General features: G+C 57.4%; 111 protein-coding genes, 3 tRNA genes, 2 other RNA genes and 1 pseudogene (1 of these 117 running past the window's edge). 41 read left to right on the top strand and 76 right to left on the bottom strand.

All coding sequences use genetic code 11. The annotated features are described in order from the left end of the window. The first annotated feature begins 1 nt into the window (after position 1). The 4 genes from Q1W15_RS12070 (at position 2) to Q1W15_RS12085 (ending at position 2,250) form a co-directional block, all read left to right on the top strand. Positions 2-69 (top strand) — tRNA-Glu (locus Q1W15_RS12070). A 139-nt stretch (positions 70-208) separates the two neighbouring features. After that, positions 209-643, top strand: coding sequence for a thioesterase family protein (locus Q1W15_RS12075; protein WP_300728459.1), 435 nt, complete (start codon positions 209-211; stop codon positions 641-643). A gap of 73 nt (positions 644-716) precedes the next feature. Continuing rightward, a complete protein-coding gene (locus tag Q1W15_RS12080) occupies positions 717-1,676 on the top strand; it encodes a tRNA-dihydrouridine synthase (RefSeq protein ID WP_300728461.1) in 960 nt (319 codons plus the stop codon). 121 nt (positions 1,677-1,797) lie between these two features. Then, entirely contained in the window at positions 1,798-2,250 is a 453-nt protein-coding gene (locus tag Q1W15_RS12085) for an Hsp20 family protein (RefSeq protein ID WP_300728464.1), read from the top strand. Between the two features lie 180 nt (positions 2,251-2,430). Here the strand turns inward: Q1W15_RS12085 and pbpG are convergent, their stop codons facing one another. From pbpG to Q1W15_RS12100, 3 genes are all read right to left on the bottom strand, one after another. Further along, positions 2,431-3,372: a D-alanyl-D-alanine endopeptidase gene (pbpG, locus tag Q1W15_RS12090; protein ID WP_300728467.1), complete on the bottom strand. Its 942-nt coding sequence runs from the start codon at positions 3,370-3,372 to the stop codon at positions 2,431-2,433. Between the two features lie 329 nt (positions 3,373-3,701). Then, positions 3,702-3,917, bottom strand: coding sequence for a helix-turn-helix transcriptional regulator (locus tag Q1W15_RS12095; protein WP_300728469.1), 216 nt, complete (start codon positions 3,915-3,917; stop codon positions 3,702-3,704). A 9-nt stretch (positions 3,918-3,926) separates the two neighbouring features. After that, positions 3,927-4,478, bottom strand: coding sequence for a DUF2975 domain-containing protein (locus Q1W15_RS12100; RefSeq protein WP_300728472.1), 552 nt, complete (start codon positions 4,476-4,478; stop codon positions 3,927-3,929). A 225-nt stretch (positions 4,479-4,703) separates the two neighbouring features. Between Q1W15_RS12100 and Q1W15_RS12105 the strand changes: the two genes are divergently transcribed. Further along, entirely contained in the window at positions 4,704-5,645 is a 942-nt protein-coding gene (locus Q1W15_RS12105) for a class I SAM-dependent methyltransferase (protein ID WP_300728475.1), read from the top strand. Positions 5,646-6,023: 378 nt separating this feature from the next. On the opposite strand, the gene Q1W15_RS12110 is transcribed toward Q1W15_RS12105, so the two are convergent. Further along, positions 6,024-6,542 (bottom strand): DNA starvation/stationary phase protection protein, encoded by a 519-nt coding sequence (locus Q1W15_RS12110; protein WP_300728478.1) that lies wholly within the window; start codon positions 6,540-6,542, stop codon positions 6,024-6,026. A gap of 195 nt (positions 6,543-6,737) precedes the next feature. Here Q1W15_RS12110 and Q1W15_RS12115 point away from each other — a divergent pair, with 195 nt between their 5' ends. Both Q1W15_RS12115 and Q1W15_RS12120 read left to right on the top strand, forming a co-directional pair. Beyond that, positions 6,738-7,433, top strand: coding sequence for an AzlC family ABC transporter permease (locus Q1W15_RS12115; RefSeq protein ID WP_300728480.1), 696 nt, complete (start codon positions 6,738-6,740; stop codon positions 7,431-7,433). Further along, positions 7,430-7,741, top strand: a complete 312-nt coding sequence (locus Q1W15_RS12120; RefSeq protein ID WP_300728483.1) for an AzlD domain-containing protein — start codon at positions 7,430-7,432, stop codon at positions 7,739-7,741. Before Q1W15_RS12115 ends, Q1W15_RS12120 begins: the two co-directional genes overlap by 4 nt. Here the strand turns inward: Q1W15_RS12120 and Q1W15_RS12125 are convergent. From Q1W15_RS12125 to Q1W15_RS12135, 3 genes are all read right to left on the bottom strand, one after another. Continuing rightward, the gene (locus tag Q1W15_RS12125; RefSeq protein ID WP_300728485.1) at positions 7,689-7,883 is read right to left on the bottom strand and encodes a hypothetical protein; all 195 of its coding nucleotides are present in this window, start codon (positions 7,881-7,883) and stop codon (positions 7,689-7,691) included. The two genes, Q1W15_RS12120 and Q1W15_RS12125, sit on opposite strands and share 53 nt — an antisense overlap. Positions 7,884-7,983: 100 nt before the next feature. Further along, positions 7,984-8,178: a hypothetical protein gene (locus tag Q1W15_RS12130; RefSeq protein WP_300728488.1), complete on the bottom strand. Its 195-nt coding sequence runs from the start codon at positions 8,176-8,178 to the stop codon at positions 7,984-7,986. Positions 8,179-8,263: 85 nt separating this feature from the next. Next, positions 8,264-8,611, bottom strand: a complete 348-nt coding sequence (locus tag Q1W15_RS12135; RefSeq protein ID WP_300728491.1) for a hypothetical protein — start codon at positions 8,609-8,611, stop codon at positions 8,264-8,266. Positions 8,612-8,843: 232 nt separating this feature from the next. On the opposite strand from Q1W15_RS12135, the gene Q1W15_RS12140 reads away from it, so the two are divergent. Then, entirely contained in the window at positions 8,844-9,662 is an 819-nt protein-coding gene (locus Q1W15_RS12140; RefSeq protein ID WP_300728494.1) for a shikimate 5-dehydrogenase, read from the top strand. A gap of 50 nt (positions 9,663-9,712) precedes the next feature. On the opposite strand, the gene Q1W15_RS12145 is transcribed toward Q1W15_RS12140, so the two are convergent. Further along, entirely contained in the window at positions 9,713-10,636 is a 924-nt protein-coding gene (locus tag Q1W15_RS12145; RefSeq protein ID WP_300728497.1) for an LD-carboxypeptidase, read from the bottom strand. Positions 10,637-10,828: 192 nt separating this feature from the next. Here Q1W15_RS12145 and Q1W15_RS12150 point away from each other — a divergent pair, with 192 nt between their 5' ends. Together Q1W15_RS12150 and Q1W15_RS12155 are read left to right on the top strand one after the other, a co-directional pair. Further along, the gene (locus Q1W15_RS12150) at positions 10,829-10,984 is read left to right on the top strand and encodes a hypothetical protein (RefSeq protein ID WP_300728500.1); all 156 of its coding nucleotides are present in this window, start codon (positions 10,829-10,831) and stop codon (positions 10,982-10,984) included. Beyond that, positions 10,981-11,853, top strand: coding sequence for a hypothetical protein (locus Q1W15_RS12155; RefSeq protein ID WP_300728503.1), 873 nt, complete (start codon positions 10,981-10,983; stop codon positions 11,851-11,853). Before Q1W15_RS12150 ends, Q1W15_RS12155 begins: the two co-directional genes overlap by 4 nt. Positions 11,854-11,961: 108 nt before the next feature. Here Q1W15_RS12155 and Q1W15_RS12160 read toward each other — a convergent pair whose 3' ends face one another. From Q1W15_RS12160 to Q1W15_RS12185, 6 genes are all read right to left on the bottom strand, one after another. Next, complete coding sequence (locus Q1W15_RS12160; protein WP_300728506.1) at positions 11,962-12,633, bottom strand: DUF480 domain-containing protein; 672 nt, start codon at positions 12,631-12,633, stop codon at positions 11,962-11,964. A gap of 112 nt (positions 12,634-12,745) precedes the next feature. Then, a complete protein-coding gene (locus tag Q1W15_RS12165; RefSeq protein WP_300728509.1) occupies positions 12,746-14,062 on the bottom strand; it encodes an MFS transporter in 1,317 nt (438 codons plus the stop codon). Positions 14,063-14,269: 207 nt separating this feature from the next. Beyond that, positions 14,270-14,914 carry an N-carbamoylsarcosine amidohydrolase gene (locus Q1W15_RS12170; RefSeq protein ID WP_300728512.1) on the bottom strand — a complete coding sequence of 215 codons (645 nt, stop codon included), beginning with the start codon at positions 14,912-14,914 and terminating at the stop codon, positions 14,270-14,272. A gap of 12 nt (positions 14,915-14,926) precedes the next feature. Further along, positions 14,927-15,631, bottom strand: a complete 705-nt coding sequence (locus tag Q1W15_RS12175) for an Asp/Glu racemase (protein ID WP_300728793.1) — start codon at positions 15,629-15,631, stop codon at positions 14,927-14,929. 80 nt (positions 15,632-15,711) lie between these two features. Further along, entirely contained in the window at positions 15,712-16,527 is an 816-nt protein-coding gene (locus Q1W15_RS12180) for an alpha/beta hydrolase (protein WP_300728514.1), read from the bottom strand. Beyond that, the gene (locus tag Q1W15_RS12185) at positions 16,524-17,672 is read right to left on the bottom strand and encodes an FAD-dependent monooxygenase (protein WP_300728517.1); all 1,149 of its coding nucleotides are present in this window, start codon (positions 17,670-17,672) and stop codon (positions 16,524-16,526) included. The genes Q1W15_RS12180 and Q1W15_RS12185 overlap by 4 nt, the downstream gene beginning before the upstream one ends. Positions 17,673-17,964: 292 nt before the next feature. Here Q1W15_RS12185 and Q1W15_RS12190 point away from each other — a divergent pair, with 292 nt between their 5' ends. The 4 genes from Q1W15_RS12190 (at position 17,965) to Q1W15_RS12205 (ending at position 23,813) form a co-directional block, all read left to right on the top strand. Then, positions 17,965-18,999 carry a 2,5-dihydroxypyridine 5,6-dioxygenase gene (locus Q1W15_RS12190; protein ID WP_300728520.1) on the top strand — a complete coding sequence of 345 codons (1,035 nt, stop codon included), beginning with the start codon at positions 17,965-17,967 and terminating at the stop codon, positions 18,997-18,999. A gap of 201 nt (positions 19,000-19,200) precedes the next feature. After that, positions 19,201-19,569, top strand: a complete 369-nt coding sequence (locus Q1W15_RS12195) for a MarR family winged helix-turn-helix transcriptional regulator (RefSeq protein ID WP_300728798.1) — start codon at positions 19,201-19,203, stop codon at positions 19,567-19,569. Positions 19,570-19,746: 177 nt separating this feature from the next. Beyond that, positions 19,747-20,235, top strand: coding sequence for a (2Fe-2S)-binding protein (locus Q1W15_RS12200; protein WP_300728523.1), 489 nt, complete (start codon positions 19,747-19,749; stop codon positions 20,233-20,235). Positions 20,236-20,249: 14 nt separating this feature from the next. Next, positions 20,250-23,813: a molybdopterin cofactor-binding domain-containing protein gene (locus Q1W15_RS12205; RefSeq protein WP_300728801.1), complete on the top strand. Its 3,564-nt coding sequence runs from the start codon at positions 20,250-20,252 to the stop codon at positions 23,811-23,813. Here the strand turns inward: Q1W15_RS12205 and Q1W15_RS12210 are convergent. Then, positions 23,807-24,466, bottom strand: a complete 660-nt coding sequence (locus Q1W15_RS12210) for a TetR/AcrR family transcriptional regulator (RefSeq protein WP_300728526.1) — start codon at positions 24,464-24,466, stop codon at positions 23,807-23,809. The genes Q1W15_RS12205 and Q1W15_RS12210 overlap by 7 nt on opposite strands. A 90-nt stretch (positions 24,467-24,556) precedes the next feature. On the opposite strand from Q1W15_RS12210, the gene Q1W15_RS12215 reads away from it, so the two are divergent. From Q1W15_RS12215 to Q1W15_RS12225, 3 genes are read left to right on the top strand one after another with little or no spacing between them, the layout of a single operon-like run. Next, a complete protein-coding gene (locus tag Q1W15_RS12215; protein WP_300728529.1) occupies positions 24,557-25,756 on the top strand; it encodes an XdhC family protein in 1,200 nt (399 codons plus the stop codon). Then, positions 25,746-26,402 (top strand): nucleotidyltransferase family protein, encoded by a 657-nt coding sequence (locus tag Q1W15_RS12220; protein ID WP_300728531.1) that lies wholly within the window; start codon positions 25,746-25,748, stop codon positions 26,400-26,402. The genes Q1W15_RS12215 and Q1W15_RS12220 overlap by 11 nt, the downstream gene beginning before the upstream one ends. Next, positions 26,399-26,908, top strand: coding sequence for a DUF1993 family protein (locus Q1W15_RS12225; protein WP_300728534.1), 510 nt, complete (start codon positions 26,399-26,401; stop codon positions 26,906-26,908). Before Q1W15_RS12220 ends, Q1W15_RS12225 begins: the two co-directional genes overlap by 4 nt. A 309-nt stretch (positions 26,909-27,217) precedes the next feature. Here the strand turns inward: Q1W15_RS12225 and Q1W15_RS12230 are convergent, their stop codons facing one another. Together Q1W15_RS12230 and sstT are read right to left on the bottom strand one after the other, a co-directional pair. Then, positions 27,218-27,922, bottom strand: a complete 705-nt coding sequence (locus tag Q1W15_RS12230; protein WP_300728537.1) for a LuxR family transcriptional regulator — start codon at positions 27,920-27,922, stop codon at positions 27,218-27,220. Positions 27,923-28,254: 332 nt separating this feature from the next. Next, a complete protein-coding gene (gene sstT / locus Q1W15_RS12235) occupies positions 28,255-29,475 on the bottom strand; it encodes a serine/threonine transporter SstT (protein ID WP_300728539.1) in 1,221 nt (406 codons plus the stop codon). Positions 29,476-29,822: 347 nt separating this feature from the next. On the opposite strand from sstT, the gene Q1W15_RS12240 reads away from it, so the two are divergent. Beyond that, positions 29,823-30,974: an MFS transporter gene (locus Q1W15_RS12240; protein ID WP_300728542.1), complete on the top strand. Its 1,152-nt coding sequence runs from the start codon at positions 29,823-29,825 to the stop codon at positions 30,972-30,974. Here the strand turns inward: Q1W15_RS12240 and nhaR are convergent. Beyond that, complete coding sequence (nhaR, locus tag Q1W15_RS12245) at positions 30,971-31,876, bottom strand: transcriptional activator NhaR (RefSeq protein ID WP_300728545.1); 906 nt, start codon at positions 31,874-31,876, stop codon at positions 30,971-30,973. The genes Q1W15_RS12240 and nhaR overlap by 4 nt on opposite strands. Before the next feature lie 131 nt (positions 31,877-32,007). Here nhaR and Q1W15_RS12250 point away from each other — a divergent pair, with 131 nt between their 5' ends. Beyond that, entirely contained in the window at positions 32,008-32,253 is a 246-nt protein-coding gene (locus tag Q1W15_RS12250; protein WP_300728548.1) for a hypothetical protein, read from the top strand. 30 nt (positions 32,254-32,283) lie between these two features. After that, positions 32,284-33,039, top strand: a complete 756-nt coding sequence (locus Q1W15_RS12255; protein ID WP_300728551.1) for a TerC family protein — start codon at positions 32,284-32,286, stop codon at positions 33,037-33,039. Between the two features lie 60 nt (positions 33,040-33,099). On the opposite strand, the gene Q1W15_RS12260 is transcribed toward Q1W15_RS12255, so the two are convergent. Beyond that, on the bottom strand, positions 33,100-33,279 hold the full coding sequence (locus Q1W15_RS12260; RefSeq protein WP_300728554.1) for a hypothetical protein: 180 nt from the start codon (positions 33,277-33,279) through the stop codon (positions 33,100-33,102). A 223-nt stretch (positions 33,280-33,502) separates the two neighbouring features. Here Q1W15_RS12260 and Q1W15_RS12265 point away from each other — a divergent pair, with 223 nt between their 5' ends. Further along, positions 33,503-34,174: a peptidase C39 family protein gene (locus Q1W15_RS12265; protein WP_300728557.1), complete on the top strand. Its 672-nt coding sequence runs from the start codon at positions 33,503-33,505 to the stop codon at positions 34,172-34,174. Positions 34,175-34,199: 25 nt separating this feature from the next. On the opposite strand, the gene Q1W15_RS12270 is transcribed toward Q1W15_RS12265, so the two are convergent. Further along, the gene (locus Q1W15_RS12270) at positions 34,200-35,483 is read right to left on the bottom strand and encodes an FAD-binding oxidoreductase (protein WP_300728560.1); all 1,284 of its coding nucleotides are present in this window, start codon (positions 35,481-35,483) and stop codon (positions 34,200-34,202) included. Between the two features lie 184 nt (positions 35,484-35,667). Between Q1W15_RS12270 and Q1W15_RS12275 the strand changes: the two genes are divergently transcribed. Further along, positions 35,668-35,744, top strand: a tRNA-Val gene (locus tag Q1W15_RS12275). Positions 35,745-36,144: 400 nt separating this feature from the next. On the opposite strand, the gene Q1W15_RS12280 is transcribed toward Q1W15_RS12275, so the two are convergent. The 46 genes from Q1W15_RS12280 to Q1W15_RS12505 all read right to left on the bottom strand — a co-directional run bounded on the left by Q1W15_RS12280 (position 36,145) and on the right by Q1W15_RS12505 (position 69,945). After that, positions 36,145-36,495 (bottom strand): hypothetical protein, encoded by a 351-nt coding sequence (locus Q1W15_RS12280; RefSeq protein WP_300728563.1) that lies wholly within the window; start codon positions 36,493-36,495, stop codon positions 36,145-36,147. Between the two features lie 10 nt (positions 36,496-36,505). After that, positions 36,506-38,776, bottom strand: a complete 2,271-nt coding sequence (locus Q1W15_RS12285) for a right-handed parallel beta-helix repeat-containing protein (RefSeq protein ID WP_300728566.1) — start codon at positions 38,774-38,776, stop codon at positions 36,506-36,508. A gap of 62 nt (positions 38,777-38,838) precedes the next feature. Then, positions 38,839-39,567, bottom strand: coding sequence for a phage tail protein (locus Q1W15_RS12290; RefSeq protein ID WP_300728569.1), 729 nt, complete (start codon positions 39,565-39,567; stop codon positions 38,839-38,841). A 1-nt stretch (position 39,568) separates the two neighbouring features. After that, positions 39,569-40,177, bottom strand: coding sequence for a putative phage tail protein (locus Q1W15_RS12295; protein WP_300728572.1), 609 nt, complete (start codon positions 40,175-40,177; stop codon positions 39,569-39,571). Next, positions 40,174-41,241, bottom strand: a complete 1,068-nt coding sequence (locus Q1W15_RS12300) for a baseplate J/gp47 family protein (protein ID WP_300728575.1) — start codon at positions 41,239-41,241, stop codon at positions 40,174-40,176. Before Q1W15_RS12300 ends, Q1W15_RS12295 begins: the two co-directional genes overlap by 4 nt. Beyond that, positions 41,241-41,519 carry a phage GP46 family protein gene (locus tag Q1W15_RS12305; protein WP_367280636.1) on the bottom strand — a complete coding sequence of 93 codons (279 nt, stop codon included), beginning with the start codon at positions 41,517-41,519 and terminating at the stop codon, positions 41,241-41,243. Before Q1W15_RS12305 ends, Q1W15_RS12300 begins: the two co-directional genes overlap by 1 nt. A 135-nt stretch (positions 41,520-41,654) precedes the next feature. Further along, positions 41,655-42,215: a phage baseplate assembly protein gene (locus Q1W15_RS12310; RefSeq protein ID WP_300728589.1), complete on the bottom strand. Its 561-nt coding sequence runs from the start codon at positions 42,213-42,215 to the stop codon at positions 41,655-41,657. Further along, on the bottom strand, positions 42,212-43,327 hold the full coding sequence (locus Q1W15_RS12315) for a phage baseplate assembly protein (RefSeq protein ID WP_300728592.1): 1,116 nt from the start codon (positions 43,325-43,327) through the stop codon (positions 42,212-42,214). The genes Q1W15_RS12310 and Q1W15_RS12315 overlap by 4 nt, the downstream gene beginning before the upstream one ends. Continuing rightward, the gene (locus tag Q1W15_RS12320; RefSeq protein ID WP_300728594.1) at positions 43,317-44,654 is read right to left on the bottom strand and encodes a DNA circularization protein; all 1,338 of its coding nucleotides are present in this window, start codon (positions 44,652-44,654) and stop codon (positions 43,317-43,319) included. Before Q1W15_RS12320 ends, Q1W15_RS12315 begins: the two co-directional genes overlap by 11 nt. Beyond that, positions 44,651-46,732, bottom strand: coding sequence for a phage tail tape measure protein (locus tag Q1W15_RS12325; RefSeq protein ID WP_300728597.1), 2,082 nt, complete (start codon positions 46,730-46,732; stop codon positions 44,651-44,653). Before Q1W15_RS12325 ends, Q1W15_RS12320 begins: the two co-directional genes overlap by 4 nt. Before the next feature lie 104 nt (positions 46,733-46,836). Beyond that, positions 46,837-47,229: a hypothetical protein gene (locus Q1W15_RS12330; RefSeq protein ID WP_300728599.1), complete on the bottom strand. Its 393-nt coding sequence runs from the start codon at positions 47,227-47,229 to the stop codon at positions 46,837-46,839. Positions 47,230-47,235: 6 nt separating this feature from the next. Beyond that, on the bottom strand, positions 47,236-47,607 hold the full coding sequence (locus tag Q1W15_RS12335; protein ID WP_133077518.1) for a phage tail protein: 372 nt from the start codon (positions 47,605-47,607) through the stop codon (positions 47,236-47,238). A gap of 12 nt (positions 47,608-47,619) precedes the next feature. After that, positions 47,620-48,720: a phage tail sheath subtilisin-like domain-containing protein gene (locus tag Q1W15_RS12340; RefSeq protein ID WP_300728612.1), complete on the bottom strand. Its 1,101-nt coding sequence runs from the start codon at positions 48,718-48,720 to the stop codon at positions 47,620-47,622. Next, positions 48,717-48,923: a hypothetical protein gene (locus tag Q1W15_RS12345; RefSeq protein WP_300728615.1), complete on the bottom strand. Its 207-nt coding sequence runs from the start codon at positions 48,921-48,923 to the stop codon at positions 48,717-48,719. The genes Q1W15_RS12340 and Q1W15_RS12345 overlap by 4 nt, the downstream gene beginning before the upstream one ends. After that, a complete protein-coding gene (locus Q1W15_RS12350) occupies positions 48,923-49,489 on the bottom strand; it encodes a phage protein Gp37 (RefSeq protein ID WP_300728618.1) in 567 nt (188 codons plus the stop codon). The genes Q1W15_RS12345 and Q1W15_RS12350 overlap by 1 nt, the downstream gene beginning before the upstream one ends. Beyond that, complete coding sequence (locus Q1W15_RS12355) at positions 49,489-49,980, bottom strand: phage protein Gp36 family protein (RefSeq protein ID WP_133077522.1); 492 nt, start codon at positions 49,978-49,980, stop codon at positions 49,489-49,491. Before Q1W15_RS12355 ends, Q1W15_RS12350 begins: the two co-directional genes overlap by 1 nt. Next, complete coding sequence (locus Q1W15_RS12360) at positions 49,977-50,591, bottom strand: HI1506-related protein (RefSeq protein ID WP_300728623.1); 615 nt, start codon at positions 50,589-50,591, stop codon at positions 49,977-49,979. The genes Q1W15_RS12355 and Q1W15_RS12360 overlap by 4 nt, the downstream gene beginning before the upstream one ends. A 10-nt stretch (positions 50,592-50,601) precedes the next feature. Next, positions 50,602-51,495, bottom strand: coding sequence for a Mu-like prophage major head subunit gpT family protein (locus Q1W15_RS12365; RefSeq protein WP_300728626.1), 894 nt, complete (start codon positions 51,493-51,495; stop codon positions 50,602-50,604). 28 nt (positions 51,496-51,523) lie between these two features. Further along, positions 51,524-52,498 (bottom strand): phage protease, encoded by a 975-nt coding sequence (locus tag Q1W15_RS12370; RefSeq protein WP_300728629.1) that lies wholly within the window; start codon positions 52,496-52,498, stop codon positions 51,524-51,526. 240 nt (positions 52,499-52,738) lie between these two features. Then, on the bottom strand, positions 52,739-53,302 hold the full coding sequence (locus tag Q1W15_RS12375) for a phage virion morphogenesis protein (RefSeq protein WP_300728632.1): 564 nt from the start codon (positions 53,300-53,302) through the stop codon (positions 52,739-52,741). A 9-nt stretch (positions 53,303-53,311) separates the two neighbouring features. Continuing rightward, positions 53,312-54,580 carry a PBECR2 nuclease fold domain-containing protein gene (locus Q1W15_RS12380; protein ID WP_300728635.1) on the bottom strand — a complete coding sequence of 423 codons (1,269 nt, stop codon included), beginning with the start codon at positions 54,578-54,580 and terminating at the stop codon, positions 53,312-53,314. After that, positions 54,580-56,136: a DUF935 domain-containing protein gene (locus Q1W15_RS12385; RefSeq protein ID WP_300728638.1), complete on the bottom strand. Its 1,557-nt coding sequence runs from the start codon at positions 56,134-56,136 to the stop codon at positions 54,580-54,582. The genes Q1W15_RS12380 and Q1W15_RS12385 overlap by 1 nt, the downstream gene beginning before the upstream one ends. Further along, positions 56,136-57,689: a hypothetical protein gene (locus tag Q1W15_RS12390; protein ID WP_300728640.1), complete on the bottom strand. Its 1,554-nt coding sequence runs from the start codon at positions 57,687-57,689 to the stop codon at positions 56,136-56,138. Before Q1W15_RS12390 ends, Q1W15_RS12385 begins: the two co-directional genes overlap by 1 nt. A 130-nt stretch (positions 57,690-57,819) precedes the next feature. Beyond that, positions 57,820-58,332, bottom strand: a complete 513-nt coding sequence (locus tag Q1W15_RS12395) for a DUF3486 family protein (protein WP_133077532.1) — start codon at positions 58,330-58,332, stop codon at positions 57,820-57,822. A gap of 6 nt (positions 58,333-58,338) precedes the next feature. Further along, positions 58,339-58,647, bottom strand: coding sequence for a hypothetical protein (locus Q1W15_RS12400; protein WP_133077533.1), 309 nt, complete (start codon positions 58,645-58,647; stop codon positions 58,339-58,341). Beyond that, positions 58,644-58,976, bottom strand: coding sequence for a hypothetical protein (locus Q1W15_RS12405; protein ID WP_169869258.1), 333 nt, complete (start codon positions 58,974-58,976; stop codon positions 58,644-58,646). Before Q1W15_RS12405 ends, Q1W15_RS12400 begins: the two co-directional genes overlap by 4 nt. Before the next feature lie 204 nt (positions 58,977-59,180). Further along, positions 59,181-59,825 carry a DNA-packaging protein gene (locus tag Q1W15_RS12410; RefSeq protein ID WP_300728653.1) on the bottom strand — a complete coding sequence of 215 codons (645 nt, stop codon included), beginning with the start codon at positions 59,823-59,825 and terminating at the stop codon, positions 59,181-59,183. Next, on the bottom strand, positions 59,822-60,415 hold the full coding sequence (locus tag Q1W15_RS12415; protein WP_300728804.1) for a transglycosylase SLT domain-containing protein: 594 nt from the start codon (positions 60,413-60,415) through the stop codon (positions 59,822-59,824). Before Q1W15_RS12415 ends, Q1W15_RS12410 begins: the two co-directional genes overlap by 4 nt. A gap of 38 nt (positions 60,416-60,453) precedes the next feature. After that, positions 60,454-60,705, bottom strand: a complete 252-nt coding sequence (locus tag Q1W15_RS12420) for a putative holin (RefSeq protein WP_222934602.1) — start codon at positions 60,703-60,705, stop codon at positions 60,454-60,456. Between the two features lie 38 nt (positions 60,706-60,743). After that, the gene (locus Q1W15_RS12425; RefSeq protein WP_300728664.1) at positions 60,744-61,085 is read right to left on the bottom strand and encodes a hypothetical protein; all 342 of its coding nucleotides are present in this window, start codon (positions 61,083-61,085) and stop codon (positions 60,744-60,746) included. Positions 61,086-61,192: 107 nt separating this feature from the next. Further along, on the bottom strand, positions 61,193-61,786 hold the full coding sequence (locus Q1W15_RS12430) for a hypothetical protein (RefSeq protein ID WP_300728667.1): 594 nt from the start codon (positions 61,784-61,786) through the stop codon (positions 61,193-61,195). Then, positions 61,787-62,224 carry a Mor transcription activator family protein gene (locus tag Q1W15_RS12435; RefSeq protein ID WP_300728670.1) on the bottom strand — a complete coding sequence of 146 codons (438 nt, stop codon included), beginning with the start codon at positions 62,222-62,224 and terminating at the stop codon, positions 61,787-61,789. Next, positions 62,221-62,637, bottom strand: a complete 417-nt coding sequence (locus Q1W15_RS12440; RefSeq protein ID WP_300728672.1) for a gp16 family protein — start codon at positions 62,635-62,637, stop codon at positions 62,221-62,223. Before Q1W15_RS12440 ends, Q1W15_RS12435 begins: the two co-directional genes overlap by 4 nt. Next, positions 62,634-62,912 carry a hypothetical protein gene (locus tag Q1W15_RS12445; protein WP_133077540.1) on the bottom strand — a complete coding sequence of 93 codons (279 nt, stop codon included), beginning with the start codon at positions 62,910-62,912 and terminating at the stop codon, positions 62,634-62,636. The genes Q1W15_RS12440 and Q1W15_RS12445 overlap by 4 nt, the downstream gene beginning before the upstream one ends. 1 nt (position 62,913) lies before the next feature. After that, positions 62,914-62,984: hammerhead ribozyme type II (locus Q1W15_RS12450), an RNA gene on the bottom strand. After that, entirely contained in the window at positions 62,983-63,654 is a 672-nt protein-coding gene (locus Q1W15_RS12455) for a DUF2786 domain-containing protein (protein ID WP_300728677.1), read from the bottom strand. Before Q1W15_RS12455 ends, Q1W15_RS12450 begins: the two co-directional genes overlap by 2 nt. 4 nt (positions 63,655-63,658) lie before the next feature. After that, entirely contained in the window at positions 63,659-64,075 is a 417-nt protein-coding gene (locus Q1W15_RS12460; RefSeq protein WP_300728681.1) for a hypothetical protein, read from the bottom strand. Between the two features lie 5 nt (positions 64,076-64,080). Beyond that, an RNA gene (locus tag Q1W15_RS12465) (hammerhead ribozyme type II) lies at positions 64,081-64,151 on the bottom strand. Positions 64,152-64,443: 292 nt separating this feature from the next. Continuing rightward, positions 64,444-65,064, bottom strand: a complete 621-nt coding sequence (locus Q1W15_RS12470) for a DUF3164 family protein (protein WP_133077544.1) — start codon at positions 65,062-65,064, stop codon at positions 64,444-64,446. A 10-nt stretch (positions 65,065-65,074) separates the two neighbouring features. Then, complete coding sequence (locus Q1W15_RS12475) at positions 65,075-65,398, bottom strand: hypothetical protein (RefSeq protein ID WP_169869250.1); 324 nt, start codon at positions 65,396-65,398, stop codon at positions 65,075-65,077. Further along, entirely contained in the window at positions 65,382-65,759 is a 378-nt protein-coding gene (locus Q1W15_RS12480; RefSeq protein ID WP_237149330.1) for a hypothetical protein, read from the bottom strand. The genes Q1W15_RS12475 and Q1W15_RS12480 overlap by 17 nt, the downstream gene beginning before the upstream one ends. Continuing rightward, positions 65,756-66,361 (bottom strand): hypothetical protein, encoded by a 606-nt coding sequence (locus tag Q1W15_RS12485; protein ID WP_300728692.1) that lies wholly within the window; start codon positions 66,359-66,361, stop codon positions 65,756-65,758. Before Q1W15_RS12485 ends, Q1W15_RS12480 begins: the two co-directional genes overlap by 4 nt. Beyond that, positions 66,361-67,083: an AAA family ATPase gene (locus Q1W15_RS12490; RefSeq protein ID WP_300728695.1), complete on the bottom strand. Its 723-nt coding sequence runs from the start codon at positions 67,081-67,083 to the stop codon at positions 66,361-66,363. Before Q1W15_RS12490 ends, Q1W15_RS12485 begins: the two co-directional genes overlap by 1 nt. 21 nt (positions 67,084-67,104) lie before the next feature. Then, a complete protein-coding gene (locus tag Q1W15_RS12495) occupies positions 67,105-69,159 on the bottom strand; it encodes a Mu transposase C-terminal domain-containing protein (RefSeq protein ID WP_300728698.1) in 2,055 nt (684 codons plus the stop codon). Continuing rightward, a complete protein-coding gene (locus Q1W15_RS12500; protein ID WP_237149334.1) occupies positions 69,152-69,592 on the bottom strand; it encodes a hypothetical protein in 441 nt (146 codons plus the stop codon). The genes Q1W15_RS12495 and Q1W15_RS12500 overlap by 8 nt, the downstream gene beginning before the upstream one ends. Positions 69,593-69,594: 2 nt before the next feature. Next, complete coding sequence (locus Q1W15_RS12505) at positions 69,595-69,945, bottom strand: helix-turn-helix domain-containing protein (protein ID WP_237149335.1); 351 nt, start codon at positions 69,943-69,945, stop codon at positions 69,595-69,597. Between the two features lie 218 nt (positions 69,946-70,163). Between Q1W15_RS12505 and Q1W15_RS12510 the strand changes: the two genes are divergently transcribed. The 10 genes from Q1W15_RS12510 to Q1W15_RS12555 all read left to right on the top strand — a co-directional run bounded on the left by Q1W15_RS12510 (position 70,164) and on the right by Q1W15_RS12555 (position 86,312). Continuing rightward, on the top strand, positions 70,164-70,829 hold the full coding sequence (locus Q1W15_RS12510; protein WP_300728704.1) for a helix-turn-helix transcriptional regulator: 666 nt from the start codon (positions 70,164-70,166) through the stop codon (positions 70,827-70,829). A 712-nt stretch (positions 70,830-71,541) separates the two neighbouring features. Continuing rightward, complete coding sequence (gene bcsQ, locus Q1W15_RS12515; protein WP_300728707.1) at positions 71,542-72,735, top strand: cellulose biosynthesis protein BcsQ; 1,194 nt, start codon at positions 71,542-71,544, stop codon at positions 72,733-72,735. Between the two features lie 11 nt (positions 72,736-72,746). Continuing rightward, on the top strand, positions 72,747-74,957 hold the full coding sequence (gene bcsA, locus Q1W15_RS12520; protein ID WP_300728807.1) for a UDP-forming cellulose synthase catalytic subunit: 2,211 nt from the start codon (positions 72,747-72,749) through the stop codon (positions 74,955-74,957). Then, positions 74,957-77,236: a cellulose biosynthesis cyclic di-GMP-binding regulatory protein BcsB gene (gene bcsB / locus Q1W15_RS12525; RefSeq protein ID WP_300728710.1), complete on the top strand. Its 2,280-nt coding sequence runs from the start codon at positions 74,957-74,959 to the stop codon at positions 77,234-77,236. The genes bcsA and bcsB overlap by 1 nt, the downstream gene beginning before the upstream one ends. A gap of 42 nt (positions 77,237-77,278) precedes the next feature. Then, the gene (bcsZ, locus tag Q1W15_RS12530; RefSeq protein ID WP_300728713.1) at positions 77,279-78,481 is read left to right on the top strand and encodes a cellulose synthase complex periplasmic endoglucanase BcsZ; all 1,203 of its coding nucleotides are present in this window, start codon (positions 77,279-77,281) and stop codon (positions 78,479-78,481) included. Next, on the top strand, positions 78,457-82,374 hold the full coding sequence (locus Q1W15_RS12535) for a cellulose biosynthesis protein BcsC (protein WP_300728716.1): 3,918 nt from the start codon (positions 78,457-78,459) through the stop codon (positions 82,372-82,374). The genes bcsZ and Q1W15_RS12535 overlap by 25 nt, the downstream gene beginning before the upstream one ends. A 16-nt stretch (positions 82,375-82,390) precedes the next feature. Further along, a complete protein-coding gene (locus Q1W15_RS12540; protein WP_300728719.1) occupies positions 82,391-83,059 on the top strand; it encodes an SGNH/GDSL hydrolase family protein in 669 nt (222 codons plus the stop codon). Between the two features lie 17 nt (positions 83,060-83,076). Next, positions 83,077-83,727 carry an alginate O-acetyltransferase AlgF gene (locus Q1W15_RS12545; RefSeq protein WP_300728810.1) on the top strand — a complete coding sequence of 217 codons (651 nt, stop codon included), beginning with the start codon at positions 83,077-83,079 and terminating at the stop codon, positions 83,725-83,727. A gap of 15 nt (positions 83,728-83,742) precedes the next feature. After that, entirely contained in the window at positions 83,743-85,158 is a 1,416-nt protein-coding gene (locus Q1W15_RS12550) for an MBOAT family protein (RefSeq protein ID WP_300728722.1), read from the top strand. 11 nt (positions 85,159-85,169) lie between these two features. After that, on the top strand, positions 85,170-86,312 hold the full coding sequence (locus Q1W15_RS12555; protein WP_300728725.1) for a cell division protein FtsQ: 1,143 nt from the start codon (positions 85,170-85,172) through the stop codon (positions 86,310-86,312). 170 nt (positions 86,313-86,482) lie between these two features. Here Q1W15_RS12555 and Q1W15_RS12560 read toward each other — a convergent pair whose 3' ends face one another. Continuing rightward, on the bottom strand, positions 86,483-87,382 hold the full coding sequence (locus Q1W15_RS12560) for a LysR family transcriptional regulator (protein ID WP_300728813.1): 900 nt from the start codon (positions 87,380-87,382) through the stop codon (positions 86,483-86,485). Between the two features lie 184 nt (positions 87,383-87,566). Here Q1W15_RS12560 and Q1W15_RS12565 point away from each other — a divergent pair, with 184 nt between their 5' ends. Both Q1W15_RS12565 and Q1W15_RS12570 read left to right on the top strand, forming a co-directional pair. Then, positions 87,567-88,577, top strand: a complete 1,011-nt coding sequence (locus Q1W15_RS12565; RefSeq protein ID WP_300728816.1) for an NAD(P)-dependent alcohol dehydrogenase — start codon at positions 87,567-87,569, stop codon at positions 88,575-88,577. A 304-nt stretch (positions 88,578-88,881) separates the two neighbouring features. Continuing rightward, positions 88,882-94,269 (top strand): hypothetical protein, encoded by a 5,388-nt coding sequence (locus Q1W15_RS12570; protein ID WP_300728728.1) that lies wholly within the window; start codon positions 88,882-88,884, stop codon positions 94,267-94,269. Between the two features lie 101 nt (positions 94,270-94,370). Here the strand turns inward: Q1W15_RS12570 and Q1W15_RS12575 are convergent. Continuing rightward, positions 94,371-94,445 (bottom strand) — tRNA-Gln (locus Q1W15_RS12575). A gap of 344 nt (positions 94,446-94,789) precedes the next feature. Here Q1W15_RS12575 and Q1W15_RS12580 point away from each other — a divergent pair. Both Q1W15_RS12580 and Q1W15_RS12585 read left to right on the top strand, forming a co-directional pair. Further along, positions 94,790-95,347, top strand: coding sequence for a cupin domain-containing protein (locus Q1W15_RS12580; RefSeq protein ID WP_300728731.1), 558 nt, complete (start codon positions 94,790-94,792; stop codon positions 95,345-95,347). Positions 95,348-95,370: 23 nt separating this feature from the next. Then, positions 95,371-96,717 (top strand): glutamine synthetase family protein, encoded by a 1,347-nt coding sequence (locus tag Q1W15_RS12585; RefSeq protein WP_300728734.1) that lies wholly within the window; start codon positions 95,371-95,373, stop codon positions 96,715-96,717. Between the two features lie 42 nt (positions 96,718-96,759). On the opposite strand, the gene Q1W15_RS12590 is transcribed toward Q1W15_RS12585, so the two are convergent. Further along, positions 96,760-99,753: an RHS repeat domain-containing protein gene (locus tag Q1W15_RS12590; protein ID WP_300728737.1), complete on the bottom strand. Its 2,994-nt coding sequence runs from the start codon at positions 99,751-99,753 to the stop codon at positions 96,760-96,762. A gap of 135 nt (positions 99,754-99,888) precedes the next feature. Between Q1W15_RS12590 and Q1W15_RS12595 the strand changes: the two genes are divergently transcribed. Beyond that, positions 99,889-100,701 carry an AraC family transcriptional regulator gene (locus Q1W15_RS12595; protein WP_300728739.1) on the top strand — a complete coding sequence of 271 codons (813 nt, stop codon included), beginning with the start codon at positions 99,889-99,891 and terminating at the stop codon, positions 100,699-100,701. On the opposite strand, the gene Q1W15_RS12600 is transcribed toward Q1W15_RS12595, so the two are convergent. Next, a complete protein-coding gene (locus Q1W15_RS12600) occupies positions 100,698-101,285 on the bottom strand; it encodes a LysE family translocator (RefSeq protein WP_300728743.1) in 588 nt (195 codons plus the stop codon). The genes Q1W15_RS12595 and Q1W15_RS12600 overlap by 4 nt on opposite strands. A 737-nt stretch (positions 101,286-102,022) precedes the next feature. On the opposite strand from Q1W15_RS12600, the pseudogene Q1W15_RS12605 reads away from it, so the two are divergent. Next, positions 102,023-102,220: pseudogene (locus Q1W15_RS12605) on the top strand (MetQ/NlpA family ABC transporter substrate-binding protein); the annotation flags it as partial. A gap of 103 nt (positions 102,221-102,323) precedes the next feature. Here the strand turns inward: Q1W15_RS12605 and Q1W15_RS12610 are convergent. From Q1W15_RS12610 to Q1W15_RS12630, 5 genes are all read right to left on the bottom strand, one after another. Next, positions 102,324-102,725, bottom strand: coding sequence for a biopolymer transporter ExbD (locus Q1W15_RS12610; RefSeq protein WP_300728746.1), 402 nt, complete (start codon positions 102,723-102,725; stop codon positions 102,324-102,326). Between the two features lies 1 nt (position 102,726). Then, positions 102,727-103,446: a MotA/TolQ/ExbB proton channel family protein gene (locus tag Q1W15_RS12615; protein ID WP_300728749.1), complete on the bottom strand. Its 720-nt coding sequence runs from the start codon at positions 103,444-103,446 to the stop codon at positions 102,727-102,729. 88 nt (positions 103,447-103,534) lie between these two features. Next, positions 103,535-104,344, bottom strand: a complete 810-nt coding sequence (locus tag Q1W15_RS12620; RefSeq protein ID WP_300728752.1) for an energy transducer TonB — start codon at positions 104,342-104,344, stop codon at positions 103,535-103,537. A 580-nt stretch (positions 104,345-104,924) separates the two neighbouring features. Next, complete coding sequence (locus tag Q1W15_RS12625) at positions 104,925-106,232, bottom strand: HAMP domain-containing sensor histidine kinase (protein ID WP_300728754.1); 1,308 nt, start codon at positions 106,230-106,232, stop codon at positions 104,925-104,927. Continuing rightward, the gene (locus Q1W15_RS12630) at positions 106,229-106,969 is read right to left on the bottom strand and encodes a response regulator (RefSeq protein WP_300728757.1); all 741 of its coding nucleotides are present in this window, start codon (positions 106,967-106,969) and stop codon (positions 106,229-106,231) included. The genes Q1W15_RS12625 and Q1W15_RS12630 overlap by 4 nt, the downstream gene beginning before the upstream one ends. A 246-nt stretch (positions 106,970-107,215) precedes the next feature. On the opposite strand from Q1W15_RS12630, the gene Q1W15_RS12635 reads away from it, so the two are divergent. Beyond that, on the top strand, positions 107,216-107,749 hold the full coding sequence (locus tag Q1W15_RS12635) for a DUF3087 family protein (RefSeq protein WP_300728818.1): 534 nt from the start codon (positions 107,216-107,218) through the stop codon (positions 107,747-107,749). A gap of 41 nt (positions 107,750-107,790) precedes the next feature. On the opposite strand, the gene ppnN is transcribed toward Q1W15_RS12635, so the two are convergent. Beyond that, complete coding sequence (ppnN, locus tag Q1W15_RS12640) at positions 107,791-109,164, bottom strand: nucleotide 5'-monophosphate nucleosidase PpnN (RefSeq protein WP_300728760.1); 1,374 nt, start codon at positions 109,162-109,164, stop codon at positions 107,791-107,793. 277 nt (positions 109,165-109,441) lie between these two features. Between ppnN and Q1W15_RS12645 the strand changes: the two genes are divergently transcribed. Both Q1W15_RS12645 and Q1W15_RS12650 read left to right on the top strand, forming a co-directional pair. Then, the gene (locus Q1W15_RS12645) at positions 109,442-109,777 is read left to right on the top strand and encodes a YbjQ family protein (RefSeq protein WP_300728762.1); all 336 of its coding nucleotides are present in this window, start codon (positions 109,442-109,444) and stop codon (positions 109,775-109,777) included. Positions 109,778-109,961: 184 nt separating this feature from the next. Then, positions 109,962-112,076, top strand: partial view of a hypothetical protein gene (locus tag Q1W15_RS12650; protein WP_300728765.1) — the beginning only. It continues 3,801 nt past the right edge of the window; the window shows 2,115 of its 5,916 coding nt (coding positions 1-2,115); the start codon lies at positions 109,962-109,964; its stop codon lies off the right edge, out of view.

Raw genomic sequence — 112,076 nt, forward strand, 5'->3', positions numbered from 1 at the left:
TCGTCTAGTGGCCTAGGACACCGCCCTTTCACGGCGGTAACAGGGGTTCGAGTCCCCTAGGGGACGCCACGATTACCCGCTCTGCGGGATTTTTAAGGGTCATTCAATTATTGAATGGCCCTTTTGTTTGTCTGGCGTTTATAGGGCGAAAGCTACAAGCTTGCCCTCCCGCCCGCTTGCAGCTTGCAGCTATTGCCGGAGACAGCCCATGACTTGGGATTTGGCGACACCGTTCATTATTGATCTGCAGGTGCAGGCCGACGACATTGACGGGTTTGGTCATGCCAATAACGCCGCCTACGTGGTCTGGCTGGAACGCTGTGCCTGGCGTCACTCACAGCGCCTGGGTCTGGACCTGGCCGAATACCGACGGCTGGACCGAGCCATGGCAGTGGCCCGTCATGAAATCGATTACCTGGCCAGTGCTTATGAAGGCGATGAGCTGCAATTGGCGACCTGGATTGTCGATTGTGACCAGCGCTTGCGCATGACTCGGCATTTTCAGCTGGTGCGCCCCAGCGACGGTCTGACGTTGTTGCGAGCGCAAACCAGTTTCGTGTGCATTGAGCTTTCCACGGGTAAAGCCAGGCGTTTGCCTCCTGAGTTTCTTGAGGGGTATGGCCCGGCGATTGTGGCGCGCTGATCAAGGTTGATACTGGATATCGGATCGCCCGAGAACCCCGTAAACTGCCGCACGCTTTTTATGAGAGTCACCCATGCAAATTGCTTTGGCACCGATGGAAGGGTTGGTCGACAACATCCTGCGTGATGTACTGACCCGCACCGGCGGTATTGATTGGTGCGTGACCGAGTTTATTCGGGTCACTGAACGGCTGCTAACGCCCGATTACATCCACAAACTGGCCCCGGAACTCAAGCAGGGTGCGAAAACCCGTGCCGGAGTTCCGCTGCGCGTGCAGTTGCTGGGGTCTGACCCGGCGTGCCTGGCTGACAACGCGGCGCTGGCCTGCCAGTTGGGTTCACAGGTTATTGACTTCAATTTTGGCTGCCCGGCCAAAACCGTCAATAAATCCCGGGGCGGGGCGGTGCTGCTTAAAGAGCCTGAATTGCTCCACGCGATCATGCTGCAAGTTCGGCGTACAGTGCCGGCACATATTCCGGTCACCGCAAAAATGCGCTTGGGCTTCGACACGCCGGACAGTGCCAATGAATGTGCCATTGCTTTGGCCGAAGGCGGTGCCAGCCTGATTGTTGTGCATGCCAGGACCAAAATGGACGGCTACAAGCCGCCCGCGCATTGGGAGTACATCGCCCAGGTGCAAGACGTGGTCAAGGTGCCGGTGTTTGCAAACGGAGACATCTGGTCGGTTGAAGACTGGCGTCGATGCCGCGAAATCAGCGGTGCTGAACACATTATGTTGGGCCGCGGCCTGGTGTCGCGCCCTGATCTGGCTCGGCAAATTGCTGCAGCGCGTGCTGGCGAAGACGTGGTACCCATGACCTGGGCTGATATGCAGCCCATGATTCGCGACTTCTGGGCTCAAGCGCAAGCGCAGTTGACCCCCCGTTCGGCCCCCGGCCGGCTCAAGCAATGGTTGGCCATGCTGACCCGCAACTACCCGGAGGCAGTCTTGTTGTTCAATGCCATGCGCCGTGAAACCGACTGTGAAAAGGTCGGTCAGTTGGTAAATAACCCGCCCGAGGGTGCGCTCTGATAGTCACGAAAAAATTTTATAAAGCACCTTGAAAGAGGATGGCCGATCCCTATCTAGGGGGTAAGCGATGCCAAGACCGGGTCGCAGAAACACAATCTCGCTGAAATCAGGAGGCACAATGATGAACAACGCACCTTCCATGGCGCCACTGTTCCGTAATTCTGTCGGCTTTGACCGTTTTAGTGATTTGTTTGAATCCGCATTACGCAACGATGCAAGCGGCGGCTTTCCACCCTATAACGTTGAGAAACGGGGTGAAGACAACTACCGGATCGTAGTGGCAGCGGCAGGTTTCCAGCAGGATGATCTGGACCTGCAAGTTGAAAATGGCGTGTTAAGCGTTAGCGGCAGCAAACGTGAAAGCACCCAAGAAGAAAGCGTCACCTTTTTGCATCAGGGAATTGCGCAACGGGCATTCAAATTGTCCTTCCGGCTCGATGATCACATCGAGATCCAAGGCGCAAACCTCAGCAATGGCTTGTTGAGCATAGACCTGCAGCGGGTCGTGCCCGAAGAAGCTAAACCCAGACGCATCCCTATTAATGGGGATCACCAACCTGCCCTGAAGAACTGACTTCGGGCAGGGCTCAGGCAGCGGCCCCGCCAGTGCGGCGGGGCGCTTCTTTCTTGCTGGTGAAGGGCTAAAGGCTTGAATGGCTCAAGGCCCATATGAAAAACCTTCCGTCTTTTGTTAGTCGTACGCAGGCATTTGCTCTCGACACTCTCCAGGGGGCAAGTGCCTGCTTTTTCCTGTCTATTGCGCTGGCGCGTGATGTGCAGGTGCCTGACGGGCCTTAAGGTTCTTATCGGCCTTGTAGCGCAAGGCGACGTCCGGAACACTGCCGCTTTTTCCTGTTTCGACCCAGTTGCGGATACGGCTGGCATCGGCAAAATGCGTGTATTTGCCAAAGGCATCCAGGATCACCAGCGACACCGGGCGATTACCCATTTCTGTCACCAGCACCAAGCAATGCCCCGCTTGGTTGGTAAAGCCGGTTTTGGTCAGTTTAATCGTCCACTTTTCTTTATTGACCAAGTGGTCGGTGTTGCGAAAGCCCAGCGTGTAGTTGGGTTTACGGAACGCGACGGTTTTTTCCTTGGTGGTGCTCAATTGGCTGAGCATCGGGTAATTGCGCGCCGCAGCCAGTAACTTGCTCAGGTCGCGGGCGGTCGACACGTTGTGAGTCGACAGGCCAGTGGGCTCAACATAATGGGTGTTCATCATGCCCAGGCTCTTGGCTTTGGCATTCATGGCCGCGATAAAGGCTACATAACCTCCCGGGTAATGATGCGCGAGGCTGGCAGCCGCCCGATTTTCCGACGACATCAGGGTGATCAGCATCATTTCGTGCCGCGACAGTTCACTGCCGAGTTTGACGCGCGAGAACACGCCTTTCATTTCCGGGGTGTTGCTGATGTCGACCGAGATGAACTCATCCATGGGCTGCTTGGCATCCAGCACCACCATAGCGGTCATCAGCTTGGTGACTGATGCAATGGGCACAACTACGTCAGGGTTGCTGGCATAAATGATTTTGTTGGTTTTCAGGTCAATCAACATCGCGCTCCCCGACGCGATATGCAGCTGTGACGTATCCCGCGGGGTCGCGGTGCTCTCGGTCGCTGCGGCAAGTGAAGGGGCGGTGGTGCCTGTGAGAACTAAAAACAGGCTCAAAATGGACAGATGTTTTTTCACGCAAAATGACTCGAAAAAGGCCAGGAAATACCGAGCGAAACGGTGCTGTTACACATTACGTTACATTTTCCAAGTATGGATCAAATGTCCTTGAAATGCCTGATTTCGAAGCATTTTTTGCGATTAAATCCACGGTTTAAGTCTTTTCAAAGGTACAGAAACGCGCCGTGTCTTCAGTCAGCCGGCGGAGTAGAGCGGCGTGCGTCTTCAAGTCTTGCAGATCAAGGCTGTATGCAGCCTGAACAGGCTGGTGGGGCAGTGCAGGGAGGAGAGGGGAGGCGCTGGTACGCTCAGCAGGGTAAGTTCTGGTGGGCGTACCGGGTATTTTCTTAGGCAGTTACTTCAGGGTGGTAATGCAGCAAATCGCCCGGTTGGCAGTCCAGCGCTTTGCAGATGGCCTCTAAGGTGGCGAGTCGCAAGCCCTTCACTTTGCCTTGTTTAAGCAGTGACAAATTCTGCTCTGTAATGCCTATGGTCTGTGCAAGGTCCTTGGATTTAACCTTACGTTTGGCCAGCATCACATCGAGTCTGATATCTATCGGCATGTTAGTCCCTTAAACAAATTGCTGATTTTCACGTGCCATTGAGCAAGCGTTGTGCAGGCTGCGGGCGACAATCATGACAGAGGCAGCAAGAAACAGTGCAACAAGTTGTGAAGGTTCAAAGCTGAGTGTCAGCATCTTTTGTCCTACGGGTCCAAGCACGGTGATCCACACGCTCATCACAGGCGTCAGCACCACTGTTGCGGCCACCCAGTAACACACACTGGTACCGACTTGCCCCAACAGTTCAGCGGAGGTTGGCGAAAAGTAATCGCTTTTGCCATAGGCCTGGAACAGCCCGCGCAAGGCCCATAGCCCTTTTGCCAAAATCAATAAAGGAATACTGGAGATAACTGCGCCGCCTGTGGTCTGCCACCAGGTCAACTGTGAGATATCGGCGTTAAGGGTTTGTGTGAGGGTGCTTAGGCTGAACCCTCCGATATAGGTCGCGATTTGGTGGGGGAAAACCCAATAGGCGATGTTGATGGCCAGCATGCCGACGATCAAGGCTGTTGTGGCGTGGGCCAAGAGTCGGCTGTGGTTGGCCAGGCGATCTGTTTGCATTGAACAATCCTTCTGTGTGGGCCCTGAGGGCGTGCGTGTGAGTACAAGGTGTTCACTTTGTACGGGAATGATCTTATTTCGATAACTAATGATTGTAAAACGATAACTTTGTAACCGAATACATACCCTCGGCTGATGAATGCTCGGTGTCCTCACTCAGTTCGCGTACGGTCAGCCCGGTCATAGGTGTAAAATATGCCCCCTCGAAAATAACGGGCCCGCTCGATGAACCCTGAAGCACTGTCGATACTTAATCGCCACCTACTGACCGCGCTGCGCAACGCGCCCGCTGAAACCCGGCGTCTGTTTCACGGCCGAGGGCGTTGCTGGCCAGGGTTGGAGCAACTGACGGTGGACTGGCTGCAGGGCGTTGTACTGGTGGCGTTGTTCAAAGAGCCCGAACCTGCGCAACTCGCGGCTTTGAACGGGCTGCTGATGGCGATCGCCCGCTCAGTAGAATGGCAAGCCAGTGGTGCCCACACGCTGGTGCTGCAACACCGCTACACCCTGCAAAGTGACACCGACTGGCCGGTAGGCGAAGTGATCGATGAGTGGACGCTGACCGAAGGCGGCTTGCGCTATCGCGTTGACTTGGGGCGCAAGCAAAACAACGGCTTGTTTCTCGATATGCGCTTTGGCCGTGACTGGGTAAAGGGCAATGCCGAAGGCAAACGCGTGCTTAACTTGTTTGCCTACACCTGCGGCTTTTCGGTTGCAGCGATTGAAGGCGGTGCTGAGCATGTCGTGAACCTCGACATGTCTCGTGCAGCGCTAAGTCGCGGTCGTGACAATCACCGGCTCAATGGCCATGACCTGAGCAAGGTCAGTTTTCTAGGCCATGAGTTGTTCAAGTCGTGGGGCAAAGTCAAAAGCATGGGCCCCTATGATTTGGTCATTATCGACCCGCCGTCCTTCCAGAAAGGCAGTTTTCTGCTGACCAAAGATTACCAGCGCGTGGTGCGGCGCATGCCGGAGTTGCTGACGGCCGACGGTACGGTGCTGGCCTGCATGAACGACCCGTCGCTGGGGGCGGACTTTTTGATCGACGGATTCACTCGTGATGCGCCCAGCCTGCAGTTCGTTCAGCGGCTGGACAACCCCCCCGAGTTCCCAGATGCCGACGCGCAGTGTGGCTTGAAGGCGCTGGTGTTTAAGCAGGGTGGCTGACAGGCAGGTACAAAAAGGTTCATCACGGATTACCGGGAAAGACACTCTTGACCTTCATAACCAAGCATTCGCTTTAAGTTAAAGAGACCGTCATCAACGATGGGTTAGCGGACAGCAGGTTCTGATGGACACGATCTATCAGGCATAGAACGCCGGTTGGTTGGATATGTTTGTTCGCATGAACATCATCAACTAAATCGGCGTTCTTGTTTATAGGCTTCCCGTGATTGCGCGATGAACCAAAAAAAAGCCCGCGGGGGGGCGGGCCAAGGGTTCATTGAATGAGCGCAGTGACTATAGCGCCCGGTACAGCTTGGCAATATGAAACAAATGTTACCTTCAGCGCCGGCGTGACCCTGATCACACCGGCGTTTGTGCTTACTTGGTGCGCGACGATTCAAACAGGAACCATACGCGGCGCTCGGCCTCGTCGATCCAGTTTTCCAGCAGGCTGGTGGTGGCGACGTCTCCGAGTTCGGAGCACATGCCGTGGGTCTCGCGCATAAAGGCGGCCAACTGAATGTTGTCTTCGCGCAATTCAGCCAGCATGTCTTCCGGCGTGACAAAGTCAGCGTCGTTGTCTTTCAGGCGCTGGAGTCGCTTGATATGACCGATGGAGCGCAGCGTTGTGCGTCCCAGTTTGCGCACACGTTCGGCAATGGCGTCAGTGGTGGCATAAATCTGGTCGGCCTGCTCGTCCAGCAGCAGGTGGAAGTCGCGGAAATGCGGGCCCGACATGTGCCAGTGGAAGTTCTTGGTCTTCAGGTAAATGGCAAAGGTGTCGGCGAGCAGTGCGTTCACTTCTGCTGCAATGTTGATGCAGTTTTCTTCGCTCAGCGCCGAAGGTGTCCGCAGATCGGCCTTTCTGCTTTCCTTGGCGGATTTCAGGTCTTTCATGGGGGTTCCTCGTGAAGGCTGTGGGAGGTGTGCAGTAACGGGCTGACTAAAGACTACGATTTGTCGTTCGTCAAACCCTCTGCCCGCTCTGATGAAGCGGTTAAATAGTCCGACCGGGTAAAGAGCAAGATCGTTCAATACTTTTCCCGTTCAAGCTGCGACCCTTCGGCTCTGCACATTTTCAGGATGTTATCGATGCCTTCTACGCTTCCTCGCGTCGCGTTCATTCGCGGTGCGATTGCTTGCCTTCCGTTGACATTGGCCTGCGCGCCTTGGGGCTTGCTGGCAGGCTCCACGGCTATTGATGCACAACTGTCGCCGGCCCAAAGCCAGGGTTTGTCGCTGTTTGTCTTTGCCGGGGCAGCTCAGTTAGTGGCCATTGGGATGATCAAGGGCGGGGCCGGGGCGATTTCTATCTTGCTGACGACCTTGCTGCTGACCTCGCAGCACCTGCTGTATGCGATGCATTTGCGCCCGATGGTGGCACCGCTGCCCGCCAGATGGCGCTTTGGCCTGGGCTTCTTGTTGACCGATGAGTTTTTTGCGCTGGTCAGCCCGATGGACCGACAAACCTTCAATCGCTGGTATGCATTGGGTGTCGGGCTGTGCATGTATGTGGGCTGGAACCTGTTTACGTGCTTGGGGATCGTGGTGGGCCAGAGTATCCCTGGGCTTGATCAGTTGGGGCTCGAGTTCTCGATTGCGGCGACCTTTATCGCACTGATCACACCGGTGGTACGGTCCCTTCCAAGCGTCGTGTGCGTGGCGGTCTCACTGTTTGCGGTGGTGCTGTTCAGCTACTGGAGATGGGAGTCTGCGATTGTTTTGGCGGGGCTGGCAGGCATGGCTGCCGGGTATGTGTGTAAGCGACTGGGTGTGTACTTCTCATGATCTGGCTGATTATTGCGGCAATGACCCTGATTCTGTTCTTCAACCGCTACCTGTTTCTGGAGCCTCGGTTGCCGATTCGCTTGAACCGGGGGGTCAAGGAGTTTTTGGGGTTTGCAGTGCCGGGGATGCTGACGGCTATTTGCGGGCCCATCATTTTTATCAAGGATCACACGCTCGATGTGAGCCTGACAAACCCTTACTTGCTGGCCGGGTTGTGCGCGATAGGGCTAATGGCCTGGAGTCGCAATGTTTTGCTCAGTGTTGTGTCCAGTGTGACGCTGTTTTATCTGTTTCGCGCGTGGCTGTAACCTGAGCATCGGCCCGCGAAGTAAAGGGGCCGCTGACCGCAACGCCGTCACTGACCACGTACCAGCACGCCAACAGGCCGTCGGCGCGAAGCCGGGCGGGAACAGCGCTGCCTACAACTGACATGACATGAAGTTTGGGCATATGAACCTCCGTAAGAATGAGGTCATTTTACGGGGGCGCTCGCTGCACAAAATAATCATTGTGGCTAATAGTCGCCATCACTGCCGATAGGGTAGGTGCGTCAGTCAACCACTAGGTCAAGCATGTGCATGACCTCTTGCTCGCTCACCAATCCCTTGCTGACCAGGTGCTGGGCCATGAGTGAGACCAGTTTGGCGGCGCGATGACTTTCGAGCTGCTTGAGTTCGGTCAAGGTGTTGTACACCTTGCTGGAGATACACAAGCCGGGCAGGTGGTGGGGGTTTTGGGTTGGCATTCGAGTCGTCCTTATTTTTATAAAAGTTGATGTTAAACCCGCCAAACGGCAACTGTACAAGCCTGCCGCTCGGTTTATCGGTTGATTACCAGCGCGGTGGGCCGTAATAGCCCCGTGGCGGGCCGTAGTACAGCGGTTGCGGCCGACCATAGTAAGCGGGCGCATACACCGGTTGCGGTGGCGGCACGTAGACGGGTTGCGGCTGGTAATACACGGGCGGTGCCTGGACATACACCGGTTGTGGCTGCACATACACCGGTTGCTGGACGTATACCGGCCGGCGTTCATGACCTGCAATGACCGAACCGACGACCGCGGCACCCACCACGGCACCGAACAACGCCGGGCCGGCACCCCAGCCGCCATGGGCGGACGCCTGGCCTGCCATTGCCAGAGTACCTATCAGCAAAGCAATCTTGGGGAGGCTACGCATTCTATGAAATCCTCGACTGTTAGCCCCGTCACGTGTGGCCAGAGGTCACAAATCGTCGCAGGGATAACATTCAGACCGCACTTTTTGAAAAACTGCGAGGCCTGTTGGTAAATGTTGTGTAAGGTCTCTCAGGGGCTGACACGATTCAGCTTGGCCCGTGGAACTATGATCTAACACTATTCCCTACACGGCTCTAGCCGTTTATCTGAACGCCGTGAGCAAGGAGATGAGCATGCAAATGAACCCGGATAAAGACACCCGGTTGTGCATATCGCTGTCTGGCAGGCCCGGGAATTTCGGACTGCGTTTTCATAATCATCTATACGAACAACTGGGCCTGAACTTTTACTACAAAGCGTTCAGCAGCCACGACCTGGAAGGCGCTGTACGCGGGATCCGGGCGCTGGGCATTCGTGGCTGTGGCGTGTCGATGCCTTTCAAGGAGGCGTGTATCGCGCTGGTAGACGAACTGGATGCGTCGGCCAAGGCCATCGATTCGATCAATACCATTGTCAATACCGATGGGCATCTCAAGGCCTACAACACGGACTACATGGCTATCGAGCAGTTGCTGATCAGCCATAACGTGGCCAAAGGCACTACGTTTGCGCTGCGCGGCAGCGGCGGTATGGCCAAGGCTGTCGCGTCGGCGTTGCGTGACGGTGGCTACCGCAATGGCCTGATAGTGGCTCGTAATCAGGCAGCCGGCTCGGCATTGGCGAACAACCTGGGCTATGACTGGCAGCCGGAGTTGGGTGAGCATCGACCGCAGATGCTGATTAACGTGACGCCCGTTGGTATGGCCGGTGGGACAGAGGCAGATCACCTGGCCTTTGAGGAAGACGCGATTGATCGCTCGGACATTCTCTTTGATGTGGTGGCCATTCCCTCTGAAACACCGCTGATCATGCGCGGCCGGGCTCAGGGCAAGCAGGTCATTACCGGGCTGGAAGTTATCGCCTTGCAGGCGGTCGAGCAGTTTGCGCTGTACACCGGTGTGCGTCCTACGCCGCAACAGTTTCAGGCGGCTGTGGCTTTTGCCCGCAATTGAAACGTAAAAGCGCAAGGCCGGGCATCGGCCTTGCGCCGGGTTGACGAGGGTTAGACAAATGTCAGTTGGGCACCCTGTTCATCGACATGCAGACTGAGCGGCGCGCCCATGATCAGTGGCCGCATATCCGAGATGTGGCCATTGGGAAACCCGAAGACTTTCGGGAAGTCGTAATCAGCCAAGCGCTCTGCAATGATGGATTGTGCGGTCGCACTGTGGTCTGACGTGTCATTGCCAATGTTTTTCATGCCGCCAATGACCAGGCCCTTGATTTTTTCAAAGGCCCCTGTTTGCTCAAGGCTTTTAATATAGCGATCAATTTTGTAGTAGGCGTTTTCACCGATTTCTTCGAGAAACAGAATGGCGTCGTTGTAATTGAAATTATAGCGGGTGCCCGATAGCGCGGTGACCACTGTCATGTTCCCGCCTATTAATGTTCCGGTACAGGCTCCGTGTTGGTTAAGCGCGTTGGCACTCAATGAGTACGTCGGTTTGATACCCTTGAATACGTTAAATATATTTTGATAAGACTCGGCCGAAGGGTTAACGGTTCTGATGATGTTCTGCCCATGGATCGACTGAATACCGTGGCGGGCCAGCAGGCTTTGCAGGTACGTAATATCGGAATAGCCGATCAACCACTTGGGGTTGTTGAGGAAACGACACAGGTCGACTTGCTCCAGCAATTGCGCGCTTCCATAGCCGCCGCGAGTCGCCCAGACGGCATCAATCGATTCATCGTCCAATGCCCATTGCAAGTCGTTCAGACGTTGTTCAATGGTTCCAGCATAGTTGTAGTGGTGTTCGTATCGAGCTAATGCATGCTCACCATAAACAGGCGTATAGCCCTGTTCAATAATCATGGCATGGGTATGCGTTAACAGGTCGGAGCTGGAGACAGCGCCAGCCGGAGAGATAATGGCAATACGACTGCCAGGTTTGAGGCTTCTTGGGGGTTGTGAGCATGTAATCATGAGCGGCACCTTATTAGTGTTCTGGGTAATGAGTGAAGTGTGAAGGCTAGCCTCGGCCCAAGCTGTGAGTTGCAGTACGCGTTGTTTTAAGTGGGAAGGTATGTCGTTATCTTGCGTAGGGTATTTCCATTGTTGGAGCCGTTTTGGCTGTTCGGTCGAAATTTGATTCGATGGGCAGGACTCAAGTTACACGTGGACATTCTTTTCAGGTCGAAAGTGCTGTTCCAAGGCGCTTTTTATCAGGAGTATCAGCCGCGCTTGATCGCTGAGCTGATTCGGCTCACGCCGTTGAGGACGATTAAACAAACCGTTTTTATTTCTGTATTAGCGCAAAAGGATGCGACATGATATTTACAACCATCACCACTGCCCAGGCCATGCAAAATATGTTGGCGTTTGTCCAGTCTTCTGATTCGGAGAAAATAAAGTACGTGAAGGCGCGTTACAGTCGCCTGCAAGAAAGTGATATCGGTGAGTTGTCGGATGTCGAAATCCTTGCGGCACTCAAACCTAATGAAGAGCGCATGATGCTGTTTGTTAATCAATATGAGCGGGTGAAAGATGGCGTCACGCCGGGCCTGGTACTTGATGCTTCGTTGTTGAGTGAGTGGAGTCACTTTGTCAATAGCGCAGTGGTATCAGCGCTGGAGACGATTGTTAATACCTTGGGAAGTGTCGAGACAAGCGGTTCCCTGTTGATCGAGGGTGTGATCGACAGGCTGTTTAATGACCGTGAATACCTGAGAGCAAGGCTTTCTCGCATGCGCTCATTGATTGGCGATGCGCAGTTGCAATCTGAAATTATCCATACCGATCGCCCTACATTTGAACTTGTTTATAAGCCCGTGACGGCGCCTAATAGTCAATCGGACAACAACTTTGGTATGGCATTTATTGAGTGGATGGGGGTTGAACCCTGCATGCTGATCAATCACCGCTGCCTTGAGAATAATGCCCTATACACGCCGGGCGTCTCAGGCTTTGGCAATGAATATTGCTTCTACATAATGCTGCATGAGTTGGTGCATCTACTCCTGGGGGCAAATGATGAGACCTACAGCCCTTCACCCAATGACGATATCAGTAAGGTGAGTGTTTACGTTATCGATAACCTTAAACCTCACGAAGTCGACAATGTTGACAACTATTGCGCGCTGATTTTCATCGTGCTGTCTCTTATGCATGATGAAGGTCACCTGGACTTGACGCTCTTCTAATCAAACACTTCCCGGTGCGTTGTGAACCTGCCGCTTTAGAGGGGGTACGGTTCACAATGCAAAGGGAAGGGGCGTAGGCATTGTTTACTGACGGCGTGTGAGTCGTCGTTATTCCAATTCGCTCAGGCGCGCTTCCAGCGCTGCGATCCTGGCTTCAAGGGCATCAATACGCTCCAGAGAAACAGGGGGGATGCCGCTGCGCTCCGCCGGTTGCTGGCGGGCGGTGAGAATCGCTTCGATGTCGGCCGGATCTCCCAGGGTATGCATATAACGGTCTTCGCGCTGCCCTGACTGACGCGGCAGCAGCACGGCCAGATCCCGCGCAATCAGCCGCTCAAGTTGATGTTGCACTTGATCGGTGTCTTCAAAGTCATGCATGCGCCCGCTACGGGTCAGCAGTTCGTTGAGGGTGTGCGGGCCGCGTAAAAACAGCAAGCCCATCAGCACCACTTGCGCAGGCACCAGTTCCAGCGCTTTGTCGACCTTGTGCTCCCAGCGGTCGGCACGGCTGCCCATTACCAGGCGGGTAAAACCGCGCCCTTCCAATGCGCGCAGGCTTTGCCCAACCTGGCCTTGGGTCAGGTTCATTACGGGCTCGCGGCTGGTTTTCTGATTGCAGGCCAGTACCAGCGCGTTAAGGGTCAGCGGGTAGGTGTCCGGGTGGGTGGCCTGTTTTTCTATCAGCGACCCGAGAATGCGCACTTCGATGCCAGTGAGGCGGGCAGCGGTGGAGGCGTCATTGGGGGTGTGTTCCGGGGAATGATGAACGGGGACTTCCATTTTCTTCTCCATGATCAGCAACTGTTACCAGTGCCTAGTGTGGAGGCTTTTTCGCATCAGGGCGACTGTCTTGAGGGGGGACCTCCCGCCGGTGTCGGCGGGAGGCACGCGGTCAGCGGTTGACCAGTTTGGCGGGCAGGGCAATCACCAGGAAGCTGCTGAGGATCAGGCAGCCAGCGAAGAACCACAGGGCGCTGGTGCCGCTGCCGGTGACGTCAATGGCGATGCCCATCATCGAGTTGCTCACCAGGCCGGCGATGTTGGCCAGCGAGCACGCCAGGGCGAACCCGGTTGCGGCGGCACGGCCCTTGAGGAAGGTGGCCGGCAGGCTGAAGAACACCGGCACAGCGCCAATGATGGCCGCCGAGGCAATGGCGAACAGCAGCACCGTGGCGAATACGTTATGGGTGTAAAAGGTCGTCGCGGCCATGGCGGCAGCACCGACAAAAAACGGCACGATAATGTGCCAGCGGCGCTCACGGTGACGGTCCGAACTGGCACCGATCATCAGCATGCCCAGCAGGGCAGCAGCACTGGGCAGTGCGGTCAGTACGCCGATGTGGAAGTTGTCGGAGACCCCCGCGTTGCGAATGAACGTCGGCATCCAGAACGCCATCGCATACGCACTGAGCAGGATTGAAAAGTCGATCCCGCCCAGCATCCACACTTTCAGGTTGAAAAAACCGTCACGAAAGCTGTGCTTGCTGTGTGTGCCGTCGGTGTCGTCTTTACGCAGTTCGCTGTCGAGCAGTGCTTTTTCGTCATCATTGAGCCACTTGGCGCTGTGATGATCGTTGGGCAATGCCCAGAACGTCAGGACCCCCAGGATGACGGTGGGAATGGCTTCGATGATAAACAGCCATTGCCAGCCGCGCAGGCCCGCGGTGTTGTCAAAAGCCCCCATGATCCAGCCTGACAGAGGCCCGCCGATGACGCTGGACAGCGGCATGCCAATCATGAACAGCGCAATGATGCGCCCGCGTCGGTGGGTGGGAAACCAGGTGGTCAGGTAGTACAGCACGCCTGGCAAAAAGCCCGCTTCGGCGGCGCCCAGCAGGAAGCGCACGATATAAAACTGGGTGGGGGTAGTGACCAGCATGGTGCAGCCCGACAGGATGCCCCAGGTGATCATGATCCGGGCAATCCACATTCTCGCGCCGACTTTTTCCAGGGCCAGGTTGCTTGGCACCTCAAACAGGATATAGCCGACAAAGAACAGGCCCGCGCCCAGACCGAACGCGGTTTCGCTAAATTGCAGATCGCCGAGCATTTGCAGCTTGGCGAAGCCGATGTTGATCCGGTCCAGGTAGGACGCCAGATAACAGAAGCACAAGAAGGGAATAAGCTTCCAGGTGATTTTGCGATACAGCGCCGGGATCGGATCGGCGACGGCGGTCGCAACGGGTGTTCCAGCATTTGCAGAGGGCATGTGTGTCTCCTGGCGGGACTTTATGGTTGTTGTGTAGCCGCGATCAGTGCTTTGGCAGGCTCGTACAGCGGCTTCCAAAGGCAGTGTCAGAAGACTGGGCAGGCCTTGTTCAGGCCCTTGCTCAGTAGTGGCGACCAGTGCTCTACGGCCTGGTTCTACGGCAGCTATCCCTGGCTGCCGGTGTACGTGAACGGTGACGGTGGTGGTTTAAGCGCGTGCGGCCTGTCGAAAGTGTTGCAGCGCTTGCTGCTTGCTGACGACGTCGCCGTATTTGCTGTCAATGTCGAACAGGTTGGCCTCATGCGGTGCGCGGTGACGGTCCCCGACACATTCGCGGACAACGATGGTGCGAAACCCGTGTTGCACCGCATCCACCGCAGTGGCGCGAATACAGCCGCTGGTAGAACAGCCGGCCAGCACCACGGTATCGATGCCTTGGGCATGCAACAGTGACGCCAGGCTGGTGCCGAAAAACGAACTGGCGTACTGCTTGCTGATCACTACTTCGCTGGGGAGCGGTTGCACGGGTTCGCAGAAGGCGGCCAGGGGGTTGCCCTCAACCATATCTTTCATCACGGGCGCCTTTTTAACCCAAATGCCCCCGTCTGCGAAGTGCTCCGGGTGGTAGCGGATGTTGGTGTGTACGACCGGGATGCCGTGCTCGCGTGCGCACTGCAGCAATTCGACGGTTTCAGCCACGGCACTGACCACATCAGGGGCAAACAGCGGCGCGCCTTCGCGGGTGTAACCCTGCATGAAATCGATCATCAGGAGTGCAGGTTTTTGACCGAAACCAATGCGCTGGCCCCAAACACCCTGGTAGTTGGCGTCGACACTTTGTTCATGGCTCATGACTCGCTCCTTTTATTGATACGCGCCGGACAGCAGGGCACCCGCGCCTGGAACAATCGGCTCCAGGTTCAAGGCTTTGAGCATGGCGTAGGTGGTGGCGATGGCAGCGGTCAACACCGGTTTTCCGGTCTGGGCTTCAACACAGGCGACCGCAGGCAGCGACTGCATTTGCACGCAGGCCGACAGCACGATCACGTCCACGCCTTCTAGGTTCATGCCGCTGACAATGCCCGGTAACAGGGCGGGGTCGTGTTGGGCCACGGCCAGGTTGTCGGGTATTTCCAGGGCGCGCCAGTCCACGACTTCAAAGCCTTCCTCGCGGATGTAATTCACCACCAGTTCGGTCAGCGGCTTCATATAGGGCGCGACGATGGCGATTTTTTTTGCGCCCATCACCTTAAGTGCGTCAATCAGGGCACCCGCACTGGTAATCACCGGGGCATTGCCGTCGTTTTCAGCTGTGGCGCGTGTCAGGCGCTGCTCGGACTGGCGGTGGTAGCCAAGGCCCATGGCCATGATGGCGACCAGGCAGGCGTACCCCAACACGTCGACGCGGGCGTCGGACAGCTCGATCGCGCAGCGATCGGACTCACCGTCCATGGCGGCCAGCTCTTCTTTGCACACTTTTTTCATGCGCATGCGGCTGGAGTGAAAGGTAAAACGTTCCGGGCGGATCAGCTGGCGCGCGGTGAGCATCGCCGGGATCTCGGTCTCCATGGTGGTGTTGGAACTGGGCACAATCTGGCCGATACGGTAAGGCTTTAGCACGGGGTGTCTCCTTGAGCGGTGCGCTGAATTCAGGCCTGGGCGAGAACAAATTCGTTAAAGGTGCCGAGGAAACCATCAAGGTCGTCCCAAGGAATCATGTGCCCGGCGTTCTCGACGTGGGCGATGCGGATGCGCGGTTGCAGCGCCTGGATTTCGGCTTCGTCTTCGGCCTGAATCACCCCGCCGCGTCCGGCGACCATCAGCAGTGCCGGCGCGTTCAGGTGCGGCAGGTCCTGATGAAAGTCCACGTCGTGAAAGTCATTGAACGCGCGCACGATGGCCGGCTCGTGACAGGTGTGCAGCCATTCGGCACGCAGTTGCAATTGCTCTGGCGTCCAGCTGGGGCAGAACGCGCGCATGGCCTCGGCGTCCATGCCTATGACCGCCTGACGGATCGAGTCCACGTACCACGCCAGTTTGCTGGGGTAGTCGCGTCGTCCTGGCCCGGAGACCGGCGGATCGATCAGCACCAGGCTTTTCACCCCTTGTGGATGGCGAACCGCGCTGCGCACAGCAAAGCGCGCGCCCATGGAGTGCCCAGCCAGGTGGTAATCGGTCAGGCCCAGGGCGCTGGCGAAGGCGGCGATATCGTCTGCGCAGGCGTCAGTGCCGTAATCCAGGTGCGGCTCACTGCTCGACAGGCCGCGGCCACGCACATCCAGCACATAGGTGTCGAAATGTGTACCCAGGTGTTCGGCCACAAAGCCCCAGGTAATGGCCGGGCTGGTAATGCCGGGAATCAGCACGAGCACAGGTTTGGGGGCGCCGCCCTGGCCGCCGTAGCGCAAGTAATGCTGGCGTATGCCATTGGCGTGGACGTTGGCACCGTACATAAACGTGCTCATGCCGGCACCTCGGTTTCCAGGGCGTGGCTGTAGAGGTCATAGCCGTACACCCAGGCCGGGTCTTCCTGGGTACGCAGCCAAGTGTTGGCGTTGGACACGGCTTGAACCCGTGAGGCGCGGCCTTTGCGATTGGCTTCGTACAGCTGGAACGCGGTGCGGTAATCACTCAGCCCGGTTTCTTGCAAACAGCGCGTCAGCATGGCGGCGTCTTCGATGGCCATGCCGGCCCCTTGTGCCATATGCGGTTTCATGGGGTGGCAGGCATCCCCTAGCAGTACCAGGCGGCCACGGCTCCAGAGTGGCAGTGGGTTGCGGTTGAGCAGAGGCCATTTTGTGACGCTTTCGCTGGATTCGATCAAGGCTTGTACGGTGGGGTTGTAGCCCGCGAACGCGTCGTACATTTCTTCCCGGCTGCTGTCCACAAAACTGCCCTGGAAGTCCCAGGCCGGGTGTGGCACGCCGGTCACGTAGTAGTACTCATCGCGCTTGGCGGTGGTGTGGTAGACCATCATGTGACGGTCTTCGCTCCACCACTTCACGCAGTTCTCGAAATTCAGGTTGTACTTGGTCAGGGTTTCGCTGCGGATCAATGCGCGATGTGCCACCCAGCCGCTGTACAGCGGCTTTTCGGCACCGAGTAGCTCTTCGCGGATTTTTGAATTGATGCCGTCGGCACCAATCACGATATCGGCTTCGGTCTGGGTGCCATCGCTGAAGTGCAGGCGCACGTGGGTGTCGGTTTCTTCAAGGCGGGTCAGGCATTTATTGAAGTGCGTGGTGCCTGGCGCGATGGTCGACATTTGCAGGGCGTGCAAATCACCACGGTGCACAGTGATGTAGGCGGCACCGTATTCCTTGCGGGCAAAGTCACCCAGTTCAATGCGCGACAGGTAATCGCCACTGGCACCGTCACGGCTGAACCAGAAGTCCGGGTGCGAGCCCATGTCACTCAGCTGTTGCTCAATGCCCATGCGGCGGAAAATTTTCATGATGTTGGGGCCCATGTGAATGCCCGCACCGATGCGGGAAAACGCGGGGGCCTGCTCATAAACATCAACGTGGAAGCCGGCTTTTTGCAACAGCGTAGCGGCTGCAGCGCCTCCCAGACCTGCGCCGACGATGGCGATACGTTGTTTTCCAGGCATGCAAGGTGTCCTTTTTTTAGTGGTTGACGACGCCTGAGCGGAGCAAGTTCCGGTGGGCGATTTGCAGTGTATACGCTATTTATTTTGGCGTTGCATAGAGCTTGTGAAAAATAAAATTAACCGAGAGTCAGTTTAATAATGGGGTTTTATCCAGTATTTATGGGGTTATTCCGTGTTTTTCATGGGTTTGCAAAACGCTGATGAAGCAATAAATTTTTAATCACTTATTCGTAAATAGCGTGTACGCTTCAAATCAACCTGTAACCAGCGACCCTGTCGAGAGGACCCGTACATGCCGGTAAGTGACTGCGAACTGACTCAGATGTTTGAGCACGTGTTGAAACTGTCCAAAGTGGACGCGACCCAAAGTGTCGCTGTGCTTAAAAGCCACTACTCCAACCCGCGCACGGTGCGGGCGGCCATGGACGCGGCTCAGCGCCTGGGTGCCAAGGTGTATGCCGTGGAATTGCCATCGTTCAACCACCCGATGGCGATGGGCAATGACCTGACCGCGTACTGCGGCGACACGGCGCTCACCGGCAATATCGCCGCGCAGCGGGCACTGGAAGCGGCGGACCTGGTGATCGACACCATGCTGTTGCTGCATTCGCCCGAGCAGGAGCAAATCCTTAAAACCGGGACGCGCATTTTGCTGGCGGTCGAGCCGCCCGAAGTGCTGGCGCGCATGTTGCCGACGCTGGCCGATAAAAAGCGGGTGATGGCGGCTGAAACAATGCTCAAGCAAGCGCGCTCGATTCAGGTGCGGTCCAAAGCGGGCAGTGATTTCCGGGCCGCGTTGGGGCAATACCCGGCGGTGACCGAATATGGTTTTGCCGATGAACCGGGGCGCTGGGATCACTGGCCCAGCGGCTTTCTGTTTAGTTGGCCGAATGAAGCCACCGCTGAAGGCACCTTGGTGATCGACGTGGGCGATATTGTGCTGCCGTTCAAAAACTATTCACGCGAGCAGATCGTGCTGGAGATCGACCAAGGGTTTATCACCTCGATTCACGGCGGGTTCGAGGCCGAGTACCTGCGCGACTACCTGAAGTACTTCAACGACCCTGAGGTGTACGGGATTTCCCATATTGGCTGGGGGCTGCAACCGCGTGCGCAGTGGACTGCCATGGGCCTGCACGACAAAAACGACGGCATGTGCATGGATGCTCGGGCCTTCGAGGGTAACTTCCTGTTTTCAACAGGGCCCAACACCGAAGTGGGCGGCACGCGTAAAACCCCGTGCCACCTGGATATTCCGCTGCGCCATTGCGATATTTTCCTGGACGAGCAGGCCGTGGTGACCGGCGGCGTGGTGGTTGCCCCCTGACGCTGACCGCCCTGACACCGCCCCCTGCCAGTACGAGTGCGCTCGCACCGGCAGGTCAGGCAGGTTAAGGTCTTCTTCCCTCAACTGACAAAGAAAGAGGCCGCAGTGCCGGACACCCAAGCACCCACCCAAGACACCGATGCCGCCTACGATTTTTCCGAGCAGGTCGGTCATTTGTTGCGCAAGGCGTACCAGCGCCATATGGCGATTTTTCAGCAGAACATCGGTAACTCGCAGTTGACCGCTGTGCAGTTTATTACCCTGTGCGCCGTGCGCGACCATGGGCCGAGTTCGCTGAGTGAGTTGATCAAGGCCACCGCTGTGGACCAGGCCACGATTCGCGGCATTGTCGAACGCCTGCAGGCCCGTGATCTGGTCACGCTCAAGCCGGCCGAGCAGGACAAGCGCAAAGTCATCGTGAGCCTGACTGAAACCGGCATGCAATTGGTGCATGAGACAGCGCCCCATGCACTGCAAGTGAGCGAATTGACCATGAGCCGGCTAAACCCGGCCGAACGCGTCGCGCTGCTGTATGTGTTGCGCAAAATGGTCGATGACGGAGCCGATTAAGGCTTTCTAGAGCCGCTGGCATTGTTCTTGCTGCTGCGTTAATGAAGTAGTTACTTCATTAACGCAGATGAATCACAGCGCCGCCTCTGCGGCGCTTTATTACGCGCATTTCATGAAGTAAACACTTAACAAGATCCGCTCAAACAGGGCGGGCGTTGCTACTTTGGGAAGCCTTGAATGAGCGATCACCGCCTTGCGCCGGTCAAAACGGTAACACTTCACGTCAATGGCCAAGCCGTCGAGGTCAGTGCCATGGCGGATACGCCGCTGCTGTTGATCTTGCGCAACGACTTGCAGTTGAACGGCCCCAAATATGGCTGCGGCCTTGGCGAATGCGGGGCCTGCACGGTGATCATCGACGGCGTGGCCGCCCGCTCTTGCGTGTTCCCGCTGGCGGGTGCCGAAGGGCGAACCATCACCACCCTGGAAGGCATCGGCAGCCGGGCGCACCCGCACCGGGTGCAGCAAGCCTTTATCGATGAGCAGGCGGCGCAATGCGGCTATTGCATGAACGGCATGATCATGACCGCCAAAGCCTTGCTCGACCGTAACCCGCACCCCACCGAAGAGCAGATCCGCAACGAGCTGTCGGCCAACCTGTGCCGTTGCGGCACTCATATTGAAATCATCCGTGCGGTCATGCTGGCCGCCGCCCAACAGCCTTGAACGGACCCATGACCATGACCTTTACCGCGCTTACCCGTGATCAGTTGTTGGCCAAGTCGGGCGTGTTGCTGATTGTCGATCAAATCCAGCCGCCCTCAGGGCCAGTGGCCAAAGGCGGTGTGCCGGTGGTCAAACCCATGGAGCAAGGGCTGTTTATTGCCATCAATGATGACGGCCAAGTGTATGGCTTCAATGGCCACGTTGACCTGGGTACCGGAGTGCGTACGGCGCTGGCGCAGATCGTCGCTGAAGAGCTGGACCTGGCTGTCGAGCAGGTGTGCATGGTGCTGGGTGACACCGCCAGTGTGCCGAATCAGGGCGCGACCATTGCCAGTGCAACCCTTCAGATCAGCGCCATTCCGTTGCGCAATGCGGCGGCTGAAGCGCGGCGGTTTTTGCTGGAGCAGGCCAGCGAACGGCTGGGCGTGGCGGTCGCAGAGTTGAGCCTTGAACACGGGGTTATCCGCAGCCCGGACGGGCAGCAGGTGACATTTGCCAGCCTGGTTGAACACCAGCGCCATGTGCTGAACATTACCGGCGATGCGCCGCTCAAGGCGGTTGACGATTATCGGCTGGTGGGCAGCGCCTCGGCGCGGGTCGACATACCGGCCAAGGCCACTGGCGAACTGACCTATGTGCACGACATGCGCCTGCCCGACATGCTGCATGGCCGAGTGATTCGCCCGCCCTATGCCGGGCTCGACAGTGGCGAGTTTGTCGGCAACAGCCTGCTGCATGTGGATGAAGCCTCGATTGCGCATATTCCGGGTATCGTCAAAGTGGTGGTCATTCGCGACTTTGTCGGTGTCGTTGCCCTGCGTGAAGAGCAAGCGGTCAAAGCCGCGCAGGCCCTGAGCGTGACGTGGAAGCCGTGGCGGCAGAAGCTGCCGGACATGACCGATGTCGAGCAGGCCATTCGTGATAACCCGCGTATCCAGCGTGTGGTGCTGGACAAGGGCGATGTGGATCAGGCGCTGGCCCAGGCCAGCGAAACCCTGAACCGCACTTACTTGTGGCCCTACCAGATTCACGGCTCAATCGGCCCCTCGTGCGGGCTGGCCGATTATCAGCCCGAGCAAATTCGCGTGTGGTCCGGCACGCAAAACCCGCATTTGTTGCGCGCCGACTTGGCATGGTTGTTGGAGTACCCCGAAGACCAGATCGACATTATCCGCATGGAAGCGGCGGGATGTTATGGCCGCAATTGCGCAGACGACGTGTGTGCCGATGCGCTGTTGCTGTCGCGTGCTGTCGGCCTGCCGGTGCGGGTGCAACTGACCCGCGAGCAAGAGCATGTGTGGGAGCCCAAAGGCACGGCGCAACTGATGGAAGTGCAGGGCGGGCTGAATGCCGACGGCGGGGTGGCGGGGTATGACTTTCAAACCAGCTACCCGTCCAATGGTGCCCCCACGCTGGCCTTGTTGCTGACCGGGCGCGTCGAGCCGGTGGCGGCGATGTTCGAGATGGGTGATCGCACCTCGATCCCGCCCTATGATTTTGACCATCTGCGCGTGACCATCAATGACATGGCCCCCCTGGTGCGGGCGTCCTGGATGCGCGGCGTGTCGGCATTGCCCAACACCTTTGCCCACGAGTCCTATATCGACGAACTGGCCTTTGCCGCCGGGGTCGACCCCATTGAATACCGTCTGCGTTACCTGGCCGATGAGCGTGCCTCGGAGCTGGTGCGGGCGACTGCTGCGCGGGCCGATTGGGTGGCGCGCACGCAGCCGATGCAAACCCCGGAACAGGACAATATTTTGCGCGGTCGCGGGTTTGCCTACGCGCGGTACATCCACAGCAAGTTCCCGGGGTTCGGCGCGGCCTGGGCGGCCTGGGTCGCAGATGTAGCCGTGGACAGGCTGAGCGGCGAGGTGTCGGTCACGCGCGTGGTGATCGGGCATGACGCGGGCATGATGATCAACCCGGCCGGGGTCAAGCATCAAATCCACGGCAACGTGATTCAGGCCACCAGCCGCGTGCTCAAGGAGCGCGTGACGTTCGAAGAGTCCACCGTCAGCAGCAAGGAGTGGGGCGCGTACCCGATTCTGACGTTCAAACAAGTGCCCAAGGTGGATGTGCTGATGATGCCGCGTCAGCACGAGCCGCCGATGGGGGCCGGGGAGTCGGCGGGCGTGCCCAGCGCGGCGGCCATCGCCAACGCCATTTTTGATGCCACTGGCATTCGCTTCAGGGAACTGCCGATTACCCCGGAGCGGGTACTGGCGGCCTTGCAGCAGGCACAGCCTGCGCCCGAGCCAGCAGAACCCGCGCCGGCCAAACGCTCGAAATGGTGGTTCGGCTCGCTCGTGGCGGGCTTCGGTGCGCTGGTGGGCATTGCCGCGACGGCCTTGCCCTGGCGGGCTGAAATAGCGCCGATCGTGCCGCCGTTGGCGGGCACCTGGTCGGCGGCCACGCTGGAGCGCGGGCGTTTGCTGGCGGCCGTGGGCGACTGTGCGGTGTGCCACACCGCGCCGGGCGGATCCACCAATGCCGGCGGGCTGGCCATGCAAACCCCGTTTGGCACCCTGTACACCACCAACATCACCCCGGACCCGCAAACCGGTATCGGCAACTGGTCATACCCGGCCTTTGAGCGAGCCATGCGCGAAGGGATCAGCCGCGACGGCAAGCACCTGTACCCGGCCTTTCCGTACACGGCATTTCGCAATATTGACGATGCCGACATGCAGGCGTTGTACGCCTACTTGATGTCGCAAGCGCCGGTCTCACAACCGGCCAAGGCCAACGCCATGCAGTTTCCATTCAATATGCGCCCGCTGATGGCGGGGTGGAACGCCTTGTATTTGCGCCAGGGCGAGATCAAGCCGCAGCCGCAACGCAGCGCACAATGGAACCGCGGTGCGTACCTGGTGAACGGTTTGGGTCACTGCGCGGCCTGCCATTCCCCGCGCAACCTGATGGGGGCCGAAAAGGGCGGCAAGGCCTTTTTGGCGGGGGGCAGTGTCGATGGCTGGGAGGCTCCGCCGCTCAACGGCCTGTCCCATGCGCCGACGCCCTGGACCGAGGATCAGCTGTTTACCTACCTGAGCACAGGGTATTCCGAAGCGCACGGGGTGGCGGCGGGCCCGATGGGGCCGGTGGTGAGCGAATTGGCCACCTTGCCAGACGCCGATCGCCGGGCGATGGCGGTGTACCTGGCCTCACTGAATGACACGGCTGAGGTGCAACCGGTGCCCGCCCCGCAAACCGCTGCGCTGGCAGCAGCCACGGCGGTGTCGTTGAGCAATGGCCAGCGGGTGTTTGAGGGCGCATGCCAGGGCTGCCATGCCGACGGCGCGGGGCCGAAACTGTTTGGGGTCAGCCCGTCACTGGCCAGCAACAGCAATGTGCACAGTGCACTGCCGGACAACTTGATCAAGGTGGTGTTGCAGGGTATTCCCGTGCCGGCCACCCCGGATCTGGGCTATATGCCCGGCTTCAAGGACAGCTTGTCAAACCGTCAAGTCAGTGACCTGGCGGCTTACCTGCGGCATCGCTTCGCGCCGCAACAGCCGGCGTGGCAAGGGTTGCAACAGACCGTCGCGCACCTGCGGGCCAACCCGGGCACTCACTGACCGGCAGGTGCGGGCGCAGTGGCCTGCACCCCGCGTATGACCACGTCGCTGATAAAGGCCAGCCAGTCTTGCTGCTGGCCGTTGTCTGCGAGGTTCTGGCCCAGGAAAGAGGTGAGCGTGTGTTGGTTCGAATTATAGAAGTAGCACAACGAGGCGATCATCAAATACACGTGGTTGATGTCCACGTCCTGACGGAACACGCCGTGTTGCTGGCCCGCCTCGATGATGGGCCGGATCACACCGACCGTGGTGGCGCTCAGGCGGCCCATTTCACGCGATTGCTGAGCATGTTTGCCCTTGTGCAGGTTCTCGATGGTGAGAATGGCTACGAATTCCGGGTGGTTGACGTAGTAATTCCAGAAAAACGCCACCTGTTCGCGCAGGGCTGCGACCGGGTCGCTCAGGTCTGGGCGCAACGTGCTTTCCGCCAGGTTGAACGCCTCGTAGGTGTGCTCCAGCACTTGGATAAACAGATTTTCCTTGCTGGAAAAATAGTAATAAATCATCCGGTCGTTGGACTCGGCTTCCTTGGATATTTGCTCGATGCGCCCACCGGCATACCCGTCGCGGGCGAACACCGTCGTGGCGGCTTTAAGAATGCGCGCCCGCGTCTGGTCGGCCTGATGGGCCCGGATACCGGTTTTTTTCTTCACGCTGATGTCCTCCACGGTGGTGCGCAGCGCTGCGGGTGAGAAGTGTGCAGGCGATGGTACGGCAATTAACGCACAAGGGTGGGGGTGGTGATGTCTGACGTGCAAGGGATACTCGAAGCACTGGAGCGGGCCGATCGGGCTGCGGTGGACGTGGTGTTGGCAACGGTGGTCAAGGTTGAAGGCTCGGCCTATCGGCGCCCAGGCGCGCGCATGCTGATACCACGCGAAGGGCGTGCGGTGGGCACGGTCAGTGGTGGCTGCCTGGAGCAGGAACTGGTGAAAAAAGCCTGGTGGCTGACTGAATCGCAAACGGCTGTGATCCGCCGCTACAGCACCGCCGCCCATGAAGACGACGATGATGAAGAGGGGGCCGCGCTGACCTTTGGTCTGGGCTGTAATGGCACGGTGCATGTGCTGCTTGAGCGCCACCCGGCGGGTCAGCCTTCGGTGTTGCAGGACCTGTTGCGTGAGGTGCGTGCCACCGGTCAGCCCGCCGCGCTGGCGACCGTGCTGGCGGCGGGCGGTCACTCGGGCGAACGGCTCGGCACGCGCATGGGTGTTGGCGCGGTGTCGGCCGCGGGCCGCGGGTTTCGCTGTGACACCTTGCAGCAGCGTGTCGAGGCTGACTTACAGGTGACGTTGGCGGGCAAAAAATCCTCGCGCATGACCTATGGCGATGGGCTCCATGCCGTGGAAGTGTTTCTGGAGTACATCGCCCCGCAGCGGCGGCTGGTGATTTTTGGTGGCGGGCACGATGCGCAGCCGCTGGTGCAATTCGCCAAGGCGTTGAACTGGCATGTAGACGTGGTCGACGGGCGTGCGCATTTTGCCCGGCCCGAGCGCTTCCCCCTGGCCGACCGCGTACGCACGGTGCCCATCACTCGGCCCTTTGACGACGCGGCGCTGGTGGACGGCGCGGCGGTGGTGATCATGACCCACAGTTATCGTCAGGACCGGCATTGGCTGGCCAGCGTGTTGGCCTGTGCCCCTGCGTATATCGGGCAACTGGGCCCCCGGGAGCGCACCGAGCGCTTGCTGCAGGAACTGGGCAGTGCCGCACCTGTGGCCGGGCAACGGCCTGAACTGCACTATCCGGTGGGCCTGGACCTGGGCGGCGATACGCCACAAAGCGTGGCGCTGGCCATCGTCAGTGAAATCGCCGCCAGCCTGAACCAGCGCAACGGCGGCATGTTGAAGCACCGCACCTCGACGATTCATGAGCCCTTGCCTGCCCACCGCACGGCGCGGCTGGAGCCTGAGGCGCAGGTGCGGGGCGCACATGGGCACTGAGCCGATGGTAACGCGGCCGGTGGTTGCGGTGGTGCTGGCGGGTGGGTTAAGCCGGCGCATGGGGGCCGCCAACAAGTTGCTGTTGCCGGTGGCGGGCCAGCCTATGGTGCGCCACGCGGTGTTGATGGCGCTGCAATCGACTTGTCAGCGCGTGGTCGTGGTCGTGGTGCTGGGGCATGAGGCTGGGCGCGTGCGTCAGGCGCTGCTCGATCTGCCGGTCACCTATGTGGTTAACCCGGCATTTTCTGAAGGCCTGGGCGCATCGGTACGTGCGGGGGCACTGGCCGTCGACCCCGGTGAAGCCGTGGTGTTTTGCCTGGCGGACATGCCGGGTCTCGACGCTGCCGTGGTTGACCACTTGATCCGTGCCTACCGTGCCAACCCGGGGTTTATGGGGTTTCAGGCCAGCGTCGACAGCCGGCGCGGCAACCCGGTGTTGTGGTCGCCCGGTAGCGTCGCAGCGTTGCAAGTCTTGAGTGGTGATCAAGGGGGGCGGCCGCTTTTACGCCGTTATCCGGCGCGCATCCTGCCCGTCGAGGTGGGGTGCAAAGAGGTAACCGTGGATGTTGATACGCCGCAGGACTATTGGCATGTCTATAATCGCCGCTCATTCTTCCCGCCCACAGAACTGTCGAGACCTTTATGACTATCTCTCTGTACGCCGCTTCCGTTCCCGTATTCAAGCAAATGCTCAACGCCCTGAGTGGCGTTCTGACCAAGGCTGAAGCGCACGCCACTGCTAAAAACATCGACCCGAGCGTATTTTTGCAAGCGCGCCTGGCACCGGACATGTTCCCGTTGGTGCGTCAGGTGCAAATCGCGGTGGATTTCGCCAAGGGCGTGTCGGGCCGTCTGGCTGAAGTTGAATTGCCGAAGTACGAAGACGGCGAAGCCACTTTTGCTGAGTTGCAGGCATTGATCAGCAAAGTGCTGGCGTTCCTGGACAGCCTCAAGGCCGATCAAATCGATGGCAAAGAGGGCATCGAAATCATCACTCGCCAGGGCACGCCTAAAGAAAAACGCTTCACTGGCCAGGCTTACCTGCTGACCTACGGCTTGCCGCAGTTCTTCTTTCACGTGACCACGGCTTACGCGATCCTGCGCCACAATGGCGTTGAAATAGGCAAGCGCGATTACATGGGCGCGTTCTGATCGAGGCTGAGTGCCCTCATGGGTGACGCCTGTAAGGCGTTACCTTATGTTCTGTACGAAATGTATCCGTACTGAGGTGGGGTTGCATTGAACTCGGGCCCGGAATGCTTGCCTGCACGTCCTGGCCTGTTTTCGCTTTAACGGAATGTCGCGTTTAATGTATACACTTAGTGTAGATATTTAGAGCGCTTGACGATAACTCGATAAAAAATCGATATTGTGTGCGTATCAACTGATTCAATCGAGTTTGACCGGCGAGCCTGTTGCCCGGTAAGTGATGTATTTGAAGGGGTGGTATTTAAACAGGTGTCAGATAAGTCCCAGTTTGGCTGCTATCACAAGGGCTTGTTTATTGTTGGAAGCGCCCAGTTTTCTATAAATACTGCTTAAATGGAAGTTTACCGTACGCGATGACAAGCTAAGAATTTCTGCAATCTCGGATGCCGTTTTACCCAGGCCATGCCATTGCAGTACTTCGATTTCTCTTGCCGTAGGGCTGGGGGCCGGATTCTTGAACGTTGAGGTGGGCAGGCATTTGTCCATAAAACAGGCATGAAGTCGGGAGCACAACCACATGACCTGGCCGCCGTTGTCAATGAGGTCCTGCTCCGTAAACGGCTGGTGTGTTCTGAGCACCGTGATCAGGCTAATCACGCCCGTATGGTCGTGCAGCGCCTGAGACCACCCGTGGTTGCCCGGGGGGCCCGTCACCAGTACCTTGAGTTTGGGGCAGGCTTCGACACTCCATGTCAGCGGCAGCACACTGGCGAGGCAATGGCGAATTATCGGGCTGTCCCAGATCTGGCTGGGTGTTTCATAGGGTTGCATGATGTGCGGCGCAATATTGGTGAGCACGGTGCCGTGGTTTCTGTTTAACAGCGGGGAGGGGATCATGCGGAAGATAAAATAATCGAAACCTAACGCGCGGATCGACTTCTGCGCATAGTCATATAATTCGATTATATTTTTTTCTGAAATATTCAAGTGGCTTGAATAGCGGGTCAAGTGTCCCATCGATAAAACTCCATCGCCAATCAGACGTGACGGTGCTCCTTGATAATAAGTTTGATGATATGGAAGTTTCCTACGGATTAACAGTGATTAATGCACTGTTGTCATGCCTGTGCTGCGCAGAATGCTGACAGCCAACTTGAAGGTGTGCTTAAAGTTTAAGGTTTTATACGGCGGCATTGAATAAGTTAGGCTTGAGCAAGAAGAACCTGCCAGGCTGTTTAGGCTGGGCGCTGTTGGCCATCGCTGCTGCGTGTGATGACGATTGAGGTTTTACTGGGCCAGGTCAAGTCGGCGCAAGGCATAAGCACATGCCTTGCGCGCTCAAAGGGGGGTCAGGCCTTATCTTCCTTGGACAGGCAAGCGGCAGCTGTAAACAGCACGTCGGTGGACGAGTTGAGCGCTGTTTCGGCCGAATCCTGCAGGATGCCGATGATGAAGCCTACGGCGACCACTTGCATTGCAATCTCGCTCGGAATGCCGAACAGGCTACACGCCAGCGGAATCAGCAATAGTGAGCCGCCGGCAACACCCGATGCGCCGCATGCGCACACCGCGGCCACCACACTGAGCAAGACGGCAGTGGGCAAGTCGACGACGATCCCTAAGGTGTGCACAGCGGCCAGGGTCAACACTGTAATGGTGATGGCGGCACCCGCCATATTGATGGTGGCCCCCAGCGGGATGGACACCGAGTAGGTGTCTTTATGTAGCCCCAAACGTTCGCTCAATGCCATGTTTACGGGGATGTTGGCCGCCGAACTGCGGGTGAAAAATGCGGTAATGCCGCTTTCGCGCAGGCACAGAAACACCAGAGGGTAGGGGTTGCGACGCAGTGTCCAGAATACGATCAGCGGGTTGACGACCAAGGCCACGAACAACATGCACCCAATCAGCACCACCAACAGGTGCAGGTAGCCCAGCAATGCGTGAAAACCCGAGGTGGCGAGGGTTGAGGCCACGAGACCGAAAATGCCCAATGGCGCAAAGCGAATCACCACGCGCACGATCACGGTGACACCGTCGGACAGGTCGCTGATCACGGTGCGCGTGGTTTCACTGGCGTGGCGGATGGCAATACCCAGCCCGATAGCCCAGGCCAGAATGCCGATAAAGTTGGCGTTGGCCAGCGCGCTGATCGGGTTGTCGACCACGTTCAGCAGTAGGCTCTGCATCACATCACTGATACCGCCGGGTGCGGCCACCGTGATGTTCTCAGTGGCCAGCACCAGGTGGGAAGGAAACAGCATACTGGCCACAACCGCGACTACGGCGGCGGCAAATGTTCCGATCAGATAAAGCACCAGAATCGGACGGATATGGGTTTCCTGGCCTCGCTTGTGGTTGGCGATCGAAGCCATCACCAGCACAAAGACCAGAATCGGTGCCACGGCCTTCAGGGCACTGACGAACACCTTGCCGATAAACGTTACCGATAATGCCGCTGCGGGCGCTAGCCAGGCCAGTAAAATACCGGCAACCAGCCCGATGACAATCTGAGTCACCAGGCTGGTCTGTTTTAGCCGCTGTAGAAAAGAAGAGGAAGCATCAGTCATAAAGGCGTCTCTAATTGTTGTAGGTGTCGCATTCGAAGTACGTGCAGCGAACGGCAACAAATAGGTAAGGGCACCCGAGCTGTTCGGGCGGTCAGCAGGCGGCTATGAAGCAGGCGCGAGTACGGCGCACATTGATATGATTAATGTCGCGCTGAAAATCAGATTTTATCATATTGGATGTAGGATAATTCCTTGGTGAACAGCAATCTGCTGCACTTGCAATGGGGGCTTCTAGTGTTCACGCCCACTTGCCCCTGAATCATTCTGTTACCATCGCGCTTCCCCCTCTTTATTTACGTCAGTGAGCCATTTGGCTGTCGCTGGCATCGCTGTTTCTGGAGTTATTCATGTTGTTGCCCATCCTGCTGCTGTCCGCGGCCGGTTTTACCGTGCTGACGACGGAGTTCATTATCGTCGGGCTGTTGCCGTCCATCGCCAGGGACTTGGAGGTCAGCGTGTCCCAGGCAGGGCTGCTGGTGACGCTGTTCGCCTTCACCGTGGCTGCGTTGGGGCCGTATTTGACGGCTTACTTCGCGCGTTTTAAACGCAAGCCCCTGTTTATTGCCATTTTGTTGATGTTCGCGTTTGCCAATGCGGTCGCGGCGCTGGCACCGAATATCTGGGTCATGGCCTTTGCCCGCTTGCTGCCGGCTTTGGGGCTGCCGGTGTTTTGGGCGTTGGCCAGCGAAACGGCGGTGGATATCGTCGGGCCGCAATACGCAGGGCGAGCGATTGCCAAGATCGGCTTCGGGATTGTGTGTGCGACGGTGTTTGGTATACCGGTAGGCACGCTGATTTCGGATGCGTGGGGATGGCGCAGTGCATTTGCGATTCTGGCGGTGGTGGCGCTCGCCAAAGCGTTATTGCTGTGGTGCTTTTTACCGGTAACGGCCGCGAAGGAGGGCGTTTCGCTGCGCTCCCAGTTTGGCATGCTGCGCAGCCCGCTGATGATCGGTCATATTCTGCTGTCGGTGCTGGTGTTCAGTGGCATGTTTACCGCTTATACCTACCTGGCTGACATTCTGCAGAGCTTGGCGGGCTTTGACGGCACTGTGGTGGGCTGGTGCTTGATGGGGTTTGGGGCCGTGGGTCTGATTGGCAACGCCCTGGGCGGGCGCATGGTGGACCATCACCCACTCATCGCATCGATTGTGTTTTGCGCCTTGATGGTCGGTGCGATGGTGGCGTTGGTGCCGAGCATCCATTCCATCCTGGCCCTGGCGGCCGCGCTGGGTGTTTGGGGGGTAACCCAGTCGGCGCTGTTTTTGGTCAGCCATGTGCGCTTGATGAAAGCCGCACCTCATGCACCGGCCTTCGCGGCTTCGCTGAATATTGCCGGTGGCAACCTGGGGATTGGTCTGGGAGCGATGGTCGGTGGGCGTGTCATTGATAACTACGGCCTGGGCAGCCTTGGGTTCGCGGCCGCAGCCTTTATTCTGATCTCGATTGTACTCGCGTGGTGGCTGATGACCGCCAGACCCCGCGTGCCCTGCATTTAATGACCGACCTCGGTAAACAGTTGAAGCCGGGCACCTTCGGTAATCGCGACGATGCCGGGGTGTCGAACTTTGCGTTCAACTGTAATGGCGTAAAACGATTCGGTCACCGCGTCCGTTTGGCCAATGAGTTTCACGTCGAATTGGCGCATGACTTCCTGGGCGATCACGCTGGGGGCGATAAACACGCCGATTCCGGACTGGCCAAACGCCTGCATCAAGGCGCTGTCATCAAACTCGCCCACGATACGCGGCTGAATATTCTGTTCGGCCAGCCAGCGAAGCAAGCGGCTGCGTATAACGGTTTCGGGGCCTGGAATCAGTAGCGGTGCGCCTTGCAGGCAGTGCGGGAAGCTTTCGCTATAGCGGCTGGCCAATGCCGGTGTGGCAAAAAAGCTGATGCCGCACTCACCGAGTTTCTGGCTCAACCCCTTGATATCCAGATGAGAAGGCATCGGGCTGTCGGATATCACCAGATCAAGGCGCTGGATCGCCAGGTCAGCCAGTAGCCGATCAAGCTTGTCTTCACGGCAGGTGATGCGAATGCCTTCACCCAGTTCCATGGTTGGCGCAATCAGTCGGTAGACAATGGATTTGGGTACAACGTCGGCGACGCCGACCCTGAACAGAATCTGCTGTTCTTCGGGTGCCATGCGCAGCAGGCTTTCCAGCTCATTACCGGTCTGGAAAATGTGCTCGGCATAGGGTAATACCTGTCGCCCGGTCTCTGTCAGTTCCAGTTGTCGGCCGACCCGGCGAAACAGCGGCAGGCCGTAGGTCTCTTCCAGCAGACTGATTTGGCCGCTGATGGTCTGCGGGGTCAGGTTCAACTGCTCGCAAGCGCGCACAATGCTGCCAGTCTTGGCCACGACCCAAAAGTAATGTAGTTGGCGGTAATTCAGCATCGGCGTTGAACACTTCGTAAAAATCGAAGTATAGCGCTTAAAAAAACGAATTTTCCTGAAGTGTTTGTCGCTCTAGACTGCCGCGCTATTCGCCGGCCGTGTTGATGGCTGCTGGTTTAAAGAGGAAAGTGATGATGAGTAAGAAAACAGGTGGGGTGCTGCTGATTGTTTCGGTGCTGTTGCTGGGCGGTTGTGACCAGGCCGAAAAAGCTGCGCAGCAAGCCTTGAACAAAACCGCCGAAGCCGCCAGGCAGGCCATTGATGACACCCATCAAGCCGCCTCGCAGGCCCTCAGCGACGCCACTGGCGGGCTGATCGTGCTTGAGAAAGAACCACAACCTGATGACGCGCCTAAAGCGTCATCGCACGCTATTTAACGGGTTTTACCGCGGAGTCAGAACACATTGATGGACTATCTTTTACAACTGGCTGCCAGCCCCGCAGCCTGGATCGCACTGGCAACGTTGATTGTGATGGAAATCGTGCTGGGCATCGATAACCTGATCTTTATTTCGATTTTGACCAACAAGTTGCCCGAGCAATACCGCACCAAAGCTCGCCGTATCGGCATCAGTATGGCGCTGATTTTGCGTTTGGGTTTGCTCAGTACCGTGGCATACATCGTGCAACTGACGGCACCGGTGTTCGAGGTGTTGGGGCAGGCATTCTCCTGGAAGGACATGATTCTGATCGCGGGTGGCCTGTTCCTTGTGTGGAAGGCCACCACCGAAATTCACCACAGCATGATCCCTGAAACGCAAACCAAGCCTGACAGTGTTTCGTCCAAAGTGACGCTGGGTTTCGCTGCGGCAATCGGTCAAATCCTAATGCTGGACCTGGTGTTTTCCATCGACAGCATCATCACTGCGGTGGGCATGACTGAGCATTTGCCGATCATGGTCATTGCGGTGGTGGTGGCGGTTCTGGTGATGTTGCTGGCTTCGGAGCCGCTCGCCAACTTCATCAATGAAAACCCGACCGTGGTGATGCTGGCTCTGGCATTCCTGATCATGATCGGCATGACGCTGATTGCAGAAGGTTTTGGTGCACACGTACCGAAGGGCTATGTGTACGCGGCAATGGCGTTCTCTGCCACTGTCGAAACCCTGAACATTCTGGCACGACGGGTGCGAGAAAAACGTCAGAGTGCACGCAAGGCGTAATAACGCGCGATTGTTGGCATCCAAAAGCCGCCCACTCCATTAGAAGGAGGGGCGGCTTTTTTAATGGGCGTTGGCCGTGTGTGTCGCCGGTTTCTCAGGTGCCGCTACAGGGGCAGGTTCGGATTTGGCTTGTGCTGGTGGTGCGTGATGACGGCTGATGCGCATCAGGCCCCACAACATGGCGGCAGCGACACTCAACCAGCCAGTGATCAGCATGAAGATAGTCAATGATGGGCTCATCAGTGCCTCCTGTGCCCTTCAGGGCATAAACACGTACTAAGCAGTGAACAGTCTAGCCTGTGCTGTATTGCCGTCTATTGACCAAAAGTCGTGCGGGGCCAACTCATTTGTTCTATCCGGGCGCTTGCACTGCGGCTTAAGGCTATACCTCGTCGGGTTGGCATCCTATGATCCACACCCATACAGGGCCTCAAGGCCCGACACGTATTCAGAGTGAGGGCGTATGCGGGGAGTGATTGGGCTGAGTGCACCATGGCGGTGGTTGGCAGCGTTTCTGTGCGTGGCAATAGCGGGATGCGCCACTGTCGAACCGCCGGGTATCCGCCAGTTGCCAGAACGGGTTGAACTCAATGGCGTGCCGTTTTTTCGTGGCCAGGCCCATCAAAGCGGCCCGCATGTGTTGGCCAGTATGCTGGGAGAGCAACGAATCAGAATGACGCCAGGCTTGCTGGTCAAACCCCTGAGGTTGCCTGGTGCCGAAGCCGACTTGCAAAACAGCATGGTGCAACTGGCGATGGAGTACGGGTTGGTGGTGTACCCGTTGAACCCCACGTTGTCGGCGCTGCTGACCCAGGTGGCAGCAGGTTACCCGGTGATGCTGCGTTTCAGTGACGGCAGGGTCTGGTCCGAACCGCGTTACGCCATGCTGGTGGGCTATGACCGTGCCAAGCACACCGTTTTGTTGCGTGCCGGCATGGAGCGGCGACGTGTCATGGACTTTGACACATTCGAGTCTGACTGGAAGAAAGCCGGCAGTTGGGCGGTGCTGATTGTGTCGCCAGAGCAACTGCCAGCCAATGTCGACAAGGCGCGCTGGTTGAAAGCGGCCAACGACTTGTCCCGTGCAGGTCAGGAGCAGGCTGGCAACAGGGCTATTCAGGCCTTGAACCACTAACTGCTGCCGACCTGGTGGGGTGGGCTTAGAAACCGAACTTGTCGCGCAGGCTGTAGTACCAGGCACCCAGCGCTGTCAGTGGTGTACGCAGTAACTGGCCGCCGGGGAATGGATAGTGCGGTAAGTCGGCAAATGCATCGAAGCGTTCAGCCTGGCCGCGCAGGGCCTCGGCCAGTACCTTGCCGGCCAGGTGGGTGTAGGTCACGCCGTGGCCGCTGCAGCCTTGCGAATAATAGAGGTTGTCACCGATACGCCCGACCTGAGGCAGGCGAGACAATGTCAGCAGAAAGTTGCCCGTCCAGGCGTAATCAATTTTCACATCCTTAAGCTGCGGAAAGGCTTTGAGCATTTTCGGCCGGATGATCGCCTCGATATTGGCCGGGTCCCGTGCGCCATACACGACACCACCTCCAAAAATGAGGCGCTTGTCGCCTGACAGGCGATAGTAGTCGAGGAGGTAGTTGCAGTCTTCGACGCAATAATCCTGGGGCAGCAGGGATTGGGCCAGCGCCTCGCCCAAGGGTTCGGTGGTGATGACCTGAGTGCCACAGGGCATTGATTTGGAGGCCAGCTCCGGCACCAGATTACCGAGGTACGCATTGCCCGCCACGATGATGAACTTGGCCCTGACTTTGCCCTGTGGGGTATGCACCACAGGGCTGGCACCGCGTTCGATGCGGACTGCCGGGGAGTGTTCATGGATGGTGCCGCCCAAGGATTCAACGGCCGCTGCTTCCCCCAGCGCCAGGTTAAGCGGGTGAATATGGCCGCCGCTCATGTCCAGTAACCCGCCTTGATACAGGTCGCAGGCAACGACTTCGCGGATACGGTGCTGGTCCAGTAGCTCCAGTTGGGTGTTGCCGAACCGTTCCCAGAGTTTTTTCTGGGATTCCAGGTGACCCATCTGTTTGCCAGTGATGGCGGCAAATACGCCGCCGTCTTTCAAGTCGCACTGGATCTGATACTTGGCGACTCGCTCGCGGATAATCCGCCCGCCCTCAAATGCCATTTCGCCCAGAAGCTGTGCCTGCCTGGCACCCACTGTGCGTTCGATCACATCGATATCGCGGCTATAGCTGTTCACGATCTGACCGCCATTACGCCCGGAAGCGCCAAAGCCCACTTTAGCGGCTTCGAGTACGGTGACCTTGAAACCGTGTTCCAGCAAAAACAGTGCGCTGGATAACCCGGTATAGCCTGCACCAATTACGCAGACGTCGGTTTCCACGTCATCCTGCAGGGCGGGGCGATTCGGGGCCGGGTTAGCCGAAGCTGCATAGTAAGACTGGGGATAGGACGTGTTCGACATTCTGCAGCCTCTGTTTTATATTTTTTACGAGTGAAGTTGATGCTACCTGAGTTGAAATCCCCTCGCCAACCACCCGCCGCCGGGTATTTTTACGGCTCAAATAAATAATTCGACTATTCATAGGCTTAGCTGCAAAAAAGGTGTTGACACCCCTCCGCAAATCTATAGAATGCGACCCCACAGCAGGCACGTAGCTCAGTTGGTTAGAGCACCACCTTGACATGGTGGGGGTCGTTGGTTCGAGTCCAATCGCGCCTACCAAACAAAATCCGCTCTGCTGGGCGGTCCAAAAGGGCTCACCGAAAGGTGAGCCCTTTTTTGTGTAAGCGCGCGCCAGATTTGGCATTGGTTGACGCAGACTTTGGCACCGGTGCGCCCGGTAGGCATCTGTTTTTTTAGCTCTACATTTGGCACCACAAAGCAGGTCGTCGGTGCTTACAGCAGCGAGTGGAGGAACAGTGCCAAGCCACGCAGTGGCCAGAAGGATGCCGATACCAGCAAGGTTAGCAACGTGCTGACCAACAACCCCAGGACAAGCACGGCGTACCACTTTCGTCGCTGGCCTCACCCCGCAAGGTGCGGGCGAGGATGTCGCGGTCTTTCTCTGTTGCAGTCATGACTTTTCTCCAGACAAAAAAACCTCAACTGAGGGGCTTGGTTTTTAGCTTCTTGGGTCCGTCGCCGGTAACACCTCGCGTGGGGCTTCGGCAGCCCCGCCCAAAAGCTCGACCACCATTTCGTAGTTCGGAATCACCTTGAGAAGATGATTCCCGGCGAGGTGCTTGGCCGAAGCGCTCCCGGAAAATCCGACCGTAAAGGTAAAAATGTATTCCTCCTCCAGCCGCTCGACGTTCGGCCAGACAACGACCTCTCCCGACGCCATAACAGCCACCCCGCCCGACGTCCCGAAGATGCAACGGAACCCCTCAGGCGCAGTCGGGGCGCTGATCGTGTAGAGCCAGCTAGGGACGTCCTGGTCTCGGCTGAATTCGTAGATATGTACTGGCTGCATGATTTCCGCCTTAGATGTTGATGAGCGACTTCTCGGTAATCCCGAGCGACGCGCTGGAGTGGTTTACGAAAGCACTGTCCAGCGACACGCTGCCTGGCAGGCCGAAGATGATCCGGATCGGGTAGTACTGCGTGGCCCCGCCATCCCCCACCGGAGACATAAACGTCGCGACGACCGACGGCGAACCGAGAGAGTTCCCCTCAAGGTACGCACCGGCCTTGAAGTCGGGCGTCACGAACTCTTGGCCGTTGCCCGAGAACACCGAGCCGGTGTCTTTCACGGAATCGCAAAACTGCGTGATCAGGCCGCAGGAACCGCAATCGCGCATTTCGTTGTTTGTCATCTGCACGCGCTTGATGCTGCGCAGGGAAATCCCGCTGCGGTTCAGCGCAGTGGCTGTGGTTTCGCTAGCCGGCGCGGAGCCGGTTCGCCCACAACGCAGAGCTGTGTTACCCGTGAGCACGACCGAGGCTTTGTTGGCGACGATCATGCCGGCACCAGGCATGTCGATAAAAGTGTTCCCGCTGATCGGCGAGCTAAGTCGGGTGTTACCCCAAATCGTGTCGCTGGGGATATGAAGGCCGACGCCCGAGGCCCTGGATATGGTGTTTTCAGCCACATTCGCATCACCAAAAACCCGAATGCCGTCGCCGACGATGTCGTCAATATTGTTGCCCCACAGGGATACCGATTTTTGCAGCTGGGTGGTGATGCCGCTGCTTGCCAGGCGCGTCGTGGTCTCCAGTTTCCCGGATCGGTAAATAGTGTTGGAGTCCAGTTCAATACCGACCGATGCATCGGCCAGCGCGGTGGCGGTGCGGTCCAGTGCGTAGATTCCATGCTCATAGGCGTCATGAATGGTGTTGTCATGCACTTTGACCCGCAGGTTGGACGGTGCATTGCCGCCGCCGAGAACGGTAATGGCACCGCAAGTCACGACACCGGAAGAACCGACCATTAAGGACTTGGCACCGGCACGGTGGATCGTGTTGTGGTGCGCCACCGAGTCCTCGGCCGGCGCGAACAGAATCGCGTGATACCGCGTCATGTTGATCAGGTTGTGGTGAACCTGAATGTTCTTGTTCCGGGCCGGTGCAATCCGGTTGACCATCTCACCCACACCGACACCGTTATCGCCGATGTAAAACTGACGGTTGGACGCCACCTCAATGTCTTCGCACCACTCCACCACGAACACCGCGTTGCCCTTCTGCCAGAAGGTTTCCGGGTTGAACTGGCGGTTGTTCATGATCTCACCGCCCTTGACGGCCTTAATCCACAACTGCGAGCCACGAATCGAACTCAAGGTGTTCTTGTTGAGGTTAATGTTCGTCGACTGCACGGCGGTCAGCCCGCCCACCGCGACCGTGCCTTGAGCCACGATGCCATCCCAGGCGAAGTCATAGACCGTCGTGCCAATCACATCGCAGTCATGACAATCTTTAAAGGAGATAGCAAAGGCGTAATTGGCCGACAGCCGAGTGCCCGTGAGGATGCTGCCGTTTTCGGCCTCATCGCGCACAATCTGCCCGTCCATTTCGATGGTGCCGAACTTCACGTCGATGCAGGAGGTCAGCGAAAAAATGCCCTTGCTGCCCATTTTGTGCAGTGACCCGGCGCCCTCGATGCGCTTGCCGAAATAGCCCTGTAGGAGAACAGAACCGGCCAAGCCGACGCCGTAACGCCCTTTCGGGATCACCGTCTTATAGACACTTTTGACTGCGGCTTCGATGGACGGCCGGTTATCAAAGCCAGTCTTGCTCACCGCGTCCCAATCGGCCACCGCCCCGAACATCGGAATGGTGTAGTAGTCCGCGACCTGACGCACGAAGCAGCCCAACGCGCCCGGGTTGGCTTCGCCGATCCCGAGCAAATAGTTAGCCAAGGTGGCTTTGGTGCCGTTCCACGGTACGGTCGGACTGAAGATCGTCCCGCCGTTGTGGGCCGAGCGTGGCATGACCGGGTCGTAATACAGCCGGCCGCCACCGCCATTGTTTATTCCCGGATGATAGCAACTCAGAATCACAGTCACTTCTGACCGACGCGGGGCAGACACCAGCTCAACCACGCTTGCCACGGTTACTGTGCCGCGCAGCAACACAGTCTCCATGGCCTGGCGCGCTTGTTTGGCCAGCGATGGCACCCACCCCGCCTCGGTGAGCACGTCGGTTTCATCATCACCATGCACAAACTGATACTGTTTTTCAGACGATGCGTTGGCCATCGCGGAGGCCTCAGACAGCAGGCCGGCGTAGGCCTCCAACGCTGAAATATCCGTCATTTGCTTATCTCCAGGCGAAAAAACCGCCTAAGCGGGTTGTGCAAATCGTGCGTGTGGGCACTTTAGAAATCAGGGGCTTTGCCTATCGCACGCCAGTGGATCGTGGCAGCAAAACTGTGGGTGTCATTGAATAGCTGGTATTGCGTGTTGCTGAAAGCGCGGGCACCTGCAGCGTTGGCGTCATCGTCCACGCTGTTGGGCGTCACCTTGTTACCAAAGCAGTTGTAAACCTCGGCAAAAGGCCGGGGGAAGTCGATAGGCGCAGTCGTGCGGTCCGGCGGGCAAACACCACTGCCCCATTGCTCCAGAAAGCCGCTGTCTGGATCCAGACGCCAACCCGTGGCGTCCATCAACGTGATGGGTTTGGTCTGTTTGGTTGTCGTCAGATTGTCGATAGCGGCCTGTTTGGCGGCCATCAGCAGGTCAATGGTCTGAATGGTGTAGGCGTCGTTGATGCCATACCCGGCCAACGTAATGGCGTTGTTAGCCTTTTTGGATAGAAGCCAGTCCGTCTCAGGCTTCGTGTAAGCATCAAGGATGCCGTACCCGGCCAAGGTGCTTGCCTTCAACGGGTAACGGTTGCCAAAGGCCTGTATCGCCTTGAGCAACTGCGTGTTATCGGTCTTATCCAGTTCAGGCAAGTAAGCCAGGATGAAGTTGGCCAACTCTTCTTGAATCATGTTCAGCCATTCAGCCTTGAGTGGTGTGGGGGCGATCCCTCCAGCAGCGGTGCCGTATCTAAACAGTCCCAATGGCGCGACCAGATCGGTCCAACTGGAAATTCTCTGCATACTAAATATCCTCGGGGCCGTTCACAGCGGTCGGTGCCACGTAATGGATGGCGTTGAACAGTTGGTCCACTTTGTCGACGATGCCTTCGATAACTTCCTTGCCGTATCCAAACACCACGTCTGTGTTGCCTGGTCGGCGGTCGGTAACCCGTGACTCCATTGCCACGGCTGTGAATGCCGAAAGCGGCGCGTTCATGCGCCAAGTGAAGGGCCAGTCGCCGGAATAGATGGGATCTCCCGTGTTCAACAGCCCGACCACGGGGACTCTGAAGTTTTCTACCGTGGCAGGAACGCCAAACAAGGACGCCAGGCGAGTGAAGTACGGAATGGACTGGCCGCCCAGATCAGCCATGGCCGCTTCAACGGCTTGAACACGCTCTTCCTGAGACGCTCCGGCAGCCGGAGTCAGGTTGTAGGTCTGCTCCCAGTCAGCGATGTAGTCACCTGCTGATTTGGGAAAGATTGCGTTCTCTGCGGCCTCAAGGCCTTTCAGAGCATCACCTAAAGTGGTGCCTTCGGCAGTGAGCTGGGCCAGTAGGGCTTTACCCTCGGGGTCATATGAGACTGGGGGGAGTAAAGCCTGGAGCTGCTCAATCAATACCTCGCTCATACCATGGGCTCCAGGGTGACAGTGCCGAGACGAATCCAGTTGACCACTGCAGGATCAGCGGACGCAGACACATTGGTCGCAGGCGTGACCAGATCGAAGTCCACGACCCCGGCCAGGCTGCTAATCGCAGCAGTCAGACGAATGCGATAAAGAGTTTCCAGTGGTACCAGCGGATCGATGACACCAGCACCCGCAGATTCGACAGGCTCCTGCAGGTCATCCAGCGTGTATCCAGTGGACAGTGCCAAACGTAGCGCCAAATCGACGCTAAGCACGGCGGGCGTGAACACCCATACATCGGCTCCAGCCGGCGCTACGCTGTCTATATAGGCCTGGCACGCAGCGATGATATCCGCCGACGACGGCCCACCAGCGGAGGTGATCACCACGTCAATGGCGTTTCCACCACGACGCTTGGGAATGACCAGGACAGTTGATACACCATCAACGGATAACGCCCAGCGACGATAATCGTGCAGGTTTCCACCGCTCGGCGGGTTGCGCAGTACGTCCAAGTAACGGGCTAAAAGGCTCTCTTGCTTCTCATCGTCTGTAGCGCCTTTGAGCGCTGCCAAGGTGCAGGCAGTGTCCACGCCCAGAGGCGGGCTGCTAAGTGTCGCGGCACCCTCCAGACCGTTGAGCGCAGCCCCAGTCTCACTGGTCGTCACTGGAGCGACTGCAGTCCCGCTGGCATCAAAGGTGGCTGCAGCGGTTGTCGTAAGCACTATGCCACTGGCGGTATGGCGGGCTTGTGATGCGACGGGAAGCGTCACTCCCACAGTGCCAGTGAGGGCGAGAGTGCTACCAGCTACAGTGGCCGATTTCGGGTACACATTACGGGTAGCTGCGTGCTTCTTGAGTTCGTCGAAGTCCGCGCTATCGGGGAAGATCTGCCTGGCAGTCCAAGCACTTTGCTGGTGAATGCCTTCCGCGACGGCCGAAACCGAACTGGCGCGCACGAAGTTGTCGCTATCACTGGTGATGTCTGCGTCGGGAACCAACGAACGTATTTCGCGCAGTGCGCGAGTCCGAATGGTTTCGAAGGGGGGAGCGATGTAGGGCATCAGATCACGCTCACTGAATGTTCAAAGGTCTGACGACCGGAAGGTGCTTCGACTTCGATCAGCAACCGTAACCAGCCGTCGTGCTTCTGCTCTGCAGACACATCAATAGAAGTTGCTCGACCGTCATCAATAAGGCCCTTCAGCGCCTGCTGGGCGTACTGCAGGGCCAGAGTGCTGACCCGAGCTTTGTCTTTCTCCCGGCGTAGTTCATGGAGTCTCGATCCCAGCAAGGGATCGGCCCAGTAGCTACCGAGTGGAGTCATGAGGCGCAGGTACACGGCGTTTGCCAGCGTTGAAATCCGCTGACCTGTTAAATCGCCTGTAGTTGGGTTTATGCCTGCGTCCATGGGGAAGCAGAATGCCTCGCACGTGGGCGAGGCTGAGTTTCAGCAGGGTGTAAGACTTACATGGGGCTATTGCTGCTGGGTTGGAACGGGGCTGTTGCCGTGTTGGTGGACGTTGTAGATCTCACGGTCAGCCTGCATGCTGCGGACCCTGTCGATCACCTCGGCGTCAGACTTGATGTTCCCCACAGCCTTAACTTCGCCACTGGCCTCGATCAGTGGCGTCTCGAAGCGAACCTTTTTACTCGCTTTGACCAGGAGCGTTTCGGTCACGAGCTCGATTACTCGGCCACGCTTCAGATGTACATAGTCGCCTTCATCCGTGTAGATGGCCATCTCGCCATCCACCAGCTTGATCCGATAACGCACGTCATCACTGGCCACTACAATCGAATGCCCGGATTTGCCTCCGATCGGCACCACCACCAACTCGCAGCCTGGAAGTGGGGCTGATGCAAAACCATAGTGCTGGATCAACTCAGCGACCACTCGCTCACCTGCCAGGCCTTCCACGTCCATCCCCACCAGAGCACTTTTGTGGTTGTTACGTGACAGCACGGCACGGAAGGCCTGGCGAATGCCGGACGCGACACGCTGGGCCTGCTGTCTCATCAGTTGCGCACGACTCATGTCTCACCCCTGGCTTTACGCATAACGCGCAGCTCTTCGTCGCTATCACCTTTTCGCTTTTTACCTGGATTGGCATCAAGCACCCATGCCTTATCCTCTCTCAGACGCAGTTCAGTAAAAGCCCCGCCTGCTCTGGTGAGTCGTAAGGTACGGGCCATCAAAAAGTAAACACCGTCGATGCCATGTGGCTCGCTACGGATCTGAACGCGCTGGCCTGGTGTCCAGGGCTTACCGTTGGCTGCACGGTATCCTTGAACAATGGCCCTGGCCTCAAACCCGTCTAACCGGGAGTCGGCAAGAACTTTACGCGCACGGGTGGTCGCCATGTTCGTATCTTGGGCAGCAGAGTCAATCACAACTAACGGGCGAAAGATCCCCCGCCGGGCTAATGCATCGTCCTGTACTGCGCCGGAAAGGTGAGAGCGGCCCGTATCCAAACCGTCATCGGCGTATTGTCCATGTTGGCCAAGCACTGTTACCTGGCTGTACCGATTGGCAATAGACCGTCGAATCGACAGGCGAGTGACGTTGTTTCCAATGCCATCACGACGCAAAACCAGTGTGCCAACAGGTGCAGCGTCATAGTCTGGGCCTCCGACGATCAGCGTCCCATCTGGCTCGAACCATGGCCACAAACCGTTTGCTGTCGCGACTTCTAGTAATGCTTCCCAAGCGGATTGCCCTGGTTCGATTTGTACCAGGCGGCGCGTCTTGGCTGCTGCAGCACGGATCTCGTATTGAGTGATACCTAATGGCTTAACGATCTGTTCAATGATCTGGCTGAGTGACGCCTCACGCAATGAAACAAACGGCGCTGAGCAGTCAACCAGTAAGCCTGCACGGTCACGACCAACGATACGGATGCTGTGGCCACGACGGGATATGTCGTGCTCTATCTCGTCGATACTTCCGCTCAGCACTCGGTCACTGCCCAGCATCAACGTACAGGGTGAGCCTTCTTTTAATACCTCCGGGAATTGCTCAAGGCTTTGCGTGAATAACTCCAGTTGAAAACCATCGGCCGGAGTCAACATGTCACTGTCCACGGACCAACCGTCCCACTTGTTGTTGACCACACCACCAATCGCGAGCGTTATTGATTCAGCTTGCATAAGCTCTAAGTACCTCGCCGCTCGAAATCATAAAAGGGGATCGCAGGCGAGGATTGAGCCGTAATAGCTCAGTCGCTCTTGCATGGTCTCCGTACCAACGAAAGGCCAACAGTCTGAGGCTGGTGGCAGACTCAACCGCTCTGTTGATCATGGGAGGGCGCTGCAGAATCACTTGTCGAGCACGTGCCTGGATCAGTCCTGCCAGCATCCGCAACGGCTCGATCACGGCCAAGGCCTGCTCAATGCCATACAGATTACGGTGCAATAAAATGGCCGACTGGATCAATGACCGTACGAGCGCGACCAGCCTGGACAAGTCTTCAGGGCTAAGCGTTTGAGTCACTGACTCATCTTCCAAGATCACCGTGACTGCCTCTGCGTGCGCCAGGGCCAGCTCAGTAATGAAGATAATCACAAGCCCATATGCCGACGCTGCCACTGGGTCAGCGGGCATAGCCTCAGGCAGGCTTCCAGCGTCAGGCTCAGTTCCCGCAAACGCACTTGCCAGTAATGCATTGGCGGTGCGCAAAGCGTTGGCGTCCAACGTAGTGTCGCCTGGCATAGCCGATGGCACTCCTCGACCAGCCAGTAACTCGGATGCATTTGACGGGGTGCTAGTGTCAATTGCCGCACGAATCTCTGTTGGGGTTCGGACAAGATCGATCAGAGGGTCGAAGGCAGTCGAAGTACTCCCGGCCATACCTGCAACGCCGCTAATAACACCAAGGGTTTGGGAGCGCAGCTGCTGGAGGCGAAGCGTGATGCCAGGCAGGCCGAGCGCCTTCTCCATGAGCCCCGTCCATCCACCACCGATCCATTGCTGTACTTCGGAAACAAGGCTGTCAACGCGAGCCAGTGTGTCGAGCAAGGCGCTTTGCCACGTCGTACTGCTATCGAGATCGAGGTCGCTTGCAAGGCCTAGGTCGGTGAAGTTCTCGAAAAGCGCACGCTCAAAAAAAGGTGCGCCAGGTGTGTTTTCAACAAAGACCAGGTCAAGTGCCGCATAGTCCGGTCGCTCAGCAACGTGCCCCACGCTCCAGCTCGCGATAACGACATTGACGCTGCCGTAAATCGGATGCACCAACTCGCCGGATTGCTGTTCGAATATAGCCAGAAGTGCCTGAAGAGCGACTTCGTAATTGCTCCCCCAGTTGACGGCTTTGATGGAGAACCGCCGGGCATTGCGGCCAAGTGGCTCTACACTTTCCCCATTCTGATAAGGCACACCGTGCGGTACTAAGGAGTACTCTGCTCCAGTGCTTTCACTCATTACCAAAATAGGCTGGCCGCGATAGCTGCAGTCCAACAGGTTATCTGACCAGCTCATTTCCCACGGCTCACTTCAATACCGTCACGGCGTACGCCGTCAACATGTAGCCACTCTGCATCGGCTTCGATCTTAATAACAAAGGGCTGACCAAATACCTGCTCATGTCGAGCTATAACCCCGGAAGCTGCATCATTCTGACCAGGTGTATTGAAAGCGTTGTACATCAAGCGTTCATTCAGCTCGTTGGACCAAGCACCATAGTTACCGACTTCGCTGTCGGAGTTATCTTCCGAAAAGTATTTGTTCTTAACATAGTAAGCTCCGGCACCAATAGCCGCACCAGCAGCCACAACGCCAGCGCCTATTAGTAGAGCTTTACCTTTCCCACCCTTCATTGCCTCGGCATTAACCTCTGGCAGCTTAGCGTCACTTGGGAAGTTCACGACATAAACTGGAGTTACCCCTGTAGCATCCTGAAGAACTTGCCCTGTGATGACCTGGCGCATGGTGTTGGCACCACCGAACAACCCCTCAACACCACCACCCAATAGGCTCTCAGCGAGAGTCGCTGCACCTGGAATACCGGCGCCGGTGAAAATGCCAGTAATCGTATTGACGTAATCGGGGTTGAAGGCGCTATCACCGGACGCTTGAATAGCATCCAACATCGCGGTACCCACCCTGGCGAACGTGGCATTGATCGGTTGTGAAGCCCGGTCAGTGAGGTGCAGCAGCGTGGCCCGCATGCGGCCTGCTGTGCCGGTGGCGGACTCAACGTTGTCCTTTAGGTTGCTGTTGAAAAGAGGTCCAGCGCCCTCAACCTTGCCGGTGTTTTTTCTGAATAGCTGAATAACTCCGCTTGATAGCCAAGAACTTGTACCTGTTACGGTCTCTTGGTCCATGCTTTTCAGAACTTTGCCCAGGTATATAGATCTTTCTTTGTCAGTAGAAAGCCTAGAGATCTGGGTTCCGATATCCGAATACACATCAGCCGGATTTCTACGCTTCCCTTTTTTATCAAAAAAAGGAATCTTGGTTTCCTTTGTTACTTGGTCGGAATAAGCTTTGACGGTGAACAGTCTCAAAGATGATTTGGCCAGCGTAGCCAACTTTGAAGGCTCCATCTCTGATGTAGAAAGTACTTCGACAAACGACAGCGCTTCCTCAATGGACATGCCAGCCTCAACGGCTTCTTTCCCAATGACGGGAAATATGGAGCTCAAATTTTCCAGCTCCGCATTCCCCAGGCGACCCGCGACCGTCATCTTTTGCAGCAGATCCAATGCTGCTCCCGGATTGCCCAGATCAATTTTGAAGGCGGCGGATGCCGTGATTAGCGCCTTAGCCAGAATGTTCGCTTCGGCTCCAGTAACGGCGACGGCCTGGGCAATGGCATCAATGGTTTCTTTTGCCTGGTCGTATGACAAACCACTGGCAATTAGAGTGTCAAATCCAGCCTGAACTTGAGGGCGTTCTACACCGTATTTCTCCCCCAGTTTGAACGACGTATTACGCCACTCACCAATCTCTTCTTTGGACATGCCCGCCGTCTGCTGAGTACGCACCAACTGGCGATCAAGCTGGGCGCTGCTCACCAACTGCCGATAGGCCATATAGCCCATGCCGAGGCCTGCTAATTTGCCAGGGATGCCTTTGAACATACTGCCTATGCCTGACCCAACGGCACCCTTGATTCGACCGAGTTCGGCACGAGCTCGACCGGCCAAGTTTTTCAGGTTGAGCATGGAGCGCCCAGCCTTGTCGGTACCTTCGCGAAGTACACGAACGCCATCGGTCTCGGCGCCTCGCATTTCGGTACGGGCAGCGCGGGCAGCACGCCGGGCGGTTTCGCCCATTTCCTTAAGCTCAGCCGCCGTCTTGGTTACCTCCAGTCGAAGAGGGACGCTCCCCTGGGTAGCAGCCTGACGCATCCCATCACGGATCACTTTGTAGCTGGCCGCTCCCTGGCGAGCCAAGGCATTGGTGGCACCAGTTGCGCGTTGTGTTTCATTGGCCAGTGACCGCGCACCATCCTTGCCTGCGCGTCTCAGATCCTGATTGACCTGGTTGATCTCGCGCCGACTATTGCCTGCGTCAGCCGAGATCCTAAGCGCAACGCGCAAGTCAGATGCCATAAGTTACCCCTTCTTGCGTCGCTGACTGATGTAACGCTGTGTGCCCTTGGGTTTCCCTGCGATCAGGTTCACCCGACATTCAATTTCAGAGCGCGTCATGGCTCTTATTTCGTCGATTCGGTAGCCGTGCTTGACGAGTGCGTGTTCGACTCCCCGCCAATGGGAGAGGCCGCGACTTGCGGCGCGAGCTTTTTTTCCAGTTCAGCGTCCGTATTTGCGATGACGGCCAGATCCGATTCGAGCAAGCCCTCACGCAGCAATTCCAGTGTCAGCGCTTCCTCTGGAATATCCCCCAGCACCAGGAGCTGGCGGTGATACATTCCCAGGGTGATCAGTGGCAGAGGTGCTTGAGGGAACTGCTCCTGGATCACGATGAGGTCATTCGCGAGCGGAACTCTCAAGGTAAAGCTCTTGTGCCGAGTCCCGGCGTAGTACACACCGACAGGCAACTCACCGGAAATCGTCAGGCCATCCCACTGTTTTTGATTGTTCGTCATGTTCATTTACTCGGTGTAGTAATTAAGGGCGCCCATTTCCAAGTCGCGCATCGCTTCGCCTTCGACCTGATACTTGCTGCCAATCGAGATCAGGAATACACCTGTCCAGGTTTCGCGCTGGCCACCGCCATCACCTGGTTCCATGGTGATCTTGGCATCGAGCACCGCGCTCCAATTGGGTTCACCTGTTTTTGGAATCGGTACGCTCACACGCAATGTGTGGTCGGCAATACCTCTCGCAGTGCCTGCTGCCCGGCCAGTACGGTTCATGGTTTTGACGATGACTCGACCAGTGGTGAACTGGTGATCAACCGAGGCGACCTCGATGTCGGTGCCGTTGAGGTCCATAACAATGGCCCCCACATATTTGTCTGACATGGAAGTCCTCCTTTAGAGCAGCAAGTCGATGCGGCCAGCAAACACATGCAGGCCATTCACGACGTCGGTTGGAATAGCAGCATTAAGCCGGTTTGGGTCTTGAAGTGATTTCTCAACGACCAGGCCGTCGGCGTTAGCGTCCACCGCCTCAACAATTTCAAGCTCTTCGCATTTCTTCAGTACATCCAGCAGCTCGCTGCGTACCTTCGCTGGAGTCTTTTCGGAGAGCTTCTCGCGAGGAAAGCGCAACTGAATCCGTTGTCGGCAAGCCATGCGCACGTAGTACAAAGAGCGGATGGTGGTCAGATCAAGCAGCGCAATATCTGGGGTGTCTGTTGCGCTTTTTGTGTAGGTAGTGACTGCCCGAACGATCTGCACCACATCACCTGGGCCGACTTCCAGTGGCGTGACACCGTTAGCCAGGCAGGTTTCTTGCTCCGTTCGGCCGAGTCGCTGACTGACTGCAGGTACGGAGATGCCCGACAAGTCCAGTGTGTTGAGGGGCCGGGCTGGGTCTTCTTCACTGGCGATACGGGCGGCATAGGCTGCCGCGACTTCGGCTGCCGTACTGGTTGTGCCTGGCAGGAGAGCCAAGGTGATAGCCCCTGCATTGAGCTGCCCGGCGAGTGTGGTCGCTGCAGACAACGTGCTCGTTATCGCAGACACGCCGATGATCGATTGCTGTTCAATCGAATCAGTGAAGGTGGCGATGTGTGTACGCAGAGCGGTCAAGGCAACCTGGCTGTTCCACGCCGGAACGACGATGTTGTATTTGCCACCGACGGTGGAGTCCAAGGCATCGCTGATATCGGGCTCTGCACCCTCGGCTACCGTGACACCAACGAGAGTCAGGTCCAGATAGCGATAGGCTTTGATTGCCGCTGTCGCCATGGCCTTGGCAACACCCTTACCAAACAGGGCGGCAGCTTCATCATCGCTGTAGATCTGTGTCGGGACATTGGCAAGCACAGTAGCCCCAACACCCAGCGGCACAATGAAGCACACACGCTGAGCGTTGGCAGGCAATGTGCGCTGTGCCAACTTGGTGTTGAACTCAAAGTACGCACCCGGTTTGCGAATACTGGCGGGGATAGTGTCGAAATCAATGCTCACGATTGACTCTCCTTGCGCGTTTTTTGCAGTGGGATTGGCACCGCAGTGACCGCTTCTTCTGGATCAGATAACAGTTCACCTGCCATCAGACGGCGACGGTAATAAGTGCTTTCGGCAATCTCTACAGAGGGCTCCTCCGTAATGTATTCCCGAGGATTTCCCTCTTTTGGAACCTTTAGGCCAGGGGCCGCTTTCACCCGCATCAGATATTCCTCAGTTCAATATTGTCGGTGGCCACCGGGTCAGGGTTTCCTGCCGGACTGTGGTAGCTAAGGTCGATACCCACCAGATCCGGCAGGTCTAACTCAGGCTTGCTCCAATCCAGCTCAATGGAAAACGACTGCCCCAGGACGGACATGTAGTCGGTTTGAAACTTGCCATTGACCAGGTTGGATAACTCAGTGGGCTCGATCCGGGCGCGATCAGCCCAAGGCTGCCAATCCACCAACTGGTGCATACAGGCTTCCCAGAGGTCATAGCTGCCAATGTCTTTGGTCGTTGAGCCGCGCCTGGTCTCTCGTTCCCCACGTGGGTGGCGGGTAACAATCACCAGGCGAAACGTAATGGGCATGCTGTAGCGGTTATGACTGCGTTTGCGAAACACAGCCTTTGGCACCATTAGCAGCACGGCTGGACAGCGCTTGAGTAAGCCCGCTATCAAGTCCGGATCGCTGAGTTCGCCGCCGTAACTTTCCACGACCAAGCGATGTACCTTTGGTATCAGCTCCTTTAACCGAGCTTCAATCAGGTCTTCCAGCTCGCCTAACATTAGAGCCGACCCAGCGAGCGACGGCTCATCAGTCGAGGCTCACCGGACATCTGCATGCCTGATCGTCCTGCTTCAGAAGCGCCGCGTTCCTTGTCCTCGGCGGCCAAGGTCTCCAGGCGCTTGAGCACATCCTTGTAGAGCACCCGGACGGTGGAGGTTTCTTGACCTGCATCGTCGTAGAGGTGATACCGGGCGATCTCGGCTAGATCGTCAGTCACCCAGGCCGGAGCATCTTCATCGACCGGGCGAAAGCGTAAATAGAACGACACCTCGCTCCGCGCCCTGGTGACGACATCGGCGATCCGAGCCAATGCCGCTACCGCAATAGCCACATCCTCTGGAGGCCATTCATCCAGTGACGCACCTGACGCTGCCGCCACCAACAACTCGGGCTCAATGGAGCGCTTGTCATCCGGGACAGCTACTTCAGTGATATCACGTGCGCCGAAGCGCACCATGAGCTGAGTGGCGGACGGCAGGGAGAGGTTCATTTATCAACGACCCCGGTTTTACCCGTGGGTTTTTTCGGCTTATCTGCGGCCTTTACTTTGGCTGTTTCACGCTGCGCGTCTTCTGCAAACGCTTCATCCCAAAGCGTATTGATCTCAGCCTCCTGCTTGTCGGCAGTGCGCTGTAAATCTTCCAGCAGTGCTGCGGCCCAAAGGGTTTCGATTTCTGCCGACAGAATGAGGGCGTCACGTTTTGCGTCCTCAAACACGGCCTCATCCCAGAGACCATCAAAGTCAACGTAACTCTTGCCCCACGCTAGCGATGGTCGGTCATGCCCAAGAACCTCGTCCTTATGGCGACTCCCCCCAGCGTCACCCATTGCCGCAGAGTCTGCCTGACCCATGCACGGCATGGCACCTTCACTGGCGATGGCCGCTTCCGGAAGTAACGGGTTCTGCGCAGTGCCATTGAGCCGCTCCTGTTGATCGTCCAGGTCTGCGTCGACGTAGGACACGACCAGTTGCGGATCTTGGCCCAGCGCTTGGAGCTGGGCAGACGTGAAATGATCATCCCGGTACAGCGTTGGCTCAGAGGAATGAGCGATGCCACAGCGGCGAAAGCCATGCCGTTTAGCTGCAATGATGATGGCCATGCTTACCCCCTTAACCCAGCCAGGCTGGCGAAAGGATTTCAGCCGTACCAGCCCAAGGGTTGCCGTTGTTCGCATCCTTGACCAGGATGGTTCGGGCGACGCCTTCTAACTGCGATGGCACAACGAGCAGGCCGGGGTTGATGCCCAGAGGGCGACCGCCGTCCGCTTGGAAGTTCTTCATTGCCGCTCGTGCCAGGCCGTAGTTTTCGGCGGTCAAAGGAGCGCGGGAGCAATATGCAAACTGCCAGAAGCCGAAGCCAACGCTCACACGCGCATCCACGCCGTAGCGGTACTCGTCACGCATGAAGACTTGTTCGTCGTCCATGCTTGTCATCGCTTTGAGGGCGTAAGGTCGACGGTTTTGGAAGATGATTGGCTTGATTGCGCGGCTGACATCGAGCAGATACCAAGCCGGACCTGTACCCGTTTGATAGTTGCTGACCGACACCGCTTCGCCCGTACCGTCAGTCGACGGATACACCGGGTGATCCGTGTCGAAGTAGAACTGACCGTCATAACACAGCGTGGTCAAACCCGCTTTCAGCAGACCGAATACCAGTTCGTCAGGGTGAGCAGTGGAAGCACGGCCCATCTCAGAAAATAACGGCTTGAATACGCCAATCTCGTCATCTTCGATGGAGTCGCGAGGAACGCCGACCGACGATTCATATTTCTTGTTGGTGATGGAGTAGCTGTGCGCAGCCATGTTCTTGAGTACACGTTCGCCGATCCACTCACGGAAAGTCGGGAACTGGCCCAGCCAGCCATAGGTGTTACTGGCCGATGAAGAAGGCACCGATGTTGCGATACGGGCCCAGTCGGTTGGCGTAGCTGCCTGAGCATTTTGGAACTCTGCCTTGAATGCGGTGAAAAGCGCGGCCAAGGTGCCTGGAGTAATGATCATGAATCGCTTCCTTTATATAGAGAGGGAGTTACGCCTTGCCCTTGATGAAGTCCGCTTCACTCATACCCAGCAGTTTGGCGACCTGTTGTTCCTCTGAGTTGAGTGCCGTGGCGAGGTCGCCAGGCTTGCGGGTACCCAGATCCGTGGCCGCAGCGACGACAGGGGCGGCGGTCACAAACTCCTTGAAGCGATTCAAGCCCGCTTCGTCCTGGCACATGGCACGGTGATACTCGACGGTGGACGGGGTGATCTTCCCGGCCTGGGTAGCCGAAGTAATGGCCGCATCGACTTGCTTGTCATGGTCGGCCTTTTTCTGGGTGGCCAGCGCCTGCTCGGCATTGGTGGCACGGACGCCCAGAGCGTCGTAGTCCGCACGGGGGACGAACTGCGTGAGGTTCGGCTTTTCGGTGTTCGCCGCCTGAGCGGTGGCCTTAAGTTGCGTAGTGGCCGCGAGGGCCTGTTCTTCGGTAGCTGTTTCGGGCAAGCCGAGGGCAGCCAAAAGCGCAGGTGAAATCTTCACAGGCGTGTTCTCCGTGGTTTCTTGATTGAGTGCAGTCAGCAGAAAGTTGGGTTTGTTGGTAAGCCCTGCACTAACCAGGCGCGCAATGCGGGTCGTGTCCGGGTCGAAGTCGAAGACTGGGGAAAGGAAGCGGTACTCACGGTTGGTTACCTGGATTTCGCCGTTAGGCGTCCAGGCGACTTTGCCCCACAGAGCACCTTCGCGAATTTCGAACTGGCTGATCCAGGCTGCAGCGGGAGCGGACTCACCCTTGGGGGCGCGGTGCTGGGTCGCATGCTCCCAGTCAAGCGGCAGGTCAATGGCGCGAGTCGTGAAGCTGGACTGCACCAGCATCTGGGCTTGCTCGTCGAACAGCCATTGGCGGCCGTCGCGGCCGACCACTGTCGGACCAGCCGGAATAAGTTCTACCCAATCAGGCGCCTTCCCGTCAGAAAGTTCGACCGAGCTGTAGATCTCTGTGTTGAAGGCGAGTTGAGTTTTCATACCGCCAGTGTCGGCGGACTAGCAGAACGAGTGAGTATCAGCTCCGTGTAAGACTTTCAGTGCTGGGGGAATGCACTGGAAACCCATTCTATATCTATAGAATGGAGAATCGTGTCTCACGGGCGCGCAGGGGATGGCGCGCTAAGCCAATCTAACGCATGTCTAACGCTAGTTGTCATATGCATTTGCGGCGGATGTATCGAGAACCATGCCGGACGCCTTCAGAGCGACTGCAGGAGATCACCCTTTAAAGCCTTCCATTAGGTAATCCCCCACAATGGCCAGGATCTCGGTTTCATCTTCCGATGACAGCCCGAGATAAGGCCGAGCGGTTATATCCGTAGAGCTTGCACCACGGGATGCCCATTGGGAAAAGTTGGATTTGTTCTTCTTCACGAAACGGTTCCCCACCGTGCCATCTTTCCCTTGGCGGAAGTAAACCTGTTGTGACCTGGCCGCGTGTTCGACCTTACCGCCGAACTGGTGAATGGCTCCGTACGGTCGGTCGGTACCGAAGGCCAGTTCATTGTTGCTGACGCGGTGGCGTAACGTGTCCTGGAGCGTGCCCTTTTCGCGCAGGATGCGGGTCCCTTTCTTTTTGGCTAGGGTGGACGGCGCGAGGGGGGCCCAAGGCGAGCCGTCAGGTGCAACCTGTTGCCTGAATCGATTGTCAGTCGATTGGTGTAAGTACTCGGCAATATCATTGAGAGGGGCACTGAGGTTGCTCAAGTGCTGGCTCAGCTCTTCTATAGCCTTGCTGACCTGACTTTCATTAAGCGTTATTTCCAGCATTGCCCCGGCCATGGCTATCTCCTAGTCAGGTCGACGATAAATTTGCACGCCCAGACGTAGCGCTTCCAGATACTGCTCGCTGTCATCCACTTGGCCGGTCATGCCGCCCCACCCATCAGAGCCCTGATCGAATACCGCTACGAAAAGCTCGGCGATGCCCTTGATCTGGAAGTGCGCCAGGTAACGACGCCGAAGAACGGCTTTGCCTAAGCCAGGTAGCCACTCCAGGCGAGCCCATATTTCGTCGGGTGCCTTGAGCACTTCGGCTATCAGCGGCAGCTCATGGGCCTTGATCTGTGGTGCAAGTTTTATAGCGCCAGTTTTGGCATCGGCGAACATGGCACGACCGATCACCTGGGCATCACCCACTACATCCCGCAGTACTGCAGGTGTTGTATCGGTAGCACCAAACTCACCCAAAAACTTAGTAACCGCTTGGCTCGCAGGCTGATCGACGGACGACAGTCTGTCTGCAGCAACGGTACGCGGAGGTGGTAATGCGCCGAGTGGTTGACGGTTAGGCAAGCCGGTTGGAGCTACCACCTTGGGCAAAGCACTCAGTGCTGGTAATGGGTCATGAGCGCGCAACTGGGGGACAGCATCGGTCAACCGGGAACGTCCTGGTGCATATTCAAAGCCTGGATCAATACCCTTTGGCACGCGGACTGTGCGGGGACCATTCGGGCTGTTCTTACCAATGACTCGATCTTCCCACTCAACCGGCGGGGCATTGCCGACCGTAAGGCCCTGGCGGTCTACGTCCCGCTGGCTCAGCATGAACTTCTTGCACTTACAACCCCAGCCATTTTGCGGGTTGTGGGTCGACCACCATGGGTCATCGAGCGGCAACGTGACCCCATTCCAAGATAAGTGCTCAGGTCGTGGGTGAGCACTGTCGCCGTGACGGTACACGCCATAGGGACGGCGCTTGCGCAGTTCTGGATCAGCCATCTGCGTCTCTCGGCCAGCGTTATACGACTGGCGAAGGTTGGTTTCCCAGATGACATTGGTGCGCCAACCCCGCTCACCGTTGTACTGCCAGCCGTGTTTACCGACGACCTGATCAAAGTCCTTACGGAACTGCTCCAGAGTGCCGCCCCCGGCAATGGACTTTTCAACAGCACCTCGCAGATCGGCCAGTAGATCGTGCTTGACCGCACCGGCCACGACGAACGCATGGTCATGCTCAGCGTTATAGATGTCGGTCCAGGCGCGGGTAGGAACATCAACTTTGCCACGGAAGTAATCGATCTGTTCCTGGAACGGAAGTGAACCGTGAGAGACCGCCATTACAACCCCCTTAGGATGTCATCACGGCCCGCAAGGCTGGCAGCCATCAACCCGTCGGCAATAGCGTCAGCCAACTGACTGGTAGTCATAGCCGGGTACGTTTCGATCAGCCGGTCCCGGAATTCTTCCAAGCTGGATACCGTGTCGAGCAGCTCTTTGATCTGCTCGACCATGTCATCCAGGTGTGTGCCTACGGCTGTTTCTAATGTGCGTACCTGGTTGTCCACGATGTCGGGAAGCACTGCAGGTTTCTTGGGTGTTTGCTCTTGGTTGGTAGCCTGGGCAAGCAGAGGAGTTGCTGCAGCAGCTGGAGCCCTGAGTAGTTTTGCACCCTTGGCAGGCTCAGGAATGCTGAGCTTGTCCCGGATAACAGACTGTTCAACCTCCAACCCCATCGGTACCAGCTTCTCCAAAGCGGTGATCAAAAGAGTCGTGTTTTCGGGTTGAGGCACGTCGATGATTAGCTTTGGATATTTCCGACCTGGTGCAAAGTTCAGGTCGCACCAGGGCCGCACAAAGAACCGATTCAGGGTATTGGATTCGGCCTTGGCATCGGCCTGCAGCAGATCGAGCCGTACTTCATTGTGAACCATGGCCTGGGCTCGGCTGGAGCCATCGTCTGTAGACATGGTCTGCCCGACCACCGCTTTGCTGACCTGCTTGTCCCACCACTCAGCCAAGCCTTTGAAAAAGTCTCCGGCGCCTGCAACGTTGGATGCGTTCTGAAATTCAATGCGCATGCTGTCTGGGATAACTGCAGCAGCATCACTGCCCAGGTTAGCCACAGCTGACATCAGCGTGTTGATGTCCTCTTTGCTTGCACCAGGACCATATCGACCCACCCGCATAGGCATGCCAAAGATATCGGCAAACCCCATCCAGTCTTTCCACGTCCAGGCTTTGCACATATAGCCCACTGCAGCAAGACGGGCCAGGCCACCCCGAATGGGTAAGCCGGAACGGATCCGAGGGAAGTGAACGATGAATTTGTAGGGCGCCAAGGCGATACCGTTAACAGGATCAGCCTCATCAAGTAGGCGTAGCTCCCGGCCAGTGTCTCGGTCGAATTGGAAAAACCGTTGGTCACGAGGCTCGAACCGAGACGGCATCCATGTTTTGCCACTGCGGTCCCACATGATTTCAGAGACGGCATAACCCTTACCGACGGCATCGGTCAGGTCTGCCTGCAGCTCCCCAAACTCTGGCGAGCCCACCAGTTCGCTCAGAGCATCGGCACGGCGTACGTCTTCGGGATCATCACTGGCAGCTTCAACACGGATGTTGAGTCCCGCGATGGCGAGCTTGCGAGTGCCTAGGACAGAGGCGTAATGCAGATCACGCTCTTCCATTTCCTCGGCAAGTGTCAGGTAATCGTGAGCAGATCCCTCTGCTGCAGCTTGCAGAATGTTGGCAAGTCGACCAGGCGTCAGACCGCTGGCCACCGACGAGTGCCAAATCTGGCGAATGCCAGTGGTGCGCGCAGCGGCCAGCTCTTCAGTGAGCTGGTCGTACTGGATTGGCCGACCGTACTGGTCAACGATTTTGGACTGAGCCATTACCAAATGCCTTTCTTGGAGCGCCAACCAGCACCCATCTGGATCTCTCGATCATTCTGAGCGGCGGGCTGAACACGGTGGTATTCGAATATTTCGGTTTCTTGCCGAGAGGCGTAGTCGGCAAGCACGGCAGCAATACCGGCGTCACCGTGGCGCTTTGGCCCAGACTTTTCGCCTTTCTCGTTGGTACGCTTTTCCGGGATGCGGGCCACGCCTTTGACCATACGGAAGGCGCGCACGTCGCTGAGCACATCCTTGTCAGCCGGAATGTCATAGAAGGTGTCGTCTTCCAAGGCCGCTTTAAAGGGCGGCATGTTGTCGCGATACCAGCCTTCCGTGAGCATCACCCGCTCAACACGGTTGAAGCCGAACTCAATGGCGGTGTCTTCCGACAGTTGCGAGCCGTTACCCCTGGCATCGTCCGCGCCTTTTAGGAAGTTGGGCAGGCGGCGAAGAATGTAGAACTTGATCTGGGCCTGCTGCTTGAACGGGACGTTACGCAGCTCAACCACAAAAGGTGTGCGCTTGCGCAGATTCTGTTCCTTTAACAGGGGCCAGATCACCGACAAGTCACCGCTACGCCCGAAGTCCATGCCGTAATAGCTTTGGACATCCAGCGGAATAGCAGCCAGCAACGGCTTCAGATGTTCTTCGCACCACTCCAGCGACTCGGCCAAGCGCATGTGTTCGGGCAGGGTCTCGTAGCCCTGTGGGTAGGCCAAGCGAAGTACAGGCACGTCCCGGCTACTGCGTTGCTCGACCAATGCCAGGCTAAGAAAAGCACCTCCGCCCTGGGATGGCACGCAGTCCAGCTCTTCCTCCGCAGCATCACCGTAGAAGTCGTAAACATCCTGGACCCAGGCTTCTTCCTCTTCGGGCTTGTACTCAATGCCCTTACGCAGGCAAACCCGGTTGTAAAGGCCGTCCGAGACCGCCTCACGAAAGGGGCAGCGAAACAGTGCGCCCTTGCGCTTGCCTGCACGGATGTCGTTGATCAGTTCATTGAAGGCATTTTCGGTACCGTCATGGGTACTGATGACATGCACTTCGCCACCCCAGATCAACAGGGCCAGCGCGGCTTTGAGCAGTTCAGCCAAGTCCTGGTGGAATGCGGCTTCGTCGATCACAACAACACCCTGACGACCACGCAGGTTAGAGGGGCGACTGGTCAGCGCGACTATTCGGTGTCCGCTGGGGAACCCGATGGTGTAGGTCTTGATGTGCTTTTCGGGATCACTGTCCGGCCAGATGCCTTCCTCTATCTCTTCGGCAGCATAGTTGTAGGCGCGTGCCCACATCGCACAGGCCTGGATGTACTCGACCGTCATGTCCTGGTTGTAGCCAAGGTAATAGACGGTCTGGCCACCGGCTGGTTTTTCGGCGGCGGCGACCAGGACATTGTCCGCAGCCTCTGCCCAGGTGAGACCAATCCGGCGTGACTTCTCACCAACCTTCAGCGGGGCACGAATGCCGATCCACTCTTTCTGATAGTCGAGCAGTACTGCAGGAGCGCTTAGGGTGGCTGTGCTATCCAAAACAAGGGGAAGGCTCATGCACCCCTCCTGAAGTCATATTCAGTCTTGGCGTGGAGCATCAACACGATAGCGAGACACCACCAGTACTCCATAGACACCCAGATTCCCGCACTGGTGAAATTGAGTAGCCGGAGCAACCATCGAATGATCACGACGCCATCCCGAGGATCTCGCGGCGAATCTCATCGACAGTCGCCTGATTCAAACCACCTTTCTTGGCGATCTTCTCGACACGCGATGCTGCTGCCTCGGCTTTCTCACGGTATTCAGTTTGCCATTTCTTCTGAGCAATAGAGGCTTTGCCCAGCTCTGCCACAGCCTTCGCTACCTTGGGCAAGTCGAACGTATTGCCATCGGCCATCAACAGCTTGAACAAGTGTTCTTGAACCAGGCGCATCAAGGCTTCGTTGACTGCGCCTTCTTCATCCGGTGCAGCAGCCACCACAGCACGAGCCTGTTCGCTGGCCATCTTGAGTGCCGACAGCTTGGACTCAAAGTCCTGACCGTATCGGTGCAGAGCTGACTTGCTGATCGAGAAGCCCTGGGCCGATAGTTCGGCGGAAAGGCTTTCGTATTCACTGAAGCTGTTTTCGGCCAAAGCCTTATCGAGCCAGGCCTTGACTGCCTTGGGCAGGTTGGCAACTTTGCTGCGCGGGGGCATGGTCGATCACCAGTACTTTTCTGGGCGGGCAATACCAGGATTGCATTCGATGGTGTACTCGGCGATGTCGACGCCATAGTGCGTCAGCCCGCAGATCCATACGCCTGCCGGTTGTTTCTTCAGCGTGACTAAGCTGCGATCAGCTAAGTAGTCCAGCTCTCGACGTAGCTCCATTGAGGTGGCATCAGGAAAAATGCCCTGAATGGTCGAGAGCACCACGGCTTCATGAGGATCGACCGGGCGTGAGGTGTTCAGGGTCAGCAAGATGTACCAGCGCAGGGACTCCCGACGCACTTTGGCTGGATCAATGTTCATGAGCGTGTTCCTTTGAGTTGAACGTTTTCTAACTTGAGAGCCAAAGCGTCGAGCTTCGCCTCGATGACTGTTTGGTTTCGGACGTAGTCTTCACGTCGTACATAGTGCAAAGGCATGTCAGCCCGCAGCCGCTCGAAGCTAAGTTCCAGGTTGCGCAACCGTTCGCCATCCTTGGCCACCGCATTGAAGCGGTCATCCATTACGGCAAAACGCTGGTCTAGTCGGCGTTCCGTCTGGAGCAGCAACAGCTTCACCAGCCCTGCAAAGCCACTTAGCACGCCGATGGCGATACCTATTAGCTGGTACAGCGGCATTTCTATCATCGGCATCGGTGACTCCCTTTTTCGCGATGCGTTTGGCACTGAGTGCAATGCTGCACACCAGGTATCGCTAGTCGCCATTTTTCAGGTATCGGTAACTGGCAGTCCTCGACCACGCAAAACTCTGCCGAAGGGCCTGTTAAAATTTCCCGCTGTGCCAAATGTGCCGCTAAGGCACTTTCGTTGTGGATGGCTTCAAGCTGGCTGGCAAAATCATCTTGGTTCATTGAGCGTCCAATCAATTAGGCCGTTGAGCTGCGCTCGGCAGATTCCATGCAGCTCGGCATTGCGCACCTGGTTGGTCAGAAGCTGTTCCTGGCCAAGACCGGAGTTGAGGTCATCAGGGGTTCTGGTTCCATCGGGCGGCGAAGCAACTCGGATGGCGCTGCTGGGGGCTGGCACTGTGGGGCTGGTGGCGCTGATTCCATTGGCTGTGTTCCACACGCGGACAAAGCCAGTAGTGAACACAGCAACAGGCAGCGGCTCCGGCTGAGCATCGAGGGCGCGCCGATATAGTTTGGTGACACGGGATATCTCCCCGGTAAGTTGGTCGGTGGTCTTGCGCAAGTTGAACTTGGTATCAGCAAGCTGGGCGGCCAACTGATTGCCTCGGGCTTGCTCGGTACGCAGAGCAGTGTTCGCTTGCAGCGCTTCAGCCGTCTGCGCTTCGGCCGTGTCTTTCTTTTCCGTGGCGTGTTTTTCCCGTAGCTGAGCCAGTGCTTTATCTCCATCTGACTCTGCTAAGGAATAACCGGCGTCATATCTGGATTGCCCAAAGTCATCGAGCACTTTGATAGCTACGCCAACGATGAAAAGAATGATTAGAACTGGCAGGGCTCTAACTAGAAGGTTCTTCATAGACAAATACCTTTGCCCCAACCGGCGCTCTCATACAGTCGCTCCCAACGCAAAAGAATCAGGCGCGGGTAATTACGGTTTTCTCTGAAGTTGGCAGCCGAGCGGCCAGCGTTGTACCGCTCGACAGATTCGAACCAGGTCAGCGGATCGGCACCCTTAGCCGATGCCAACTTGCGGTCGCGAATAACCCATCCAAGTCCGCCGTTGTAAGCCGATAGCATCATGGCCGCCCGGTCACAGGTGGTATGTGCCTTAACGCGACTTACCAGCCAGAGGTCATAACTGACCAAGGCCTGCATAGACCAAGCGGGGTTATAGGGCTCGACCTTGCCAAGCGCTTTAGGAAATAACTCGGCGAGCCAAGTGGCGGTCGAGGGCATCACCTGGCCCAAGCCTTGCGCACCTACAGGCGATTTTGCGTTGAACTTCCAACGGCTTTCCTGATGAATCTGTGCGGCAAAGGTTGCAACTGGTGCATCCAGGCCCCACTCGGCTTGGGCAATGCGAGTCAGGTCGCGGCGGTAACGTTCGGCATCAGCTGGAATTTCTGCGTGCGCCAGAGTGCTAGCAAGACCAGCAAGCGCACCCAGACATCCCGCACCTATATATAGAAGGATTCTGCGCATATTCAGAGCCCCAGGGTCAGGCCGAGAACACAGGCAATCACCACCAGGGCGCGGCGAATGCCAGCCAGGGGTTGTGCAGTGCGCATCACTCTGTTCGGGCGAGCGTAGGGAAACAAAGCCCGGTCAATCCAATAACCGAGGACACCGCCAAGAGTGACCAAGCCAGCTTTGTAAAGCACGACTGGTAGTTTGGTTGGAGCAACCAGTGCCAAACAGATCAACAGAATCAGAGTGATCACGGTCCAGTCGGTCATACGTGGCGCATGGGGGCGCCGCTTGAGAAAGTGAGGTCTCATTGGTTTACTCGTGGTGAGTTGAGGGCTGAGCGCAATGCACTGAGGTGGTTCGCAGCAACTACGGCGTTACCAGGGACATGCACTGGTTTGCGGTATTCGGCGAGGGCAGGACCGGCAGGAGTTACAAAGGGACGAAACTTCTCTCGTTCGCGCACGTGTTTATCGGCACGCGCTTCACCTTGAGAAACATGCGCTTGCACCATACCGAGCCATTCAGCAGGAACCTTTGCCAATAAAGTTTTGCGGGAAAGATCATCTCCAGCGGCAAGGATTAGTTGTGCATATTGGCGCGGCCATTTAGGCCGGGTAACTTTTTTGGGAGCGGGATCTGTGCGCATGGTGCGAGCCTGCCGTTATTGGGAACGGAGCAAGCTTCGCGCGAAGAGGGGGATACAGGAGTTTCAGGAGCATGTAAGAAAAACCCCCGCTCGGTGGCGGGGGTCTATTAAATGGCTTGCAAGGTGTATGAGGACATCAGAACATCCTGCACCAATCGATGTTCTACAGTGAGTCTTAACCGGCCCGCCCACTCCTTATGCGCTGCTTTAGGCTTTCCTCCAGCAAGTAAGATATTCATTTGACGATCCATCTCACTGTCCATGAAGTCGACAATATAGCTTGGCGAGCTCGGCTGGGGATTGTCGAAGAGGCTATAAAGTAATGTACTGGTTAAGGCGTCAATAACACTCGCATCTTTTATGGTGGTATTGCTTGAGGCGAACTGAGCAATTGTAATTTCATCCAGATGCGCCATATCTGAACCTTCAAACACCAATGTTGCAGAAGCAGAGCCATGCTGGAACGACACCATTTTTCGCTCTCGATTAGCAGAACCAGATTTCACTGCTTTTAGGTCCCGCTTGATATTAGGAAGTTCTTCCAAAATATCATCCAACGTTTTTTTGAACGGCCGTGTCTTTCGCTCTTGAGCAGAGTCTACGCCAGGGCTTGGCTTAGCTGAAGGTTCTGCAGCCAAAGACATTTCGGATTTGCCTAACAAGGCTGTCAGCATTAACAGTAAAGCCAAGGTCCCTTTCATTTAGTGCGTCGTCCCTTCGTCGAATCCGAATAAGTCAGGCTCACTTCTGCGGTGCAGAGCCCGTTGTCGGGCAATTATGGCATACAGCGTTTGATTGGCGAGGCGGTACCTCTTGACCATCTCCACCGGCTGGACACCACCGTCGCGCCACTCCCGATAGATTTCCGCGTCCCGCATAGCTTTTTTGAGAAGCTCGCCGCGCGGGAGGTAGATCACACTCCCGCCCAGCGTATCGCAGATTGCAAAGACCACGTGCCGGGCCAGCCCTGCAGGTGTTGCGGCGGGACCCATTTCCGTTTCCAGCTTGGCTTCAGCAATCTCAACCATCTCCCTCAGGGTGCCTTCCCAACGAGTTAGTACCTTAGGATCTTGCATGTGAGCAAGAACCTTATCTGGATCAAGTTTGTCGCTGTCATCAGGGAATAGTTGCTCTGTCATGTCTCGCGCCTCCCATGGCGGCGCGCATCGTAAGTCAATGCGGCAACCATCTTTTGGAGCTGCCCAGGGTCTAGCCATTCCACGCGCTCAACCTTGAACATGCGAAAGGCCATCCCGTCAGCATACGCCCAGGAGCGTTTTGCCTCGGCAAGAAAAGCCTCGATTTTCCCCACCAGTTTTGCACGATCTGGTGCAGCCACAGGAGCTTTGCGCCCGTGCTTTTTGGCCGGTGCCGACTCCCAACCAAGCCGGGCGAATTCGGCCAGGACAGCACCGATCTGGCGGGGATTTAGATCCTTGGCTGAACGTACACCTGCAATACGGGCCAGCAAGGAACGGTAGGTTTCATCGTCCAACCCCAAGTCTTTCTTGGCGATATGGATTTTGCTTAGCTGCAGGTTTCGTGTGCTCACTGTCTTCCTCCTTTCATAAGTGCCCTGAATGCAACTGGGTCGCTTCGGGACAGTCTCGCAACACCATGAATCGCCATAGTGAGTGCGTGTTCTGTTTCGTCGAGTTCCCCGGCGATGCGGATCTGTTCCAGCTCGCTTTGGGTTCCACGGTAGAGTTCGATCTTTAGTTTTTTTGCCCCCATAGCCACGCGTTTATCTTTCTCGCGCTTGCGTTGAGCACGTTTACGCTCGCGTGCCAGACGGGTCTTGCGCTGCTTTGGTGTTTCGTCTGTCATGGGTTGGCTGCTCATCAGTACCGGACAACCACGTCCGGCAGACCGCCCCGGCGTACCAGGGCGGTTTCGCTTAGTTCAGGGCGAACTGTTCCTGGCCGTTCACGCCGTGATTCAAGCGCACATCACCCGCCGCGATAAATCCGTGCATGGCGTCGGTCATGGCTCGCATGCCAGTGCCTTTGTTGGCGTTGCGGTCGCGACAGTCGAGCTTTGCCGTATCTGCGTGGTGTTTGAGCATGTACGCGGCTGTAGCTGGAGATGGTTCATCGTTGCCTGCGAAAGCCATGACCTGCTTACGTACAGCTGACACCCAGGCCGAGCAGAACACATCAGCGCGCTTGGTCTTTGTCGCTGCCTTACAGCGCTTCAACTGAGTGCTGATAAAGTCACGACGAGACTGGCGCACCTGACGCAGCAGCAAGGTCATGGTGTAGCTGGCCAGCTCTGCCATTTCACCGATGAAGCGCCACTCACCAATGCCTGACATGAACAGAACCTTGCAGGCATAGGCCTGGCTCACAGCTCCAACCATGTTGGCCTCCCATTGGGGAGGGGTCATCTTCGAGCCACTACGAGCGGCGCACTCGTACACTTCGGAGAGTTGAACATCCGACTCTTCTAGCCGGTATTTTTCCATCAGCGCTCGGGCCTGACGCATTGCTGTAGCAGCTTCATGTGGGTTGTCGCTTGCTGCCAGCTGCAACAGTTTCTTGATTTTGTCCAAAGCCTTGCTGTGGTCCATGTCGTCAGATCTCGTTGATACGGGTGATGCTGGTGTTGTTGGCCAGCAGATGTTTTTTCAGGGAGCTGAAGCTCTTCCAAGACCAGTCATAGGTGATGAATTTGACTGCCTGAGCTTCGGCGGCTTTGCGCTTTCCGTAGATCTTTTGATAGATCTCAATTTCTTTTTTGCTATGAAGGGCACGAGTCACCTTGCGGTAAAAGCGGCGAGTCTCCTCATGTTCGGGCTCGCCGGTTCTGTGGTCGCAGGCCAACCAGGCCCCCTTCAAATACCCATCCACGTAGACCAGCGTCGACCAACTCTTTTTGGCGCTGTCAGTCTGCTGCGATAGGTTGATCTCAAACCCATCACACTTGAGCTTCATGCAGCCCCACGGGCTTGCCATCTGTTCTTTCAATGCATCCCAATCGGCTTGTTCCATCTTTTCCTCGGCTGCTCGTCAGTACCAGGCAACCACGCTTGGCAGACCGCCCCGGAATACCGGGACGGTTTCGCATCAGTGGAGAGTCGGTTTGGGCTCCGCTTGTTCGCGACTTGTTTGGCACTGCTCGCAGTTGCAGGCTGCTTGGACAAGAAGTCTTGGCGCCATAGTTGCCAGCCTCAGAGCAAGCTGAGCTGCTGGACCTTTCCTGTCTGTCAGGCGGGATGGACCAGAGAGATTTACTGTGACGCCCAAATCATCGTCGTCACTGATAGTGATGGTGTACTGAGCCATAGGTACTCCTTAGAGCTGATTGCCCAATTGAATAGGCAGTGGATCTTGATAGGTTTCGTGGGAAAGCTGAGTGGTCAGACTCCAGCGATATCAAGGCTGATAGGTTTGTACTGGTCGGTATCACCAACACGTTCGTACACTCGGATGTAAGACTTTGAGCCGACTACCTGGCAGGCGTCACCGATGGCTTGCATGGCTCGCTGCCAGCGCTCATCAGTGATTTCCATTCGGCGCAGTGCCAGTACACGCGCAGTGCGAATGTCCCCTTTTTGGTCAGTGCGAAAGGCGTCATTCACTAAGGTGACGACTTCGGGGCGAGCCCCCGTAGTCCAGTCGCGTAGGCATTCGTCAATCAACGCCCGCGCTGCCTGGAGGCGTTCGTCGAAAGCAATGCTTTCCTGAACTGCCCGCTGAATTTTGTAGCGACCATCGAAACTGAGTAGGCTGACGTTGCCTTTTTTTCCACCCAGTTGAGCCCCGTACTGCTCTGCGCTGAGTTCGATAAATGCTTCGATATCGCCAAATGCGGAAGCCTTGAACTTGGCTAGCACGTCACTGGCTGCTTGAGCTTTTCCGACCAGTTCAAGGACCAGGGCATCACGCGCCAAATCAATGGGCTTAATCATGCTCTCTGGGATCAAACGCTTTTGGGCGTCAGTCCGATAGCCTTCTGGAAGTTGGTGTTGGGTTGTCATTACAGGGGCCTCAGTGAATTGTCGGGCGTGCCCAGTCGGAAGGACGGGCAAAACTGATGGGTTCGCGCCATTCCAGGGTTACGCCCTGAAACTGCACGTTGAAGCGGGTGCTTCCGGCTGACTTGTGGCGCTTGAAGCCAGTGGACTGGCCCTGATCGACCAGGCGTTGACCTGCTTCAGGACTGACCACCAGCATGTTTTCGTTGGGGTAAAAGCCCTGTATGCGAATGCCTTGCGCCTGCAAAGTGCGGGCAGCGGTGTTGAAAACACGCAGGCGGTCGGCCAAGGTTGGGTTCAACACTTTCAGTGGTGTGCGGCTATTGGAGGCGAGCATGGACGTTCTCCTGGTTGCAGCAGTCGGGGTTGATCGAGCAGTACTGGCAGGCACGCCAGTGCTGCATGGCCTGCGGGTTATGGGTTGGAGCTGGTTTTTCGCGATAGCTTTGGCACTGATCAACGGTTACTTCTGAATCCAGTGCGACACACTGGATGCGCCCGAGCGTCTCCATAACGCGCCGCTCGACACCGGCAGTGCTCGGTGACGCATAACGGTTTGCCAGCACCAGGCTCACGGCTGTGCGGCTCATGCCAATGCGCTGGCTTGCCTTGGTCTTGTTGCTCGCAGCCACTTCAGCCGCGAGCAGGCGTACGAACAAAGGAGGCTCCGGACCCCAAGCGGCGATCTGGGCGTTCATAGGTCGTTGTCCTTCACTGGTTGGCGGAAGACCACTTCGCCCAAGTTCGGGTCGAAGACTTGGCCGATTTTCTGAATCATCGGAGGACGGGGGCCGGTGTATTTACCGGGCGCTAAACGGTAGCGTGCTGGGCAACCGGGTTTGCTCCGGCTTGTCTCAACGATGTAGCCCGCTCGTTTTAGCCACACCAGATAGGCACGAGCTGTGCCCACTGTGGTCGGCGAGGCGAGTGACGCTTGCGTGGCCAGCTCTTCAGCATTCAATTCGCCGAGGATGCGCAGGGTTCGCCACATGGCTTCCATGCCTTTCCCCGAGTTGCTCGGTTTTCCTTCGCGAGTAATGGCAGGAGCTTCGGCGCCCACGTCCTTGATCAAGCGCAAGGTCTGCTGTTCAAACAGTTCACCGCTCACCACTTCAACGAATTTGCCGCGCAGAAGTGATTGCAGGTAGGTGTTCACGACGGTTCTGTCGGTATTGGCATGACGAGTAATGTCGGCGATTTTGAAGCTGGCAGGCGTTTTCCTGATGGCCTCCCAGACTCGCTGGCGATTTCCCTTGGTGCCCTGCATTTCCAAATCAATGCGTTTACGACCAGTAGCCATTACAAGCCTCTCCGCGCAGGAGCTTCACCGGTAAACCAGTCACGTGCTCCCCAGCCTGCAAGGTCTACGCTATCCCAGCATTGGGTTTGGGCTTCGTTGTAGACCCGGTACAAGTTGACAGCTACGCGGCGAAGGCAGCCCCGCACTTTGTGGCGCAGGTCATCCAGCAGGTCATCCGCGAATTTCAATGTGGGGTAGCTGGCTTGAGCAAGACTGCGCAGATCGTCGAGGGTTGCGGGTTGGGCGGGTACCCACTCCAGTACACGGTTGTGCAAGCGTTCTAGCTTTGCCAGGCTATTAGGTACACGCTCTTCACCGATCAGAACGATGGTCCCTTGGCTGGCGTTGTAAATATCGGTCAGTACGTTGGCCACTGCTTTTTCGAGCAGGTATTGAACGTCATCAATCAACAGCGGACGTCCGCTACGGGACAACTGCTCAGCGACCTGGTCCACCATTACTGATAGCGTCTGACCTGCTGCAATACCCATTTCACGCAGGATGGCCTGAAGAAAAGCTTTTTTGCTCCAAGTGTCGCGGCACTCAACGTAATAGGCGCGGTGTAAGTTTGCGGCGAAAGCAGCACCAACGCTTTTACCCAGCCCGCTTGGGCCGTACATCACGACAAGGCCAGGCAAGCCCATTGGACGGTTGTGGGCTCGGTCGATGGCTGCAGACAACAGACCGACATTGGTCAACGGAACGATCTTGGTAACGCTCATTTGAAACTCCTAAAGGTCTTGTTAAGCGCGGGCCTGCGCCGCATGTGCAAACATCCGTTGCATCGCGGTGTAGTCCGAATGTTTCGGCCAGCGGTCGTGCCACTGGGCTTCTTCGGGTGGCAGCAAAGCGCCGCTCTTCACGCGATCATTAAGCTGATTCCACAGGTGGTATTTGCTGATAGGGTCAGCGGGGATTTCAAAGGTTGGGTCTTTGGGGGCGGCCAGCTGCGCGAACCGCTGAGCCTCGGCGAGTTGCTCGGGTGGCAGTTCGTAAGTGCTGGATGCACCCGTGATGACGCGCATTTCCACGTCCTGCCCAGTGATGGTTTTGGCCTTTTTCACCAGACGGGAAAGCTGTCCGCGCTCGCGTTTCTCGCTGGCTTTTTCCAGCATGGTTTTCGGCATTGCGGGGCTGGCGTTTCCGTCGAGTAGGGCTTCACCAAGCAGGTCGCCTTCCAGGGAGTGGACCCATACACGGCTGGCGTCGCGGAAGTCATAGGCCACGCGGACCTGTTCTCCGTGGAAACCGTCCAGGTCCTTGAGGAAATAGGTACCGCTGTTCCATTGCACCTGGCAACGGTGGACGGTGCGCTCAACTTGTGGCCGGGTCAGGCTTTCAACGATGTTGGCGTCAGCCAGCAATGGCTCCCAGCCCTCAGCCTCGGCGGACTTCCACGCTTCCATAGGGCTCTGGTGGCGTTTGCGCATGGTTTGGAGGTCACGAAACTTAGGCAGTCCACGGTGCGGGCGACGGTTGTACTCATCGAGTGCCTGCTGCAAGTCTGAAAAAAAGACCGCGAACTCAGGGACGACTGTTGGAACAATGCCCAAAGCAAGCTGCTTACGTGAAAGCTTATGGGTTTTAGTGGCGGCCTCTTTATCCATGTCGGCGCCAATGTAGCTGTCGAAGGTTTTGGCGAGCCTGACCAGGATTGTTTTGTGGGGGCGCTCAATCACGCCTCGGGCCTGGGAGTTGTAAGGCAGCGAGTGGGTGATGGTGCCGCCTAGGCGGTCATTGACTTCGTAAACGGTGGCGTTATCAAAGCCGCTACCGTTGTCGACGTAGAAGATTTTGTACATGCCACAGCGGCTTACGCCGTCACGCAAGGTATCCAGCGTGGCCAGAGTTGATTCGGCTAGGTTGACCGAAAAGCCCACGATTCGGCGCGTGGCCCAGTCAATGACCATGGTTATTTCTGGCCGGAAAATCTGCCCGGTCAGCGGGTTAATAACCTCAGCATCAAAGGTATGGCCGTCAGCCACCCATACATCATTCGGCCACAACATGTCGGCTTGGCGGCGGTTGTAAGCTTTTAGAGCGTTCAGCTCATGCGGCCCCATACGACCCCGCTCACGAACTGAGGGGCTGAGTTTTTTTAGCCAACGTCGTACTGCGTGGATGCTAGGACATACACTGGCATGCACTTCGCCATGTACTTGTTTGAACTGTTCGTATGCTGCTTCAACACTGGGTTTCTGGGGGCGCTGGTAGTGCTTGAGGAATTCGCCTGCCCAGGCCGGGACGCTCATATCCTTTTGCCTACGAGCTGGAGCGAGACCAGTTTCGCCATGGGCGCGGTAGTCTGCCAGCCAGCGTTTTAGCGTGCGTTCGGAAAGGGAGCGACTTTCAGTCTTGCGGTCGTTGGCGCGAACGACGCGTTCAGCCAGATATGGGCTCAGATCGTCATTTTTCGCTAGAGCTACCAGAGTGAGGATGGCTCGATTTTGACTGACCACCTGGCTCATGCGCTCGATTTCGCGGACAAATGCCAGGCGGGCTGTCATCACACATGCTTGCGAATCATTTAAACGTGACGCGATTTTTACGTCACATCCTGCAAGAATATTATGAGGCTCGATGACCTGCAGAGAAGGTTCGTTGACGATGGTGGCTGCTATCAAAGCTGTTTGGGTTGCCTTCGGTAAAACAGAGAAGGCATATTCCCGACCGCCGCCTTGACCGAGACGCAACTGGCACTCCCAACTTTCGCGTTTGGCGAGTCGTATCAGCCCACTGACCGAACTGGGCATACCAGGTAATCCGGCCAATTCGCTTGGGCTGTACCAGCTACGCATGGTCGTCACCCAATAATTTTTTCAACTCTCGGGCTTTACGTGTTGCGTCGGCAGCAACACGCGACAAACGTCCCAGCTCGGCATCTAAGGCTTCGCGACCATACGCAACTCGGCCGCCACGCAGATGAACTTGCCAGTTGGTGAGCAGATGGCTCGCACAAACCTCTTCCAGTAAAGCGGCTCTATATAGAGGAAGGTTGTGGTCGGCTCGGGCCGGGCTCGACCATGCGTCGAGCATGTTCTTACTAACGTCATCACCTGAGAGCCGAGACATGCGGGCAGCGATTTCATAGCGGTCCAGCTCTGACCCTTTGAGCAGATCACTGACCATCTCACTGACTTGGACGGCATAGTTGCCATGCCCCGGAACAGACAGAATGGGCTGAGGGACGGAGAATATGTCTAATGTCCTGTCATCTTTTACCCTGCGCATATTTAAATCTCCGCCTCAGTTTTACGGTGCGGAACAGGACGGTAAACGCTATCCTTCGTGTAATCGGTATAGTGTTGGTATACCGATTGCTCGGCTCTTTTCGGTCGTAATCGCTTGGGAGTGTCGTCGCTGTTCCAGCGTTCGGGCCAAAGCTTTGCGGGCACGGTGTCTAGTGCGGCAGCAATAGCGCGTTCGACACGTGGATAGGCGCGTTCTTTCGTAGCTCGAATGGCACGATCAGTAATGCCAAGCTGGCGAGCCAGTTTTGCGGCTGAGTTGCCACGTATACGCAGTTGGTACTTGATCCATTCCCAGCGACTGGCTGGATCGAGAGGTATGTCTTTAGCATTCATCGCAACAACCATCTAGGCGGGTGGTTTTTTTAGGCTTTCTAACGGCCTGTTGCGGACAGAATACGGTCAAATAAATATGCTTTCAATCAAATTTGACTGGTCAATGTTTGTTTTACGCTCAACTTTGACCGCAAATATAAAATTCCCTTTAAAATCAATGGATTGCAAGATGGTTGACTTGGCTCGATTTGATTTTCTAGCTGGTCAAGGTTGTTGCTATGAACTTTGACGGCTTTGGCGAACGCCTAAGGCAGGCGATTGGCGCCGATAAACCCTATGCGTTCGCTAAAAAATGCGGTGTATCAGAGAGCTTGTTGCGCAAATATTTGAGCGGCGCATCAGTGCCCAGCGTAGAGAAAGCTTGGGCAATGGCTAAGACGGCAAAGGTTTCTCTTGATTGGCTTGCTGGAGGGGAAGGGAGTATGTGTCCTTCAGGGTCGTCAAATAAGGCGACTCCCTCGGATGAGGATGTCTACTCCTACATCCCACTCTATGACGCGCGCTGTAGTGCTGGTCATGGGGCATGGAATGAAGGCTCCAAGGTCTTAACCTTGCTCGCCTTTACGACCTACTCATTGCGTAAGCAAGGGCTAACGCCGTCAAAGTTGTCAGCGATTCGCGTAGATGGCGACTCCATGGCTGGGCTGCTGGAAGATGGCGACACTGTGCTGATTGATCATAGCCGCAATCAGTTGGAGGCAGAGGCTGTCTACGTGATACGGCTGGATGATCATCTCTATGCCAAAAGACTCCAGCGTCTGTTTGATGGTTCTGTGCAAATCATCAGCGAGAATAAAGCCTACGGGGATGTGCTTGTACCCAAAACCCAGCTAAATGATCTGGCGATCATTGGTCGGGTAGTTTGGGCTGGCGGCTGGATTTAGGCACTTATCGGCCTATGCCAAAGAGCCCGCTAGATTCGGGCTCTTCACTTGATTCCTACGGTTTATTGCTTTGCAGCTCTTTGGCATCGATTCCAATCGCCATCGCAATCACTCCTTCTTTCAAAGGCCCGCCCCGCTTGGCCTGCCCAGCGTTGTCCCGGTAAACGTCAGGTCTTCCCACCAGCTTTCTCCCTGGTGCCAAACATGGAGCCTCCTCACATTTTGTTGTGGCGTTTTTTAGGCTTGGCGCAAAGCTTGGCGTGAAAGGCGTCAAATGTTCGCGGCCTTATACTCTGCCGCGTAGGATTAGCTAGAATAATGTTGTACGAAAATTTTGATGAGTGACGAGGGTAATGCACGGGTGTCAATTTTTTGGCTGAAAAAAGATCTTTTTTAATTAAAAAAAGGCACTACACTTAAACTTATCCAAATTATTGACGATATCAGTCTGATGGCTTATTTTAATGTAGCGTGCCCAGTTGCATGCTTTTAGTTTCATGTTCTCATTGGTCGGCGTCACGGAAGATCTTCTATGAATCGCACAGACGACATATCAAGCTTGTTTAACAGGTTTGGAGGCAGTTCGGACAGTTATCACGAGTTCGACAGTCAGTTGGATTACAAAGAGCCCGTGCCGAAGGCAGCGCCGCCCGTTGCGGAGCCTGAACTCCCAGTTAATGCGGCACTTGGGGTTGCGAAGGAAGGGTCAGCATTGCAACCTGCCTCACCCCCACTTGCGCCAGAAGTCTCGCTGCCGCTAACAACGCCAGTTGCCGAACTCGAACAGCCGGTACCTACGCCCGTTGCCGAAGTCGAACAGCCGGTACCTACGCCAGTTGCCGAAGTCGAACAGCCGGTACCTACGCCAGTTGCCGAAGTTGAGCAGCCGGTGCCAACGCCAGTTGCCAAGGTCGAACAGCCGGTACCCGTTGCAGAAATCGAGCTACCCAAACCTATGCCAATGCCGGTCATCGTGCCTCTTGCGCGACCTGAAACGGTGCCTGCAAAAAAAGCGACAAGGACTCCATTGCTGCGCAATCTGCTTGCCGAGGTCGTTCAGGCCCGCCAGGCCGAGGAGCAGGCTGCAGCGGCAGAGGCACTTGCCAACGCCCGTCCGCCCAAGTGCAAGGCCCACGTTGTGGCGGTTGTGTCGTCCAAGGGCGGGGTCGGTAAAACCACGTTAAGCGCGGCTCTGGCTGGCTGCTTGCGGTTGGGTGGCGGTCAGACGCTGAGTCTCGATCTGGACCCGCAAAACGCGCTGTATTATCACCTGGGCGTTGAGTCCGGCAGTATCGGCATAGGCAATGCGGCCCATTGTGAGACAACGTGGAAAGCTGCATTGCAGGCCGGTTTCAGCGGTGCAAAGGTGTTGCCTTATGGTGCCTTGAGCGATGAAGAGCGACGCACACTGGAACACCGCATGAGTGACGATCAGCATTGGCTTGCCTGGCAGCTCGATGCCATGGGCCTGTGCGAACAGGACGTGGTGATTTTAGATACGCCCACCGGGCGCAATCTCTACCTCCAGCAGGCGTTGGATGTGGCTGACGAGGTGATTGTAGTCACTACGGCCGATGCCGCCAGTTTCATTACGCTCGATCAAATGGATCATTGGCTCAACGCCGAGGGTGCGCGCCCTGGCTTTTCGACCTGCCACTACGTGGTCAATCAGTTCGATGCCAGCCACGAGCTTTCCCGAGACATGCTCGAAGTCTTCAAGCGGCGGCTGGGGAAGAAGTTGATGGCTGTTATCGCTCGGGATAAAACCTTTGATGAGTCACTGGCTTATGGGCGTGACCCCTTGGCCGACCCGCAAATCTCGTTGGCGTGCCAGGACGTGCAGGTGCTTGCCCAGCAAATCAAGTCGCGGTTTGCCAATGTTCGCGCTTCAGGGTTGCACGCCTAGTGAATACAAAGATAGACGCCCCAGACGTAACGCAAACCCGCTCCCAGCATTGGGCCCAGTCCGTTTCTGATTACCTTGCGCGTTGGCCCGCCCCCGCACGGTACGCTTTGTTCGCCGTTACGACCCTGCTCTGTGTGGTCGTGGGTGTGCTCATCATCATTGCGCCGTTCGACTTGTACGCACAGTGCATTTTTGCAGCGGGCTGTTTTGCCACGGCGTTGATTCTGCGCCGAATTCCCGGCCGGCTCACGGTGTTGGTTCTGATTGGCTTATCGCTGACTGCATCGTTGCGCTACATGTACTGGCGTCTGACATCGACCCTTGGGTTTGAGCACTGGGTGGACATGGTGTTCGGTTACGGCCTGGTGCTGGCTGAGCTGTATGCTTTGGCAGTGCTGGTGTTCGGGTACCTGCAGACGGCCTGGCCGCTGCGCCGCAAGCCCGTGCTGCTCAAGGGGCCGCCCAGCGAGTGGCCCGTGGTGGACGTGTTTATTCCGTCTTACAACGAAGCGCTCGATATCGTAAAAGTGACCATTTTTGCGGCCCAGGCCATCGACTGGCCCAAAGACAAATTGCGTGTTCACGTACTCGACGACGGCCGTCGAGAAGACTTCCGCCTGTTCTGCGAGCAGATAGGCGTCAATTACATCACGCGTGACAACAACCGCCATGCGAAGGCAGGCAACCTCAACGAGGCCCTTAAAGTCACGAGCGGTGAGTACGTCGCGTTTTTTGACGCTGACCACGTACCCACGCGGTCGTTTTTGCAAATCAGCATCGGCTGGTTTCTGAAAGACCCCAAGCTTGCGATGTTGCAAACGCCGCACTTTTTCTTTTCTCCGGATCCGTTCGAGAAGAACCTGGATACGTTCCGGTCTGTACCCAACGAAGGCGAGTTGTTCTACGGCCTGGTACAAGACGGCAACGACCTGTGGAATGCCACCTTCTTCTGTGGTTCGTGCGCCGTGCTGCGTCGCGATCCGTTGCTGGAAGTCGGCGGGGTAGCGGTAGAAACCGTAACCGAAGACGCCCACACCGCGCTAAAACTCAACCGCGCGGGTTACAACACGGCGTATTTGGCGATTCCACAGGCGGCCGGTCTGGCGACGGAAAGCCTCTCGCGTCACATCAGCCAGCGGATTCGCTGGGCCCGAGGCATGGCGCAAATTTTCCGTACTGATAACCCGTTGTTCGGCAAGGGCTTAAAGCTTGGTCAACGGCTGTGCTATCTCAACGCCATGCTGCACTTTTTCTATGGTTTACCGCGCCTGGTGTTCTTGACCGCGCCGCTGGCGTACCTGTTCTTCGGTGCGCAAATTTTCCATGCCACCGGCTTGATGATTACGGCCTATGCGTTGCCGCACATCTTTCATGCCAGCTTGACCAACTCTGCGATCCAGGGGCGTTACCGTCACTCGTTCTGGAACGAGGTCTACGAGACGGTATTGGCCTGGTACATCATGGGCCCGGTCTTGATGGCGCTGGTCAACCCCAAGTTCGGTGGTTTCAACGTAACCGACAAGGGCGGGATCATCGATCAAACCTTCTTCGACTGGAAGCTTGCACGCCCTTATATCGTGTTGCTGGCGCTTAACGCTGCGGGGATGATTTTCGGCTTCGTGCAGCTTGCTCTCGGCGAAGAGGGTGCCGTCACTACGTTGCTGATCAACCTGGTATGGACCGTCTACAACCTGATCATCACCAGTGCCGCTGTGGCGGTAGCCAGTGAAACTCGTCAAGTACGTTCAGAGCCGCGGGTAGCTGCCGAGTTGCCAGCGCAATTAACCCTTCCCGATGGCAGCGTGATTAGTTGTGTCACGCAAGACTTCTCCCAAAAAGGCGTGGGCTTGCGTTTGCCGGAAGGTGTCACCTTGCCTCAAGGGGCACATGTTCAGTTATCACTGTTTCGTGACGATCATCCGAGCAACTTCCCGGCCAGTATCATGTTTAGCCGTGGGTCATTGCTCGGCTTGCAATTTGATCCTCTGAGCTTGCGCCAACAAAGCGAGCTGATCCGTCTGACCTTTTCGCGTGCCGATACTTGGGCTTCAACGTGGGGGCATGGGCAGGTCGATACACCGATGACGGCCTTGCGCGCTGTTACCCGTATTGGGTGGCGAGGCATTTGCGCGCTCTATGTAGCCACGATCATGGAGGTCCGTAATGCCCTTCAGCGTCGTCGTGCCATACCCTCCACTCCAGAAAACGTAATGGACAAATGATGAATTCAAAGTCTTTCGCTTTCAGTAATCTGCGCGACCCGCGTCGTGCACTGGCAGGCCTCACATGGGCCTGGCTGGCGTTGAGTGGCGGCACAGCATACGCCGAGACTGCGCCCGCACCCGCTGATACCCCGACCAACCCCGGGAGTAGCTACTCGGTGACGCTCAAAGAGTTGGGGCGTAATTACCCCATGACCTTGCGCGGTATTGACTCTACTGACAGTGTCAATTTCAACGTGCGTGCCGACTCCATTGTCACGGGAGCCAAGCTGAACCTGCAGTACGCCTATTCACCTTCGTTGCTGGCGGATCTGTCGCAGATCAACGTACTGATCAACGATGAAGTCGCTGCCAGCTTGCCGTTACCCAAAGACAAGGCCGGGCAGCAACAGCAGACGACAATTGACATTCCTGCGCACTTGATCACTGAGTTCAACCGCTTGAGCCTGCAGTTCATCGGGCACTACACGATGAGTTGTGAAGACCCGCAGCACACGAGCTTGTGGGCCAAGATCAGCAATGGCACACACTTGAATATTGATGTGTCTCCGTTGGCGCTGGCCAATGACCTGTCGATCTTGCCATTGCCGTTTTTTGATCGCCGCGATGCACGACCACTGAGCCTTCCCTTTGTATTTGCCGCCTCCCCGGACAGCACCACGCTGGAAGCAGCGGGTGCGGTGTCTTCCTGGTTTGGTGCGCTGGCCAGTTATCGCGGTGCCCGGTTTACGTCGATGTTCAACCAGATTCCGGCCAGCGGTAATGCGGTTGTGTTGCTCAGCGGCCCGGGGGATTTGCAACTGGACGGCGTAAGTTTGCCGGCGGCCAAGGGGCCGACCGTGAATATTATGACCAACCCTAATGACCCTAACGGCAAGTTGCTGGTCATCACCGGTCGTGACAGTGCCGAGGTCAAGCGCGCAGCCACTGCATTGGTTCTGGGCAGCCAGGCGTTGTCGGGTAACAGCGTGGTGATTGATAGTCTCGCCGTTGTGCAGCCACGCAAGCCTTACGACGCGCCGAACTGGTTGCCGACTGATCGCAAGGTCAAGTTGGGCGAGTTACTGCCAGAGCAGCAGTTCAACGTGTCCGGGTACAACCCGGGTGACATTGTGGTACCGCTGAACCTCCCGCCAGACCTATTCACCTGGCGTGATGAAGGGGCTCCGCTGGACCTCAAGTATCGCTATACGCCGCAAGAGCAATCCAACAACTCGTCGTTCATTATTAGTTTCAATGACGCGCTGATTCAGTCGCAGAGCTTGCCCTCTGAAGACAAGCTCGACAGCAGCGTACTCAATGCGTTGAAGTCCAATAATGGCAATCTTGATCGTGAAGCCAACGTGCGCCTGCCGCTCAATTCCGTGGCGCTGCAATCACGGCTGCAGTTGCGTTATATGTTTGATTACATCAAGCAAGGTGAGTGCCGCGATATCATCATCGATAACATGCGCGGTGCCATCGACCCGGAGTCGACGCTCGACCTGACGGGCTACGATCACTTCATGGCCATGCCAAATCTGGGCGTGTTCAAAGACGCCGGTTTCCCCTTTACGCGTATGGCTGACCTGTCTGAAACCGCTGTGGTGCTTCCCGATCATCCCGGTGCAGCGGATCTGAATGCTTTCCTGACCGTCTTGGGCCGTTTTGGCCAGTCCACCGGTTACCCGGCGGTCGGTGTGCGAGTCATCGAAGCGGGCAATGTGGCGAGCGTAGCGGACAAAGACCTGTTGGTTTTTGCTTCGGGGCCCAATCAGCCATTGTTGTCGCTGTGGGCTGACCGCCTGCCTGCGTACGATGCTAATGGCCAGCAGAAATTCCATTTGTCCGACTTGCCCATGCGTGTTCGTGACTGGTTCAGCCCTGACCCGGAAGCCAACTTGCGCAGAACCAAGCTGGCGATGGCCTTCTCCGGCGGTGCGCGCAGCACTTACTTGACCGGCTTCGAGTCGCCGCTCAAAAGCGGGCGCAGTGTCGTGGTGATCGCAGGGGGTGGGCCTGAGGGGTTGGTCGATGCGACCAATGCCCTGATTGGCGGGGAAGATTACACCCAGTCGATTCAAGGCAGCCTGGTGGTTGTGCGTGGTAAGGCCATCGAGCCGTTGGTGGCCGATGAGGATTACTACGTCGGTAGCCTGGGCACAATCAAATACCTGCAATGGTTTATGTCTCGCAATGTGATGCTGGTCTTGATCCTGACGGGCCTGGGCGTGGTGTTACTCAGTGGTTTGGCGTACCTGGCACTGCGTGCACGGGCTAATAAACGGTTAGGTGACTGATCTGCTATGTGGGCTAATTCTAACTCTGCTATTTGTGCGCTTTTGCGTGGCCGACACGTGGCGTTGTCGTGGTTGGGGGGGCTGCTTGCGGCTGTCAGCTTTACGCCTGCACTGGCCGGCGACCCCGCCTGCAAGAGCGCTGACTGGCCATTGTGGCAGGCCTATGCAGCCCGTTTTGTGCAGGATGATGGCCGTATGCTGGAGTCCAGTGTCGAAGCCAATCACAGCACTTCCGAAGGGCAGTCCTATGGAATGCTGTTTGCGTTGGTGGCCAATGACCCCAAGCGGTTTGAGTCGCTGTGGAAGTGGACCGCTGCCAACCTCTCCGGCGCTGACGTAGGTACCCGGTTACCGGGTTGGCTATGGGGGCAGGGCAAGGATGAAAAGTGGCAGTTGCAAGATGCTAACTCAGCCTCCGATGCCGACTTGTGGTTTGCCTATGCGCTGCTCGAAGCCGCCAGGGTGTGGCAGCGTCCGGATTACCGCGAAGATGCTTTGCGCTTGCTGAACAACATTGAATCCAAATTGATTGTGAACCTCCCCGGGCTAGGGAAAATGGTGTTGCCCGGCCCTGAAGGCTTCGTTCAGCCTGATCACCTTTGGCGGTTGAATCCCAGTTATTTGCCGCTTCCGTTGTTGCGTCGGTTGGCTAAAGAGGATCCCAAGGGGCCGTGGAAAGAAGTGGCCGTCAACACCGTTAAAATGGTTAAGGCCACCAGTCCTGAAGGCTATGTCGCCGATTGGGTGGGCTACCGTGCGACTGCGCCGGACAAAGGCTTGTTTGTGGTAGATCCGATCAAGGGCGATCTGGGCAGCTATGACGCAATCCGGGTTTACCTGTGGGCGGGCATGACGCCCAAGTCTGATCCTCTGGCAGGGCAGTTGCTGCCCAGCCTCAAGGGCATGTCCCCGGGTACCGGATCGACAGGTTTTCCCCCGGAAAATATTCAGACTTCCAATGGAGAGCTAAAGGGGCAGGGACCTTTTGGTTTTTCTGCGGCATTGATCCCGTACTTTGCCGCCAAGGGCCAGCCCTGGTTAGCGGATATTCAGCAGCGCCGAGTGGAAGGGGCGCTCAATGCCGCCCTGCTTAACGGTGAAGGACAAAGCAGCGAGCCTTTGTATTACAACACGATGCTGAGTCTGTTCGCGCTTGGTTGGGCAGAGCAACGCTATCAGTTCAATGATGATGGAACACTTAAATTGTCTTGGGAGACATCATGCGTTCGCGCCGCAACTCGCTAGTTATCGGGATTATGACTGCCGTTATTGGCGCAACAGCCCATGCTGCAAACAGTGATGTGCAAAAGGTTTTGATTGAGCAGGGCCAATATTGGCAAGCGCGGTCAGATGCTCAGCGCGCTGCTGAAGCGTGGCAGAAAGTCCTGCGTCTGGATGCCAACCAAGTGGATGCCTTGTATGGCATGGGTCTGGCTTCTCTGAAAATGAACAAGCCCGAGCAGGCGAAACAGTACCTTGCACGTTTGCAGGCGTTGTCACCTCGGCCTTGGTTGGCGGCGCAGCTTGAGCAGGATATTGCGCTTACCGATCCGAAGAATATTGCACTGCTCGCCGAGGCGCGCCGCTTTGCGGACAGTGATCAGCGCGATCAGGCGACAGAATCGTTTCGAAAGCTTTTTGCCGGGCGCACACCGGAAGGCACGATTGGGCGCGAGTATTACACCAACCTGGCGTTCAACCCGGCAGGTTGGCCAGAAGCGCGCAAAGGATTTGAGCGTTTGCTGAGCCAGACGCCCGATGAGCCGATTTTGGCTCTTTTCTATGCCAAGCACCTCGCGCGTCATGAAGACAGTCGTCCGGACGGCATTCGCGCGTTAGCCAAGCTTTCTACCCGAGTAGACATTGGCGGTGATGCCGATGAAAGCTGGCGTCTGGCATTGATCTGGTCGGGGCCCCCCAATGCCGCTCAGGTTCCTCTTTTTGAACAGTTTCTCAAGGCTCACCCTGATGACAAGGAGATCCGTGATTTATTGAACAAGGGCAAGTCGCAATCGGCTACAGCGAGTCGTCCGGTTGCCTGGCAGCCTGACCCGCTGGTTGCGCGTGGTTTGCAAGCCCTTGAAAAGAACGACCAGGCGGGCGCAGAGCAAGCGTTTTCTGCGCGCTTGAAAAGTAAACCGAACGACCCGGATGCGTTGGGTGGTCTTGGCGTGGTTCGCCAGCAGCAGAATCGTCTGTCAGAGTCTGAGCAGTTGCTTAATCGAGCCATTGCCAACGGTGGCTCGCGATGGAAGCCGGCGCTCGACAATGTGCGCTATTGGGCATTGTTACAGCAGGCGCGCAATGAGGCCAAGACTCAGCCCGCCAAAGCTCAGCAAAGCATTGCGCAGGCGATGCGTCTGAACCCCAAAGGGGTAGAGGCGCGCTTGGCACTGGCGGATGTGCAGGCACAGAGCGGGCAGCTCGAAGCGGCGCAGTCCAATTACCGCCAGGTGTTGGCGGTGCAGCGTGGGAATGCCCAGGCCGTGCAAGGCCTGGTCAATGTGCTTTCGCAGTCGGGCCAGGGCGATGAAGCCTTGCGCCTGCTTGATACGCTGACGCCAGCCCAGCAGGCCGAAGTCGGGGGTGGGGGGCGTTTGCGTGCCTTGCGTTCTACCCAAACGGCAAAGATTGCCGAGCAGCGTGGTGATACCCGTGGCGCTCAGCAAGCATTGATGCAAGCGATCAAAGATGATCCCGATAACGTCTGGACCCGTTTTGATCTGGCAAGGCTCTACCTCAAGACCGGGGAGCCTCAGAAGGCCCGCGATCTGATTGACAGTTACCTCAAGGCGCACCCGACCGACGTCGATGCGCTTTACACCAGCGCTCTGCTGTCGGTCGAAATGGAACAGTGGGATGCCGCACAGGTGGCCATCAATCGCATTCCGGTCGGCAAACGAACGGCTGACATGAGCGATCTGGCTGACCAGATCACTCTGGCAGTGCAAATAAAAACTGCCGCCACCATGGCGCGCCAAGGCCAGCGGCAAGAGGCGCTCGCGCTGCTGGACCGTTTGCAACCGATGGCCACGAGAAGCCCGGATCGCATGGCCACTTTGGCTTCTGCTTATGTAGATGCTGGCGATTCCGAGCGTGCGCTGACCATGATGCGTGACGTGATTAACCAGACGCCGACACCGTCAGCCGATCTGATGTTGCAATATGCCAATCTGCTGTTGAAGACCGGCAACGATGCTCAGGTCAATTCCATCCTGCGTGGTTTGCAAAATCAGCGCATGAGTGTTGCCACGCGCAAGCGTTACGATGACTTGCTCTATCAGTATCGAATTCGCCAGGCTGATTTGTTGCGCGAAGGGGGAGACTTGGCCGGGGCTTACGATACGCTGGCGCCGGCACTGGCTTCGCGTCCCGGTGACCCAGGTGCTGCTTCAGCCCTGGCGCGGATGTACGCCAGCAGCGGCGACAATGCCAAGGCCTTTGAGTTGTATAAGCCTTTGCTCCAGCGTCAGCCCAACGACCCGCACATGCTCCTCAATGCGGCCGACGCCGCTCTTCTGGCGCATGACAATGGCTATGCCGAACGCGCGCTGGCTCAGTACGAAAAACTGCAGAATTTCGAGCCGCAATCGTTGGAACAAGCTGCTCGAATCTATCGCAGCATGGGTAAAAGCAGTAAGGCGACTGAGCTGCTTCAAAAAGCGGTTGGCATAGAGCAGAGCGAACAAAAGCGCAGCCTGGCAGCCCAGGCGTCTGCACGAAATACCTCAGGGAACCCCTTTGCGGGTATAACGCCTCGGCGTTCCCAAGCAACGCTGGATGCTATTCCAATGCCTGCGCAAGACGTGCTGGATTCAGCCCCGATTCGATCTGCTAACACGGTGCCGTTACCGGCTAACCTGTATTCGGACCCGGTTGCGAGCAACCGGATCCCGACGCGCGCGGGCGTTGTTCCTGCCGTACGCCTGGGCGGTGATACGGCTAACCCGTTTGCACCCTCAGGTACGGTTAACGTGGCGGTTGAGCAAGTCAGCTCTGCCCAGCGCGCGCTGGACAATATCTTGCAGGAGCGCAGCGGTTACGTGACCCAAGGGGTGACGATCCGCAGCAACGACAGTGAGCCTGGCCTGAGCAAGCTAACCGACGTTGAGACACCGCTTGAGGTGAATATTCCGGTTGGGGACAACCGGTATTCGGTTCGTGTGACGCCTGTTTCCCTGACTGCGGGCAGTGTAGGGACCTATGGCGCTGAACGATTTGGCGGTGGTGGTGAATCGCCCGAAGGTGCCGGTTCACAAAGTGCCAAAGGTGTGGGCGTAAGTGTGGGCTTTGCCCGCCCGGATGAAGGTCTCAAGGCCGATATAGGCACCACACCATTGGGCTTCAAATACAGCACCGTGGCCGGTGGTGTCAGTGTGGACCGTCCGCTGGAGAGCAACTCCAATGTGCGTTATGGCGTCAATGTGTCGCGGCGCCCGGTTGTCGACAGCGTGACGTCGTTTGCGGGCACCACGGATGACCGGACAGGGCAAACGTGGGGTGGCGTCACCGCCAATGGCGGCCGCGGGCAGTTGAGCTACGATGACCAGGAAGTTGGTGCTTACGGTTATGGCTCGTGGCACAAGTTGGTAGGTCACAATGTGGAATCCAACAGCCGTGCTGAATTGGGCGGCGGCGTGTACTGGTACCTGCAGAACGAAGAAGACACCCAGTTGACGCTTGGCTTGAGCGCTACCAGTTTGAGCTTTGATAACAACCAGAACCTCTTTACCTACGGGCATGGCGGTTATTTCAGCCCGCAAAACTATTTTGCCCTTGGTGCGCCGGTCACCTGGTCTCAACGTAGAGACCGCTTGACTTACCAGCTCAAGGGTTCGGTGGGTATTCAGCACTTTGAACAAGATGCCACGGACTACTTTCCGAATGACAAAGAATTGCAAGCCGCGAGCGGCAAACGCTATGCCGGTCAGAACAAGACCGGTGTCGGCTACAGCCTGAGTGCTGCCGGGGAATACAAGTTCGGTTCGAACTTTTTCCTGGGGGGCAACCTGGGGCTGGACAACGCGCAAGACTATAAGCAATACACAGGCGCCCTGTACCTGCGCTACATGTTTGAAGACATGAATGGTGCAATGGAACTGCCGGTTAGCCCTTACCGTTCCCCTTATTCCAACTAATATTCTGGAGTCTTAAATGCCTTCTTCTGTTCTTGCTGGTATGACCCTTCTGGTGCTTGGAGAAAGCCATATGAGTTTGGCGGATCATTTAATGGAGCCGCTGCACGCTAACTTGACCCAGCAAGGTGCCAAAGTGCACTCGATCGGTGCTTGCGGTGCCAGTGCCGGGGATTGGTTGGTCACCAAAAAAGTGGATTGCGGCGCCGAGGAAAAAGGCAATGGCAAGATCGTTATCAAGGGGCGTGACGCCACAACAACCCCTATTAAAGATCTGATTGCTGCTGACAAGCCTGACCTGGTGGTGTTGGTGATTGGCGATACCATGGCTTCCTATGACAGCCCGGCTTTTCCGAAGGCGTGGGCATGGCAGAACGTGTCCAGCCTGGTAAAAGAGATTACCGCCAACGGGGCCAAGTGCGCTTGGGTTGGGCCGGCATGGGGTAAAGAGGGCGGCCAATACAAAAAGAACGATGCACGGACCAAGTTGATGTCGGCTTTCCTGGCCTCCAACGTCGCGCCGTGTACTTACATTGATTCTTTGCAGTTCTCCAAGCCGGGCCAGTGGGTCACCACAGACGGCCAGCATTTCACGGTTGCAGGCTATAAGTCCTGGGCCAATGCAATCGGTGATGCCCTCGGCAAGTTGCCCGCCGATGCGGTCAGCAACAAAGGGGCAAAACAGTGATTCGTTTATTCCCGGTGATGGCCGCCGTTGCAGCGATGGGGGCTAGCACCACGCTGATGGCGGCTGAGTTCGCTCTGTACCCCACAGGCCCCAGTAAAGACTCGGCGTTTATTCGCTTCGTCAATGCCAGCACCGCGTCGCTGGACGTGATTGCTCAACCCGGGCAAAAGCCTTTGCGTCTGGAAACAGCGCAGCCGGTGTCGTTGTTGTTTCCCGTGGACTCCAGCAAACCGGTCAAAGGCTCGCTGGTCATCGGCGAGCAACAATCGGCGATTGATCTGAACATCCAGCCCGGTGAGTTTGTCACGGTGTTCGCCGTGCCGGACGCCGCGGGTCTCAAGGCGGTGACCGTGCGCGAAACGCCGGACGATTTCAACGGCCTCAAGGCGTCGCTGGCGTTCATCAACGTCGACGCGTCGTGTGCCGATGCCAGCCTGCGGCCTGCCGGTCGCACGGCAGATCTGTTCAAGTCGGTTCCCGCCGAGGGCCTGCAGCGTCGCTCCATTAACCCGGTGAACCTGTCGGTGCAACTGGTGTGTGCGAACGCCAATGTGGGTGACGCTCTGGATCTGGGTGAACTCAAGGCCGGTGAACGCTATAGCGTCATGGTGTTGCCTTCGGCCAATGGGCCGCGTCTTTTGAACGCTACGGACACGCTGTCCCACTGATCGGATGCCGCCGAGATGGTTTTCGCCTCACTCGAGTTCCTGACGCTTTTCCTGCCCGCCTTCATGCTGATTTATGCGCTGGGCAAGCCGGCCTGGCGTAACGTTACGTTGTTGATTGGCAGTTGGCTGTTCTATGGCTGGCTCAACCCCATGTTCCTGGCATTGCACGTGGCATTGACCATCGTGGCCTGGGTGGGCGGGCTGGCGATAGACCGTTCGCGGGAAGACTCCAAGGGCCGGGTGCGGCTGTTGATCGCCTTGATCGTGTTCAACACGGCGGTGCTGTGCTGGTACAAGTACGCCAACATCATGGCGGCGACCTGGATGGAGTACATCACGTACCCGGGGGCCATGCCGCTGGAATGGCAGCGTGTGGCCTTGCCGGCGGGCCTGTCGTTTATTGTGCTGCAGGCCATCTCCTACCTGGTGGATGTGCACCGCCACACGGTGCCGGTTGAGCGCAGTTTCATTAATTACGCCACCTACATCTCGATGTTCGGTCACTCGATTGCCGGGCCGATCATTCGTTATGACTGGGTGCGCCGCGAGCTGGTGCAGCGGTACTTCGACTGGCAAAACTTTTCGTTGGGTGCGCGCCGGTTCATGATCGGCATGTGCATGAAAGTTCTGGTGGCCGACACACTCTCGCCGTTGGTGGATGTGGCGTTTCACCTGGACAACCCGTCCTTTGTCGATGCCTGGATCGGATGCCTGGCCTACTCGCTGCAATTGTTTTTCGACTTCGCCGGCTACAGTGCCATGGCCATCGGCCTGGGCTTGATGCTGGGCTTTCATTTCCCGGAGAACTTCAATCAGCCGTACCTGGCCCGCAGCATTCAAGACTTCTGGCGTCGCTGGCACCTGTCGTTGTCCAGCTGGTTGCGCGATTACCTGTACATCGCCTTGGGTGGCAACCGCCACGGTGCCTGGAACACCTACCGCAACTTGTTCCTGACCATGGCCATTGCCGGTTTGTGGCATGGCGGTGACAGCTGGAACTACCTGTTGTGGGGCGCTGCACACGGTATTGCCTTGTGCGTTGACCGGTTATGGTCACGTTCCACATTGCCAAGTATTCCGCCGGTACTGGCGCATACCTTGACGCTGCTGTTTGTGTTCATGGCCTGGACCCTGTTCCGTGCGCCGGACTTCCATTCTGCGCTGAACATGTACGCCGGCCAGTTTGGGCTGCACGGTTTTGCCTTGGGTGATGCGCTGGCTGTGACCTTGCGTCCGGTGCACCTGTTGGCGGCGTTGCTGGGCGTGTTGTGCGTGATCGCGCCGGTGTTCAAAAACCGTTACGAACAGCGCTTCGGCACCAATCCCCTGTTTGCACCGATAGCGGCCGTGTGGCCGGTGGCGGGCTTCCTGCTTTCGTTCGCGTTGATCGCGAGCCGTGAAGCCGTGCCCTTCCTGTACTTCCAGTTCTGATGGCCGCGCCCATGTCTGATTCTTCTCCAAAACCGATACCACCGAACGCCTTTACGGCCCGTATCAGCAAATTGGCCGGGGGGGTGTTTGTGCTGTTTTTGGTGGTGAGCTTTGCTTCGGCTGTCTGGCTATTGGTCAGTGGCAAAGTCCAATTGCTACCGCCTGACCTGACGACCGATCAAGCCTTGCATGGTGAAGTGACCCACAAAATTGCCAAGCAGTTGTCGCAGTCAGTGGTGCCTGAAGCGGCAGCTGACCTCGAACGTGGGGCTAGCTGGCTGGTGTTGGGTGACACCGGGGCGAGGGTGCGTCCGGGGTGTGAGGGCTGGCTGTTCTTGACCGATGAGATGCGCGTCAATCGCCATGCCCAGGACAATGCCCAGACCAAGGCTTCGGCCGTGCGTGACGTGCAGCAGCGCCTCGCCAAACAAGGCATCTCGCTGTTGGTGGTAGTGGTGCCGGACAAGAGCCGGATTGCCAGCGAACAGTTATGCGACATGCGCCGCCCGGCGCAGTTGCAGGGTCGCGTTGTCGCCTGGGTGGATGAGCTGAAGAAAGACGGCGTGGAGGCGCTGGACCTCGCCCCCGCGTTGCAACCGCTGGGTACCCAAGCGTTTTTACGCACCGATACCCACTGGAGTGAGGCCGGGGCTGCGGCGGCGGCCAAAGCCGTTGCCCAGCAGGTCAGAGCGATGGGCATTAGCGCCACGCCCAGCAAGACGTTCGAGGTGACCGTGCAAAACCCTGAACGCCGCCCGGGTGATCTGGTGCGCCTGGCTGGCCTGGAATGGCTGCCATTGAGCGCACAACCGGCACCGGAAAACGTTGCCGCCAGCCAGATCACGGCGAAAGCTGACGACAGCCAAGCGGGGGGGGATAACCTGGATGACCTGTTTGGCGACAGCAACCTGCCCAACGTGGCGCTGATCGGTACCTCGTTTTCTCGCAACTCCAACTTCGCCGGCTTTTTGGAGCAAGCGCTGGGGGCTCCGATTGGCAACTTTGCCAAGGACGGTGGTGAGTTCTCGGGCGGTGCCAATGCTTACTTCAGCAACCCGGCCTTTGCCCAAACGCCACCTAAATTGCTGATCTGGGAAATACCGGAGCGCGACCTGCAAACGCCTTACAGCGAAGTCGTTCAGTGGGCGAAATAGCGCAGCCAGCGAAATTGTGATCGTTTAGGCCTGTTCCCCAACAGGCAGGGCGCAAAGCGCACTGCCTGCACGGCTGGCCGGCGCAAGCCAGGTCTGGCGGTACGCCTCAAGGCTATCAGCCACCAACGGTAATCCACTGACTCTGAGCCCAATCAACTTACGAGCACAGGTCAGTGAGATTTGAACCAGCGTGGGTGTAGCACTGGAAAATCCGCCTTCAACCAATCCACAAATGCATCCACCTGAGGTGCAAGATGCGTTCTGCTGGGGTACAGCACGGATACCAGGCGCGGCTTTGGGCGAAATGCCCTGAGCACTTCAACCAATTCTCCGTTTTCGAGGAATCTTTCAACGGTAATTCCCGGTGCCTGAACAATGCCGAAGCCTGCTACACCGCATTGAACGTATGCATTTGACTCGTTCACGTTGATACCGCCATGAGGCGTATGTGGATGGTCTTCGCCGTCTACCGAAAAGTGCCAAGGCAGTGGTCTGTTATTTTGCCCTGAAAGGAAGCTGACACATCGGTGGTCTGCTAGATCTTGTAGGGTTTTGGGTGCTCCGCAGGCTTGGAGATAACCTGGAGATGCACAGGTCACCATGGTGGCGGTGCCAATTTCTCTAGCCACCATGCTTGAATCCGGGAGGTCACCGATTCTCAACACGCAATCGATGCCTTCGGCGACGAGATCTACCGTACGGTCGGTCACGCCCAATGCAAGCTCGATTTCAGGAAATGCTTCCGTAAATCGTCTAAGGCTTTCTATGAAGCTGTGTTGGGAAAATGCAGTGGGAATGTCAATGCGCAGCCGTCCCCGCAACGTCGATCCACTGCGGTCGAACATGGACGTGGTTTCTGCGATGGTTGCCAAAATTGCTTTTACGCGCTCGTAAAACCGCTCGCCCTCAGCAGTCAGTTTTACTTTACGTGTCGTGCGCTGGAACAGGCGGACACCCAGCGAGGCTTCCAAATTCTGAATGGTGCGTGTGACGTGCGGGCGTCCGGCCTGCATTGCCTCAGCGACTTTGGTGAAGCTCCCCAACTCCGCTAGTTTGGCGAATACCTGCATCGACTGTAGAAGCGCCATAAGTCTCTTCTCGGGAAGCGTGTTAACGGGATGATTGTTGCTGGTCAGGATAACAATCCTGTTGGATTCTGCATATTTATCTAGCGCTGCGAAACCTCAACACTGTACTCAGCGTAAAGGAGGCGTTTGTCCTTCTCTGCACCTCAAAAACGGCTGGAGACGGAAAATGAAAGCGTGGCTTCTGAATGATTTCGGTTTGGATAATCTGGTGCAGGGCGAAACTGAAACCCCCGTGCCCCAAGCGGGCGAACTGCTGGTTAAAGTAGGCGCTGTGTCACTCAATTTTCGCGACAAGGCCATCGTTGACGGCATCTATGAACCTCACAGGGTGCCCAAGCCGCTGATTCCTGTCAGTGATGCGGCGGGGACTGTCGTGGCAGTGGGTGAGGGTGTCAGCCGCTTCGCTGTCGCAGATCGGGTCAACTCACACCTCTACTCACGCTGGTTGGACGGCATGCCTGGGCCAGATGAGCCCAACTACTGCTTTGGCTCGCCATTGCCGGGTGGTCTGGCGCAATACATGATCATCCATGAGGACAGCGCTGTACGTGCCCCAGACAACCTGTCAGATGAGGAGGCCGCGACCCTTCCCATTGCTGCTCTGACAGCGTGGTATGCGCTCGTCGATTATGGCCAGATCGAGGCCGGCCAAACCGTTTTGGTTCAGGGGTCTGGGGGTGTGTCAGTTTTTGCAGCACAAATCGCTACGGCTTTGGGAGCCAAGGTTATCGTCACCTCCAGCCGTGATGACAATCTGCAAGCTCTAAAAAAGCTGGGGGCTGTTGCGGGTGTGAATTATCGCACTACCCCTGAGTGGGCTGAGGAAGTGCTCAAGCTCACTGACGGCAAGGGGGTGGATCTGCTGCTGGATGTGGCAGGGGGTGATGGCATCAATCAATCGATTGCTGCAACAAAGGTAGGCGGACGTATCGCACAGATCGGCTTTCTGACTGGCCAAACCTCTGCTCTGAACCTGATGCCTATGATCTTCCGGCAAACAACGATTCGCGGCATCGCCGTTGCGCCACGCTCCTCATTTGACCGCATGAACGAATTCTTGAATGCGCACAAGATTCGCCCCGTCATTGACCACGTGTACCCATTCGATCAAGCACGCCAAGCTTACGAACACTTGGCCAGAGGTGCCTTTGGTAAGGTAGTCATCAAAATCTCGTAAGATCAGGCCGCGTGTATTGCACACTCCTCGGCCAGCGCAGGGGGTAGCTCTCAAAACCAGCTGCTGCCTCTGTGTCGCCATGACCGGGCTTAAAAACAGGCGGATAACATCGCCCTTCATTTGGGTGTTCGGAAGGTGTGTGCATCGTTCTCTGACATTCAAAAACGTTTCCGTTCGTCTGCTATAGCCACCTCGATATAAGAGGCCTCGGTGCAACTCAATATGTGCAACTACATTCCTCCCTAGATCTGGGAGCGCTGGCGACAGGGTGCTTTCCTTTCCCATAATAATTAAAGGAACATTTATGCACCTGTTTTTCTCCCCCCTTGCGGTTGCCATTTCATCCAGTATTTTTCTGTCTTCAACGGTATTGGCTGCTTCTGTTCACTCTGGCGGTGCGGCCGGTACGACGGATAGTTACGACGAAAATCAGTTCAGCCAGGGCAAGCCTGGCACTGATGACCCGAGCTTTAGTGCTGGCCAGGATGGCGGCAATATCACGGGCATCATCCTCTCGCCTGATCACACATTAAATGGAGCCCCCGGCAGTAATGGCCAGGATGCTGGCCTCAAGGGCGGTGGGGCGGGTGCCGGTGGCCAAGGAGGAGGCTCTCTGTTTGGCGGCTTCAGCAGTGGCGGCTCAGGAGGCGTGGCAACTGAAGCCTTGAGCACCCGCGGCGGCAACGGTGGCGACATCAGTGGCAATACGGTGACGTTCACTCAAACACTGACGGGCACTGTGGGGGGGAACGGCGGCAGCTCGGCTGAGGGCGGTGGCGGTGCGGGTGGTAGCGGAGGAGGCTCTGCCTATGGGGGTTTTAGCAGCGGTGGCGCAGGCGGCTATTCAAACATCGCCACGGGTTCCTCGCCCCCCGCGCTGACAAGCAGCGGCGGAAGAGGCGGTGACGTGACACAAAACGCGCTCAGCTTGACCAATGCTTCACTGAAGGGTGCCAACGGAGGCGATGGTGGCGCTTCGGACACTAAAGGGGGTGGTGGGGTTGCTAACGGCGGGGAGGGCGGCGGGTCGGTGATTGGCGGAGTAAGTGCCGGTGGCGCAGGTGGGCGTTCCAATCATGATGACTTGGGCTCGGCCTTAGCCGTCAACGGTGGCGTGGGTGGCAGCGTCATTGCAAACACGATCACCCTGACATCAACCGACCAGACAGGAGGGGACGGTGGCCACGGCGCAATCACTACCGGGTTTAGCCAGGGAGGGGCAGGCAGCGGCGGTAATGGAGGTGGATCAGTCCTGGGCGGTTTGAGTATCGGCGGCTCAGCGGGCTATGCCAGTCAGTCATCAACCTTGAATGGTGGCAATGGCGGTGATGGCGGCGAGATCACCGCAAACCGGCTCACACTCACCGACATCGTCCTTACCGGGGCGCAGGGTGGCCAGGGCGGTTCGACCAGTGTCGGCGGAGGCGGCAATGGTGGGCAAGGCGGTGGGTCTCTATTTGGCGGCTTGAGCAGTGCGGGCGCGGGAGGCTACGTTGAAGGTTCCTCTACAGCCAACGGCGGAGATGGCGGGAAGATCAGTTCTAATATTATCTCGGTCGATAAGGCTGTTATTCATGGGGGTGCGGGTGGCAGTGCGGGGGGAGGGGGTGATCATATCGGGGAAGAATACAGTGTGGGTAATGGCATTGCCGGCAATGGGGGCGGCTCTGTTTTTGGCGGGCTCAGTAACGCGGGTGCGGGCGGGGGCGTGGAAGAAGGCGCTGCTGATGGAGGTCAAGGCGGGGAAGTGACGGGGAACGCGATATCACTGACCCACACGAGCCTCATTGGTGGCGTGGGGGGAAATGCGCGAGAGCCTGGTCGCAGCAATGACAGCAGCGGTATTCCTGAGTCAGCGGGGCATGGCGGGGGCTCGGTTTTCGGCGGCATCAGCAACGGCGGAGCGGGGGGAGGCAGCGCTAACGGCTCTGCTGTTGGGGGTAGTGGCGGCAACGTTTCGAAAAACACGATCAGCCTGACAACGGTCACTTTACTGGGTGCGGCGGCCGGTGAATCGGGTAGTTACGCCGGAGCAAAAGAGACGGTCCTGGGCGGGTATGGTGGCGGTTCAATCGTCGGCGGCTTGAGCAGCGGCGGCTTGGGTGGGATTGCAGAGATCGCCACCGGAGGCAGCGGCGGCAATATTTTTGAAAATACCATCAGCCTGACCGACACCACCCTCACTGGCGGGGCTGGTGGGCAGGGAGGCGGGTCGATCTTCGGGGGGGTGAGCCGCGCTGGTGCGGGCGGTTACTCGGAATCGACCGGAGGTGCCGCTGGTACCGCGAATGCCGATGGCGGGAATGGCGGCCATATTACGTCAAATACCGTGATCGCCCATAACGCCACCCTCATAGGGGCGGCTGGCAGTGGTGCTTTGGGTGCCAGTTTCGGTTATGGCGGCAATGGCATAAGCGGCAACGGAGGCGGTTCAGTCTTTGGTGGCTTGAGTCTCGGTGGTGCGGGCGGGTTCATTGAGGAGGGATCCGCTGCTGGAGGTCATGGTGGGGACATCGTTGGAAACACCGTGACGCTGACTAAAACCGACCTCATCGGGGCGGTGGGCGGTAGTGCCAAAGAGACGGACAGTGAGAATGGCAATACCGGTATTCCTGCGCCGGCCGGGAACGGCGGCGGTTCGGTTTTTGGTGGATTGAGTCATGGCGGTGCCGGGGGTATTGGAGCGATTGCCACCGGAGGCAATGGCGGCAATATTTCTAGAAACCTCATCACTCTGACAGATGTCAACCTGACCGGTGCGGCGGGTGGTGCTACCGGTTCGAGAGGTTATGGAGGCGGTTCGGTTTTTGGAGGCCTGAGTAACGCGGGTGCTAGCAGTTACTTGTCCCGGACCACTACGTCAAGTGCCACTGGCGGCAATGGCGGCGGGGTCAGTGCAAATACCATCACGCTTAACCGCGCCACGCTCATCGGTGCTGCGGGCAGTTCGGGGGGTGAAGGCAGTTATTCTGAAGACGGAAAAGTGGTGGGGGGTGAGGGTGGCGACGGTGGTGGCTCGGTCTATGGTGGCGTCAGTAATGGCGGTGTAGGTGGGTGGACTGACAATGGAACTGCTGCCGGAGGGCAGGGCGGTGAAGTAACGGGCAATACCCTCACGCTGACGGACACCCGGCTCACTGGGGGGGTGGGAGGTAATGGCAGAACGAGCGAGTTTTATAGCCGCGTCAATCATGGCGCGGCGGGGGGGCACGGGGGCGGCTCTGTCTTTGGCGGCATAAGTAATGGCGGCGGGGGAGGCAATGGGCATCGTGCTCGCGGAGGGGATGGCGGCCATGTCTCGGGCAATGCCATGACTTTGATCAATGTCGACATAGCAGGTGCTAAAGGCGGTGCTGCGGGCGAGACGATCGACGACGGTCATTCGGCTTCTGGCGCGGATGGCGGAGGTTCTCTGTTTGGGGGCGTTAGTCGCGCAGGGGCGGGCGGTACCTTCAGCCGGTCGGTCAGTAGTGACGGCAATGTCAGTGGGGGCACGGGTGGCAAGGTCAGTTCAAATACCCTCACGGTTAGCGGCACCACGATCACAGGCGCTGCTGGCAGCCATGGTGGAGCAGGGACTTATGATGAGGGCGGAATTGGGGTCGGCGGTAATGGGGGGTACGGTGGCGGTTCAGTCTTTGGTGGCATCAGCCATGGCGGTGCGGGAGGCTATATTGACGAGGGGGTCGCAACCGGTGGGCATGGCAATGACGTCACCGGCAACGCGATCACCTTGACTGACACCACCCTCGTCGGCGCAGTTGGGGGCAATGGCAGCGGCAATGCTGAGGTGGCGGGTGCGGGTGGCCATGGCGGCGGGTCTGTCTTTGGCGGCGTCAGTCGCGGAGGTGCCGGGGGGGTGACCCAGTTCGGCAGCGCCACCGCAGGCAACGGTGGCGACGTCACCGGGAACGTTATCAGCCTGACAGGTGTGACCTTGGAAGGGGCCGCTGGCGGAATGGCCGGAACTGGCGCAGAGGAGGCTAACAAAAATCGTGGAGCCGGTATTAATGTGTCGGACGGGCTTGACGGTGGCTCGATTTTCGGTGGGCTAAGCAGCGGTGGTGCGGGCGGCTTTGCCTCAGAGAGTGCAGACGGTGGTAACGGCGGTAATACCAGCAACAACACCATCATTCTTTCAGGCGCATCTTCGCTTTCAGGGAATATTTATGGTGGTTACAGCCAGGGTGGTACCGTCGGTATAGCCGAAACGCCTGGCCAGGCCGGCCAGGGCGGTTTGGCGCAAAACAACACGGTGACGTTAAATGGTACCCAGCTGTCCATAGAAGGCGCTGTGTATGGCGGGCAAAGCTTAAGCGGTGAGGGGATTGCGGATGCCAGCAAGGCGTTTAGCGGTAATACCTTGAACCTGAACGGTTACCGGGGCTCGCTCAAAGGCATCTACAACTTTGAGCAGTACAATTGGTTATTGCCTAAAGATGTCGTTAACCGCGACACCCTGATTACCATAACGGGGCCCGACAAGGTTGACCTCAACAACACCCAGCATGCCGTTGCTATGGTGAGCGACGGCACCCGCCTCAACGAAGGCGACAAAGTGGTACTGATCGACAAGGCTCAGGGAGCTTCCAGCCCTACAAACGTCCAGGTCGAGCAAGGCCATTTCATTATTTACGATGCTCGGCTTGGCATCGAAAATGATGCCTTCGTATTAAACATTGACGGCAAGAGCGACACTACACCTTCGAACCCCACGCCGGCCGGCAAGCTCAACCCCAAATCGGAATCTTTTTTGCAAGGTCGAGCGGCGGCGCTAGCCTTCACGAATCAAGGCACCGATATGGTCCGCGACAGCCTTAACGCTTGCGTGAATGATCTGTTTTTCATAACCGATGGCGGCACCAACCGCTACGACACGGGCTCCCATATTCGTGTGCGCGACTTTAAAATGGCCTTGGGCCTGCGCACATGTTTTGAACTTCAAAACACCAGCAAAATAGTGTTTGGCGGCTTTATTGATCACGGCCAAGGCAACTACGACAGCTATAACAGCTTCGCGGGTTATGGCGCTGTACGGGGCGGCGGTGATTTGCGCTATACCGGTGCCGGCCTGCTGTTCCATATGGACGTGGCGGGCACAGCGATCAATGCAAACACCAAGCCCGTTGCAGGCAGCCAAGAGGGGCTTTACCTCGATGCTGTTGCGCGCGCAGGCAAGGTCAAGGCGGACTTTGCCAGTCATGACTTGGTGGATGCTCAGGGTGTGCGTGGCGAATACAACACCCAGTCACAGTATGTCAGCGCCATGGCGGGCATCGGTTATGCCTTCAAACTGGATGACAAACAATCCGTTGATGTTTACAGCCGTTACAGCTGGAGCCGCGTCAGCGCTGACAAGGTCATGATTGGGAACGACAAACTCAGTTTTGACAGCGACAACAGTTCGCGTCTGCGTGCTGGCACCCGTTACACCTACGCAGTCACTGAGTACCTCTCACCTTATGCAGGTGTCGCCTACGAGCATGAGTTTGACGGTAAGGTTTCCGGCAAGGCCTACGACATGTCGATCAAAGGAACTGATCTGGGCGGCAGCACCGGCATTGTTGAGGTCGGTCTATCGAGCACCCCGATCGCTTCAGTCAGTGCGATAAAACTCGATGTGGGTGTGCAAGGCTTCATGGGCGAGCGCAGAGGTGCCACGGGTTCGATCAGTCTTTCTTACGAGTTTTGATGATTGGCCTGTTGCCGTCGCATAACCGGATCGTTGCCGCCATATAGCGTGCAGCGGTCCATAAGCGAAGGCTTTAGAATAGCGAGGATAAAACTGGAAAATGGCAGGGGCGGCTGGATTTGAACCAACGCATGGCAGGATCAAAACCTGCTGCCTTACCGCTTGGCGACGCCCCTGTAACTGTAGCAGTGAGTGCCTGGCACTCAAGAGATGATGTTTCGTTCCGTTTCACAAACCCTGTTTGGGTTGCTTCTGGAATGCGCGAAAATTTACCAATATTTTCTCGTTCTGAAAACCCCCTTAGCGAAAAAAACATGTGAAAACAGCCGCTTACTACCAATTGGGGCTGTTTTTAAGTGTTCCACGCCTGCGCACGACAGTCTCGGCGTGCAAGCTAGGCTTGCAGTTGTGAAATTTTAATTGTATTTTTTCATGAAAATACGGTTATATTTTTTCACGGTGCACCCCGTGCACATCCTCCCACCCCAGTGGCGGGTTAAGCACCTCCCGGAACCTCGCCATGAACAAGCAAGAAGAAATCGCCGCCTTGGCGATCCTTATTCACGATCTGCGCAAGCACAAGAAATTCACCCTCAAAGCCCTGGCAGACAAAATGGGCCGCTCGGTGGGGTTCTTGTCGCAGGTTGAGCGGGGGCTCTCCCGGCCCACGGTGGCCGACCTCACGGCTATCAGCGAAACGCTGGGCGTGCCCACCACCTATTTCTACAGCCTGCCCAAACCCAAGCAAGTGTCGTGGGTGACCCGCCCGGATGAGCGGCGCACGCTGTACCTGGGCAACGGCATCACTGACATTTTGGTCTCACCCAAAATCCGCGCGTCATTCTCCATGCTCGAAAGCCATCTTGAGCCCGGTGCCAGCAGCGGTGACCAGCACATGAGCGACAGCTCGGAGCAGGGCGGTTACCTGCTCGAAGGTGAACTGACGTTGTGGCTGGGTGACGATGCCGAGCCGGTGACCTTGCGTGTTGGAGACAGTTTTCAATTCGACGGGCACACCCGTTGCCGTTACGCCAACCTCACAGAGCATCCCGCGCGAGTGCTGTGGGTCTACACCTGATCACCTTAAAAGGAACCCTCAAGATGGATGCTGCGTGCTCTGATCTGCTGGCCGAAGTGCGTGCTTTTCGCCAGCGCTACCCTGATGTGCGTTACGTCGACCTGATCTGCCTGGACATTCCTGGGCACTTCTATGGCAAGCGCTACCCCGTGGACATGCTGGAAAAAGTGGCGGGTGGCGCAGCCCTGAAATTGCCGCAGAATTGTGTGCTGCTGGGCGTGCAGGGCGGGCTGTTCGACATTGGTGATTACTGCTTCAACGATGGCGACCCGGACGCTGTCCGGCGTTTGGTGCCGGGCACGCTTAAACCCGTGACGTGGGAAGCGCAACCGCTGGGCCAGATGCTGATCACATCGGACGGCACCGCGCAACCGATCGAGTTCGAGCCCCGGGAAGTACTGGCCCGGGTACTCAATCGCCTCGCTGCGAAAGGCATTCACCCGGTGGTGGCCTTCGAGCTGGAGTTCTACCTGTTCGACAAACACCTGCGCGACGGCTTGCCGCAGTACCCCCGCGACGCCTTGACGGGCGACGCCGACGATCAGCCGAACATGCACATTGAACGGCTTTCACGGTTTTCGCCGGTGCTTGATGACATGGTGGAGTCGGCGCGGGCGCAGGGCATTGACGCCACAGTGATCACGGCTGAACTGGGGCCGGGCCAGTTTGAAATCAATTTCGGTCACCTGGATGACGGCTTGCAAGCCGCCGATTGGGCCGCCTTGTTCTGCCGCAGCACCCGTGGGGTGGCCCTCAAGCATGGTTACCGCGCCAGCTTTATGGCCAAGCCTTACCTGGACCAACCCGGCAGTGGCATGCATGTGCATGTAAGCCTGTACGATGCGGCAGGCAACAACCTGCTGGCGGCGGACCAACAGCGCCCGCTGCGCCATGCGGTGGCGGGGTGCCTGGAGCTGTTGCCCGCGAGTATCTCGATTTTTGCCCCCAACCAGAATGCCATGCGTCGTTTTGGCGGCCATACCAATGTCGCCAATCGCGCCAGTTGGGGCTTTGAAGACCGTGATGCCTGCTTGCGCATTCCCGAATCGGACGCCAACAACCTGCGTATCGAGTACCGCCTGGCGGGTGCCGATGCCAACCCGTACCTGGTGCTGGCCGCCATTCTGGTGGGGATGGAGCATGGCCTTGACGCGGGCCGTGAGCCGATCGCGCCCCTCAACGAGGACCGGACCAGCGGCATCGCCTTCCCGCAGGACATGTACGAAGCCGTCCGTGCGCTGCGCCCTCAGCCACAACTGCGCGAAGGGCTGGGCGCGGAATTTGTCGACGTGTACTGCGAAAACAAACGTCAGGACCATCTGGCGTTTATGCAAGAAGTCAGTGCGCGGGAATATCGCTGGTATCTGTAAATAAACCGCGCCAGGCCCTGAGCCTGGCGCGGTTGTTCAGGATTAAACGTTGTGCCGGCGCATGTCCCGCATTTGAATGTTCCGGTCGTCGTTGCTGGCCACCCATTGGCTGCGGGCGTTCATGGTGCTGGGGTCGGTATTGATGTCCGCGCTGGAATAGCCAACGGACTCATAACCGTCCAGCACATAAGAGCCAACCAGCGTGCGCGCTTCCGTATGGGTCGACAGAAGCCTCCCCGCGATGCGTCCGCCGATGGAGTCGGTATTCAGCCCGGTTTGCTCAAGCCCCAATCCCAACAATGCCACGGAGGCTGACCCGGCCACACGGGTGAGTACGCCATGCCGGGCTCCACTGCGTTGCGAGGCTGAAAAGGGGTTGGTCAGGCTGTTAGTGCCGGATTTGTAGGTTGCCTCGGCGTGTCGGCCTCGAACCACCACACCGCCCAGCGCATCCAGTACTTCGCCTGCGGTACTGGTTGCTATGCTTCTGATCGCTGGGTCTGGAATAAAGCCCTCAACGGCACCGATGGCCGCCAGTGATCCCCCGTAAGCCGCTGCCGAAAGAGCCACACCACCGAGTTGCGGCCGTGCATTCCAGGCAATGCCGGGGCCGACTTCGGCAAGGGTTCGTTGAATGACTTCACGGGTTGACGCATTAATCGTGGCACCAATCTGGCTGAGCGCCGCCTGGTTATGCGTGGGCTGGTCGGTATTCAAGCTGGCCATTGCGCTGATCCAGCCGACGATTGAGGGCGCAGCTCCCGCCATGAACCCCAGCGTGCCGCCGACGGCAAAGCCAATGTGACTGGCGATCGGGGTGTTAAAGCGCCGGGCTGCAATCTCTGCCCCTATCCCGGCCCCCACGTAGCCTCCAGCGGTCCCACCCAGTACAACACCGGCAATGGAGGTGACGGAGATGCTGGCGATGTTGACTTCCAGGTTACTGATTCCCAGCGTGGCGAAGTAACGTGCAGTGGCCGCCACCGCAGTGGCGGTGCCATCACGGGCCATACTGGCCCCGGCGGCCCGCAGAATATCGCTGGTTGAGGTGACTGCGCCCTGAATATCGACATGGGCAATGGGGTTGCCCCTCACCATTGCAAATAGATTGAGGCCGTCCACGTCGCCCATCGGGTCGGGATTGATCCAGCGTTGCAGCCAGGGTGCGTAGTACCGCAAGCCGTAATAGTACAGGCCGGTGGCATCGCGCTCTTTGCCTGAATAGCGCAGGGTTTTGTACGCGGCGTCGGTTTCATTTCGGGCTGCCCACCAAGCACTGCCGCCATACGGGTAATAGCCCTCGTGGCTGATCACGTGGGCGTCTGCGTCCAGTTCCAGGGTGATGCTGCCCAGGTGATCGTTTGCACTGTAGCGCCACTGCACCGCCGGCAGCGCCTTGCGGCGGGCTTCCCAGTGCAAACGCCTGATCCGGGACGTGCCTGTTTGCACCGTCACCACGTGCAGCACTTCACCGGTGGCGGTATCGGTGCGCAACTCCAGCCCCGGCAAATAACGCACCTCGGCCACATGAGTGACAGCCCTGGCCTGTTGAACCCTGATTTTGCGCAGACGCTCCCCGCTGGCGCTGTACACATACGTTTCGTCGTCATGGGGGCCGTGCACGCGAAGGACCTGAGTGACGCGCTGCAATTGGTTGCGGGCATCCCAGTGCATCTGTTGAGCCCCTTCCAGGTGCAGCATGTTGCCATTGGCATCAAACCCTTTGCCGATGTCCGGCGGGTTGTCGGGATCGACCACGTGCAAGCTGCGGTTGCTGTGGGCGTCGACTTTCAGGGTGCGTACCGGGTTCTGGCCATGCTTGAGGGTCAACAGATTGCCTGCGGCGTCGTAACGGTACGTCTGGGTGTAATTGCGCCGACGGCTGGCGTCACCGCCGCCGGGTAACACCAGGCCCGGCAAGTGCGGGTGTATGCCGGCGTGCAGGCTCTCGCGGCCACTGGCTTCGACCAATTGGTAAAGCGTGTCGTAGGTGTAGCGATTGACCGCCTCGACCTGCTCGCCCTTGAACCAGTCCGTGGGTTGTGCCGCATCGGTGATGCTCAGCGCATTACCCACCGGGTCATAGACGTAGTTCAGGTGTTGCAGCACGTTGCTGGCCCGCGTGCATGTCAACTGTTGCAGGCGACCATCAGTCGGGGCAAACGTAAATGTGGTGGTCACGCCATTGCCCAGTGTCTCGCTGAGCACCTGGCCGGCGGGGCCGTACACGCGCCCGTGCAGCAGTGTCACCGGGCGGGCATCATCCGCCGGCGTGAGGCGGCTCACAACCAGTTGCCCCGAGGCATCGTAGTGGTGCTGCTGGCGGTTGCCCCGTGCATCGGTCTGGCACAACACGGTGCCCAGTGCGTCGTAGTGCCAGGCTGTGGTGAAGGGCCGCAGGGCTCCACGCTCATTGTGCTCCAACAGCGCCTTACGTTGCGCTGGCAACGACGGCCAGTCAGGGGGCTGCGTGTCGGCCAGAAAGTACCGCGTGTGTGCCAGCGGTTGGCCGGTTAAACCGCAGGCCATCAGTTCAAGGCTGCCTGCCGGGTCGTCGTGACGGATCAGCCGGGCGCAGCGGTTGGTGGCGGCCTGTGTGGCATCGCCGTAGGTCAGGCGCTCGCAGACGCGTAAACCGGATGCGGGTGTGCGCTCCTCCACGATCACTGGCCGTAGTTGCTCGTCGTAATGAATGTGGCCATGGGTGTTGCGCGCATCCCAGTGCTCCAGTACCTGGCCAGCCACCCCGAGCAAGATAACGCGTGGGCCGGCGTCCACACTAAGGGTGCGTAAAGACTGACCGGCGAGGCTGTGCACGGTCGTCAGGTTGGGCGCATGAGGGGGCTCGCCCGGTGTCCACAACCGCGCGTCCCACTGCTGTATCAGATGGCCAGCGGCGCTGTACGCGTGACGCTGGACGCGGGGGCGCGCCACATCATGTGAGGCGTGTCGGAAAAAGGCTACGCGAGCGACGGCGAGACCGCGAGGGTCGACCACCTGCAGCGTGGGCGTGAAGGCATGCAGTGCTGGATTCATAAAGCTCCTGTAACCGGTGGCGGCTAATCGAGTCTTTATTAAATCTAGCCGAGTATGGCGATGCGTCATGGTGTGCCCGATTTATGGCTCACGAATGCTAGGCTGTCTGTTCCCGGCCGCGATCAGGTGCACAGCATGACCCTTGCAACCCCTCAGTTCTGGCGAGATGAGCGCTTACCGTTTATCGAAGCCCGCGCCATCGCGGATGGCCGCAAGGTCTGCTATGCCCGTCATTCCCACGCGATCTTTTCGATTGGAGCCATTACGTCCGGGCGCTGTACCTACTTGCATGAAAAGAGCTGCCAGGCCATCGCTGCCGGCACAGTGGTGGTGATGAATCCGGGGGAAGTGCATGCCTGCAATCCGCTCGATGATCAACCCTGGTCTTACGTCATGCTGTATGTCGATACGCAATGGCTGGCGCGGGTTCAGCACAGCGCCGAGCCCGACCCGGCCACGGCCTTCCAGCCGGTTGACGCGACGCATAGCCAATGCCCGGCGCTGTTCAGCGGCGTGCTGGCGTTGTATCAGCAATTGACGGATTCGAGCCTCGATGTGCTAGCCCGCCACGAAGCGGCCGTTGCCTTCTTCTCAACCCTGCAGCACACGTTGGGCGGGCCCGCCCCTGCACTCAAGCCGGCGAGCCAGAAAGTGGAACGTGCCGCCGCCTTCATTGACCAGCATTTCAAGCGCACCCTGCGCCTTGAGGACATTTGTGAAGCGGCGCATTTATCCGAAGCCTACTTGATTCGGGCATTCGAACAGCACTACCACATGACGCCCCATGCCTACCTGGTCAATCGCCGGGTCCAGCATGCCCAGGCGCAACTGCGCGACGGTGCTTCCCTTGCGAGCATTGCCCAGGACAGCGGCTTTGCCGACCAGGCGCATTTTCAGCGGGTGTTCAAAAAACACTTGTCAGCCACGCCGGGCCAGTACCGAGCCTAGACCCACAGCAGCGACACTGCGCACCCGGCCAGCATCGCCGCCATGCAGCGGTTGAACACCCGAATGCGCGGCGCGTTGTGCAGGTAGCGGTTCAAGAACGCACCGGCGTAGGCCCAGCACGCCACAGACACGTAGCACACCACGAAGTAGATCAGCGCAAACGACCAGATCAGCCAAGCCTCGCCACTGGCCACAAAAGCCCCCATCCCCGCAACCGCCGCCAGCCAGGCCTTGGGGTTGAGCCACTGTATGACGGCACCCTTGAAAAACGAGGGCCGCAGCACCGTGCCCGTCATGTTGATGTGACCATTGTCGGCCGCCAGCTTGAACGCCAGGTAGAGCAGAAAGGCCATCCCCGCCCAGCGAATCAGGTCGGTCAGCATGGGCCACTGTTTCAGCACTTCATGCAGGCCAAAGCCTGTGAACAACAGCAACACCACAAACCCCACCGTGGCTCCCAATACATGGCGCAGGCTGGCCACCAGCCCGAACTGCATTCCGCTGCTCAAGGCCACGATATTGACCGGCCCCGGAGTAATTGACGCCGCAAGAGCGAATGCAGCCATGGAAATCAACACGTTCATTGCAACAACCTTCTTTTTTTGTAAATGAAGGCCAAGGATGGAGGGCGGGGCGGCGGGCGTATTGAATAAAACTACCCTGATGCGGCGCAGGGTCTGCCGCCCATCGTCAGTGCGTGCGGCCACTGTTGTCAGGTCCACTGCTATCGTTTTTTATATTAAGTTATTGATAAATAAGTAAAAAATACATATCGCGGCCTCTGCTGAGGCACTCTTATAGAACAAATGCTAAGTCATTGATCCTGTAAATGAATTTCTTACTCATTTTTAGGTGCTTATCAATGCGGCGAGCCCCCAGTTCTTTGCGCGACAGCGCAGCGCCGAAGACGGGGCGGCACCGCTTTTAAAGATCAAAAGATCGCGAGCAATCGAGCGTCGACCGGCTGCTCCTACGGATCACGGATGGCAGCGTTTGTAGGAACGAGCTTGCTCGTGATCTTTTGATCTGGTTTTTGATCTAAAGGGCCCCCTTAAACCACGCTGGCCGAACGCGGCGGCCCACGGAGCAAAGCCTATGGTGAGGGCATGCCGAGCCACAGCGAGGCACCGAGTGGTAGGGGCATAAGCGTTTGGCCACTTTGCGCTTTTTCAAAGTGGCACGGCGTAAAGCCGGAACCTTGAGTGGCCGTGACCGCAGCAATGGATAGGATTGCTGAACGACAGCGCAGCGTCGAAGACGGGGCTGCCCCTCTTATGAAAACCCGACCCTGGCCGTCCCCTTTGCGCAGCTCACCACGGCCGCGATTGATGCCGGCATCGACACCCACCGTGCGTTGATTGTGGAGAAAGGCAAAGACCTGTATCTCGAGTGTCTGGTGGCCCGCCCGGACAATATCCAGAGCCCGGCCATTCAGAAGCTGGCCAAGGCCTTGAATTCCCCGCAAGTGCGTGAATTCATCCTGACGCGCGACAAGGGGGAGATTGTGCCGGGGTTTTAAGAGGCGAGGACAGGTGAGTGCAATCGCAGCCCTCAGGCCGCGATTGAATGTGTTAACAGCGTAAAACCTGAATCCCGCGTCCTGCGGGATTCATCCATCGTCATCACTTCGCGGTGATCACCGACAGCTTGCTGATCCCGGCTCTTTCGATCGAGGCCATGGCCCGTGCCACTTCGCCATAGTTCACGCCGTTGTCAGCCTGCAGTTGCACACGCACATCCGGGTCTTTGGCCTTGGCCGCCTGCAAGTTGAACTCCAGTAGGTCGGCCTGGATCTCGTCCTTGTTGATAAACACCTTGCCCTTTTCGTCAATGCTCACCACCAGCGGGTCTTTCTGTTCCACGGGTGCGACGGCTTCAGTCTTGGGCAGGTTGATGGGAATGGCATTGGTCAGCAGCGGTGCCGTCACGATAAACACCACCAGCAGCACCAACATCACGTCTACCAATGGGGTGACGTTGATCTCACTCAGCACTTCGTCATTGTCTTGGGTAGAAAAGGCCATATCAGGACGCCTCCTTCACTTTTTGCCCAGCGGCGGCCGGTGTGTTCAGCACCGGGTGCAGGTGCACGCGAAAGGCACTTTTTTGCGCCAGGCTGTAGAAGTCGTGGGCGAAGTCGTCGAGGTCGGCGGCGGTCAGTTTCAAGCGGCGCAGAAAGTAGTTGTAAACCAGTACGGCGGGTACGGCGACGGCAATGCCCACACCCGTAGCAACCAGTGCGGCACCGATAGGGCCTGCGACGGTTTCAAGGCTGGCGGAACCGGCGGCACTGATGCCCTTGAGGGCAGACATGATGCCCCATACGGTGCCGAACAGGCCGATAAACGGCGAGGTGCTGCCGATACTGGCGACCACGGCCAGCCCGGTTTCAAGGGAGCGGCGCTCACGCACGATCTGTTGGCGCAGGGCGCGTTCGAGGCGGTCCTGGTGGTTAATCGCCTGGCTCAGGTCGGCGGCTTGGGCACCGTCGCTGACATGAATGGCGGCATACCCGGATTGCGCGACACGGGCCGCCGCGCCGGGTGCATCGTTGGCCACTTCAGCGGCAGAGTCCAGGCTGGTGGCTGACCAGAACTGCTTGAGAAAACGACGGTCCTGGCGTTTTAGCCGGTTGAATTGCACGCCTTTGAGCAGGGCCAGGCCCCACGTGGCGACAGAGAAAACGATCAGCAGCCAGATGACAGCGTGTTCGACGGATGCGAAGGGGGACTCGATAAGGTTCATGGTGAAGGCACTCCATTAGGGCATCAAAAAAATGTTAGAGCGATGCGCCTTTTGTCAGGTGGCCCGCGAGGTCGCTAAAGGTTGAGGGTTATTTGATTTTGAAATCGATCGGAACGCTGACCCAGCCGTCAATCGGCGTATCACCTTGCTTGGCCGGAACAAAGCTCCAGCGTTTAACCGCCGACAGCGCAGCATCGTCGAGTTGAGCCCGCCCGCTGCTTTCCTGGATGTGTATGTCGCCAGGTTTGCCGCTCGCCAGTACATGAACCCGCAGCAAGACAGTGCCTTCCCAGCCGCGACGCATGGCCAGCGACGGGTATTGCGGTGCCGGGTTGCGTAAGTAGCCTGCGCTGGCCGAAGCCGGGGTCACAGGCGCTGGCGCAGGAGGTGCCGGGGGGCTTGGGGCTGACACCGGTTGCGCGGGGGCAGGGGGGGCCAGCGGCTGCTCTACAGGCTTGGCCACCGGTTTTGCCACGGGTTTGGGTTTGGGCTTGGGAACCGGCTTGGGCGGCGGTGGTTTCATCGCCAGTTCGTCTTCCACTGGCGGTGCCGGTTCGACGGCGGGCTGCACGACAGGCTCGGGCGGCGGTGGCGGGGTGTTCACCACCGGTGGCGCGGGCTGAGAAAACTCGATGGTCATGGGCGGAATTTCAGGCGGTACCACCGGCAATGCCAGAGCGGGTGCCTGATTGATCCCATAAATCACGGCCCCGTGCAGCGCCAGGGCAAACACGCCGAGCAGTAGGGCTTCACGGCGATTCAGGATACGTCCGGGTGTGCGTTGAAGACGGGCGGATGACAGGGGTTCGCGAAAGACGCGCCCCAGGTCCAGCAATTCGCCGCCGGGCGTTGGGTGCCAGCGTACATCCAGCGCACTGGCAGTTTGGACATTGGCCATTGATCACTCCTGGCATTTAGCAAACGGATGCGCAGTTGCGAGCCCTGCGCTCCACCTTGTGCAGCCATTTGCGTGTGCAAACAGTGCCACTCGAGAGCTACAGCACGAGCCATGCCAATGAGTGGATGATCAAATAAAATACATAAAAAACAATAGGTTACTGATTGTTTGGCGGCCATTTACCTGTCAGGTGTTGCTCAATCAACACCTGATAAGCACCCGCTGTTCATTCTCCACGCGGCGAAGGTGCTGCGTCACAGGGGCGAGCGGCGGTGATGGGGCGGTCAGCTTGCAGGCCGCTCAGAGAGCATCTGATCCGTCTTTTTATGCCTCACCTGCATCTGTTATGTATGCAGTTTAAGGTGCACCATTCTCTAAAATCTTTCGGCACAGACGAGAATGTGAGAGCCGCGCAGTGTCAGCGGCTGTTCTGCGCCTGTTTAATTACGATCGTTTGACGGGGAACTGTAATGGGCAAGATGGCATTGTTTTTAGGCGGCTTTTTGTTGTTAACCGTGGGTATTGGCATTTTGGCGACGATTCCGCCGGGCTGAGTCAGCACGCACACTTCACGCCCTGATTACCGGGCGGGTAACACGAGCGCGGCGCACAGCCCGCCGCCTTCGCGGTTGCTCAACCGAAGTGAGCCCGCGAGTGCAATCGCCAATTCCTGGGCAATGGCCAGCCCCAAGCCGGTGCCACCGGTCTCACGGCTGCGCGAGTTTTCGACCCGGTAAAACGGCTTCAGTACTTCGCCCAACTCTTCGTGAGGAATGCCCGGCCCTCGATCCAGCACCTTGATGCACACGCTGTCGTCGTCTTCGCCGGTAATCTCCAGCACCGCAGCACCAGAGAATTTGAGGGCATTGTCCAGTAAATTCACCAGCACGCGGCGTAGGGCATGGGGGCGTGTTTGCACCGCGCCGTGGTAATGGCCAACGCGTTCGACCGTTTTGCCCACGTCCTGGTAATCAAACACCAGGCTGTCGACAAAGGCATTGAGGTCCAGGCGGTAACTGGCTTCTGTCGCGCCATGCACGCTGCGCGCGTAGTCCACCCCTTCGCGTACCAGGTGCTCGATTTCACTCAGATCACTTTGCAGCTTGTCACGCTCGATTGAGTCTTCCATAAACTCGGCCCGCAGTTTCATGCGGGTGATGGGGGTCTGCAAATCGTGGGAAATGGCGGTGAGTATGTGCATGCGCTCTTTAAGGTAGTCCGCGATGCGTTGTTGCATGGCATTGAAGGCAGCCGCGGCATGGGCGACTTCACTGGGGCCGGTTTCGTCCAGAGGCTGGGCGCGGGCATTGGGGTCAAGCGTTTCGACGGCGCGGGCGAGCCGGGTTAACGGGCGAATCGCCAGCCTGACGGCCATCCAGGTGCAGCCCAGCAATAAGGCCAGTTGCAATACCAGCACCAGCGGCAACCATGACGCCATCGGCATGTCGGCGGGGTGAACATCAATCGTGACCGGGTTGCCGTCAGACAGCTTCAGGTGAACCTGGTAGCGGGGTATTTCGCCGGAGGGCTCGGAAAAGGTCAGTGCATAGTGTTGGCCCAGCGTGTTCTTGATGGACTCGGCTGACATGGGCGGATCAACCCGGTTCATCGGCATGCCGGTTTCGCCCTGGTTCAACAGGTAGCGATAATGTTTTCGATCAAGGCGAGCCAGCCAAGCCGGGCGCTCGACCGCAGGCAAACGATCGAAAATGGCAATGGACGTCGCAATGTCGTTTTCCATGTTGAAGAGCATGGTCGACTGGGCACTCTTGTAGCGCTCGTAAAACTGCACCCCGAAGGACAACCCGTGCGCCAACAGCAAACTCACCAGAAAAATCAGCGACAGTTGCGACGCCAGGCTTTTTGGCCAGTGCAGTAACCGTTTCACAGCGCAGCCCCGAGCACGGTGACCGGCAACGAGAACACGTAGCCTTCGCTGCGCACGGTTTTAATACAGGCCGGTTCGCGGGCATCGTCAAGTAGGCGCTGGCGCAGTCGGCTCACCAGTAAATCAATGGAGCGGTCAAACAGATCGGCATCACGACCTTGGGTCAGGTTGAGCAGTTGATCGCGGCTCAGCACGCGCTGCGGGTGGTCGAGAAAGACCCGCAGCAGGCGGTACTCTGCACCGCTAAGGGCCACCATCGTGTCATCCTGGTTCAGCAGGTGCCGTGCCGAAGTGTCCAAGCGCCAACGCCCGAAGGCGAGCAAGTGCCCGCTGTCAGTAACTTGCAGGTTAGGCGGCAACATGCGTGTGCGACGCAGCACGGCATTGATGCGCGCCAGCAATTCACGTGCGGCGAAGGGCTTGACCAAGTAATCATCAGCCCCCATTTCGAGGCCGATGATGCGGTCAGTTTCATCATTGCGTGCGGTCAACATCAGTACTGGCGTGGCCTTGTGTTTGCCCGCCCGCAGTTCGCGGCACAGCAGCAGGCCGTCGTCGCCTGGCATCATGATATCGAGCACGATCAGATCGACTGGCGTGCCTTCCAAAAAACTGCGCATTTGCCGGCCGTCCGCGACGACGGTTGTGCGCAGGCCGTTTTTTTTCAGGTAGTTGCCCACCAACTCCCGGATTTCACGGTCGTCGTCAACAATCAGAATGTGATCGACATGTTCCATGGTGTGTACTCTCTGTGCGAATGGCGCTTGCATGATAATCAGGTGCCATTTTATTGCCTGCAGGCTTTTGTATTGCAGTGTATCTGACGCTGCGCAGATACACGGTGAAGTAAAAAATGTCGTTTATCCGCACGGGTTGTCCCCGCGGTCTCAGGCCAGACAGCGTTGCGTGGCCGTGAAGGTCGCTTAAATCGGGCGTTGCTTCATAATGCCCGGCCATCATCCCGCAGGAGCCCTGAAACCGTGATGTTTGAAATCAAACCGATAAGCCCCGAAGCCTACCGTCAGCAAACCCGGCGCAGCACGTTGTACATCGCCCTGACCTTTGCGGCCCTGGCGTTGCTGATCTCCGGTCTGGCAGTGATGGCGTGGGGTGAACCTGGGGGTGACAACTTTCGCTTGAACTTGGCGGGTGTACTGGTGGCCTTGCTGGTGACCGTTGGCCTGGCGCGTTACCTCTTTTGGTCGCAGCCCTGGATGGCCGCGGCGGTGTATGGCTGGCAGCTAAAGCGCAGCCTGATGCGGGTGACCAATGTCATGCATCACGTCACGGCAGGGGTGATGGCGGGGAATGTCGATGCGATGAAGTTGCTGCGTTTTTACCATATGGGCATTACCCAGATGTATCAATTGGATGCCAACTCCAGCGCGTTAAGCCAGATGGTGCACGAAATCGACCTGCACAAGGCGCGCCTGGAAGCGCTGGGCATCGACACCGAACAAACCCGGCTGGATAACGCCTGGCTTGAATCGGTCAAACGCTTTGCGCCTCTCAAGTAACGGGTAGGTGGGCTTGCCGGGTCAGCGGCAAGCCCTGAGGGTTAACTGACGACGCGGTAGCACGGCACATAGGCCGCGCCACCCGGCAGTTTCATGCGGTGCTGTTTAACGAATGCGTGCAGCAGTTTGTCCAGCGGCTGCATGATGGCCGCGTCGCCGTGGATCTCATACGGCCCGTGCTCTTCGATCAGGTGGATGCCTTTTTCTTTGACGTTGCCGGACACAATCCCGGAAAACGCCTGACGCAAATTGATCGCCAATTCGTGCGGCGGCAAGTCACTGCGCAATTGCAGGTTGGCCATATTGGCGTGGGTTGGGTCAAACGGGCGCTGGAAGCCCTCATCGATTTTCAATAGCCAGTTGAAGTGGAAGGCGTCATTGCGTTCACGGCGGAACTGTTTGACTTCCTTGAGCCCGGCGGTCATCTGGCGGGCCACTTCAGCCGGGTGGTCGATGATGATCTGATAGTGGCGCTGTGCGGCTTCACCCAGGGTGGCACCGACAAACTCGTGCAGTTGTTGCAGGTACGGCTCGGCTTCACGGGGGCCCGTCAAAATGACCGGGAAGGGCACGTCGCGGTTGTCAGGGTGCATCAGGATGCCCAGCAGGTACAGGAACTCTTCGGCCGTGCCGGCCCCGCCCGGGAAAATAATGATGCCGTGACCGATACGGACAAAGGCTTCGAGGCGTTTCTCGATATCTGGCAGGATCACCAATTCGTTAACGATGGGGTTCGGCGCTTCGGCCGCAATGATGCCCGGCTCGGTCAAACCGAGGTAACGTCCGCCCGTGAGTCGCTGTTTGGCGTGGGAAATGGTGGCACCCTTCATCGGTCCTTTCATCACACCCGGGCCGCAACCGGTGCAAATATCGAGGCTGCGCAGGCCCAGTTCATGGCCCACTTTTTTGGTGTACTTGTACTCTTCGGTGTTGATCGAGTGACCGCCCCAGCACACGACAATTTTGGGTTCTGCGCCGGGCCGCAACGTGCGGGCATTTCGCAGAAAGTGAAAGACATAATCGGTGATACCGGCTGAGCTGCTCAGGTCAACGCGCGGGCTTTCGAAGCCGTTTTGCGTATAGACAATATCGCGCAGGGCGCTGAACAGCATTTCACGGGTACTGGCGATCATTTCGCCGTCGACAAACGCGTCTGCCGGTGCATTAAGCAGCTCCAGACGCACGCCGCGGTCTTGCTGGTGAATACGGACTTCAAAATCCTTGTAGGCTTCAAGAATGGTTTTGGCGTTGTCGACGTGGGCACCGGTATTCAGAATGGCCAGCACGCATTGACGGAACAGGGTGTAGCTACTGCCTGAGCCAACTTCGCTCAGTTGCTGGACTTCACGTTGTGAGAGGGTCTCCAGGCTGCCTTTTGGGCTGACCGAAGCATTGATGACTTGTCGTTGGACCATTGTGGGCTTCCTGTGAGCGGGATCAAAAAATGTCTTGGCGCAGCTATAGCGTGTGTCTCTGTCATCCGCGTCTGCCGAGCGAGAGGTCCCAACTCTTACGTCTTTAGATTCATTCGCTGTAAGCATAGTCGCCCTGAGTCCTTCAGCGCGATAGCTCCAGTTACATTAACACCGGGTACGCAGAAGGCTAGCGCCGTGCTGTTCAAGCGGCGCGTGAGGTAATCTCTTGCCCCTATTGAGGTGGGCAGTTGGCCTGCCGGAAAACGTGGAGCTGAGAATGATTGTGACCACAACCCACCACATTGAAGGCCGCCAGATCACCGAATATTTAGGGATAGTCAGTGCCGAATCGGTGCATGGCATCAACGTTGTGCGCGACATTTTTACCGGTATGCGGGACTTTTTTGGCGGGCGCTCCCAGACCCTGGAGCGGGCGTTGAAACAAGCACGGGCCGAAGTGACGGATGAAATCCGTGAACGGGCGGGCAGTGTGCGGGCGGATGCGATTGTGGGCCTGAACTTCGAGATCAGCATGCCATCCGGCCGGGGCGGCATGCTGGTGGTCTTTGTGACGGGAACCGCAGTGCGGCTCAACCCAGTGAGTGCTGGATGAGTGCGGCTTGATGATCCCGGGGGGAGGCTCACGGTCGGTGCCAGTTCTGGGCCTTGGCTGCGTGCAAAGCCAGAATAATTAACCGAACAACTATATACAGCAGGCTTATTTTAAAAAGCCTGAAGACTCGGTGAGGGAGTTGGGTGCAATAACCCAATGCATCTCTGACAGAGGGTAAATAGTGATGGTTGATACTCAAGAAACGATACTTGCCAGCGTGTCCATATCCGATCGACAGGACTCGCTCCAGCAAACTGAATGGTGCCAACGCCTGATACAAACGGCCACTACCGCCCTGCATATGCTTGGCCGACAACCGCCATTGGCAATACCGACACTGGCTGCCTACGAGCAGGTCATGAGTTACCTGGATGTGACGCCCAAGGATGCATTGAAGCAAGCGTTCAATGCGATGCTCAATGAGACACCGGGGGCACGGATCTTTGACCCGGATGAAGTCTATATCAGCCGGTATTTCCCCCCTGATGGCAAGGCCGGGCGCCAAATGTTGACTCAGGTTTTCGAGGAGTACCGAACCGCTCAGTCCATACAGGGCTTGAGTGCCATTGATGACATAGACGTCACGTTTACGCTGTATGGCTATGAGCACCCTGAGCGTTCCGCAGGCCGTTTCAATGTTGCTGAAATACGTTTTTCTCGGCTGCGTGATATTTTTGCGCAAGCCAATAAAGCACATATTACAGATATCAATATCAGGCAAACCCCTAAAGGGTGGCTGTGCACGGTGCTCGCGGAACACCTAAAAACGGAGGCTGATTTACGTTTCAGTGACGGTACGCTGTCAAAGAGCGGGCATCGTCTGATCGAGGGTTTGCTAGATAAGGGGGCAGAAAAACCGGGGGTCTTTGCACTGCAAGTCAATACCCGAGAGGGCGCTGCTATCGATCTGAACGGCGCAGTCGTTGTGACTCAAAGCCCTGAGCAGTTGCCGGAGCGCACAGCGTTGCCCTTGTTGTTGTTAATACCGGGTCAAGGCATCGAAGAGTTTGCCGATGCGTTTGAATACAGGCAGGCCCTGCGTGACGTATGGCTGAGAAGCTCGGAGCATGCCTCGATCTTGCAGCGGCAGATGGCTTATGAAACGGCGGGGGCTACGGGGTATGTCGACTGGGTAAATGTATCGTCCCGCCCTGTATCAATGACAGATTTTATAGCGACGCGTTTTAACGCCTTTCTTCAAAAGCAAAAGCAAGACATTGAGTATTTGGCGACGCGCGCTTCGGCGTTAACGGTAGCGTTTCTGAACGGTATTATTGATATCAAGCCTCTGTTTGATATCACGGATGTTTTGCACAGCCGGGAGGAGAAACTTAACGACAAAAACCCGGAATATGAACGCTGGAATATGACTTCGGCGTTGATAGCCGCGCTGGCTAGACAATTTCCTCGGTTAAAGGCATTGCAACGACAACTGCCCATAGAAAAACGCTACAACCCCCGCGAATTGCATCTCAACAGTTACAGCAAAGAGGCTGAGGGTGCTGCGCCACTGGAAGGTCGTTTGCCTGTGTTGTCCAATTCGCTGGAAACCTTATGGCGAGCCAGGCTGCACGCCTCGCCCGTGAGTGACTACGCTAGCAGTGACGACCGTTTATGTCTTGCGCTAAGTCCCACAGCGGCCTATGGCGCGCCCGATACGGTAGTGGTTGAGCTTGAGACGATTAAACTGTTATTTGACAAGTTCGCTGATCAGTACCACGCGACACAAACCGAGGCGGCCAAAGCGCGGGCCGAAGAAGTGGCGGATATCGACCTGGTATTATTCGCCATGGGTCATGAACCCAGCCCCTGGAAACGCTCTGCGATTGTGCCCAACCTGGCCATTAATACGGTGGTTGATTACTCTGCCAGAACCTATGCGCCAATCAATACTGAAGATTTGACGGTTTCAATTGATGCACCCCTTTTTCAAAATAACAGGTTGTACCGCGAACTCTATATCAGGAAGGTGCTGAGCCCCTTTAAGCTGGAACGCCCCGAGACCCCGGAGCAAACAAGCCATGTGATTAATAGGCTGCTGGAGATCCGAGCGTCGCTGTCCTTGTGTGTGCAGGCCGGTAGTTCATTGATTGCGGGGGTTATCGATAAAACAAATGAAGACGATATAAGGTCAGTCACAGAGCAATTTATCTTTAGACAACAAGTGGGGGCTGGCGATAAAACCATCGTGACACACTTGCTGGATACCTTGTTGTATGCCTTGGCACCGGCCGAACAAGCCTCCATTCAAGCACTGGCCAGCCATTCACCCACCGCCGGCCTGGAGAAGCTGTTGTAT

It is taken from the genome of Pseudomonas sp., from assembly GCF_030150285.1.
GTDB lineage: Bacteria > Pseudomonadota > Gammaproteobacteria > Pseudomonadales > Pseudomonadaceae > Aquipseudomonas.

Excerpts from the sequence above, each read along its gene's own strand:
- Q1W15_RS12355 (WP_133077522.1), bottom strand. The coding sequence starts at position 49,980 with ATGAACCTCTCCCTGCCGTCCGCCACTCAGCTCATGGTGCGCTTCGGC.
- Q1W15_RS12130 (WP_300728488.1), bottom strand. The coding sequence starts at position 8,178 with ATGCCAACCCAAAACCCCCACCACCTGCCCGGCTTGTGTATCTCCAGC.
- nhaR (WP_300728545.1), bottom strand. The coding sequence starts at position 31,876 with ATGCTGAATTACCGCCAACTACATTACTTTTGGGTCGTGGCCAAGACT.
- Q1W15_RS12585 (WP_300728734.1), top strand. The coding sequence starts at position 95,371 with ATGGATGCTGCGTGCTCTGATCTGCTGGCCGAAGTGCGTGCTTTTCGC.
- Q1W15_RS12325 (WP_300728597.1), bottom strand. The coding sequence starts at position 46,732 with ATGGCATCTGACTTGCGCGTTGCGCTTAGGATCTCGGCTGACGCAGGC.
- Q1W15_RS12100 (WP_300728472.1), bottom strand. The coding sequence starts at position 4,478 with ATGCAAACAGATCGCCTGGCCAACCACAGCCGACTCTTGGCCCACGCC.
- Q1W15_RS12445 (WP_133077540.1), bottom strand. The coding sequence starts at position 62,912 with ATGACAGACGAAACACCAAAGCAGCGCAAGACCCGTCTGGCACGCGAG.
- Q1W15_RS12500 (WP_237149334.1), bottom strand. The coding sequence starts at position 69,592 with ATGCGCAGGGTAAAAGATGACAGGACATTAGACATATTCTCCGTCCCT.
- Q1W15_RS12380 (WP_300728635.1), bottom strand. The coding sequence starts at position 54,580 with ATGGCGGTCTCTCACGGTTCACTTCCGTTCCAGGAACAGATCGATTAC.
- Q1W15_RS12285 (WP_300728566.1), bottom strand. The coding sequence starts at position 38,776 with ATGACGGATATTTCAGCGTTGGAGGCCTACGCCGGCCTGCTGTCTGAG.
- Q1W15_RS12155 (WP_300728503.1), top strand. The coding sequence starts at position 10,981 with ATGATATTTACAACCATCACCACTGCCCAGGCCATGCAAAATATGTTG.
- Q1W15_RS12365 (WP_300728626.1), bottom strand. The coding sequence starts at position 51,495 with ATGATCATTACTCCAGGCACCTTGGCCGCGCTTTTCACCGCATTCAAG.
- Q1W15_RS12295 (WP_300728572.1), bottom strand. The coding sequence starts at position 40,177 with ATGAGCGAGGTATTGATTGAGCAGCTCCAGGCTTTACTCCCCCCAGTC.
- Q1W15_RS12225 (WP_300728534.1), top strand. The coding sequence starts at position 26,399 with ATGACTATCTCTCTGTACGCCGCTTCCGTTCCCGTATTCAAGCAAATG.
- Q1W15_RS12075 (WP_300728459.1), top strand. The coding sequence starts at position 209 with ATGACTTGGGATTTGGCGACACCGTTCATTATTGATCTGCAGGTGCAG.
- Q1W15_RS12170 (WP_300728512.1), bottom strand. The coding sequence starts at position 14,914 with ATGAGCCATGAACAAAGTGTCGACGCCAACTACCAGGGTGTTTGGGGC.
- Q1W15_RS12595 (WP_300728739.1), top strand. The coding sequence starts at position 99,889 with ATGACCCTTGCAACCCCTCAGTTCTGGCGAGATGAGCGCTTACCGTTT.
- Q1W15_RS12540 (WP_300728719.1), top strand. The coding sequence starts at position 82,391 with ATGCCTTCTTCTGTTCTTGCTGGTATGACCCTTCTGGTGCTTGGAGAA.
- Q1W15_RS12125 (WP_300728485.1), bottom strand. The coding sequence starts at position 7,883 with ATGCCCAAACTTCATGTCATGTCAGTTGTAGGCAGCGCTGTTCCCGCC.
- Q1W15_RS12405 (WP_169869258.1), bottom strand. The coding sequence starts at position 58,976 with ATGCCGATGATAGAAATGCCGCTGTACCAGCTAATAGGTATCGCCATC.
- Q1W15_RS12200 (WP_300728523.1), top strand. The coding sequence starts at position 19,747 with ATGAGCGATCACCGCCTTGCGCCGGTCAAAACGGTAACACTTCACGTC.
- Q1W15_RS12490 (WP_300728695.1), bottom strand. The coding sequence starts at position 67,083 with ATGAGCGTTACCAAGATCGTTCCGTTGACCAATGTCGGTCTGTTGTCT.
- Q1W15_RS12635 (WP_300728818.1), top strand. The coding sequence starts at position 107,216 with ATGTTTGAAATCAAACCGATAAGCCCCGAAGCCTACCGTCAGCAAACC.
- Q1W15_RS12460 (WP_300728681.1), bottom strand. The coding sequence starts at position 64,075 with ATGGAACAAGCCGATTGGGATGCATTGAAAGAACAGATGGCAAGCCCG.
- Q1W15_RS12160 (WP_300728506.1), bottom strand. The coding sequence starts at position 12,633 with ATGGAAGTCCCCGTTCATCATTCCCCGGAACACACCCCCAATGACGCC.
- Q1W15_RS12250 (WP_300728548.1), top strand. The coding sequence starts at position 32,008 with ATGATGAGTAAGAAAACAGGTGGGGTGCTGCTGATTGTTTCGGTGCTG.
- Q1W15_RS12485 (WP_300728692.1), bottom strand. The coding sequence starts at position 66,361 with ATGGCTACTGGTCGTAAACGCATTGATTTGGAAATGCAGGGCACCAAG.
- Q1W15_RS12255 (WP_300728551.1), top strand. The coding sequence starts at position 32,284 with ATGGACTATCTTTTACAACTGGCTGCCAGCCCCGCAGCCTGGATCGCA.
- Q1W15_RS12550 (WP_300728722.1), top strand. The coding sequence starts at position 83,743 with ATGGTTTTCGCCTCACTCGAGTTCCTGACGCTTTTCCTGCCCGCCTTC.
- Q1W15_RS12085 (WP_300728464.1), top strand. The coding sequence starts at position 1,798 with ATGAACAACGCACCTTCCATGGCGCCACTGTTCCGTAATTCTGTCGGC.
- Q1W15_RS12215 (WP_300728529.1), top strand. The coding sequence starts at position 24,557 with ATGTCTGACGTGCAAGGGATACTCGAAGCACTGGAGCGGGCCGATCGG.
- Q1W15_RS12335 (WP_133077518.1), bottom strand. The coding sequence starts at position 47,607 with ATGTCAGACAAATATGTGGGGGCCATTGTTATGGACCTCAACGGCACC.
- Q1W15_RS12320 (WP_300728594.1), bottom strand. The coding sequence starts at position 44,654 with ATGAGCTGGTCAGATAACCTGTTGGACTGCAGCTATCGCGGCCAGCCT.
- Q1W15_RS12610 (WP_300728746.1), bottom strand. The coding sequence starts at position 102,725 with ATGGCCTTTTCTACCCAAGACAATGACGAAGTGCTGAGTGAGATCAAC.
- Q1W15_RS12495 (WP_300728698.1), bottom strand. The coding sequence starts at position 69,159 with ATGCGTAGCTGGTACAGCCCAAGCGAATTGGCCGGATTACCTGGTATG.
- ppnN (WP_300728760.1), bottom strand. The coding sequence starts at position 109,164 with ATGGTCCAACGACAAGTCATCAATGCTTCGGTCAGCCCAAAAGGCAGC.
- Q1W15_RS12120 (WP_300728483.1), top strand. The coding sequence starts at position 7,430 with ATGATCTGGCTGATTATTGCGGCAATGACCCTGATTCTGTTCTTCAAC.
- Q1W15_RS12110 (WP_300728478.1), bottom strand. The coding sequence starts at position 6,542 with ATGAAAGACCTGAAATCCGCCAAGGAAAGCAGAAAGGCCGATCTGCGG.
- Q1W15_RS12385 (WP_300728638.1), bottom strand. The coding sequence starts at position 56,136 with ATGGCTCAGTCCAAAATCGTTGACCAGTACGGTCGGCCAATCCAGTAC.
- Q1W15_RS12455 (WP_300728677.1), bottom strand. The coding sequence starts at position 63,654 with ATGGACCACAGCAAGGCTTTGGACAAAATCAAGAAACTGTTGCAGCTG.
- Q1W15_RS12615 (WP_300728749.1), bottom strand. The coding sequence starts at position 103,446 with ATGAACCTTATCGAGTCCCCCTTCGCATCCGTCGAACACGCTGTCATC.
- Q1W15_RS12390 (WP_300728640.1), bottom strand. The coding sequence starts at position 57,689 with ATGAGCCTTCCCCTTGTTTTGGATAGCACAGCCACCCTAAGCGCTCCT.
- Q1W15_RS12265 (WP_300728557.1), top strand. The coding sequence starts at position 33,503 with ATGCGGGGAGTGATTGGGCTGAGTGCACCATGGCGGTGGTTGGCAGCG.
- Q1W15_RS12230 (WP_300728537.1), bottom strand. The coding sequence starts at position 27,922 with ATGGGACACTTGACCCGCTATTCAAGCCACTTGAATATTTCAGAAAAA.
- Q1W15_RS12475 (WP_169869250.1), bottom strand. The coding sequence starts at position 65,398 with ATGCTCGCCTCCAATAGCCGCACACCACTGAAAGTGTTGAACCCAACC.
- Q1W15_RS12375 (WP_300728632.1), bottom strand. The coding sequence starts at position 53,302 with ATGGCCGGGGCAATGCTGGAAATAACGCTTAATGAAAGTCAGGTCAGC.
- Q1W15_RS12480 (WP_237149330.1), bottom strand. The coding sequence starts at position 65,759 with ATGAACGCCCAGATCGCCGCTTGGGGTCCGGAGCCTCCTTTGTTCGTA.
- Q1W15_RS12545 (WP_300728810.1), top strand. The coding sequence starts at position 83,077 with ATGGCCGCCGTTGCAGCGATGGGGGCTAGCACCACGCTGATGGCGGCT.
- Q1W15_RS12565 (WP_300728816.1), top strand. The coding sequence starts at position 87,567 with ATGAAAGCGTGGCTTCTGAATGATTTCGGTTTGGATAATCTGGTGCAG.
- Q1W15_RS12510 (WP_300728704.1), top strand. The coding sequence starts at position 70,164 with ATGAACTTTGACGGCTTTGGCGAACGCCTAAGGCAGGCGATTGGCGCC.
- Q1W15_RS12560 (WP_300728813.1), bottom strand. The coding sequence starts at position 87,382 with ATGCAGGTATTCGCCAAACTAGCGGAGTTGGGGAGCTTCACCAAAGTC.
- Q1W15_RS12310 (WP_300728589.1), bottom strand. The coding sequence starts at position 42,215 with ATGAGTCGTGCGCAACTGATGAGACAGCAGGCCCAGCGTGTCGCGTCC.
- Q1W15_RS12260 (WP_300728554.1), bottom strand. The coding sequence starts at position 33,279 with ATGAGCCCATCATTGACTATCTTCATGCTGATCACTGGCTGGTTGAGT.
- Q1W15_RS12580 (WP_300728731.1), top strand. The coding sequence starts at position 94,790 with ATGAACAAGCAAGAAGAAATCGCCGCCTTGGCGATCCTTATTCACGAT.
- Q1W15_RS12165 (WP_300728509.1), bottom strand. The coding sequence starts at position 14,062 with ATGCCCTCTGCAAATGCTGGAACACCCGTTGCGACCGCCGTCGCCGAT.
- Q1W15_RS12370 (WP_300728629.1), bottom strand. The coding sequence starts at position 52,498 with ATGAAAACTCAACTCGCCTTCAACACAGAGATCTACAGCTCGGTCGAA.
- sstT (WP_300728539.1), bottom strand. The coding sequence starts at position 29,475 with ATGACTGATGCTTCCTCTTCTTTTCTACAGCGGCTAAAACAGACCAGC.
- Q1W15_RS12290 (WP_300728569.1), bottom strand. The coding sequence starts at position 39,567 with ATGCAGAGAATTTCCAGTTGGACCGATCTGGTCGCGCCATTGGGACTG.
- bcsB (WP_300728710.1), top strand. The coding sequence starts at position 74,957 with ATGAATTCAAAGTCTTTCGCTTTCAGTAATCTGCGCGACCCGCGTCGT.
- Q1W15_RS12205 (WP_300728801.1), top strand. The coding sequence starts at position 20,250 with ATGACCTTTACCGCGCTTACCCGTGATCAGTTGTTGGCCAAGTCGGGC.
- Q1W15_RS12555 (WP_300728725.1), top strand. The coding sequence starts at position 85,170 with ATGTCTGATTCTTCTCCAAAACCGATACCACCGAACGCCTTTACGGCC.
- Q1W15_RS12140 (WP_300728494.1), top strand. The coding sequence starts at position 8,844 with ATGCAAATGAACCCGGATAAAGACACCCGGTTGTGCATATCGCTGTCT.
- Q1W15_RS12620 (WP_300728752.1), bottom strand. The coding sequence starts at position 104,344 with ATGGCCAATGTCCAAACTGCCAGTGCGCTGGATGTACGCTGGCACCCA.
- Q1W15_RS12395 (WP_133077532.1), bottom strand. The coding sequence starts at position 58,332 with ATGCCCCCGCGCAGCAAAGTTGCCAACCTGCCCAAGGCAGTCAAGGCC.
- Q1W15_RS12420 (WP_222934602.1), bottom strand. The coding sequence starts at position 60,705 with ATGACCGACTGGACCGTGATCACTCTGATTCTGTTGATCTGTTTGGCA.
- Q1W15_RS12350 (WP_300728618.1), bottom strand. The coding sequence starts at position 49,489 with ATGTTAGGCGAGCTGGAAGACCTGATTGAAGCTCGGTTAAAGGAGCTG.
- Q1W15_RS12185 (WP_300728517.1), bottom strand. The coding sequence starts at position 17,672 with ATGCCTGGAAAACAACGTATCGCCATCGTCGGCGCAGGTCTGGGAGGC.
- Q1W15_RS12315 (WP_300728592.1), bottom strand. The coding sequence starts at position 43,327 with ATGCAAGCTGAATCAATAACGCTCGCGATTGGTGGTGTGGTCAACAAC.
- Q1W15_RS12240 (WP_300728542.1), top strand. The coding sequence starts at position 29,823 with ATGTTGTTGCCCATCCTGCTGCTGTCCGCGGCCGGTTTTACCGTGCTG.
- Q1W15_RS12645 (WP_300728762.1), top strand. The coding sequence starts at position 109,442 with ATGATTGTGACCACAACCCACCACATTGAAGGCCGCCAGATCACCGAA.
- Q1W15_RS12080 (WP_300728461.1), top strand. The coding sequence starts at position 717 with ATGCAAATTGCTTTGGCACCGATGGAAGGGTTGGTCGACAACATCCTG.
- Q1W15_RS12360 (WP_300728623.1), bottom strand. The coding sequence starts at position 50,591 with ATGGCCATCATCATTGCAGCTAAACGGCATGGCTTTCGCCGCTGTGGC.
- Q1W15_RS12330 (WP_300728599.1), bottom strand. The coding sequence starts at position 47,229 with ATGACGAACAATCAAAAACAGTGGGATGGCCTGACGATTTCCGGTGAG.
- Q1W15_RS12270 (WP_300728560.1), bottom strand. The coding sequence starts at position 35,483 with ATGTCGAACACGTCCTATCCCCAGTCTTACTATGCAGCTTCGGCTAAC.
- Q1W15_RS12430 (WP_300728667.1), bottom strand. The coding sequence starts at position 61,786 with ATGAAAGGGACCTTGGCTTTACTGTTAATGCTGACAGCCTTGTTAGGC.
- Q1W15_RS12190 (WP_300728520.1), top strand. The coding sequence starts at position 17,965 with ATGCCGGTAAGTGACTGCGAACTGACTCAGATGTTTGAGCACGTGTTG.
- Q1W15_RS12435 (WP_300728670.1), bottom strand. The coding sequence starts at position 62,224 with ATGACAGAGCAACTATTCCCTGATGACAGCGACAAACTTGATCCAGAT.
- Q1W15_RS12145 (WP_300728497.1), bottom strand. The coding sequence starts at position 10,636 with ATGATTACATGCTCACAACCCCCAAGAAGCCTCAAACCTGGCAGTCGT.
- Q1W15_RS12630 (WP_300728757.1), bottom strand. The coding sequence starts at position 106,969 with ATGGAACATGTCGATCACATTCTGATTGTTGACGACGACCGTGAAATC.
- Q1W15_RS12180 (WP_300728514.1), bottom strand. The coding sequence starts at position 16,527 with ATGAGCACGTTTATGTACGGTGCCAACGTCCACGCCAATGGCATACGC.
- Q1W15_RS12105 (WP_300728475.1), top strand. The coding sequence starts at position 4,704 with ATGAACCCTGAAGCACTGTCGATACTTAATCGCCACCTACTGACCGCG.
- Q1W15_RS12570 (WP_300728728.1), top strand. The coding sequence starts at position 88,882 with ATGCACCTGTTTTTCTCCCCCCTTGCGGTTGCCATTTCATCCAGTATT.
- Q1W15_RS12345 (WP_300728615.1), bottom strand. The coding sequence starts at position 48,923 with ATGCGGGTGAAAGCGGCCCCTGGCCTAAAGGTTCCAAAAGAGGGAAAT.
- Q1W15_RS12600 (WP_300728743.1), bottom strand. The coding sequence starts at position 101,285 with ATGAACGTGTTGATTTCCATGGCTGCATTCGCTCTTGCGGCGTCAATT.
- Q1W15_RS12535 (WP_300728716.1), top strand. The coding sequence starts at position 78,457 with ATGCGTTCGCGCCGCAACTCGCTAGTTATCGGGATTATGACTGCCGTT.
- Q1W15_RS12095 (WP_300728469.1), bottom strand. The coding sequence starts at position 3,917 with ATGCCGATAGATATCAGACTCGATGTGATGCTGGCCAAACGTAAGGTT.
- Q1W15_RS12410 (WP_300728653.1), bottom strand. The coding sequence starts at position 59,825 with ATGAAGAACCTTCTAGTTAGAGCCCTGCCAGTTCTAATCATTCTTTTC.
- Q1W15_RS12115 (WP_300728480.1), top strand. The coding sequence starts at position 6,738 with ATGCCTTCTACGCTTCCTCGCGTCGCGTTCATTCGCGGTGCGATTGCT.
- Q1W15_RS12300 (WP_300728575.1), bottom strand. The coding sequence starts at position 41,241 with ATGCCCTACATCGCTCCCCCCTTCGAAACCATTCGGACTCGCGCACTG.
- Q1W15_RS12425 (WP_300728664.1), bottom strand. The coding sequence starts at position 61,085 with ATGCGCACAGATCCCGCTCCCAAAAAAGTTACCCGGCCTAAATGGCCG.
- Q1W15_RS12195 (WP_300728798.1), top strand. The coding sequence starts at position 19,201 with ATGGCGATTTTTCAGCAGAACATCGGTAACTCGCAGTTGACCGCTGTG.
- Q1W15_RS12590 (WP_300728737.1), bottom strand. The coding sequence starts at position 99,753 with ATGAATCCAGCACTGCATGCCTTCACGCCCACGCTGCAGGTGGTCGAC.
- Q1W15_RS12220 (WP_300728531.1), top strand. The coding sequence starts at position 25,746 with ATGGGCACTGAGCCGATGGTAACGCGGCCGGTGGTTGCGGTGGTGCTG.
- Q1W15_RS12470 (WP_133077544.1), bottom strand. The coding sequence starts at position 65,064 with ATGACAACCCAACACCAACTTCCAGAAGGCTATCGGACTGACGCCCAA.
- Q1W15_RS12175 (WP_300728793.1), bottom strand. The coding sequence starts at position 15,631 with ATGGAGACCGAGATCCCGGCGATGCTCACCGCGCGCCAGCTGATCCGC.
- Q1W15_RS12280 (WP_300728563.1), bottom strand. The coding sequence starts at position 36,495 with ATGCAGCCAGTACATATCTACGAATTCAGCCGAGACCAGGACGTCCCT.
- Q1W15_RS12400 (WP_133077533.1), bottom strand. The coding sequence starts at position 58,647 with ATGAACATTGATCCAGCCAAAGTGCGTCGGGAGTCCCTGCGCTGGTAC.
- Q1W15_RS12135 (WP_300728491.1), bottom strand. The coding sequence starts at position 8,611 with ATGCGTAGCCTCCCCAAGATTGCTTTGCTGATAGGTACTCTGGCAATG.
- Q1W15_RS12505 (WP_237149335.1), bottom strand. The coding sequence starts at position 69,945 with ATGAATGCTAAAGACATACCTCTCGATCCAGCCAGTCGCTGGGAATGG.